The organism is Pseudomonas sp. GW821-FHT07G10 (assembly GCF_059418545.1).
In genome coordinates this window covers 1-98,643 of record NZ_JBWKQB010000024.1, presented here as the reverse complement: position 1 = coordinate 98,643, position 98,643 = coordinate 1, and the positions used below count along the sequence as shown (strand labels likewise).

General features: G+C 57.5%; 93 protein-coding genes, 1 tRNA gene and 7 pseudogenes. 55 read left to right on the top strand and 46 right to left on the bottom strand.

The annotated features are described in order from the left end of the window. Nucleotides 1–94: 94 nt before the first annotated feature. Nucleotides 95–238, top strand: a pseudogene (locus AC07O1_RS23235) (glyoxylate/hydroxypyruvate reductase A); the annotation flags it as partial. A gap of 136 nt (nucleotides 239–374) precedes the next feature. Here the strand turns inward: AC07O1_RS23235 and AC07O1_RS23230 are convergent. From AC07O1_RS23230 to AC07O1_RS23170, 13 genes are all read right to left on the bottom strand, one after another. Then, nucleotides 375–1,454 (bottom strand): tartrate dehydrogenase, encoded by a 1,080-nt coding sequence (locus tag AC07O1_RS23230; protein WP_495090267.1) that lies wholly within the window; start codon nucleotides 1,452–1,454, stop codon nucleotides 375–377. Nucleotides 1,455–1,480: 26 nt separating this feature from the next. Beyond that, the gene (locus tag AC07O1_RS23225; protein ID WP_495090266.1) at nucleotides 1,481–2,938 is read right to left on the bottom strand and encodes an NAD-dependent succinate-semialdehyde dehydrogenase; all 1,458 of its coding nucleotides are present in this window, start codon (nucleotides 2,936–2,938) and stop codon (nucleotides 1,481–1,483) included. Between the two features lie 250 nt (nucleotides 2,939–3,188). After that, on the bottom strand, nucleotides 3,189–4,346 hold the full coding sequence (argE, locus tag AC07O1_RS23220; protein WP_495090265.1) for an acetylornithine deacetylase: 1,158 nt from the start codon (nucleotides 4,344–4,346) through the stop codon (nucleotides 3,189–3,191). Beyond that, nucleotides 4,343–5,497, bottom strand: coding sequence for an NAD(P)/FAD-dependent oxidoreductase (locus tag AC07O1_RS23215; RefSeq protein WP_495090264.1), 1,155 nt, complete (start codon nucleotides 5,495–5,497; stop codon nucleotides 4,343–4,345). Before AC07O1_RS23215 ends, argE begins: the two co-directional genes overlap by 4 nt. Continuing rightward, nucleotides 5,494–6,885 carry an FAD/NAD(P)-dependent oxidoreductase gene (locus tag AC07O1_RS23210; protein ID WP_495090263.1) on the bottom strand — a complete coding sequence of 464 codons (1,392 nt, stop codon included), beginning with the start codon at nucleotides 6,883–6,885 and terminating at the stop codon, nucleotides 5,494–5,496. Before AC07O1_RS23210 ends, AC07O1_RS23215 begins: the two co-directional genes overlap by 4 nt. Next, a complete protein-coding gene (locus tag AC07O1_RS23205) occupies nucleotides 6,867–7,175 on the bottom strand; it encodes a (2Fe-2S)-binding protein (RefSeq protein ID WP_494992996.1) in 309 nt (102 codons plus the stop codon). Before AC07O1_RS23205 ends, AC07O1_RS23210 begins: the two co-directional genes overlap by 19 nt. Further along, a complete protein-coding gene (locus AC07O1_RS23200; protein WP_495090262.1) occupies nucleotides 7,172–9,013 on the bottom strand; it encodes an ABC transporter ATP-binding protein in 1,842 nt (613 codons plus the stop codon). Before AC07O1_RS23200 ends, AC07O1_RS23205 begins: the two co-directional genes overlap by 4 nt. Before the next feature lies 1 nt (nucleotide 9,014). Beyond that, nucleotides 9,015–9,890 carry an ABC transporter permease gene (locus AC07O1_RS23195; protein WP_495012428.1) on the bottom strand — a complete coding sequence of 292 codons (876 nt, stop codon included), beginning with the start codon at nucleotides 9,888–9,890 and terminating at the stop codon, nucleotides 9,015–9,017. After that, nucleotides 9,887–10,843: an ABC transporter permease gene (locus AC07O1_RS23190; RefSeq protein ID WP_494992999.1), complete on the bottom strand. Its 957-nt coding sequence runs from the start codon at nucleotides 10,841–10,843 to the stop codon at nucleotides 9,887–9,889. Before AC07O1_RS23190 ends, AC07O1_RS23195 begins: the two co-directional genes overlap by 4 nt. A 33-nt stretch (nucleotides 10,844–10,876) precedes the next feature. Further along, on the bottom strand, nucleotides 10,877–12,514 hold the full coding sequence (locus tag AC07O1_RS23185) for an ABC transporter substrate-binding protein (RefSeq protein ID WP_495090261.1): 1,638 nt from the start codon (nucleotides 12,512–12,514) through the stop codon (nucleotides 10,877–10,879). A gap of 94 nt (nucleotides 12,515–12,608) precedes the next feature. Further along, nucleotides 12,609–13,883, bottom strand: coding sequence for an NAD(P)/FAD-dependent oxidoreductase (locus AC07O1_RS23180; RefSeq protein WP_495090260.1), 1,275 nt, complete (start codon nucleotides 13,881–13,883; stop codon nucleotides 12,609–12,611). A 56-nt stretch (nucleotides 13,884–13,939) separates the two neighbouring features. Next, a complete protein-coding gene (locus tag AC07O1_RS23175) occupies nucleotides 13,940–14,608 on the bottom strand; it encodes a haloacid dehalogenase type II (RefSeq protein ID WP_494993002.1) in 669 nt (222 codons plus the stop codon). A 536-nt stretch (nucleotides 14,609–15,144) separates the two neighbouring features. Further along, entirely contained in the window at nucleotides 15,145–16,617 is a 1,473-nt protein-coding gene (locus AC07O1_RS23170) for an aldehyde dehydrogenase family protein (RefSeq protein ID WP_495090259.1), read from the bottom strand. Nucleotides 16,618–16,857: 240 nt separating this feature from the next. Between AC07O1_RS23170 and AC07O1_RS23165 the strand changes: the two genes are divergently transcribed. Next, entirely contained in the window at nucleotides 16,858–17,715 is an 858-nt protein-coding gene (locus AC07O1_RS23165; RefSeq protein WP_495090258.1) for a GNAT family N-acetyltransferase, read from the top strand. Between the two features lie 69 nt (nucleotides 17,716–17,784). Next, complete coding sequence (locus tag AC07O1_RS23160) at nucleotides 17,785–18,498, top strand: cupin domain-containing protein (protein WP_495090257.1); 714 nt, start codon at nucleotides 17,785–17,787, stop codon at nucleotides 18,496–18,498. Nucleotides 18,499–18,522: 24 nt separating this feature from the next. Here the strand turns inward: AC07O1_RS23160 and AC07O1_RS23155 are convergent. The 3 genes and pseudogenes from AC07O1_RS23155 to sorA all read right to left on the bottom strand — a co-directional run. After that, nucleotides 18,523–18,654 (bottom strand): annotated as a pseudogene (locus AC07O1_RS23155) (AMP-binding enzyme); the annotation flags it as partial. Between the two features lie 76 nt (nucleotides 18,655–18,730). Next, complete coding sequence (gene sorB / locus AC07O1_RS23150; RefSeq protein WP_495090256.1) at nucleotides 18,731–19,369, bottom strand: SorB family sulfite dehydrogenase c-type cytochrome subunit; 639 nt, start codon at nucleotides 19,367–19,369, stop codon at nucleotides 18,731–18,733. Between the two features lie 11 nt (nucleotides 19,370–19,380). Further along, nucleotides 19,381–20,622, bottom strand: a complete 1,242-nt coding sequence (gene sorA, locus AC07O1_RS23145; protein WP_495090255.1) for a SorA family sulfite dehydrogenase catalytic subunit — start codon at nucleotides 20,620–20,622, stop codon at nucleotides 19,381–19,383. A 386-nt stretch (nucleotides 20,623–21,008) separates the two neighbouring features. Between sorA and AC07O1_RS23140 the strand changes: the two are divergent. From AC07O1_RS23140 to AC07O1_RS23125, 4 genes and pseudogenes are all read left to right on the top strand, one after another. Next, nucleotides 21,009–21,467 (top strand): annotated as a pseudogene (locus AC07O1_RS23140) (MaoC family dehydratase); the annotation flags it as partial. 201 nt (nucleotides 21,468–21,668) lie between these two features. Beyond that, nucleotides 21,669–21,959, top strand: a complete 291-nt coding sequence (locus AC07O1_RS23135) for a hypothetical protein (RefSeq protein ID WP_494993008.1) — start codon at nucleotides 21,669–21,671, stop codon at nucleotides 21,957–21,959. 212 nt (nucleotides 21,960–22,171) lie between these two features. After that, on the top strand, nucleotides 22,172–23,260 hold the full coding sequence (gene amrS / locus AC07O1_RS23130) for an AmmeMemoRadiSam system radical SAM enzyme (RefSeq protein WP_495090254.1): 1,089 nt from the start codon (nucleotides 22,172–22,174) through the stop codon (nucleotides 23,258–23,260). Nucleotides 23,261–23,629: 369 nt separating this feature from the next. Continuing rightward, nucleotides 23,630–23,791, top strand: a complete 162-nt coding sequence (locus AC07O1_RS23125; protein ID WP_081729292.1) for a DUF2986 domain-containing protein — start codon at nucleotides 23,630–23,632, stop codon at nucleotides 23,789–23,791. Between the two features lie 183 nt (nucleotides 23,792–23,974). Here AC07O1_RS23125 and AC07O1_RS23120 read toward each other — a convergent pair whose 3' ends face one another. Next, nucleotides 23,975–24,901, bottom strand: coding sequence for a LysR family transcriptional regulator (locus AC07O1_RS23120; RefSeq protein WP_495090253.1), 927 nt, complete (start codon nucleotides 24,899–24,901; stop codon nucleotides 23,975–23,977). Nucleotides 24,902–25,044: 143 nt separating this feature from the next. Between AC07O1_RS23120 and AC07O1_RS23115 the strand changes: the two genes are divergently transcribed. The 4 genes from AC07O1_RS23115 (at nucleotide 25,045) to AC07O1_RS23100 (ending at nucleotide 28,101) form a co-directional block, all read left to right on the top strand. Beyond that, nucleotides 25,045–25,659 (top strand): NADPH-dependent FMN reductase, encoded by a 615-nt coding sequence (locus AC07O1_RS23115; protein WP_495090252.1) that lies wholly within the window; start codon nucleotides 25,045–25,047, stop codon nucleotides 25,657–25,659. A gap of 121 nt (nucleotides 25,660–25,780) precedes the next feature. After that, nucleotides 25,781–26,635, top strand: coding sequence for an SDR family oxidoreductase (locus tag AC07O1_RS23110; protein ID WP_495090251.1), 855 nt, complete (start codon nucleotides 25,781–25,783; stop codon nucleotides 26,633–26,635). A gap of 41 nt (nucleotides 26,636–26,676) precedes the next feature. Then, nucleotides 26,677–27,582 (top strand): NmrA/HSCARG family protein, encoded by a 906-nt coding sequence (locus AC07O1_RS23105; RefSeq protein ID WP_495090250.1) that lies wholly within the window; start codon nucleotides 26,677–26,679, stop codon nucleotides 27,580–27,582. Nucleotides 27,583–27,717: 135 nt separating this feature from the next. Continuing rightward, on the top strand, nucleotides 27,718–28,101 hold the full coding sequence (locus AC07O1_RS23100) for a VOC family protein (protein ID WP_495024110.1): 384 nt from the start codon (nucleotides 27,718–27,720) through the stop codon (nucleotides 28,099–28,101). Between the two features lie 31 nt (nucleotides 28,102–28,132). Here the strand turns inward: AC07O1_RS23100 and AC07O1_RS23095 are convergent. Continuing rightward, nucleotides 28,133–28,435, bottom strand: a pseudogene (locus AC07O1_RS23095) (PhzF family phenazine biosynthesis protein); the annotation flags it as partial. A 153-nt stretch (nucleotides 28,436–28,588) separates the two neighbouring features. Between AC07O1_RS23095 and AC07O1_RS23090 the strand changes: the two are divergent. Beyond that, nucleotides 28,589–28,870 (top strand): DUF3761 domain-containing protein, encoded by a 282-nt coding sequence (locus AC07O1_RS23090; RefSeq protein WP_495090249.1) that lies wholly within the window; start codon nucleotides 28,589–28,591, stop codon nucleotides 28,868–28,870. Between the two features lie 307 nt (nucleotides 28,871–29,177). Here AC07O1_RS23090 and AC07O1_RS23085 read toward each other — a convergent pair whose 3' ends face one another. The 3 genes from AC07O1_RS23085 to AC07O1_RS23075 form a co-directional block, all read right to left on the bottom strand. Next, nucleotides 29,178–29,963 (bottom strand): sulfite exporter TauE/SafE family protein, encoded by a 786-nt coding sequence (locus tag AC07O1_RS23085; RefSeq protein WP_494993014.1) that lies wholly within the window; start codon nucleotides 29,961–29,963, stop codon nucleotides 29,178–29,180. A gap of 252 nt (nucleotides 29,964–30,215) precedes the next feature. Continuing rightward, nucleotides 30,216–30,749: a DUF3087 domain-containing protein gene (locus tag AC07O1_RS23080; RefSeq protein ID WP_495090248.1), complete on the bottom strand. Its 534-nt coding sequence runs from the start codon at nucleotides 30,747–30,749 to the stop codon at nucleotides 30,216–30,218. Between the two features lie 151 nt (nucleotides 30,750–30,900). After that, nucleotides 30,901–31,695 carry a helix-turn-helix domain-containing protein gene (locus tag AC07O1_RS23075; RefSeq protein ID WP_495090247.1) on the bottom strand — a complete coding sequence of 265 codons (795 nt, stop codon included), beginning with the start codon at nucleotides 31,693–31,695 and terminating at the stop codon, nucleotides 30,901–30,903. Between the two features lie 9 nt (nucleotides 31,696–31,704). Here AC07O1_RS23075 and AC07O1_RS23070 point away from each other — a divergent pair, with 9 nt between their 5' ends. The 5 genes from AC07O1_RS23070 (at nucleotide 31,705) to AC07O1_RS23050 (ending at nucleotide 34,909) form a co-directional block, all read left to right on the top strand. After that, nucleotides 31,705–31,881 carry a hypothetical protein gene (locus AC07O1_RS23070; RefSeq protein ID WP_495090246.1) on the top strand — a complete coding sequence of 59 codons (177 nt, stop codon included), beginning with the start codon at nucleotides 31,705–31,707 and terminating at the stop codon, nucleotides 31,879–31,881. Nucleotides 31,882–31,958: 77 nt separating this feature from the next. Further along, nucleotides 31,959–32,786, top strand: coding sequence for an MBL fold metallo-hydrolase (locus AC07O1_RS23065; RefSeq protein WP_495090245.1), 828 nt, complete (start codon nucleotides 31,959–31,961; stop codon nucleotides 32,784–32,786). A 258-nt stretch (nucleotides 32,787–33,044) separates the two neighbouring features. Continuing rightward, nucleotides 33,045–33,326, top strand: a complete 282-nt coding sequence (locus AC07O1_RS23060; RefSeq protein WP_494993018.1) for a DUF3303 domain-containing protein — start codon at nucleotides 33,045–33,047, stop codon at nucleotides 33,324–33,326. A 451-nt stretch (nucleotides 33,327–33,777) separates the two neighbouring features. After that, entirely contained in the window at nucleotides 33,778–34,497 is a 720-nt protein-coding gene (gene pcsA, locus AC07O1_RS23055) for a phosphatidylcholine synthase (protein WP_495090244.1), read from the top strand. A 10-nt stretch (nucleotides 34,498–34,507) separates the two neighbouring features. Then, the gene (locus tag AC07O1_RS23050; protein WP_495090243.1) at nucleotides 34,508–34,909 is read left to right on the top strand and encodes a DUF488 domain-containing protein; all 402 of its coding nucleotides are present in this window, start codon (nucleotides 34,508–34,510) and stop codon (nucleotides 34,907–34,909) included. Between the two features lie 178 nt (nucleotides 34,910–35,087). Here AC07O1_RS23050 and AC07O1_RS23045 read toward each other — a convergent pair whose 3' ends face one another. Together AC07O1_RS23045 and AC07O1_RS23040 are read right to left on the bottom strand one after the other, a co-directional pair. Beyond that, the gene (locus AC07O1_RS23045; RefSeq protein ID WP_495090242.1) at nucleotides 35,088–36,347 is read right to left on the bottom strand and encodes a cation:dicarboxylate symporter family transporter; all 1,260 of its coding nucleotides are present in this window, start codon (nucleotides 36,345–36,347) and stop codon (nucleotides 35,088–35,090) included. Between the two features lie 112 nt (nucleotides 36,348–36,459). Beyond that, nucleotides 36,460–36,885: a VOC family protein gene (locus AC07O1_RS23040; protein ID WP_495090241.1), complete on the bottom strand. Its 426-nt coding sequence runs from the start codon at nucleotides 36,883–36,885 to the stop codon at nucleotides 36,460–36,462. Nucleotides 36,886–37,072: 187 nt separating this feature from the next. Here AC07O1_RS23040 and AC07O1_RS23035 point away from each other — a divergent pair, with 187 nt between their 5' ends. After that, complete coding sequence (locus AC07O1_RS23035; protein ID WP_495090240.1) at nucleotides 37,073–37,948, top strand: LysR family transcriptional regulator; 876 nt, start codon at nucleotides 37,073–37,075, stop codon at nucleotides 37,946–37,948. 29 nt (nucleotides 37,949–37,977) lie between these two features. Here the strand turns inward: AC07O1_RS23035 and AC07O1_RS23030 are convergent, their stop codons facing one another. Further along, nucleotides 37,978–38,352, bottom strand: a complete 375-nt coding sequence (locus AC07O1_RS23030) for a tautomerase family protein (protein WP_495090239.1) — start codon at nucleotides 38,350–38,352, stop codon at nucleotides 37,978–37,980. Between the two features lie 6 nt (nucleotides 38,353–38,358). Beyond that, entirely contained in the window at nucleotides 38,359–38,712 is a 354-nt protein-coding gene (locus tag AC07O1_RS23025) for a carboxymuconolactone decarboxylase family protein (protein WP_495090238.1), read from the bottom strand. Between the two features lie 104 nt (nucleotides 38,713–38,816). Here AC07O1_RS23025 and AC07O1_RS23020 point away from each other — a divergent pair, with 104 nt between their 5' ends. Next, nucleotides 38,817–39,725, top strand: coding sequence for a LysR substrate-binding domain-containing protein (locus AC07O1_RS23020; protein WP_495090237.1), 909 nt, complete (start codon nucleotides 38,817–38,819; stop codon nucleotides 39,723–39,725). Nucleotides 39,726–39,853: 128 nt separating this feature from the next. Here AC07O1_RS23020 and AC07O1_RS23015 read toward each other — a convergent pair whose 3' ends face one another. The 3 genes from AC07O1_RS23015 to AC07O1_RS23005 form a co-directional block, all read right to left on the bottom strand. Further along, complete coding sequence (locus tag AC07O1_RS23015; RefSeq protein WP_495090236.1) at nucleotides 39,854–40,438, bottom strand: isochorismatase family protein; 585 nt, start codon at nucleotides 40,436–40,438, stop codon at nucleotides 39,854–39,856. Between the two features lie 73 nt (nucleotides 40,439–40,511). Beyond that, nucleotides 40,512–41,348 carry a pirin family protein gene (locus tag AC07O1_RS23010; RefSeq protein ID WP_495090235.1) on the bottom strand — a complete coding sequence of 279 codons (837 nt, stop codon included), beginning with the start codon at nucleotides 41,346–41,348 and terminating at the stop codon, nucleotides 40,512–40,514. 10 nt (nucleotides 41,349–41,358) lie between these two features. Beyond that, nucleotides 41,359–42,429: an alkene reductase gene (locus tag AC07O1_RS23005; protein WP_495090234.1), complete on the bottom strand. Its 1,071-nt coding sequence runs from the start codon at nucleotides 42,427–42,429 to the stop codon at nucleotides 41,359–41,361. 102 nt (nucleotides 42,430–42,531) lie between these two features. On the opposite strand from AC07O1_RS23005, the gene AC07O1_RS23000 reads away from it, so the two are divergent. Beyond that, nucleotides 42,532–43,413 carry a LysR family transcriptional regulator gene (locus tag AC07O1_RS23000; RefSeq protein ID WP_495090233.1) on the top strand — a complete coding sequence of 294 codons (882 nt, stop codon included), beginning with the start codon at nucleotides 42,532–42,534 and terminating at the stop codon, nucleotides 43,411–43,413. Between the two features lie 101 nt (nucleotides 43,414–43,514). Here the strand turns inward: AC07O1_RS23000 and AC07O1_RS22995 are convergent, their stop codons facing one another. Continuing rightward, the gene (locus AC07O1_RS22995) at nucleotides 43,515–44,438 is read right to left on the bottom strand and encodes a LysR family transcriptional regulator (RefSeq protein WP_494993028.1); all 924 of its coding nucleotides are present in this window, start codon (nucleotides 44,436–44,438) and stop codon (nucleotides 43,515–43,517) included. Nucleotides 44,439–44,576: 138 nt separating this feature from the next. Between AC07O1_RS22995 and AC07O1_RS22990 the strand changes: the two genes are divergently transcribed. Beyond that, nucleotides 44,577–45,632 (top strand): tartrate dehydrogenase, encoded by a 1,056-nt coding sequence (locus AC07O1_RS22990; RefSeq protein WP_494993029.1) that lies wholly within the window; start codon nucleotides 44,577–44,579, stop codon nucleotides 45,630–45,632. A 106-nt stretch (nucleotides 45,633–45,738) separates the two neighbouring features. After that, nucleotides 45,739–47,094, top strand: coding sequence for a dicarboxylate/amino acid:cation symporter (locus tag AC07O1_RS22985; RefSeq protein ID WP_495090232.1), 1,356 nt, complete (start codon nucleotides 45,739–45,741; stop codon nucleotides 47,092–47,094). 139 nt (nucleotides 47,095–47,233) lie between these two features. Here the strand turns inward: AC07O1_RS22985 and AC07O1_RS22980 are convergent, their stop codons facing one another. Then, nucleotides 47,234–47,668 carry a DUF1801 domain-containing protein gene (locus tag AC07O1_RS22980; protein ID WP_495090269.1) on the bottom strand — a complete coding sequence of 145 codons (435 nt, stop codon included), beginning with the start codon at nucleotides 47,666–47,668 and terminating at the stop codon, nucleotides 47,234–47,236. Between the two features lie 447 nt (nucleotides 47,669–48,115). Between AC07O1_RS22980 and AC07O1_RS22975 the strand changes: the two are divergent. Next, nucleotides 48,116–48,298, top strand: a pseudogene (locus tag AC07O1_RS22975) (hypothetical protein); the annotation flags it as partial. Continuing rightward, nucleotides 48,278–48,352 (top strand) — tRNA-Gln (locus AC07O1_RS22970). The pseudogene AC07O1_RS22975 and the gene AC07O1_RS22970, both read left to right, overlap by 21 nt. Nucleotides 48,353–48,496: 144 nt before the next feature. Here the strand turns inward: AC07O1_RS22970 and mug are convergent. Next, a complete protein-coding gene (gene mug, locus AC07O1_RS22965) occupies nucleotides 48,497–49,024 on the bottom strand; it encodes a G/U mismatch-specific DNA glycosylase (protein ID WP_494993098.1) in 528 nt (175 codons plus the stop codon). Between the two features lie 12 nt (nucleotides 49,025–49,036). Next, nucleotides 49,037–49,660 carry a TetR/AcrR family transcriptional regulator gene (locus tag AC07O1_RS22960; protein WP_495024123.1) on the bottom strand — a complete coding sequence of 208 codons (624 nt, stop codon included), beginning with the start codon at nucleotides 49,658–49,660 and terminating at the stop codon, nucleotides 49,037–49,039. Nucleotides 49,661–49,913: 253 nt separating this feature from the next. On the opposite strand from AC07O1_RS22960, the gene AC07O1_RS22955 reads away from it, so the two are divergent. From AC07O1_RS22955 to AC07O1_RS22935, 5 genes are all read left to right on the top strand, one after another. Further along, on the top strand, nucleotides 49,914–51,050 hold the full coding sequence (locus AC07O1_RS22955) for an HlyD family secretion protein (RefSeq protein WP_495090268.1): 1,137 nt from the start codon (nucleotides 49,914–49,916) through the stop codon (nucleotides 51,048–51,050). After that, nucleotides 51,050–52,549: a DHA2 family efflux MFS transporter permease subunit gene (locus AC07O1_RS22950; protein ID WP_495090231.1), complete on the top strand. Its 1,500-nt coding sequence runs from the start codon at nucleotides 51,050–51,052 to the stop codon at nucleotides 52,547–52,549. Before AC07O1_RS22955 ends, AC07O1_RS22950 begins: the two co-directional genes overlap by 1 nt. A 19-nt stretch (nucleotides 52,550–52,568) precedes the next feature. Continuing rightward, nucleotides 52,569–54,035 (top strand): efflux transporter outer membrane subunit, encoded by a 1,467-nt coding sequence (locus AC07O1_RS22945; RefSeq protein ID WP_495090230.1) that lies wholly within the window; start codon nucleotides 52,569–52,571, stop codon nucleotides 54,033–54,035. Nucleotides 54,036–54,179: 144 nt separating this feature from the next. Continuing rightward, nucleotides 54,180–55,130, top strand: a complete 951-nt coding sequence (locus AC07O1_RS22940; RefSeq protein ID WP_495090229.1) for an aldo/keto reductase — start codon at nucleotides 54,180–54,182, stop codon at nucleotides 55,128–55,130. A 125-nt stretch (nucleotides 55,131–55,255) separates the two neighbouring features. Further along, nucleotides 55,256–56,194, top strand: a complete 939-nt coding sequence (locus AC07O1_RS22935; protein ID WP_495090228.1) for a LysR family transcriptional regulator — start codon at nucleotides 55,256–55,258, stop codon at nucleotides 56,192–56,194. 63 nt (nucleotides 56,195–56,257) lie between these two features. Here AC07O1_RS22935 and AC07O1_RS22930 read toward each other — a convergent pair whose 3' ends face one another. The 6 genes and pseudogenes from AC07O1_RS22930 to AC07O1_RS22905 all read right to left on the bottom strand — a co-directional run bounded on the left by AC07O1_RS22930 (nucleotide 56,258) and on the right by AC07O1_RS22905 (nucleotide 60,987). Continuing rightward, nucleotides 56,258–56,530, bottom strand: a complete 273-nt coding sequence (locus tag AC07O1_RS22930; RefSeq protein ID WP_495090227.1) for a DUF2790 domain-containing protein — start codon at nucleotides 56,528–56,530, stop codon at nucleotides 56,258–56,260. A 354-nt stretch (nucleotides 56,531–56,884) separates the two neighbouring features. Beyond that, a complete protein-coding gene (locus tag AC07O1_RS22925; RefSeq protein WP_495090226.1) occupies nucleotides 56,885–57,322 on the bottom strand; it encodes a hypothetical protein in 438 nt (145 codons plus the stop codon). Nucleotides 57,323–57,663: 341 nt separating this feature from the next. Further along, nucleotides 57,664–58,431, bottom strand: coding sequence for a sterol desaturase family protein (locus AC07O1_RS22920; protein WP_495090225.1), 768 nt, complete (start codon nucleotides 58,429–58,431; stop codon nucleotides 57,664–57,666). Between the two features lie 305 nt (nucleotides 58,432–58,736). Then, nucleotides 58,737–58,892 (bottom strand): annotated as a pseudogene (locus tag AC07O1_RS22915) (histidine/lysine/arginine/ornithine ABC transporter ATP-binding protein); the annotation flags it as partial. 57 nt (nucleotides 58,893–58,949) lie between these two features. Further along, nucleotides 58,950–59,729, bottom strand: coding sequence for an ABC transporter substrate-binding protein (locus AC07O1_RS22910; RefSeq protein ID WP_494993100.1), 780 nt, complete (start codon nucleotides 59,727–59,729; stop codon nucleotides 58,950–58,952). 88 nt (nucleotides 59,730–59,817) lie between these two features. Beyond that, nucleotides 59,818–60,987: a M20 aminoacylase family protein gene (locus AC07O1_RS22905; protein ID WP_495090224.1), complete on the bottom strand. Its 1,170-nt coding sequence runs from the start codon at nucleotides 60,985–60,987 to the stop codon at nucleotides 59,818–59,820. 117 nt (nucleotides 60,988–61,104) lie between these two features. On the opposite strand from AC07O1_RS22905, the gene AC07O1_RS22900 reads away from it, so the two are divergent. The 3 genes from AC07O1_RS22900 to AC07O1_RS22890 all read left to right on the top strand — a co-directional run bounded on the left by AC07O1_RS22900 (nucleotide 61,105) and on the right by AC07O1_RS22890 (nucleotide 65,058). Further along, nucleotides 61,105–62,094, top strand: a complete 990-nt coding sequence (locus AC07O1_RS22900; RefSeq protein WP_495090223.1) for a LysR family transcriptional regulator — start codon at nucleotides 61,105–61,107, stop codon at nucleotides 62,092–62,094. Between the two features lie 262 nt (nucleotides 62,095–62,356). Further along, nucleotides 62,357–63,880, top strand: a complete 1,524-nt coding sequence (locus AC07O1_RS22895) for a nucleobase:cation symporter-2 family protein (protein ID WP_495090222.1) — start codon at nucleotides 62,357–62,359, stop codon at nucleotides 63,878–63,880. A gap of 446 nt (nucleotides 63,881–64,326) precedes the next feature. Continuing rightward, nucleotides 64,327–65,058 (top strand): CPBP family intramembrane glutamic endopeptidase, encoded by a 732-nt coding sequence (locus AC07O1_RS22890; RefSeq protein WP_495090221.1) that lies wholly within the window; start codon nucleotides 64,327–64,329, stop codon nucleotides 65,056–65,058. A 24-nt stretch (nucleotides 65,059–65,082) separates the two neighbouring features. On the opposite strand, the gene AC07O1_RS22885 is transcribed toward AC07O1_RS22890, so the two are convergent. Then, on the bottom strand, nucleotides 65,083–67,446 hold the full coding sequence (locus AC07O1_RS22885; RefSeq protein ID WP_495090220.1) for a DNA polymerase II: 2,364 nt from the start codon (nucleotides 67,444–67,446) through the stop codon (nucleotides 65,083–65,085). Between the two features lie 274 nt (nucleotides 67,447–67,720). Beyond that, the gene (locus tag AC07O1_RS22880) at nucleotides 67,721–68,281 is read right to left on the bottom strand and encodes a DUF4174 domain-containing protein (protein ID WP_495012389.1); all 561 of its coding nucleotides are present in this window, start codon (nucleotides 68,279–68,281) and stop codon (nucleotides 67,721–67,723) included. A 280-nt stretch (nucleotides 68,282–68,561) separates the two neighbouring features. On the opposite strand from AC07O1_RS22880, the gene AC07O1_RS22875 reads away from it, so the two are divergent. Together AC07O1_RS22875 and AC07O1_RS22870 are read left to right on the top strand one after the other, a co-directional pair. Beyond that, nucleotides 68,562–68,921, top strand: coding sequence for a hypothetical protein (locus AC07O1_RS22875; protein WP_494993053.1), 360 nt, complete (start codon nucleotides 68,562–68,564; stop codon nucleotides 68,919–68,921). A 254-nt stretch (nucleotides 68,922–69,175) separates the two neighbouring features. Beyond that, complete coding sequence (locus AC07O1_RS22870; RefSeq protein WP_495012388.1) at nucleotides 69,176–70,048, top strand: undecaprenyl-diphosphate phosphatase; 873 nt, start codon at nucleotides 69,176–69,178, stop codon at nucleotides 70,046–70,048. A gap of 51 nt (nucleotides 70,049–70,099) precedes the next feature. On the opposite strand, the gene AC07O1_RS22865 is transcribed toward AC07O1_RS22870, so the two are convergent. After that, nucleotides 70,100–70,522, bottom strand: a complete 423-nt coding sequence (locus AC07O1_RS22865; RefSeq protein ID WP_494993055.1) for an HD domain-containing protein — start codon at nucleotides 70,520–70,522, stop codon at nucleotides 70,100–70,102. Between the two features lie 634 nt (nucleotides 70,523–71,156). Between AC07O1_RS22865 and AC07O1_RS22860 the strand changes: the two genes are divergently transcribed. Beyond that, on the top strand, nucleotides 71,157–71,450 hold the full coding sequence (locus tag AC07O1_RS22860; protein WP_495090219.1) for a fructose-bisphosphate aldolase: 294 nt from the start codon (nucleotides 71,157–71,159) through the stop codon (nucleotides 71,448–71,450). 250 nt (nucleotides 71,451–71,700) lie between these two features. Here the strand turns inward: AC07O1_RS22860 and AC07O1_RS22855 are convergent, their stop codons facing one another. Further along, nucleotides 71,701–72,624: a LysR substrate-binding domain-containing protein gene (locus tag AC07O1_RS22855; RefSeq protein ID WP_495090218.1), complete on the bottom strand. Its 924-nt coding sequence runs from the start codon at nucleotides 72,622–72,624 to the stop codon at nucleotides 71,701–71,703. Nucleotides 72,625–72,855: 231 nt separating this feature from the next. Between AC07O1_RS22855 and AC07O1_RS22850 the strand changes: the two genes are divergently transcribed. The 7 genes from AC07O1_RS22850 to AC07O1_RS22820 all read left to right on the top strand — a co-directional run bounded on the left by AC07O1_RS22850 (nucleotide 72,856) and on the right by AC07O1_RS22820 (nucleotide 79,680). Continuing rightward, the gene (locus tag AC07O1_RS22850) at nucleotides 72,856–74,148 is read left to right on the top strand and encodes a dicarboxylate/amino acid:cation symporter (protein ID WP_495090217.1); all 1,293 of its coding nucleotides are present in this window, start codon (nucleotides 72,856–72,858) and stop codon (nucleotides 74,146–74,148) included. Between the two features lie 11 nt (nucleotides 74,149–74,159). Next, nucleotides 74,160–75,632: a cysteate racemase gene (cuyB, locus tag AC07O1_RS22845; protein ID WP_495090216.1), complete on the top strand. Its 1,473-nt coding sequence runs from the start codon at nucleotides 74,160–74,162 to the stop codon at nucleotides 75,630–75,632. A gap of 689 nt (nucleotides 75,633–76,321) precedes the next feature. Then, entirely contained in the window at nucleotides 76,322–76,774 is a 453-nt protein-coding gene (locus AC07O1_RS22840) for a hypothetical protein (RefSeq protein WP_494993060.1), read from the top strand. A 337-nt stretch (nucleotides 76,775–77,111) separates the two neighbouring features. Beyond that, nucleotides 77,112–77,729, top strand: a complete 618-nt coding sequence (locus AC07O1_RS22835) for a hypothetical protein (protein ID WP_495090215.1) — start codon at nucleotides 77,112–77,114, stop codon at nucleotides 77,727–77,729. A 71-nt stretch (nucleotides 77,730–77,800) separates the two neighbouring features. Next, entirely contained in the window at nucleotides 77,801–78,322 is a 522-nt protein-coding gene (locus AC07O1_RS22830; protein WP_495090214.1) for a DUF2846 domain-containing protein, read from the top strand. A 360-nt stretch (nucleotides 78,323–78,682) separates the two neighbouring features. Further along, nucleotides 78,683–79,084: a hypothetical protein gene (locus AC07O1_RS22825; RefSeq protein ID WP_494993076.1), complete on the top strand. Its 402-nt coding sequence runs from the start codon at nucleotides 78,683–78,685 to the stop codon at nucleotides 79,082–79,084. Between the two features lie 467 nt (nucleotides 79,085–79,551). Next, the gene (locus tag AC07O1_RS22820) at nucleotides 79,552–79,680 is read left to right on the top strand and encodes a helix-turn-helix domain-containing protein (protein ID WP_495090213.1); all 129 of its coding nucleotides are present in this window, start codon (nucleotides 79,552–79,554) and stop codon (nucleotides 79,678–79,680) included. On the opposite strand, the gene AC07O1_RS22815 is transcribed toward AC07O1_RS22820, so the two are convergent. Continuing rightward, entirely contained in the window at nucleotides 79,677–80,582 is a 906-nt protein-coding gene (locus AC07O1_RS22815; protein WP_495012382.1) for a hypothetical protein, read from the bottom strand. The two genes, AC07O1_RS22820 and AC07O1_RS22815, sit on opposite strands and share 4 nt — an antisense overlap. A gap of 239 nt (nucleotides 80,583–80,821) precedes the next feature. Between AC07O1_RS22815 and AC07O1_RS22810 the strand changes: the two genes are divergently transcribed. The 6 genes from AC07O1_RS22810 to AC07O1_RS22785 all read left to right on the top strand — a co-directional run bounded on the left by AC07O1_RS22810 (nucleotide 80,822) and on the right by AC07O1_RS22785 (nucleotide 90,840). Then, nucleotides 80,822–82,252, top strand: a complete 1,431-nt coding sequence (locus AC07O1_RS22810) for an IS1182 family transposase (RefSeq protein ID WP_495090212.1) — start codon at nucleotides 80,822–80,824, stop codon at nucleotides 82,250–82,252. Between the two features lie 310 nt (nucleotides 82,253–82,562). Further along, nucleotides 82,563–84,827 carry an AAA family ATPase gene (locus tag AC07O1_RS22805; protein WP_495090211.1) on the top strand — a complete coding sequence of 755 codons (2,265 nt, stop codon included), beginning with the start codon at nucleotides 82,563–82,565 and terminating at the stop codon, nucleotides 84,825–84,827. Between the two features lie 4 nt (nucleotides 84,828–84,831). Next, nucleotides 84,832–87,075 (top strand): nSTAND3 domain-containing NTPase, encoded by a 2,244-nt coding sequence (locus AC07O1_RS22800; protein WP_495090210.1) that lies wholly within the window; start codon nucleotides 84,832–84,834, stop codon nucleotides 87,073–87,075. A 568-nt stretch (nucleotides 87,076–87,643) separates the two neighbouring features. After that, on the top strand, nucleotides 87,644–88,111 hold the full coding sequence (locus tag AC07O1_RS22795) for a MarR family winged helix-turn-helix transcriptional regulator (protein WP_495090209.1): 468 nt from the start codon (nucleotides 87,644–87,646) through the stop codon (nucleotides 88,109–88,111). Continuing rightward, nucleotides 88,104–89,309: an HlyD family secretion protein gene (locus AC07O1_RS22790; protein ID WP_495090208.1), complete on the top strand. Its 1,206-nt coding sequence runs from the start codon at nucleotides 88,104–88,106 to the stop codon at nucleotides 89,307–89,309. Before AC07O1_RS22795 ends, AC07O1_RS22790 begins: the two co-directional genes overlap by 8 nt. After that, nucleotides 89,302–90,840, top strand: a complete 1,539-nt coding sequence (locus AC07O1_RS22785) for an MDR family MFS transporter (protein WP_495090207.1) — start codon at nucleotides 89,302–89,304, stop codon at nucleotides 90,838–90,840. Before AC07O1_RS22790 ends, AC07O1_RS22785 begins: the two co-directional genes overlap by 8 nt. A 38-nt stretch (nucleotides 90,841–90,878) precedes the next feature. On the opposite strand, the gene AC07O1_RS22780 is transcribed toward AC07O1_RS22785, so the two are convergent. Next, nucleotides 90,879–91,337 carry a metallophosphoesterase family protein gene (locus AC07O1_RS22780; protein ID WP_495090206.1) on the bottom strand — a complete coding sequence of 153 codons (459 nt, stop codon included), beginning with the start codon at nucleotides 91,335–91,337 and terminating at the stop codon, nucleotides 90,879–90,881. Between the two features lie 169 nt (nucleotides 91,338–91,506). Here AC07O1_RS22780 and AC07O1_RS22775 point away from each other — a divergent pair, with 169 nt between their 5' ends. Further along, nucleotides 91,507–91,908: a GFA family protein gene (locus AC07O1_RS22775; protein WP_495090205.1), complete on the top strand. Its 402-nt coding sequence runs from the start codon at nucleotides 91,507–91,509 to the stop codon at nucleotides 91,906–91,908. 116 nt (nucleotides 91,909–92,024) lie between these two features. Here the strand turns inward: AC07O1_RS22775 and AC07O1_RS22770 are convergent, their stop codons facing one another. Then, nucleotides 92,025–92,321 carry a tetratricopeptide repeat protein gene (locus tag AC07O1_RS22770; protein ID WP_495090204.1) on the bottom strand — a complete coding sequence of 99 codons (297 nt, stop codon included), beginning with the start codon at nucleotides 92,319–92,321 and terminating at the stop codon, nucleotides 92,025–92,027. A 202-nt stretch (nucleotides 92,322–92,523) separates the two neighbouring features. On the opposite strand from AC07O1_RS22770, the gene AC07O1_RS22765 reads away from it, so the two are divergent. Together AC07O1_RS22765 and AC07O1_RS22760 are read left to right on the top strand one after the other, a co-directional pair. After that, nucleotides 92,524–93,036 (top strand): RDD family protein, encoded by a 513-nt coding sequence (locus AC07O1_RS22765; RefSeq protein WP_495090203.1) that lies wholly within the window; start codon nucleotides 92,524–92,526, stop codon nucleotides 93,034–93,036. Next, nucleotides 93,011–93,445 carry a hypothetical protein gene (locus tag AC07O1_RS22760; protein ID WP_495090202.1) on the top strand — a complete coding sequence of 145 codons (435 nt, stop codon included), beginning with the start codon at nucleotides 93,011–93,013 and terminating at the stop codon, nucleotides 93,443–93,445. Before AC07O1_RS22765 ends, AC07O1_RS22760 begins: the two co-directional genes overlap by 26 nt. A gap of 480 nt (nucleotides 93,446–93,925) precedes the next feature. Here AC07O1_RS22760 and AC07O1_RS22755 read toward each other — a convergent pair whose 3' ends face one another. Continuing rightward, nucleotides 93,926–94,768, bottom strand: a complete 843-nt coding sequence (locus AC07O1_RS22755) for a LysR family transcriptional regulator (RefSeq protein ID WP_495090201.1) — start codon at nucleotides 94,766–94,768, stop codon at nucleotides 93,926–93,928. Nucleotides 94,769–95,173: 405 nt separating this feature from the next. On the opposite strand from AC07O1_RS22755, the gene AC07O1_RS22750 reads away from it, so the two are divergent. The 4 genes and pseudogenes from AC07O1_RS22750 to AC07O1_RS22735 form a co-directional block, all read left to right on the top strand. Further along, on the top strand, nucleotides 95,174–96,862 hold the full coding sequence (locus AC07O1_RS22750; RefSeq protein ID WP_495090200.1) for a choline dehydrogenase: 1,689 nt from the start codon (nucleotides 95,174–95,176) through the stop codon (nucleotides 96,860–96,862). Next, complete coding sequence (locus AC07O1_RS22745) at nucleotides 96,859–97,128, top strand: cupin domain-containing protein (protein WP_495090199.1); 270 nt, start codon at nucleotides 96,859–96,861, stop codon at nucleotides 97,126–97,128. The genes AC07O1_RS22750 and AC07O1_RS22745 overlap by 4 nt, the downstream gene beginning before the upstream one ends. 177 nt (nucleotides 97,129–97,305) lie before the next feature. Next, nucleotides 97,306–98,199 carry a glycine betaine ABC transporter substrate-binding protein gene (locus AC07O1_RS22740; RefSeq protein ID WP_495090198.1) on the top strand — a complete coding sequence of 298 codons (894 nt, stop codon included), beginning with the start codon at nucleotides 97,306–97,308 and terminating at the stop codon, nucleotides 98,197–98,199. A gap of 139 nt (nucleotides 98,200–98,338) precedes the next feature. Further along, nucleotides 98,339–98,524, top strand: a pseudogene (locus tag AC07O1_RS22735) (MFS transporter); the annotation flags it as partial. Nucleotides 98,525–98,643: the final 119 nt, after the last annotated feature.

Here is a 98,643-nt window from a genome sequence, read left to right as displayed (position 1 = left end):
CTGAGCCCTGTTGAATACAGAACTCAGTCCGCTCAGGCATAGACCTACAATCGTCCAACTTTTTGGGGTCAGTCCACAGAGCGTGGGAACGATCAATCATCCGCAGACTCTGCTGACCCCGCATATCGCGGCGATGAGTCAACCGGAAAGTGCGTTTGGGGTGTTGCTGGAGAACATTCGTCGACATCAACGGGGCGAGTCGATGGTGAGCCAGATCGATCGAAAACAAGGTTACTGAATACACCCCAATTGATCGTTGATCGTTCCCACGCTCCCGCGTGGGAATGCAGCCCGGGACGCTCTGCGTCCCAAGAGCCGAACGCGGAGCGTCCGATGAGGCATTCCCACGCAGAGCGTGGGAACGATTAACAAACTCAAAGTCCCTCGGCAATCGCTCTGCCCACCTCCTGAGTCGAGCCCTTCCCGCCCAAATCCGGGGTAATCGGCCCGTCGGCAATCACCCGCTCGATCGCCTGCAGAATCCCGTCATGCGCGGCGCGATAACGCTCGTCACCGTTGCCGAGGAAATCCAGCATCAACGCCCCGGACCAGATCATCGCAATCGGGTTGGCGATGTTCTGCCCGTAGATATCCGGTGCCGAGCCATGCACCGGCTCGAACAGCGATGGAAAACGCCGCTCCGGATCGAGGTTGGCCGAAGGCGCGATGCCGATGGTTCCGGCGCAGGCCGGCCCGAGGTCGGAGAGGATGTCGCCGAACAGGTTCGACGCCACCACCACATCAAAGCGGTCCGGTTGCAGCACGAAACGCGCGCACAGAATGTCGATGTGCTGCTTGTCCCAGGTGATGTCCGGGTACTGCCCGGCCATCAACGCCGTGCGCTCGTCCCAGTACGGCATGCTGATGGAAATGCCGTTGGACTTGGTCGCCGCCGTCAGGCGTTTGCGTGGTCGGGTGCGGGCCAGCTCGAAGGCGAACTTGAGAATCCGGTCCACGCCGCGCCGGGTAAACACCGACTCTTGCAAGACGAACTCATGTTCGGTGCCTTCGAACATCTTGCCGCCGACCGAGGAATACTCGCCCTCGGTGTTCTCGCGAATCACCACGAAATCGATGTCCCCCGGCTTGCGCCCGGCCAATGGGCACGGCACGCCGGGAAACAGCCGCACGGGGCGGATGTTCACGTACTGGTCGAAGTCCCGACGGAACTTGAGCAGCGAACCCCACAGGGAAATGTGGTCCGGCACCTTGTCCGGCCAGCCCACGGCGCCGAAGTAGATCGCGTCAAAGCCCTTGAGCTGTTCGAACCAGTCGTCGGGCATCATCTGCCCGTGCTCCAGGTAGTAATCGCAATGGGCCCAATCGAGCACCTCGATGCTCAAATCCAGCTGCCATTTCTTCGCGGCCTGCTCCAGGACTCGCAGCCCTTCGGGCAGGACTTCCTTGCCGATGCCATCGCCGGCAATCGCAGCGATTCTGAATGTCTTGCTCATCAATCATGCCTCCCCGTGTCTGTGAATTACAGCCCACCGATGTGGAAGGCTTTGACTTCAAGGTATTCATCCAGACCGTACTTGCTGCCTTCGCGGCCCAGCCCCGACTGTTTGATTCCGCCGAACGGCGCGACTTCCATGGAAATGATTCCGGTGTTGAGGCCGACCATGCCGAACTCCAGCGCTTCGCCGAAACGCCAGGAGCGGCGCAAGTCCTGGGTGAAATAGTAGGCGCCCAGACCATAGGGCGTGGCATTGGCCAATGCGAGTGCTTCGGCCTCATGGGTAAAGCGCATCAGCGGCGCCACCGGGCCAAAGGTTTCTTCATTGGCCAGCAGCATGCCGGCGTGGGTATCGCCGAGTACCGTTGGCTGGACAAACTGGCTGTCGCCCTCGGGAACACCGCCGCAGAGCAAACGCGCGCCTTGGCTCAGGGCATCGTCGATATGCCGGGCGACTTTGCTCACCGCCGCCGGATTGATCAGCGGGCCAATAGTGACGTCGGCGTCGAGGCCGTTGCCAACCTTGAGCTTGCCCACCTCCTCCACCAGCCGCTGGGCGAAGCGTTCGTAGATGCCGTCCTGCACCAAAATGCGGTTGGCGCAGACGCAGGTCTGGCCGGCGTTGCGAAACTTGCTGAGCATGATGCCGGCCACCGCCTGTTCCAGGTCGGCGTCGTCGAACACAATGAACGGCGCATTGCCGCCCAGTTCCAGGCTCAAGCGCTTGATGTGTTCGGCACTCTGGCGCATCAGCAAGCGGCCCACGGCGGTGGAGCCGGTGAAGGAAATCTTGCGCACCGTCGGGTTGCCGGTCAGCTCTTCGCCGATGCCGGTGGGCATCCCGGTCAGCACGTTGAACACCCCGGCCGGGATGCCGACACGCTCGGCCAGTACCGCCAGGGCCAGCGCCGACAGCGGTGTCAGGTCCGAGGGTTTGACGATGATCGGACAGCCGGCCGCCAAGGCTGGCGCGCACTTGCGAGTGATCATCGCGTTGGGGAAGTTCCACGGGGTGATGGCGGCGCAGACCCCGACCGGTTGCTTGAGGGTCAGCAGTCGGCGGTCGCCGCTGGGGGCCGGCATGGTTTCGCCGTAAACCCGACGAGCCTCCTCGGCGAACCATTTGACGAAACCGGCGCCGTAGCGAATTTCGCCTTTGGCTTCATTCAACGGTTTGCCCTGCTCGCAGGTCATGATCAGCGCCAGATCGTCGAGGTTGTCGATCATTGCCTGATACCAGCGCTCCAGCAGCGCCGCACGTTCCGCCGCCGGACGTGCACGCCACGCCGGCCACGCCCGCTCTGCCGCTTCGATGGCGCGGCGGGTTTCCGCGCCTTGCATGGCCGGCACCCGGGCCAGGCATTGGCCGTTGGCCGGGTCGATGACGTCCAGGGTCGCGGCGTTGTCGGCGCCGATCCACTGACCGTCGATGTAGGCACGTTCTACCAGCAGGCTTGGGTCTTTCAAACGATTCTTGAGCATGGTCGAGTCCTGATCCGAGACACTTGCCAGTCTAGGGAGGTGCCACGAACGAGGATGCTGAAAGCGTCGCAACGGCAGCGTCGGATGCTGAAAATCGCGGTGGGACGGCAGGCTCTACCGAGGTGTTTTATGGTCCGTTACTGATCGTTCCCACGCTCTGCGTGGGAATGCAGCCCGGGACGCTCCGCGTCCCAAGAGCGGACGCAGAGCGTCCATTGAGGCATTCCCACGCAGAGCGTGGGAACGATCATCACTGCTTCAGGGAACCGAGCAACCCTTCAAGAAAGCGCTCCCCGGCCTCCATCTGGCTGATCTCGATGAACTCGTCCGGCTTGTGCGCCTGTTCGATGGAGCCTGGCCCGCAGACCACCACCGGCACATCCAGACGCTGTTTGAACAACCCGCCCTCGGTGCCAAAAGACACTTTGGCGATGCTGGTATCCGGCGCGGCAAAGTGCTTCAGAAAACGCACCGCTTCAACGCTCGGGTGTGTCTCCAGGCCGGGATAGACATTCAGGGTTTCGATCTCGATGGCCGCGACGCTGGACAGCCGTTGAGCCTCGCGCACGATCACTTCGGCACGCTCTTGCATCTGCTCCAGGAACTGATCCAGATCGTCCGCCGGCAAGTTGCGCACTTCGAAATCCAGGGTGCACAGGTTCGGCACGATGTTCAGGGCCTTGCCACCGACGATCTGCCCGACATGCACGGTACTGTAAGGCACGTCGTAGTCCGTATCCTGGGCGCCCTGCTCTTGCAACTGCTGCTGGCTTTGACGCAGTGCCGCGATGAAATCGCAAGCCACGTGAATCGCATTGACTGATCGCGGTGCCAGCGAGGAATGGGCTTCCTGGCCCCGGCAGTACGTGCGGTAGGAGCCCTTGCCCTTGTGTCCCAGCACAAATTGCATATTGGTCGGTTCACCGATCAGGCACAAAAACGGTCGCACCGGTGCCAGGTGCAACACGTCCAGCAAACGCCGCACGCCAACGCAACCGGTCTCCTCGTCATGGGACAGCGCCAGCTGCAGCGGTCGGCTCAACGGGCTGTCCGCCGCATCGAGCATGGCGTCGATGGCCAGGGCAATGAAGCCCTTCATATCGCAGCTGCCGCGGCCGTAAATCCTCCCGTCCTGCACCGTCGCCTGAAACGCCGGGAAGGTCCAGGCCTGGCCCGCCGCCGGGACCACATCGGTGTGCCCGGACAGCAAGATGCCAGGCAACTCGCCAGGCCCGGTACTGGCGAACAGGTTGGCCTTGCGGCCGCTTTCGTCCTTGACGATCAGCGACTCGATGCCCTTGCTCAGCAGCAGTTCGCGCACGTACTCGATCAAGGCCAGGTTTGACTCCGAGGAGACGGTATCGAAGGCCATCAAGCGTTTGAGAATATCCAGTACACGGGGTTTCATGAGGCCTTGCTCCGTTGCTCGGCTGAAGGGGCGAACCGGCGGATAGAGAACGGCTCAATCGAAGTGCTGGTGCTGCCGGTGCTGATCAGTTCGGCCATCACATCGCCGACGCCCGGGCCGAGCTGAAACCCGTGACCGCAGAAACCGAACGCGTAGAACAACCCGTCGACGGTGCCGCTGGGGCCCATCACCGGCAGGGAATCGGGCAGGTAACCTTCGATGCCGCTCCAGACCCGGATGATGTTCAGGTTGCCGACACCCGGCAGCAGGCGGCGCATCTGCTGGATCTGGTTGAGAATGCTGCGCGGCTCGACCTGAGCCCTGCGGGTGAGCATGTCCGGTTTGCTGCGGTAGCCACCGCCGATGACGATGTTGCCGCGAGGAATCTGGCGGAAATAAATCACTTCTTCGGGGATCCTGGTGTACACGCCGATCACCGTCGGCAAGGCATACGGCACCGGCTCGGTGACGGCCATTTGCGGGCCATGGGTATCCAGTGGCACCGGCTCGCCGAACTGTGCCGAAAGCTTCTGCCCCCAGGCACCGGCGGTAATCAGCAAGCGTTCGGCGTTGAACTGGCGACCATCGGTGGTGGTGATGTTGAACTCACCGCCCACCTTCTGCACCTCGGCAACTTCCGTCTGTTCTTCGATCCGCGCGCCGAGGCGTCGTGCCGCCCGGGCAAACGCCGGTGCCGCCAGACGCGGATTGGCGTGCCCGTCGTGGGGTGCGTAGGAGCCGCCCTTCACATCCGGTCCGAGGAACGGGAAACGCTGGTGCAGCTCTGCACCTCGATAGATTTTCAGGTCCAGCTGCGCCGCCTCGGGAGCTGCGGCATAGGCTTCAAGCTCGGCGATTTCGTCTTCGCGGTAACACACCCGCATGTGCCCGCTGGCGATGAACTCGAGGTCGTCGTCGATCAGCTCCGGCAAGCGCTTCCACAGCGCCCAGGAACGGTTGGCCAATTCCAGCTGCCCAAGGAAACGCCCCTGGCGCCGGACGTTGCCGAAGTTCACGCCGCTGGCGTACTGACCGATCTGGTCGCGCTCCAGCAGGATCACCGACTGCCCGCGTCGGCGCAGGAAAAACGCCGCCGCCGAGCCCATCAGGCCGCCGCCGACAATCACCACATCGGCTTTCTGTACCGTCATGGCGACACCTCCTCGGTGAGCATCGAAAGCGGTTTGACCGGCGCCTGACCACGCTGGCGGCCGACCTGTTGCACATTGACGCCGGCCGCGGCGGCAATCACCTCGGCTCCGGCCTGGGAGCAATAACGGCCCTGGCACCGGCCCATGCCGACCCGGCTGAACGCCTTGGCCCGATTGACTTCGCAGGCGCCCTTTTCGCTGACCGTGCGACGCAGTTCACCGGCGCTGATCATTTCACAGCGACAGACGATGGCTTCGTCCGGCAGTGCCTTGGCCTGGGCCGCCGGCCAGGGAAATGCCTGGGCCAGACCGAGACGAAATTCGTCCATCACCGCCAGGGCACGCCGCTGTTCGGCCCGCAGCCCGGCGTCCACCGGTTGCTGCAGATCTTCCAGCAGCGCCATCGCCACCAGGCGCCCGGCGTGTTCGGCCGCATCGGCTCCGCGAATCTTCGAGCCGTCACCAGCGGCATACACACCACTGACCGTGGTCCGGCCTTCTTCATCGGTGGCCAGCAACCATTGGCTGGACGCCTCATCGAAACGCAGACGGCAACCGGCCAGATCTGCCAGTTGAGTTTCCGGGCGCAGGTGATAACCCAGGGCCACGGCATCGCAATCCACCGCCAATGTCTCGCCTGCGGCGGTCAGCACCCGCACACCACTGACGCCGCTCGCAGCGTCACCCATCACTTGCAGCGGTTTGATCCCCAAGTGCACAGCAATCCTGGCCCGATACAGTTGCGCCAACAGTTTCATGCCGGTGAACAGTAAACCGGGGCGCGCCAGCAATTTCGGTAACGCGCCGATGCGCTTGCTCAGCGGCGAAGTGTCGAGCACCGCCGCCACGTTGGCACCGGCCTTGAGGTATTGACTGGCGACCAGATACAGCAACGGCCCGCTGCCCATGAACACCACGCTATGACCAATGGACACCGCCTGGGACTTGAGCGCGATCTGCGCCCCGCCGAGGCTGTAGGTGCCCGCCAACTGCCAGCCTTCAATCGGCATCAAGCGGTCGGTGGCGCCGGTGCAGAGGATCAGCGCGTCGTAGTCGACGGTCGAGTGCTTGCCCTGGGTGACACAGCACAGTTGCCCCGGCGTGAGGTTCCACACCAGGGTGTCCGGGCGATAGTCGATCAACCCGCGCAGGCGGTCGAAGCTCAGGTGCAGGTCCCGGGCCTTGGCGGCCTCGGTGCCGTAAAGCGTGACGTAATCGCGGGTAAAACCTTCCGGTTGGCGACGGTAGATCTGCCCGCCATCCCGGCGATTTTCATCGATCAGAATCGGCTTGCAGCCCGCCGCCAGCAAGGTTTCGGCGCAGCGAATGCCGGCCGGCCCGGCGCCAACGATAACGACTCGATGGGTGCTCAGCCGTGCAGTGGCCATATCGCCTCCGGTTGTGTAGTGACGATATCCAGCCCTTCACGGACTTCGTTGGAACAGGCGCGCAGACGTTCACCGTTGCGGGTCCAGACCCAGCAATCCTGACAGGCGCCCATCAGACAAAAACCGGCGCGTCGGCCCGAATCGAACTCCGATTGGCGCAAGGCCGAGCCCTGGGTCAGCAACGCGACCATCAGGGTATCGCCCTGCAACGCCTCGATGGGTACGCCGTCCACCTTCAAATTGACGGTCAGTCGGCCCTGCTCGGCCAGCCTCACAAAACGCCCCTTCATGCATAGGCTCCCAGGGTCATGGTGTTTAAATCCTGCTGAGTCTTCAGCAACTCGGCACTGTCGTGATGGCAAAGGATTTCACTGCCGCCAACAATCGTCCGACGGTTCGGCGCGGTGCGATTGCACACGCCATCGACGCGCACCGGGCAGCGATTGAGAAAGGTGCACAGCTGCGGCACGTTGGCCTTCGCACCGATCGGCGGCAGCGTGCCGCAGGTGGTGCCACAATTCTCCAGCCAACCCTGGCGCAGCTCCGGCACCGAGTGGATCAACAGGTCGGTGTAGGGATGGAACGGTGCCTGGGCGAACGACTGCCGACTGCCGGCCTGGACCTTGTGGCCGCTGTACATCACCACGATGTCATCGCACAGCGCCCGCACGGTTGAGATGTCATGGCTGATGAACAGATAGGACACCCCCAGTTCCTGGCGCAAGTCGCGCAACAGTTCGAGAATCGCCGCGCCGACCACGGTATCCAGCGCCGAGGTCACTTCGTCGCACAGAATCAGGTCCGGTTTGGCGGCCAGGGCCCGGGCCAGGTTGACCCGTTGCTTTTGCCCGCCGGAGAGTTCATTCGGGCGACGCTCGGCCAGGCTGCGTGGCAAGCGCACCAGGTCCAGCAGCTCATCGATACGCTGGCGCAACGCGGCGCCCTTGAGGCGGAAATACATCTTCAACGGCCGGCTCAGAATGGTGCTGACGCTGTGCATGGGGTTGAGCGCGGTGTCGGCATTCTGGAAGACCATTTGAATGCGTCGGAACTGCTCGTCGGTGCGCGACGACAGGCTGCCACCCAACGGCTGACCATCGAAGGTCAGGCCACCCAAGGCCGGTGTCAGCAACCCGGCCACCACCCGCGCCAGGGTCGACTTGCCAGAGCCCGACTCACCAATCACGCCGATGGCCTGGCCCCTGCGCACCGTCAGGTCGATGTCTTCCAGGACGCGGATCGACGGCATGCCTTGCAGGTTCTTGTTGCCATAGCCGGCGGTCAGTCCTTTGATGGTCAGCAGCGGTTCGTCTTCGGCGACACCGCAGGGCGGGCGAATCGTTGTATCCGGCCGTGCCGCCGCCAACAGGCTGCGGGTGTATTCATGGGTGGGGCCTTTGAGCAAAGGCGCGGTGGCGCTCTGTTCGAAGATCTGGCCACCATTGAGTACCACAATCTGATCGGCCATCTGCGCCACCACGGCCAGGTCGTGGGATACGTAGACCGCCGTCGCGCCACGCTCGCGCACTACCCGCTTGAACGCGCGCAGCACGTCGATTTGAGTGGTCACGTCGAGGGCGGTGGTCGGTTCGTCGAGCACCACCAACAACGGATCGCTGATCAGCGCCATGGCCGCCATCACCCGCTGCAGTTGCCCGCCGGAGACCTGATGGGGATAGCGCTGGCCAATGTGATCGGGGTCCGGCAGGGCCAGGTCGCGGAACAGCTCGATGGCCTTGGCTTCGAGCACGGCCCGGCTGCCCAGGCCATGAATCAATGCGCCCTCCACCACCTGGTCGATCAGCTTTTTCGCCGGATTGAATGCCGCAGCGGCGCTTTGGGCGATATAAGACACACGGTTGCCGCGCAGGCCTTGCAACTGGTTTTCGCTCAACGCCAGCATGTCGTGCTCGCCGACTTGCACCACGCCGCCAGCCAACCGACAACCGCGCCGGGCGTAACCGAGCAGCGCCAGGGCGATGGTGGTCTTGCCGGAACCGGACTCACCGATCAGCGCCAGTACTTCACCTTTTTCCAGGGAGAAGCTCACGCCCTTGACGATTTCCACCTCGCCGCGTAAACCACAGGCGACCACGCGCAGGTCCTGGACTCGAATCAATTCACTCATCTCAATGACCTCCCGCACGTCGACTACGTCGGGACGACAGTCTGTCGATGAACAAATTCACACCGATGGTCAGGGTGCCAATGGCCAGGGCCGGAATCACGATGGCTGGCGCGCCCTGATTGAGGCCGCCGATGTTCTCGCGCACCAGTGAACCGAGGTCGGCATCCGGCGGCTGCACACCCAGACCGAGGAAACTCATGCCGCTGAGCAACAACACGATGAAACCGAAGCGCAGCCCCAGGTCGGTCAGCACCGGGTTGAGCATGTTTGGCAGGATTTCCACACACGCGATATACAGCCGGCGTTCGCCACGGGTTCGGGCCACTTGTACGTACTCCAGCGCTTCGATGTTCACCGCCATGCTGCGGGCGATGCGGAACGCACCGGGGGTGAAACTCAGCACCGCCGTGCAGATCAGCAACGTCACCGAGGAGCCGAAGGCCGAGACCATGATCAGCGCCAGCATCTTGCTCGGGATTGAAATGAAGGCGTCCATCAAGCGACTGATCACCTCATCCAGCCACTTGGGCGAGACTACCGACAGCAGTGCGCAACTGGTGCCCAGACCACTGGCGAGCACCGCGGCAACCAACGCCAGGCCGACAGTGAAACGTGCACCAACGAGGATCCGGCTGAGCATGTCGCGGCCCAGGTAATCGGTGCCGAACGGGTACGCAGCACTCAGGCTGTCGAAGACATTGTCAGAGACCACTTCGCCTACCGGATGCGGCGCCAGCCACGGGCCGAAGACCGCCACCAGCAACCAGATAAAACACATCGCAGCCCCGACCAGACCCAGCCAGGACGGTCCATGAGGCACCTTGCCAACCGACAGGTCGGGAGTCGCAGGCATCGATTTCACAATGAGCTTGTTCATTGGTTTCTCAGCCTTGGATTGGAAAGAATCGCGCACAGGTCGGCAATCAGCACCAATCCCAGGTACGCCGTACAAAACAGCATGGTGCAGGCCTGGACCAGCGCCATGTCACGGTTGGTCACCGCATCGACCATCAGGCTGGCGATGCCGGGATAGTTGAAGATCGTCTCGACGATCACCACCCCGCCCAGCAGATAGGACAGACTCAAGGCGATGGCATTGGCAATCGGTCCGATGGCATTGGGTAAGGCATGACGCAAGACGATCCGCACCGGGCTCACGCCTTTGAGCCGGGCCATTTCCACATAAGGGCTATCGAGTTGATCGATCACCGCCGCCCGGGTCATGCGCGCCATTTGCGCGACGATCACGCAGCACAGCGTCATCACCGGCAAGGCGTAAGTGCGCAGGAATTGCAGCGGTGAGGTGATGTCGCTGGCATAGGACAACGCCGACAGCCAGCCCAGGTTCACCGCAAAAATCAGCACCGCCAGGGTCGCTACCAGAAACTCCGGTACTGCAACCATTGCCAGGGTGACAAGACTGAGGAAGCTGTCGATGCGCCCGCCCCGGCCCATGGCCGAACCAATACCCAGAATCAAGGCCACCGGCACTGACACCAGCGCCGTGGCGGCCGCCAGCATCAAGGTGTTGGGAACCCGCCCGGCCATCAATTCGCCGACCGGCATGGCATTGGAGACGGACAGGCCCATGTCGCCGCTGAGCAGGTTCATCAGCCAATGCAGGTAACGCACCACACCGGACTGATCCAGCCCCAGTTTCAGGCGTAGCGCCGCCACTTGTTCCGGCGTCGCAAACTGCCCAAGGGCCTGTTGCGCCGCGTCTCCCGGCAGCACCGCCGTGATGGCGAACACCACCATCGACACGATCAACAAGGTCACGATCGCAGCGCCCAGGCGCCGACCGATCAGCCACAGTGTGTTGCAATTCATAGCACTACTCCCGCAAGAACCTGCACCAGCCCATCAAGCGTCCAGCCAGACCTGCTCGGCGAACATGTAACCCATGAAACCGCCCAGCGGGTTGCTGCCATAGCCTTTGATGCGCTGGTCGACGCCATCGATGTTGCTGATGAACACCGGAATGCCAATGCCGCAGTGTTCATGCGCCAGGGTCTGCATGTCCGCGTACATCTTGCTGCGCTTGGCGTCGTCGGTTTCGCCCCGGGCGAGCATCAGCAACTGGTCGAACTGCTCGTTCTTCCAGCCCGATTCGTTCCACGGCGCGCTCGACTGGAAGAACTGCGAGAACATCACGTCGGCGTTAGGTCGCGGGTTGATGTTGCCGAAGCTCAACGGATGCTTCATCCAGTGGTTGGACCAGTAACCATCGCTGGGCAGGCGGTTGACATCGAGCTTGAGCCCGGCCTGTTTCGCCGACTGCTGCAACAGCACCGCGATGTCCACCGAGCCGGTGGCGGCTGGCGAAGCGGCCAGCGCCATGCTGACATTGTCCATCCCGGCTTTTTTCAGCAGGAAACGCGCCTTCTCGGGGTCATAGACCGTCTGCGGCAGGTCGGCGTTGTAGTAGCGCGAACCGGGAGCGATCGGATGGTCATTGCCGACCACCGCAAACCCACGGAATACCGCGGACTTGATCTGCTCACGGTCCATCAGATGCTTGAGGGCCTGGGTGAATTCCGGGCTTTTGCCGGGCATCTGATCCTGACGGATGATCAAGTCGGTGTAGTTGCCCGACGGCGCATCGACGACCCGGTGACCGGCGCTGGCCTTGATTCGCGTGGTCGAACGCGGGTTGACCTCGTTGATCATGTGCACGTCGCCCGACAGCAGCGCGTTGACCCGCGATGGCTCGTCGGCAATGGCAATGAACTCGATCTCGTCCAGATAAGGCAGGCCCGGTTTCCAGTAGCCGGTATTGCGCGCAGCAATCGAGCGCACGCCCGGTTTGAACTCCTTGACCTTGAACGGCCCGGTGCCGATGCCCTGGTTGAAGTCGGTGGTGCCTTCGGGAACGATCAGCAGGTGCGACACCGCCAGGATCGACGGCAGTTCGGCGTTCGGTGCGCTCAGGCGGATCTGTACCTCGTTGGCGCCAGTGGCCTTGATCTCGACGAACTGCTCCATCAGCGGCATGACCTTGGAACCGGTCAGCGGATCCTTGTGTCGCGACAATGAGAACACCACGTCGGCGGCGCTCAGGGTTTTGCCGTTGTGGAACGTTACGTCCTTGCGCAGGGTGATGGTCCACAGCGTGGCATCGGTGTTATCGATGCGCTCGGCCAGTTCCAGCTGCGGCACCAGATGGCTGTCGAAACGGGTCAGGCCGTTGTAGAACATGAAGTGGCGCACGTAGTCGGTGGACAGCGCCCCTTTGGCCGGATCCAGCGTATCGGCGGTGGAGCTGGACATGCCGGCGACGCGAATCCGCCCGCCCGGCTTGCCTTTGCCAGGGCTTGCGGCTTCGTCGGCAAACAGCTTGCCGGCGGCACCGAACAGGCTACCGGCGCCCGCTGCGGCAACCCCGGCCACCCCCAGCATTTGCAAGGCACTGCGGCGCGACATGCCGCGATTGAGCCCTTCGAATACCCGCAGACTCTCTTGGCCCGAGATCAGTTTTGGGTCGGTCTTGTTGTCAGTCATATCAGTTGTACCTGTCGATAAAGAGAAGGCTCGAGTGTTCCGGTTGACCGGAACGTCCTGGAAACGCAAACGACGGTGACACCACAACATCAACTCAGTGCAAATAGTCCTGGAACCGGTAATAAGCGCCCACCAGCGGCAGGAACCAGGGCTTGCCGAAATGCCCGGGAATCGCCGGCCAGTCCAGTTCGCGCCAGGGGTTGGCCTCGACCTTGCCGTCCATGACCTCGGCCATGACCTGGCCCATGTGCACCGACATCTGTACCCCATGGCCGCTGTAGCCCATGGAGTGATAAACCCCGCCATGCTGGCCGGCACGCGGCAGCCGGTCGGAGGTCATGTCCACCAGACCGCCCCAGCAATAGTCGATCTTCACGTCGGCCAACTGCGGGAACATCTGCACCATCGCGGCGTGCAGTACCTTGCCGCTCTTGGCGTCGGAAACGCTGTTGGACATGGCGAAACGTGCCCGGCCGCCGAACAGCAGACGGTTGTCGGGCGTCAGGCGAAAGTAATTCCCGATCATGCGGCTGGTGACGTAGGCGCGCCGGGTCGGCAGCAGTTGGTCGATCAAGGCCTTGGGCAAAACCTCGGTGGCAATGACAAAGCTGCCGACCGGAACGATCCGCCGCCGATACCAGCTCAATCCACCGTGCTGACAGGCGCCGGTGGCCAGCAGAACCTGCCCGGCTTGCAGCGAACCCTTGGTGGTGTTGACCTGATAGCCGTTGGCATTGGCTTTCCAGTCCGTCACCGGCGTGCCTTGATAGATCAGTGCGCCGTGGCGTGCGGCGGCTTGCGCCAAACCGACACCGAAGCGCCCGACATGCATCTGCACGCCATTGCGCTGCAACAGGCCGCCGTGGAACTGGGCCGAGTTGACCTCGGCTCGGGTTTGTTCGGCAGACAGCAACTCGACATCGGCATCGACCTCCCGGCGAATCAGTTCGCAGGTTCGCGCCAGCCCTTCGTAATGCAGCGGCTTGGCTGCCAGCTTGAGCTTGCCGTTGCGCTTGAGGTCGCAGGCGATCTGCTCCTGCTCCACCAGCGAAACGACGCTCAGCACAGCGCTTTCATAAGCCTGGTAATAGGCCCGCGCCTTGTCGGCGCCAAGGCTGGCGCTCAAGCCGGCATAGTCCTGAGCAACGCCGGTATTGCACTGGCCGCCGTTGCGCCCTGACGCCTCGCCAATCACCCGGCCGGCTTCCAGCACCACCACACTGGCGCCCTTCAAGGCCAGCGCCCGAGCCGCCGCCAGACCGGTGAAACCGCCACCGACAATGGCCACGTCGACCTGCCCGGGAAGTGCACCGAGCTGGGCACCGGTGAATGCCGGAGCGGTGTCGAGCCAGTAGGATTCGCTGCGCATGTCTAAACCGCCTATGCCAAAAAGAGTGCCTTGAACAGTGCCGTTACCCTTACGACTCAGAGACCGACCAGCGCGGCCAGCCCGCCGATGTCGGTGATCTGCTGATAGCCATAGAACGCATTGGCCGGGACTTCGTGGCCACGGGCGACGAAGGCCTTGTTCTTGATCTTCATGTCGTGGGCCGGCATCAGGTCGTAACGGAAGCTGGAAGACACATGCAAGATGTCTTCCGGACCGCAGTTGAGGTTATCGAGCATGTACTCGAATGCCGCCAGACGCGGCTTGTAGGCCTGAGCCTGTTCGGCGGTGAAGACCTTGTGGAACGGCGCGCCGAGCTTGTCGACGTTGGACATGATCTGGCTGTTGCTGGCGTTGGAGAAAATCACCAGAGGGATCTTGTCGGCGATTTTCGACAGGCCGGCCGGTACGTCAGGGTGCGGGCCCCAGGTTGGCACGGCGTCGTAATACAGCTGACCTTCGTCACGGTATTCGATCCCCCAACGCTTGCAGGTCCGCGCCAGGGCGGTCTTGAGAATCTCGTCATACGGCATCCAGTCACCCATGACCTGGTCCAGGCGATAGGCGGAGAAGTCCTTGACGAACTGATCCATCTGCTCGGGCACGACTCGATCGGCGAACAGTTCGCGAGTCATCGTTCCCATGTGGAAATTGGTCAGCGTACCGTAGCAGTCGAACGTAATGAATTTGGGGCGAAGAAAGCTCATTGAGTGCGGTCCTGAAAGTTCGTTGAGGTCATGGCGTGACAAGCATTCGCTCCGTTCCGGGAGCCGTGATGCAACGTTGCAGCACACCGTCATTACAACACCGTGAAATCAGCAGATGGCGTTAAAAGCGACCTCTGCTTGATACAAACCACCGTTTTACCGCCCCCCCTCAGCAGACTTTGCGGCTCGCTCCAGCCTTGGGCAAACCCCGTATTTGTGCGCTCTTATGGACCTTTATAGCGCCGCAAGGCTCAAGCACGCACGGATTCACCGCAGAACCTGCGCCGGGCCGAACGAAAACGGGCGCTTCCCTGAGGAAGCGCCCGTTTGGGTGCGGTTTGAAACCTGCCTACGATCCCTGTAGCAGCTGCCGAGCCTGCGAGGCTGCGTTCGGCTGCACAGCAGTCGTAAACCCGGTGTGCGGGATCTGTCTGATGTACCGCGAGTTCTGATTTTGCGACTGCTTCGCAGCCGAACGCAGCCTCGCAGGCTCGGCAGCTGCTACGGATTACGTCGTTTGTTAATTGATCGGCGGGTTAGCCAGCGATATCGATCAGCACACTCTTGAATCGCAAATTGGCTTCGAACGCTTCTCGCCCCAGGTCCTTGCCGATGCCGGAGCGTTTGTAGCCGCCGGTCGGCAGGATGTAGTCATTGCTGCGCCCGTAACGATTGACCCACACCGTCCCCGCCTCCAGGCGCCGAACCAGGCGCAGGGCGCGGTTGATGTCGGCGGTGTGCACGCCCGCCGCCAGGCCGTAGGTGGCATGCGCGGCCAGGCTCAGTGCCTGCTCTTCATCATCGAACGCCTGGATCGTCAGTACCGGGCCGAAGATTTCTTCGCACACCGCCGGGTTCTCATTATCCAGACCGGCCAGCAAGGTTGGCTGGTAATAAGCACCGCCCAGGCCCTCGAACAATCCGCCGCCGGTCAGTACCTCGGCCCCGGCCTGACGCGAGCGCTGGACGATACCGTCGATGCGGCTGGCCTGTAAACGGGAAATGATCGGTGACAGCGTGCTCTCGCTCGACCAGGTCGGACCTGGACGCAGCTCCTCGATATACGCCTGCAAGTGCGCGATAAACGGTTCCATGATCGAACGCTGGATCAACAGCCGCGAACCGGACACGCAGACCTGCCCGGCATTACCGGTAATGGCCAGCGCCACGGTGCGAGCGGTTTTCGCGATATCCGGCACATCGGCGAAGACCAGTTGCGGGCTCTTGCCGCCGAGTTCCAGTGTCACCGGTTTCGGCCCTGTCAGTGCACAGGTGGACATGATGCTCGACCCGGTCGCCGTGGACCCGGTAAAGGTCACCTTGGCCACACGCGGGTGGCGACATAAGGCATCGCCGGTGACGCGACCATCGCCCTGGACCACGTTGAAGATCCCGGCCGGAATACCCGCCTGCAACGCCAGCTCGGCAAAGCGCAGACTGGAGAACGGCGTCAACTCCGACGGTTTGAGCACCACGGCATTACCTGCCGCCAATGCCGGGGCAACTTTCCAGGAGGCCATGCTCAGGGGGAAATTCCACGGCGCGATGGCGGCGATGACGCCGTAAGGTTCGGCGATCTGCATGCCCAGCCGATCCGTCTGGGTGGCTGCAACATGGCCGCCGTGTTTGTCCGCCAGTTCGGCAAAGAAGCGAATGCCTTCCGCCACATAGGGAATATCCCAGGCGATCACGTCTTTATGGGGACGGGTCGAGCCCACCGCTTCGAGCGGTGCCAGGACGGCTGCATCGGCTTCGATCAGGTCGGCCCAGCGGCGCATGACCCGCGCCCGCTCCCGGGGTGGGCGGCTTGCCCAATCGCTGCGGTTGAAAGCCTGCCAGGCATTGTTGACGGCTTCATCCACCAGGTCGGCATCGGCGATCGGCAGTTGGGCATAGACCTGGCCGTCCGACGGTCGCACGACCTCCAGGCCCGGTTGAGCATCGCGGTATTTTCCGGCGATGAAATGAGCGCTGCGCACAGCGATGAGACGAGGATCGAAGCTATCCATGGAGCACTCCAAAAAGGGACGGCGAGTCGTGAACTCAGGCCTCCATCGTAGAAAAAAAGCCCAAGCATTTGCTGCCGACCTTAGTGTGCAATTAAGTAGTAAGTGTGGTCTGTGGGCCTTGGGCGTGCGGAATCTGCCGAATGTTCCAGCCCCCCTTGTCAGGCCTTCACACAGATGGGATACAGGCTCCATCGCGCCGCAAAGCGGTTGATCGCGCACACTGTCCAACGGAGACTTGCCATGTCCGCCTCGCAACAATCTGCTTATGTCTATCGCCCGATGACGGCCGCCGACCTGCCCTCGGCCCATGCCTTGTCCGTGCAGTTGAAGTGGCCCCATCGCCTGGAAGACTGGACCATGTTGCAGCGGGTCAGCGAAGGCTTTGTGGTCCTGGACGGCGAGCGTCTGATCGGCACGGCTTTCGCCTGCCCTCAGGGTGAGTTCGCCACAATCGGCCTGGTGATTGTCAGCAACGACTATCAAGGCCAGGGTATCGGTCGCCAGCTGATGGAGCAGGCACTTGACGCCTGCACATCACGTACCCCGATGCTGAATGCCACCCTTGCCGGTGCGCCGCTTTACGCCAGCCAGGGCTTTATCGAGTTCGGCCGGGTTCAGCAGCATCAAGGCCAGGCGCAAGCACCCGCACCCGAACCGCTGGCAGACGGTGAGCAATGCCGCCCACTACGTGAGTCTGATCGGGCTCAGCAAATTTTCCTGGCCAACGCCGGCAGCGGGCTGGAGCGGAAAACCGTGCTCACGGAGCTGTTCGATATCGTCGAGCACTCGGTAGGTATCGAGCGCGACGGCCAATTGCGCGCCTTCGCCCTGCTGCGTCCGTTCGGCCGCGGTCGCTGCATCGGCCCGGTCGTCGCAGAAAACCTCGAACAGGCCAAACACCTGATCGCGGAGTTGCTGGCCCAAGTGCCGGATGCCTTCGTGCGCATCGACATTCCGGCCGACTGTGGCTTGAACGAGTGGCTAGGGCTGGCTGGCCTCAAGCAGGTCGACACCGTGGCGCAAATGGCACGGGGCACACCGCCGCAAGCGCTCAACGGCGTCCGGCAGTTCGCACTCGTGACCCAAGCCATTGGCTGACAACGGTGCGCGATACAGCCACTTGCGCCCAACACCCTCTACACCCTGTTTCCATGGAGCGTCACCCGTATGTCCCAACCTACCCTTATGCTGCTGGCCCGCGCCGACGGCAGCAGTGTTTCTACCTCCTTCAATGCAGCGCCTTTGAGCTCCATCGATCCGTTTATGGACAGTCGTCAGGTCGCCTACACCGGACCCGATGGGGTATCTGCGGGGACCGTGCATGCGTCCGGCGCGCTCAGTATTGATGATTTTCCACATACCGAAGTGATCGTGGTCCACGCCGGCCACGTCGTACTGCAATCTCCGGGGCAGACGCTGGAACTGGGGATCGGAGCCAGCGCAGTGATCGGTCGCGGGACCGCGTTGCGGATCGAGGCGCAAACCAATACTCGGTGGGCATTCTGCGCGGTAACCCGCCCCACCGCTGCCCCGACACCAGGACTGACAGCGCTCGACCCGCAGGCGATGCTGTCTCCCTCGGCGGCACCGGAACCACACATACTGATCGGGCCCGCTCCGCAGTGCCGGTCACGCAATGCCTTCGAAGACGACACAACAGACCTGCGAGTGGGTGTCTGGGACTCGACACCTTACGAACGCCATACTCGAGCGCACAAACTCAATGAGCTGATGCACCTGATCGAAGGCAGCGTCACCCTGCTGGCTCCCGACGGAACGAGCCTGACGGTCAACACCGGTGACACCGTGTTCGTAGCGCAAGGTACGCCGTGCGCGTGGAAAAGCACTCGGTATGTACGAAAGGTTTATGCCGTTAAATAAACCCGGTGTGGGAAGCCAATGTGCTCGGTCAAGGTATGCCCCCGACTCGCACACCACCAGGGCCATGGGGCGTTCACCCCATTGCTTATCGGCAATGCCCACGACCGCGACCCACATCACCGCGGAGTGTTTGCTGATCAGGCTCTCCAGTTCCAGACAGTACTCGGCGTCCACAGCGTTTTGAGTTCGGCTGCATTACACCATCAAGTATCTGGCCGAGCCGGGGCCGGGCTTACTGGTGCAGTACGAAAGTCGCCAGGGTTTGCAGGTCGTCCGGGCTTAACTGCGCGAAAGGCGGCATCGCGATATCCCCCCATTTGCCGGCACTGCCGTGCTGAATGCTGGACGTTACCTTGGCCAGTGCCTGCGGGTCATTGGCATACCTGGCAGCCACATCGTGATAGGCCGGGCCTACGACCTTATGATCGATCGCGTGGCAGGACAGACAGGAGTTGCTCTGCAGCAAGGCCATGGCGTCGACTTTGGCTACCGGCGCCGCCGGGGTCTGGCCTGGCGATGGGTTCGAGGCAGCCTGCACATCGGCATCGCTGGCATGGGCACTGCCGTAGGTCACCGCAAGGTAGGCGCCGATGATGTTCACATCCTGATCGCTGATCGGAGCACCATACACGTGCTGCATCTTGCTCGCTTCTCCAGTCCACTGCGCCAGGGTCATGCCAGGAGGCTGGAAGTTGATGTAATCGGCAGAATGGCAGGTGGAGCATTTCTGCTGGGCCAACTGGTAGCCAGGCAGCGCATTGGGCTTGAGCACAGCCGTTTCGGGCGGCAACGTGATCGATAGTGGCGCTGCGCTAGCCATGGCAGCCAAACAAACCTGAGCCGCGCACAGCAAGGTGGTCATGCGTTTCATGCGGGGCCCCCTCAGGCGACGGTCACGTGGCTGGTTTCTACGACGTGGCGGCGGTAGCCACCGGGGTTCCAGTCGGCTCGCAACGGCTGCGTCTCGCCCGCACTGTTACTGGCTCGTACCATTAACTGTGTGGCGCCCTTGCTGGTAAAGGTGATCGGCAACGTCCACTCACGGAAGGAGAAACGCCCAAGATCCGCACCAAGCTTGGCTTCTCGCCAACTTTTTCCGCCGTCGATCGACACTTCCACCTTGTTCACTCCAACGCCGCCGTCGAACGCAATGCCCTTGAGCACCACGCTTTTTTTCAGCGGCAACACATCGCCGTGTTTGACGCTGGTGATGAAACTGCGTACCGGCATCTTGGATATCGGCCGCGTTTGCGCCGCAGTGGTGCCGGGGGCGACGCAGAAACAATCGTTGTCCGGAACGCGGTAGCCTTTAGCCATAAAGAAACCGTCGTAGGTGTGGTCGACGACTTCGATTTCACTCAGGTGCTTGACCCAGTACGTACCGAAATAGCCTGGCACCACCAGACGTATCGGGTAACCGTTGAGAAATGGCAGGTCGGTACCATTCATAGACCAGGCGATCATGGGCTCGCCGTCCATGGCATGGCTGATGTCCAGGGCCTTGATGTACTCCGGCGTGCTTGGCAGCACTGGCTTATCGAGCCCACGGAATGTCACTTGCCTGGCGTCGGCTTTCACCCCTGCCTTTTCCAATACCGCCTTGAGCGGTACCCCCACCCAGCGGGCATTACCCATTGAACCATTGCCCAGCTGAGCGCCGAACACGCGCGGCATCGAGAAGCCACGGCTGTTACCCGAACACTGATTGACGGCCACCACTTCTACCGGTTCGGCGAGGGCCTTGAGTTCTGTAAGGGAAAGTGACAGCGGCGTGTTGACCGAGCCCTTGATCGTCAGACGATAGCTGTCCGGATCAATGCTGGTAGGGATATTGGCCAGATGGTAACGCACGAAGAAGGCGTCATTCGGCGTGATGGGCCCTTCGTTGAAGACGGGGAATGGCGTCTCAAGGTGCGGTGGGCGGCTGGTCACCAGGGTCAACGGTCGTTTTTGCGGGTATTGCACCAGCGGTCGTGGGCCGGCAGCAAAGGTCACTTCTTCCGGTGTTTCGTCGGCTGCCCTGGCGAGGTTTGCCAATGGAGAAGCTGCCAGAGCCAGGGCGAAGGCATCGCGTAGAACGCGCCGGCGGCTGGGGTTGCCGTTATCAACAAGACTGAACTTCATGCTGCTCTCTCCAGGATTGTTTTACTGAGATGCAACTGACAGCCCCCCGTCAAGGCGGAGAGGCATCCGACGTAATGTATAAGCGGGTTTTCGATTAACTGACCGACTTCGGTGACCAAGCCAGTATCGTCACGCACAAAGCGCCTGCTTTTCATTGAGCGTCAGTGACTTAACATTTGATGACAGATGATGCCGACACGTGAAGTATAGCGAGCCCGTCATCAAAACAATGACTTCAAAGCGTCGATGCAGAAAGCTCAACGGAGTACTGACCGGATAGCTAGTGGCTTGGGCGGTTAATTCATTTCTTATTTATTGAACACTCCCTTGCCGCTACCCGTGCGATGAGTGACCAATCCATAAAAACCACGACGAAGGATTATTCAGTGATCAGCTTCAGACAGCGCGCCGCAAAAGGGCTGCACGTGGGTGATAGCTTCACGGTTTCCCGACTCTTTTCCGAGGAAGAGATTTAGCTCTTCGCGAGGATTTCCCGGGACTACAACCCGGTGCATTTCGATGCGAGCTACGCCGAGGCCCGCCGCTTCAGGGCGCCGATTTCCCATCGCCTGCTGACGGCAAGTCTGGTCACCGAGATCGGCTGGCTGGCGTCCGGCATGACTTTCCACTTCAAGAAGCCGGTCTATGCCGGCGACACCATCCGCTGCCACTGGCTCATCAAGGAAATGGATGAACAGGGCCGAGCCTCAGCGACTATCACGATGACCAACGAAGAAGGCTTCACCGTACGGGAAGCAGAAACCAGCGGCGTCGTGCCTGGCATGAAGGAGCGAGAAATCCTGACGCGGATGCTTGCTGAAGGTGATCCCACAAATGCTGTGGCGCCCCCCTGGCGAATGACCGGGTTGACTCCGGTCAGTCGTGAAAGGCGGGAATCGGCCAGGAGCAGCCGATGGTCGTTGCATTTCGCTTGTCGCCGGCGTTTGGCTAAGCTGAATAAATAGGGACGAACTGAAACCCAAGTGATTGCGGCCATCAGCGAAACTGGATTGGCATTCAGACGGTAACTCACAAAGGAGATTCATATGTATACGGTTGTAAGAACCTACTTGGGTGCTGGAGCAAAGCAGCTTTTCGATTTTCTGGAAGAGCGCAAGGCCGACGTCGAATCTACCCTGCGCAAAGTGCCTGGTCTGGTTAGCTACACACTGCTCAATACGGGTGATGGCGGTATATCGGTGACTGTTTGCACGGACAAGGCCGGCACCGATGAGAGCTTGAAAGTCGCGCGCGACTGGATACAGAAAAATGCCTCGCATATTCACGCGAACCCGCCGGTCGTAACGGAAGGTCCGGTCATTGTGCAGATCAATTAGCGCGCCCTTGCGATCCCTCACGACGATATCGCTGTCGCAGTCATTGCTTTTGCCGATCCTGGGCGCTCTGCAGCGAGGCTGCCACCGATCTGAAGTTTTGTACGTTTGCCCACAAGTGAGGAGTGCACACGGCTGAAACGCGCCCGCCGATTTCTGGCATGCGGACATCCGGCTGGCCTGCGACACAGTCAGCAAACGGCAGGAACCTGGCTATGAATGACCTGTCTGGACATTACTCGGGACGCTGGTGGCACAACCTGCCCGATGGCCGAATTCAGTGCGACCTGTGTCCTCGTGACTGCAAGCTGCGGGACGGACAGCGCGGCGCCTGCTTCGTGCGCATGCGCGAAGGCGGGCAGATGGTGCTGACCACCTACGGCCGCTCATCCGGCTTTTGTATCGACCCCATCGAGAAGAAACCGCTCAACCACTTCCTCCCCGGCTCGGCGGTGTTCTCCTTCGGCACGGCGGGCTGCAATCTCGCCTGCAAGTTTTGCCAGAACTGGGATATCAGCAAATCGCGGGACATGGACCGTCTGATGGATCAGGCCAGCCCGCAGCAGATAGCCCTGGCTGCGCAAAGGTCGGGCTGTAGCAGCGTGGCCTTCACCTACAACGATCCGGTGATCTTTGCCGAATACGCCATCGATACAGCAAACGCTTGCCATACGCTCGGCATCAAGACAGTGGCTGTGACCTCAGGCTATGTGCACGACGAGCCCCGGCGCGAATTCTTCGCGGTGATGGACGCGGCGAATGTCGACCTGAAGGCTTTTACCGACGACTTCTATTTCAAGCTCACCGGCGCGCATCTGCAGCCAGTGCTGGATACCCTGGTCTATCTGCAGCATGAAACCGACGTCTGGACGGAAATTACCACCCTGCTGATTCCGGGCTACAACGATTCGAATGGTGAAATCGAGGCACTGTGCGCCTGGGTGTTCACGGAGCTGGGCCCGGATGTGCCCATCCACTTCACCGCCTTCCACCCCGATTTCAAGATGCTCGACACGCCGCCGACTCCGGCGGCGACGCTCACCCGCGCCCGACAGATAGCCTGTGCACAAGGGCTACGCTTTGCCTACACGGGCAATGTACATGATGCTGAGGGCGGCACGACTGCTTGTCCGGGCTGCGGCGAGCCATTGATCGTGCGTGACTGGCACCGCATCCTGCACTACCAGGTGACGGCAAGCGGTCGCTGTCCGCAGTGCAACTCCCCCATCGCCGGGCGCTTCGAGCAATATGCCGGCGCGTTCGGCCAGCGCAGAATTCCGTTGCGGCTGAACGCTGACCTCTGAGCAGGGGCAGCGTTCCATCAATAGCAAGCAACGAGCGCGCCGGGTAGCTCTTTATCCAAGGCGCAAGCGCACGCAGGCGGTGATTCCCACACGCACTTTCTGTGGGGTGTCGCATCTGGGGCTGGACGACTGCTTCACGCCCTGAGGAAGTCAGTCAACCTTGATTATCGCGACATCGAGCAGCCTGATCGTTTACAGACGTAGCACGACACCAAACGCAACTCCCTAAGCTCAATGTGCGCTATCGGCCAACGGTCATTCGGAGGCGTCCAGGAAACCAGGGGCTATTCACTAAGAGCGTGCTACAGGGATCTGTTTCAATATTTTAAGCTGATATCATTCAAGAATTTACAAGCCGAGTAGAAACATATGAATCGTCGTAAAAAAATAAAGCAGTTATTAAAGGCTCACGCCAAAAAGGCTAGTGCCAAATTGGCACCGCCAAGCAAGTCTAAATACATTAGTAAAGCTGACCGATTGAAGCTGGCGGCTGAATCCAGTCACGACTCAATCATTTCCTCTGAAAGCTGATCTATGCATCCTGAGAACCACCGGAATTTACAAATCTGGTTGGGCCAGGCATTCCGATGGCACGTACCGCGAGGACGGTCCAGGAGCGACGTTCTTCGTTCGCCCTTACTTGTGTGGGCACGAAGGCGGGCAGGTCGTCCGCGAGTAGTGGTGATGCAGGCGTAGAGGCCCAGCCGCCACTCGCTATCGACGCCGCACAGGTCGATGCACCTGCGGTGCGTCTGCCACATTCATCTTTTGGATCACCAACTCGATGAACGCCGATACCGCGAGCGGCAGGTGCCGGCGGCTCGGATACAGCACGCTCAAGCTGTAGCCGGCGCGCTGGTATTGAGGCAGCACCGGGACGAGCACGCCGGCCTGAACGTCGAGCTTGGCCATTGCGGGCGGCAACAGAGCGATGCCGAGTCCGGCCACGGTGGCCTTGCGTAGTGCCTGCGCGGTATTGCCGCTGAAGCGACCGGCGACTTGCACTTCTTCCTCGCCATTCGGGCCTACCAAACGCCATGTGGCGTGGCCGCTGGGATGCGCGGGGATCACACAGTCGTGGCTCACCAGATCCTGCAGTGTGTGGGGTGAGCCGCGCGCAGCAATGTAAGCGGGGCTTGCCACCATTCCGTCGCTGCGGGGGTCGAAGATTTGACGGCCGACATAGCCTGAATCGCGCAAGGGCCCGCCGCGAAAGGCGATGTCGATCTGCTCTGCGATCAAGTCGGCTTTCGCATCGCTGAGCACGAAGTCGAGTCGCACGCGCGGATGCGCGGCCAGAAACTCGGCCACCCACTCCATCGGGAAGAAGTCGAAGAAGTCAGCCGGCGCCGCCACCCGCACCAGGCCACTGGGTGCGCTGCTGCCCGTCATCAACTCCTGCCCCGCTTCGAGCAGGCCGTCGACCGCTCCCGCGCAACGCTCATGAAAGCCTTGGCCAGCACTTGTGAGTGTGAGCTTGCGGGTGGAGCGTTGCAGCAGCCGCGTGCCGAGTTGCGCTTCGAGCTGCTGGACGCGGCGACTCACGGTATTGGGCGGCAAGCCCAGCCGCCGCGCCGCCTCTGCAAAGCTGCCGCTGCGCACCACCTGCACAAACATGGCGATGTCATTGAGGTCGAACATGGCCGGGCATTCCTCGCGTGGGTGGACGAGTGCAATCCAATTGTATCGGCTAGTCGATCAATCGGCCCAGCCCTATTGTTCAGCTATCGAGCCGCGAGGCTCCCAACGCCCCACAGCGGGCTTTGCAAGGAGATCGATTTGCCATGACCAACTCTTCTTCCGTAATCACCATGACCCCACAGCAACAACCTCGGATCGGCATCGTCATCGGCTCGACACGCGAAGGCCGCTTCGGCAAAAAACCTGCGCTCTGGATCCACGAGATCGCCAAGCAACGCGACGACCTCGCCTTCGAACTGATCGACTTGCGCGATCACCCATTGCCCTTCTTCAACGAGCCGATGTCGCCGGCCTGGGGGGCGCTGAAGAACGAGGCCGCGCAACGTTGGGCCGACAAGCTCGCGACCCTGGATGGCCTGATCGTGGTCACGCCCGAGTACAACCATGGACCGAGCGCGGTGCTGAAGAACGCGTTCGACTATGCGTACAAGGAATTCATCCGCAAGCCGATCGGCTTCGTCGGCTACGGCGGGGTCGGCGCGGCACGCGCGGTCGAGCAGCTTCGGCTGACCACCATCGAATTGCAGATGGCGCCAGTGCGCCATGCCGTTCACATCGGCATGGTGGAGTTCCTGGGCATTTGGCAACAGGGCAAGAGCTTCGATGACTTTCCGCACCTGGCGCGGGCCGCCAACGAGTTGCTCGACGACATCGCCTGGTGGACCAAGGCGCTCAAGAGCGCGAGGGAAACCGCATGAGTATCACCCTCGCCACCGAAGCGCGCGCCATGCCCACAGCGTTGGTCACGGGCGGCAACAAGGGGATCGGACGCGCAACTGCGCATGCACTTGCGAAAAAATGACCAAGACGGAGGTTGACATGAAAATCGGTGTGAGTGGCGCCAGCGGCCATTTGGGCAGTGCCGTCGTTTCGGAACTGCTGCAGCGTCCCGACGGGCACGAGGTAGTGGCTATTACGCGCACGCCCGAAACCGTCTCTGGACCGACTCAGGGACGATTCGGGGACTACAACCGACCCGAAAGCCTTGCGCAGGCCTATGCGGGTCTCGACCGTCTGCTCATCATCCCGACCCTGGAGCCCGGAAAGCGCGCGGCGCAGAACGTCGCAGCCATCGATGCGGCCGTGAGGGCGGGCGTCGAGCATATCGTCTTCATGTCGACCGCGGGCGCGCGGCAGGAGGAGGAGCCGGCGCTCAGCGCCTCCTATTGGCGGGGCGAGCAGCATCTTATCGCCACGGCGCCGGCCTGGACCATCCTGCGTATGAACTACTATGCCGAAGGTCTCGTGCAGCAGGCGCAGGCGTCGCTGAACCAGGGCGTGCTGACCGGGCTGGCCGAGAACCGGGTTGCTTTCGTTGCACGCGGTGACGTGGCAGCCGCCGCAGCCGGAATCCTGATCGGCGACGGCCATGCAGGAGCGATCTACAACGCTACCGGCCCCGAGCGCCTGTCGGGTGCGGAACGCGCGGCCCTCATCGCCGAAATCACTGGCCGGCCGCTGGCGTTCCGTGTCGTCACGCCAGAGCAACTGCGCGCCGGACTGACACAGGCGGGTCTGCCGGTGGAGGTCGTCAACATCGCCATCAGCATCCAGGCGAGCTTCGCGGCGGGTGCGTTCGACATTGTGACCGGCGACGTCGAGCGCCTTGGCGGCCGGCCACCCAAACCTCTGCGCGACGTACTTGCCGGGGCGCTGAAATCTCCTTCGGCCTGAAGACTTGCACCCGAACCGAAACTACTCATTGGAGAACTGCCATGTCAAACACCAAAAAGCTCATCGCAGTCGTCGGCGCAACCGGTCATCAGGGCGGCGCCGTTGTGCGCGCGCTGCAGGCGAGCGGTCAATTCAAGGTACGCGCGTTGACGCGCAATCCGGACAAGCATCCGCAGTTGGCCGACGAAGTCGTGCTGGCGGATCTGGATCGTCCGCAAACACTGAAAGCCGCGTTTGCTGGAGCACACGGGGCTTTTCTGGTAACCAATTCCCGGGAACCGGGCACGGACGAGCGCAAACAGGCACTCGCAGCCATTCACGCGGCGAAAGATGCCGGCGTTCAGCACTTCATCTGGTCGACGCTTCCGAACGTGGAGACGATCAGCCGCGGCAAGCTCGATGTCCCGCATTTCACGGACAAAGCAAAAATCGACCGCATCGTGAGGGAGGCTGGATTCGCGCACCACACCTTCGTGATCGCGCCGTTCTTCTACCAAAATCTGCTCGGCGTAATGGCTGCGCAGAAGCAAGCGGATGGAGCCATGGGTTGGGCGATACCGCTCGACCCGCAGAAGCGCGTCATTCATATGGGCGACATCACCGAACTCGGCTATATCGTGGTTGGCGCATTCGCGCAGCCGGAACTCGCGGGGCACGGCGAATATTTGCCGCTGGTCGGCGACTTCCTGAGCTTCAATGAGGTCATCGCCACGCTGAATCGACAGGGACACAAGTTCTCGTTCAAGCAAGTCCCACAAGAACTCTTTGCCGGCTGGTTCCCAGGCGCCAAGGAAGTCGCACAGATGCTCGCCTACTTCGAGGCCCACACCTACCTCGGTGCGGATTCGCGCGACGCGATTGCGCTGGCCAACAGAGTCGCCGGCCGACAGCCGACGACGTTTGCCACGTGGGCTCGGGCGAACTTCGCGATCCCGGCACCCGCCTGAAAACACGACTCTGCGAAGGAGATTCCGAAGCGGTTGCAGAGGCAATGGTGGCCTTTCAAGAGACAACCGGGCGTCAGGGAATATTAGGCTCGCAGCCTATTTCGAAAACCTGGTCGAGGAAAAAGGAGGCGCAACGTGAGCGTGCAGCTAAACCATACTATCGTCTGGTGCCGCGACAAGCAGAAATCAGCAACATTCTTCACGGAAGTTCTGGGCCTGCAATCCGCCACCCGATTCGGACCCATGCTGGTCGTTCAACTCAACAACAACGTTTCACTCGACTTCTACGAGAATGAACGCAAGATTTCCTCTCAGCATTATGCCTTCTTGATAGGCGAAGACGACTTCGATCAAACCTTCGCCCGCATCCATGATCGAGGGCTGCAGTATTGGGCAGACCCTGGCAAGCACCGGACAGGAGAAATCAACCGGAACGACGGTGGCCGTGGGGTGTATTTTGAGGACCCCGACGGTCATCTCCTTGAGGTCATTACTCGACCGTATGGGAGCGGCGGGTAGATGGGGCGCAGGGTAAGGTGGACGTGATATTGAATGTCGGCTTCTTGGTGATGCGGCCGGCAGTGATGATGGCTTCATCCTCGACCACCACCAGGTAGTCGTCGATGCGATACAGCGCCTCGGCGTGTTGTAAGCCGAGGGCTTGCAGCACACCCGGTGGAATCGCTACAGCTTCGGGCTGCTTGGCCGGGAAGTCCATGGCCAGGCGCCCGCCTTCGCGGCGCACCCGCAATTCACCTCTGCGGGTGGAGAAGCACAGCAGGTCACGGCTTTCACCGAGCTGTTCAAAGAGTACCCAGGCCGCCGCGAGGGTGGCGTGGCCACACAGGTCAACTCCTTTGAGGGAAAAAAAGGTAGTCTAGCCCCAAATTGCCATCATCCAGCGGGAAGGAATGAACGGTAATCGCGCCCGTACGAATCCCCAAAATGACAAAGCCCAGCACAAGGCCGGACTCCACCACCCTACACACCAAGGATCGGTCACCAAATGAAACTAGCCTTCCTGGCTCTTACTGCCTGCTTGATCTTCCAGCCTGCCTTCGCAAGGTCTGATATCGATCGTCGCGCAGTAAACCCTGACGAATCGCAGCTGATCGAGCATGGCTCGTACATAAATAGCGACGGAAGAGCCGTACACAGCCCTGCCCACACGAAGTCAGATCGTGCACCAGGGGGCGCAACCGCCAAGTGCCGCGACAACTCCTACAGTTTTAGCCAGCACCGACGCGGCACATGCTCACGGCATGGCGGCGTGATGGCTTGGCTGTAGATACAAAAAGCCCAGCACTAAAACCGGGCTTTTTCGTTTCAGGTGACATCAGGAATCTCTGACCACCACAGCCCTCAGCCAACTCTGCTGACTGAGCCGCCCTACCTTTGATCAATTTCGATCTTTTGAGTTGGCTCTGAGCTGAAACTTGGGCGCTTGAGTTGCATACGCACTTGATGTGTATCGATTGACCCTTCGTTGGCAGGATATCGATCCCGAGTGTCAGCAATTGGTCGATGAAAATCAGCGCGATGTGTTTCAGGTCAGTCCGATGCGGACGATGTTCGGGGTGAGTATGGCAGCGGGATCAAAACACCAGCTTGGAACCAATAAAAATCAGCATGACGGCCAGGCAAGGCCGCAATACTTCGTCAGAAATGCGGCCGGATAAATGACTGCCAATGTAAATCCCCGGCAGTGACCCCATCAGTAGATAGCCTAATAGATGCCAATCCATATTACCCATGCTCGCATGGCCCAGACCGGCGACCAGCGTCAGGGGCACCGCGTGTGCGATTTCTGTTCCGACCAAACGCTTGGTGGCCAGAAAAGGGTACAGGATAAAGAGCGCCACAGTGCCCAAGGCGCCGGCACCGATGGAGGTCAGTGCCACCATTGTGCCGAGTATCATGCCAGTGACCACGGTCAGCACGTTCAAGCTCGAGCCGCTGAGGTGATAGCGATCGCCGGCATGCTTATGGGCCAATGCCAGTAACTGCTTCTTGAAGAAAATGGCCAGCGCGGTCAGCAACAAGACAAAGCCCAATGCCTGCTTGATGATTGCATTCATCGCTTGGGGGTCAGTATGTAAATTCTTCAAAAACCACAGGGTAAGCATTACCGCCGGCACACTGCCAAGCGTCAGCCAGCCGGTAATTGTCCAGTCAATATTTTTGTTCTTTTTATGAACCAGTACGCCACCGGATTTAGTGATTGCAGCGTAAAGCAAATCCGTCCCGACTGCGGTTGCCGGGTTAATGCCAAACCATAAAAGAATGGGCGTCATTAAAGAGCCGCCACCCACACCGGTCATGCCGACAACAAACCCGACAACCAAGCCTGCAACCACAAAACCAATATTACTGAATTCCATTATCACGACCTACAAATCAAGCGCGACTACAAAAAATCTAGCCAGCAGCATAGCGATTTTTCTTATAATCATTTATACCGATACGATCTTACTTTATAACCTTTTCTCTATCGCACCCGATACTCCGCCAAGCTCTGCGCCAGACCTCGATACGCTCAAGACAATTGCATCGCCATAGCTGCAGCCCACATATCCACGCGCCCGCTTCGGGTCGCATCGGCCTTGCAGGCGTGCAGGCGCTGATCGCGGCGTTTACTTCACCGCACCGGCCTTCTTCACCGCCGCGAGCCAGGCGGGGTTCAATTGGTACTGCTCGGTATCGATTGCCAGAGCCTCCATGCACACCTTGTGTTGGTCGATCTCTCGCACCATCTGGCTGAGGGCGCTGGAGTTGCCATCCAGCTGGTGCATCTGCGTTACCCCCAGATGATAAAAGCGCAGCAGTTTCATCGCCGCCGGATCACCGGCCAGCACGCCGGCGGTGACCTGATGCATGGCGTTGGTAATGCTCATCAGACTACGCTTGAGCTGCCAGCCGTAAACCGCCGGTGCCATCCACGGCTGCGACCAGAATTTGATCCGAATCAGCGCCACGCTCAGCACCAGTGCGGCAACAACCCCGCCCAGATTCAAACGGAAATTATCGCCACCGGGTTCGCCTGCCAACATCACGGCAACGCTGGACAGCACCATCGCCAGCAGCACGAAAATCAGGGCAATGATCAGTGTGCTGCGGCGCGTTTGCCGTCGATAGGTCTCAGGACTCATCTGCTTGATCTCGAACATCACTGCTGCAGGACTCCGTTGAGTTGAATTTAAAATTGCGCGGCATTATTGCCTGTAGCGATGGGCACTGACACGTTTAATGAATCGGCCCACCTTTCCTGGACGTTGCCTTGGGGTGAACGTGGTCAAAACCCAGTTGCCACAACCCGGGTCATAAGCGCCCGAACCGCTGCCTGTACTCCAGGGGCGTCAGCTTCGTAAGCTCCTTGAACATGCGCCGCAGGTTCGAATCGCTGCTGAATCCCAGCTCGGCGCAGATAGCGCTGACCGACGATGAGGTGAGAATGAGACGTTCGCTGGCTTGATTCAATTTGATACGGCGCGCATAGGTTGCAATCGGAACCCCGGTTTTGCCCATCACCTTGCGCGCGAGGGTGCGTTGAGCCATGCCGAGTCGTTCAGCCAGCCGCTGCACCGTAATCTCTTGCGCGGGCAACTGCTCGACCAGACCATGCAACTTGCGCAACAACACCGAGGACTGCTCGATCATGCTCATGGCTTGAAAGATGCCATGGGTCTGCACGGGGCGTGGGAGCACCATTAACTTGATCAGATGATGCAACGCGTCCGGACTGACATAGCGCTCTACCAATGCCTGTGCGATTGGCTGGTAGCCATTCACGCCGGATGCCGTGGCGGTACGGTCGTTCACAATGCAGTTCTGCTCAGTCTGCCACTTCACCTTTTTATAACGCTGGGCCATCGACTCTGCCAGCCACCACGTCACGGTTGCGGACTGTCCGTTGAGCCCACCGCTCGCCGCCAAGAGGCTTACGCCACTGCAATAACTCCAGAGCATCAAGGTGTTCGCGCGTGTCACCAACGCCGATATCAGGGCCCCGCTTTCGCCGATCATCGCGTCTACCTGCGATGCCGATTCAGCCCAGAAACCGGGCACCAGAATCGCGTCCAGATCAGCCTGCCCAAGCGTTTCGTTCACCTGCAACGAGACGCCTTGAGCGCACTCGACCAACCCTGTCTGCAACGCGACAAAGCGAGTTTCAAAAAGCGTGTGACCTACCAGGCGATTGGCGGCGTTAAGCAAGTCGGAAAATGCAAACAACCCTGCTGGCATGCAGCGCGGGAAAAGCAGCAAGCCGATTCGATGTATTTTGGTCATGGCATAAAATGAACTGATTATGTCTTGGCATGCCATTCTCCGCCGTTAAACGTATAGACACAATCAAGCCTCTTCCAAGAGGCCACGCCATGCATATCCATCAACTTCGCAACGCGACAATCATTGTGGAATTGGGCCCCCATCGAATTCTGATCGATCCGATGCTCGCCCCCAAAAATGGACTGCCACCCCTGCGTCTATTCGGCGCGAGGCAACGCAACCCCATGGTCGAGTTGCCGGAATCGGCAGCGCAAGCGCTCGAATCGGTGACCCATTGCTTGATTACCCACTGCCAGAAAGGCCACTTCGACCATCTCGATCGAGCAGCGGAAAAGTGGTTACGAGAGAAACGAATCCCGGTGATCTGTACGCCGCACGATGCCGGTTATCTGAGCGATCGCGGATTGAACGTCCAATCCTTGCCGAAAGATCATGAGCAACCGAATCCATTTCTCGGCGGCCAGATCCGAACCGTCCGTTGCACCCATGGTCTTGGGCTGGTCGGCAAACTGATGGAGCATGGTGTCGGGTATTTGATCGAAGTACCGGACGAACCCAGTCTCTACCTCAGTGGAGATACATTACTGACCGCTACTGTCAGGGAGTTCGTGGCGCAGCATCGGCCGCACATTAGCGTCATTCCCGCCGGCGGTGCCCGATTCGATCTGGGAGGCGACATCATCATGGGCCTCGATGAAGCTCTTGAATTCACCAGACTGGTGCCGGGCCTCGTCATCGCCAACCATCTGGAAGCACTCAGCCATTGCCCCGTGACCCGCAAGACGTTGGCCGATGCGGCACGACACGCGGGGGTTGAATCACGCTTACGCATTCCGGCAGATGGCGAGAGATTGAACGTCCCCCTTCCCGACCGTGAGACGCAGCGGCCTCATCCTGAATCGCTGCGGGTTTCGTAGCCCCTACCGATGGCACAGTACAGCGAACGGCTATGGAGCACTGAAGCGTGATGGGTGCGCTCGGGATTTGTTTCAGATGAAAGGAAAGAGGATCAGCGGTCATACGCGGGGTTGCAGCGGCTGCTATTCCTTCCCATGGGAGAAGTCGTTTCAGGCTGGCCAGGATGCGGGTCGGGAACAGACGCGTGGCCGTGGTCGCGGCGCCCGCCAGGTACGCGAAAAGAAGAACAGGTGCCAATCCCTATCCGGAGGTGGCAGATGCTATACATCGTCAGCTGGTCGATCAGCCCCGAACGTCGCAATAGCGCGATCGAGCGTTTTCTCAAAACAGGTGGAGCTCCACCCGCAGGCGTAACCATGCTGGGACGCTGGCATGCCGTAGGACGCATGACTGGTTTTGGCGTCGCAGAGGCCAGTGATGTTGCGCTGATACAGAAATGGGTACTGGAGTGGAGTGACCTCATCAGTATGGAGATTCTCCCAGCCCTGACCGATGAGCAGGCAGCTCCGCTACTGGCAGCAGCAATCGGCAAGCAATAATCTGCGGCTGAAAAGGCGCTGACCAAAAAGGGGCACCCATTAGCACTTGAGACCGGCTAATGGGCGCACCCGTTTCCCATTGAGGGTAGCTTCAAACGACGCGTATCCCGACTACAACGCAGGACGTTGCAGTTTGACCCACTCCTGCACCGTAGGTCGCTGCCATTGGCGCATTGGTGCTGCGCCTATTCCAGCGCAGGATTTGATGCAGGCGAGAAGGACCCGCCATGCCGAATCCCAGGCGTGCAGTGGGCGAGCGATTAATGTGATGCCCGATGGATCAGAGGGTGGCAAAAGGTAGGCTATGTTTACTGAGTGTCGACTTCGGGTCGTTTGAGCGCAGGTAAACCTTGTCGCCGGATACCCGGTCGATAGCCGCACCCCATCCAGATTTGCCGGTGACCCCGTCGGTGGTGGTAACCGGCCTGTTTCATTCGCTGGAGAACGCCCCTTGATATCGACGCGACGCATGGCCAGGCTCAAAGCCTGGGGCGCCCACGGCTTTACCGCCACCGGAGTGGTGATCGCATTCCTGGCGACTCTCGCCTTGTTCGATAATCAGCCCACAGCCTGCCTGCTGTGGCTGGGCGTAGCCCTGATCGTCGATGGTGTGGACGGCTGGCTGGCGCGCAAGGTCAATGTCCAGACGGTACTGCCGCATTTCGACGGATCCGTGCTGGATCTGGTCATCGACTACCTGACCTACGTGTTCATCCCGGCCCTGTTCATCTACCGTTACATCGACTTGCCCGCCTACACCCCGTTGCCGAGTACTTCAGTGATCCTGGTCTCGTCGCTCTTTTGCTTCTGCAACGTCAACATGAAGAGCAACGACAATTACTTCCAGGGGTTTCCCGCCACATGGAACGTCGTTGCCCTGTGCCTCTACATCGTTGCCCCACCCCCCTGGCTGACGCTGCTCACCATCATCGGCCTGGCGCTGTTGACGGTGACCCGAATGAAGTTCCTTCACCCGTTCCGCGTGCGCCGGTTCATGCCGATCAACATTGCCGTGACGTCCATCTGGATGCTGTGCAGCCTGTCACTGGTGCTCAACCATCCCGCCATCAACCCGTTGGTGATGGGGCTGTGGCTCGCAATGTCGGCTTACTTTCTGGGGGTCTGCATCTGGCGCACGGCCCTGGACGGGTTCGACGGATCCCGTGAGTAAAGGAGCATTCATGCCTATCCATATCGTGCGACTCGGTTCACCCAGAACACCTCATGAAGGTCTGCGCCTGGGTACAGTACGCCGGCCACCGCGTGGCGTACCGAAGGGCGAATTCGCCAGCCGCGACTTTTACGACACCTGGCTCCCCCTCCTGTCCCCCAGCGCAGAACTGATAGCGCAAGCTAAAGCCGCAGCAGACGAAAAAGACTGGGAAGCCTTTCGGCGCAGGTTCAAGGCCGAGATGAACCACTCGGCCCCCAGCCAACTGCTTGATTTGTTGAGCGCCTTGTCCCATCAGACATCGCTGGCCATCGGCTGCTACTGCGAGGATGAGCGCCACTGCCATCGCTCGGTGCTACGCGAACTGCTGAGCGCTCGTGGCGCACAGGTTGTGCCGCCTGAAGCCTCGTAGTCGCAGCGGCAGTCGCCGGGTCAAGTCCTTCGGGTATTTGAAGCACGAAATCAGCTACTGAAAATCCGACTGCATAGCTCAGAGCCCGGCAAAGAGAAAAGGCATAAAGATTTATTGTTGGCCTACGAAAACAAGAAGAGCCATGGGCGTTTGATGGCCGATGGCTCTTCACGGGTAGCTATGCTTTCTGCGCTACTCGCTCGACTCTTGAAGGCTCAAGCGTTGCACTTTCCCATTTGGCAATGACCAACGGTGCAATCGCATTGCCCAGCACGTTCAGCGTGGTGGTGCCGCTATCGATAATCCTGAAGATACCCGCGATAAGCGCTACCCCTTCCAATGGAAGACCGGCAGATGCCAACGTGGCGGACAGGATAATGATGGCAAACCCCGGCACCCCGGCAGCACCTTTGGACGTCAGCACCATCGTGACCACCAGCAGAATCTGCTGAGACAGCGACAGGTCGATACCATAGAGTTGTGCGACAAAAATGGTCGCCACGCCGAGAAAGATAGACGCGCCATCCAGGTTGAATGCATACCCTACAGGCACCACAAAACTGACGATGCGACGTGGAACGCCATAGTTCTCCAGCTTGCTCATTAACTGCGGCATTACGGCCGCCGATGCTGCACTCGAAAAAGCCAGAATCAGCTCATTCCTGAAGTACTTGATCAGCTTGAAAATATTCTCGCCAATCAGGTAGCAGACACCGCCGAGCACCACCAGAGCAAAGAGAATCAGTGCCAGGTAAACCACACCGATCAACTTGAGCAAAGGCAACAGCGAGGCAAAGCCAAAGGTCGCAACGGTGGCACCGATCATGCCAAATACACCGATCGGCGCATAAGCCATGACGATTGAGACGACCTTGAACATTGCATCAGAGATACCTTGAATCACCGCAACCACCGGCGCACTTTTCTCTCTGGGGAGCGAGTTCAATGCCAGGCCAAACAGCACCGCGAAGAACAGCACCGATAACAGCTTCGCTTCCGACATCGCTACAAAAACGTTATCGGGGACGATGTTCTGCAGGATGACCAGGGCGCCCTTGGAAGGCTCCAGGTTCATCGAGGCGCTGCTGTGCGAGATTCCCGAAATGTCAGTGCCTGTTCCAGGCTCGAAAATATTCGCGAAGCACAAGCCCATTACAATGGCCAGACCGGTAACCGCAAAGAAGTAACCCAGCGACTTCAGGCCCATACGACCAAAGGACTTGTTATCACCGCCTCCTGCGATGCCCAGAATCATGCAACAGAACACGATTGGAACAACGACCATCTTCATCATTTTGATGAAGATATCGCCAAGCGGTTTGAGGATTTCAGTACTGACCCACAATTGATACTGCGGATGTGTATTGAAGTACCAACCGACGAGCACGCCAAGCAAAAGCCCGGCAATTATTTGCCAAACCAAAGGGATACGTTTCATGTCTAGCCTTCTTGTTGGAATGAACGTTCTTCGTTACGAGGCAGTAGCTAGATTCATGAGCTTCCAGCTCACTTGAGATCAAATGGCACAACAACGTTGTGCCATTATTTTTTTATTTTGCGAAAAGCTGACTCATATCCTTGAAGGCCTTGAATTCAAGCGCATTGCCGCAAGGATCGAACAGGAACATGGTGGCCTGTTCGCCGACCTGCCCCTTGAATCGAATGTAGGGTTCAATCACAAACCGGGTGCCAAATGACTTCAGACGCTCGGCCAGTGCTTCCCACTGTTCCCAGCCCAGAATAATGCCGAAGTGAGGAACAGGAACGTCATGCCCGTCTACCGGATTGCTATGGACGCTCTCTTGGGAAGCCGTCTTGGGGTGTTCGTGAATGACCAGTTGGTGGCCATAGAAGTTGAAGTCGACCCATTGCGTGCTGGAACGACCCTCCTCCAGTCCGAACACCTCACCGTAAAAGGTGCGGGTTGCCGCGAGGTCATAAACAGGAATTGCCAAGTGAAAGGGAGAGAGGCTCATCAGAACTCCAATTGCGGTGTTTTTATAGGTTTATAAAATCGGAACAGCGAATTAAGGCCGTCCGACGGTTTTGAGCACCGTCCAAAAACTTCGGGGTTTTGAACGGAGTAGATGGGGTCATCCTAGAGGTACAGACCAAGCAAAAAAATCAATATATTTTTCTTAGAAACACAATTAATATTTGTGAATGATCAAAGAACTGAAAACACTCATAGCCGTCGCGCGGGAAGGCACCTTTGCCGCTGCCGGGAACAAGATTGGTCTTACCCAGGCCGCAGTGAGCGCCCAGATGCAACGCCTGGAAGCCGAGCTCGGCTTCGAGATTTTCGACCGCAAGGGACGCTCGGCCCACCTGAACAGGATGGGCCATCAAATACTCCTGCAGGCGCAGGAGTTGCTTCGACTTTATGACAGCCTGGGCTCCACAACGGTCGGGCTCCCCGCCAGTGTCCTGGTGAACATCGGCGCAATCGCTTCCGTGCAGCGCTCTTTTTTACCGGACGCGCTGGCCAAATTTCACCAACAATGCCCCCAATGCCGAACCCGTGTGATCCCGGGTCTATCAATGGAATTGGTCAACCTGGTGGATGCGGGCGAAATCGACATGGCGGCGATCATTCGCCCCCCTTTCTCGCTTCAAAGCGATCTGCGCTGGACGACGTTGGCACTCGAACCCTATCGGCTGATCGTTCCGTGCGATGTTCCTGGAGAGGATTGGTCGGAACTGCTTTTCAGCCAGCCGTTCATTCGCTATGACCGATCATCATTCGGCGGCCGGCAAGTCGACCGCTTCCTGCGACAAACGCATTTCACCTTGCGTGAGGTATGCGAGCTGGATGAACTGGAGGCCATCGTCAAACTGGTCGCCAATGGTGTCGGCGTAGCGCTGGTGCCTCAGACCGCGACTCATCAAGACTGGCCCACCGGGGTGCGCGCCCTTGATCTGGGGCAGCACACCTTCCATCGTGATATCGGTCTCGTGCATCGGTCTCGGAAAAGCTTCACCGAGCCAGTCAGGATACTGGCCCAGATTATTGGTGAGCAGGTTCAGAACAGGCCCTGAGCCAAACCTGCCCGATATCCGTCCCAGGACTAATTACCCCGCCCACCGGCGAAGGACCATTCATCCGCCGCGGTCGTGGTAATAACCACCATAACGTCCTCTGGATCAAGGCCCGGTGACTGGTTCAACTTCTCGACCAGATGATGAAAGAAGCGCTGTTTCGTCGCGTTATCGCGGGGGCGGCCGGCGGTAATCGCGACGAGCACATAGTCATGGCTACGAGGTCCGCCTAAATAGTCTGGATCAAATATCAACTCCCCGACATCGTGTTGGTGGATGACCTGGAATCGATCGGCAACAGGCACCTCGAAGGTTTCCACCAAAGCGTCATGCACGCCCTGTGAAAGTGCCTTCAAATATTCAGGAGATTTTCCCCGATGCAGTGAAATACGTGCGAACGGCATAGGGCGCTACTCCTGGGTTGTGACGCTGGAAGACCGTGCGTCTTGGCAGGCACGCAAGTCGCTCAACAGATTAAGTGCCGAAGCCGCCGTCGGCCAACCCGAATAGAACGCCAGATGAGTTATCACCTCAGCCAACTCGTCAATGCTCAGGCCGTTATCCAGTGCCCGCTTCAAGTGCAAGGGCAGTTGCTCCAAACGATACAACGCAACCAGCGCTGCCACGGTGACGAGACTTCGTTCACGAGCCGAAAGCTGCGCCCGTTCCCAGATATCACCGAATAGAACGTCCCGGGTAAGTTCGCCAAACTTTTGCGCAAATTCACCCTGTTGTTCTCGACCCGTACTAACAGAAGCATTCATGACTTTTCCCCCAAAACCATTTGACGGGTAAAAACTAGCAAGTCACGATCATTCCGAATATCAGATTTAACAGCGACCATAGTCCTGAATTAGTGGATGATCCAATGCGCCGTCCTACCTTCGATCTTGATGTACTGCGTACTTTCGTGACGGGTGTGGAGTTCAATAGCTTTGCCAAGGCCGCCGACCGGCTCGGCCGCTCTACGTCAGCAGTCAGCGCGCAACTCAAGAAGCTCGAGGAGCAGGTAGGCACCCCGGTACTTGCCAAATCCGGTCGAGGGCTGGTGTTAACGCCGGTAGGCGAATCCCTGCTCAGCCATGCTCGCCGGCTGCTTGAGCTGAACGACAGCATCTTCAGCACCCTGCATGAAACCCAAATGGCCGGGAACATACGTCTCGGGCTTCAGGAAGACTTTGGAGAACACTTTCTCAGCAAAATTCTTCGACGCTTCGCAAAGATTTACCCGATGGTAAGTCTTGAGGTAAGGATCGCGCGCAATACCGAATTGCTTGCAATGATTGATGGTGGCGGCCTGGACCTGGCCCTGGCCTGGGAAACCGGACACCGGTCCCCTTATTCCACGCGTCTGGGTGAAACACAGATGTACTGGATCGGGCCACGCGACATGCCGGCGCTTGATAGGCCCGAAGACTCACCATTGCCATTGATCATGTTCGACGCCCCTTGCATATTACGCAGCGCAGCAACCCATGCGCTGGATCAGGCGCGGATTCCCTGGCGGATCGCGTTGACCAGCCCAAGCGTTGGTGGAATCTGGGCCGCCGTTGCTGCCGGATTAGGCCTCACCCTGCGAACCCGCATTGGACTGCCGAGTTATCTCGCCGTCATTGCTGGTCTACCCAAAGTGCCGGCCCTCGGCTATGTGCTTCATCACGGGGCCGAAGAGCTGACGCCTGCAACCAGACAATTGGCTGCGTTGATACAAACGAGTCTGGAAGAACAGGCGTTCAGTATCACCGACGCCAATCCTTCGAGGTCTCGGGCTCCGTAGAAGGGCCGCAACCGACCCAAACGACAATGGGTGGCTGGCAGGGGATGAATTCCGGCATTCAAACGTCACTGGACCTCAAGATTGGCAGAACCTCACGTCAAGGTTCTGCCAGTCATCCAGGCACGCTTTTAGCCTTGAAGCGCCTCCATCAGTACCTGCACCAATTGTCCGCCTTCTGGCGTCGCCCAGCTTCCGGCGAGTTCCGCAATCAGCTGGTTGGTCGTGGTCAGCGTCACGCCGCCTTTATCCATCCGACGCAGGGCGATGTCATCGGCCATTACGGTCGGTGAGCCACCCCCATCGGCCACCACCTGAACGTCATACCCATCGCGTACCAGGCTCAGGGCCGGATAGACCGTGCACACGTCGTTGGTGACACCGGCAATGATGAGCTTTTTACGACCCGTAGCCTTGACGGCGGCGGCGAAGTTTTCATCGTCCATGGCGTTGACGATACCCAGGCGTTTGACGCGGGAAGCGAACTCGGCGGGCAGGATCTGCTCCAGTTCACTGAGCAGCGGTCCCTGAGCGTACTCCTCCATGCTGGAGGTCAGGACCACCGGGAGTTTCAGAATGCTGGCCGCCTTGGCGAGCATCAGCGCGTTGCGTTTGAGCTCTTCGAAGGGAATGGATTTCACCCAGCCCATGGTCCCCACCTGGTGGTCGATCAACAGCAGGGCGGCATTGTCGGCACTGAATTTTTCGTACGGCATGATGATTCTCCTGGCAGTAAGGTTGGGGGCACTAGCGCCCCGGGTTTGGGACTGTTTCGATCATTCAATGCATTCAACGAGGTTGCAGCCTTCCGAACGCGCCACGCTGGTAGCCGTCAATGGCTTCGGCCAGCGCGTGTTGAGAGGCAAGCGCCAACGGCCCTTGCCAATACACCGGTTGATTCAGCGGGACGCCGGAAAACAGCACGGCCTTGGCGTTGCCCTTGGGTGCTCTCAACCTGACCACGCGATCGTCACGCTGCGGGAGATTCACCGGCAGCGCGGGTTCGATGAGGTTGAAGGGGTCGCCATCGACCAAGACTTCGCCGTCAATCGGCATCACGAACGCCACATGGCCTTCGGGGATCGGGACGCTGACTTCAGCGCCGTTCTCGAGAGAGATGTCCAGCACGCTCACTTCGGTGGGCACCGACAAGGGCGATGACACTTGGGCGAAGCTGCCCAGTGGCACGCGCACCTTGCCCCCAGGCAAGCGCACCACGGGCACATCCTGGGCTTCGAGACTGAGCGCAAACGGTGCGTCCGCTTGGCGATCCTTCGGCAAGTTGATGAAGATTTGCAGCATGTGCACCGTCTTGCCCGGCTCGGCGGGCACTTCCTCATGCACCACACCTTTACCCGCCGCCGTCCAATGCAGCCCTCCAGGCTGAATCAGGTTGCGATTACCCAGAGAGTCCCGGTTATCAATCCCGGTCTCGGAATCGAGAAACAGATACGACACTGCTGAAAACCCCGCATGAGGGTGTGGTGGAAACGTCGGCCCGCTGATCCAGCCATGGTCGACCGCGAGGAAGGGGTCGATGGGCTCGGCGGACTGACCTCCCCGCAGCGTGAAAGCACGGAAGTGGTTGCCGTGATTCATACGCTGTAGTCGTGCGACGGTCGTCATGGCTGTTTCCTCAGGCGCTTTGTGCCGGGCTCATGGCCGGGTAATCGATATACCCCTGCGCGCCCGGTGCGTAGAACGTGTCTTTGTCCGGAACATTAAGCTCGGCGCCTGCACGAAAGCGCTCGGGCAGATCGGGATTGGCGAGGAACGCGCTGCCAAAAACTGTCGCATCGGCCCGTCCCTCAGCGATCAGGGATTCGGCGGAGCGTTGGTCAAGTCCGCCACCGATCAGGTAGCTGCCGTCGAACAGTGGGCGCAACAACGCGTGGTAGTCGACGCTGGCCCCGAACAATGCGACGTGCAAATAGGCGAGATTGAGCTCACGAAGTTGCTCGACCAGATGGGTGTAGGTTTCTTGCGGCTTGGCATCGAGGATGTCGTTGAAGTTCATTTCAGGCGAGATCTTGAGGCCCACCCGATCACTACCAATCTCCATCGATACCGCGGCCAGTACTTCCAGTACAAAGCGAACACGGTTTTCAACCGATCCGCCGTACTCATCCGTGCGCTGATTGCTGCCAGTCGAGAGAAACTGTTCAGGCAGATACCCGGAAGCGGCATGCAACTCGACACCGTCGAAACCGGCCTCGATGGCCAGGCGCGCCGCCTGCCGGTAGCCCTCGATGACCGCGGCAATCTCAACCACGCTCAGCGCATGGGGGATGACGAAGTCCTGAAGGCCGGTCGCGGTCCAGGTCTGGCCGGCGGGCTTGATCGCGGAGGGTGCCTGTGGCTGGGCGCCATCAGGTAACAGCGAAGGGTGCGAAATGCGTCCGCAGTGCATCAGCTGCATGAAGATCCGGCCATCGCGAGCATGCACGGCCTCGGTGACCTGCTTCCACGCGGCGACCTGCTCGGCGGTTTCGATGCCTGGGGTACGGACATAGCCCTGGCCAAGCGCAACCGGGAACACGCCTTCACTGATGATCAGGCCGGCGCTGGCGCGTTGTGCGTAATAAGTCGCAACCAGTTCGCCTGGTACGCCGGCATCGTCGGCACGCGAGCGCGTCATCGGTGCCATGACCATACGATTGGACAAGCTATAGCGACCCACACGGACTTGAGAAAAAAGCGAATTCATTGCGGTGCTCCTCTGTAAACGATGTGGCTATCATTGATCAATCTGAATACGGGATAAACCGGGTAAAATTGAAATGACTGATCCACTGATGGAGCAATAGCATTGGAATTTCTGAACGATATGGCTCTGTTCGTCGAGGTCGTGAAAGCTCGCAGCTTCCGCCGAGCCGCGGAGGCGATGGGGATGCCGAACTCGACGCTGTCTCGTCGAATAAGTGGCCTGGAAAAGGCCATTGGATTACGGCTTCTGCACCGCACAACGCGCAAGATCGAACTGACCGAGGCGGGCCAGCTGTACTTTGATCGATGCAAACGCATCGTCGACGAAGCCAGGCTGGCCCATGAACAGCTGGGGGAAATGCTTGCCCGACCCAGTGGCGTACTGCGTGCCTCGCTCCCGGTGGATTTCGCCAATATCTACCTGGCGCCGCTGATTGCCGAGTTTGCCCGGCTTTATCCCGGTATCAGCTTCGAGTTCGATCTGACCCCGCGCCAGGTCGATCTGGTGAGTGAGCCGGTCGATGTGGTCATTCGCATGGGAGAGCCTGCGAGTTCGAACCTGATCGCCCGTAAGCTCGCCAGTTTTCGGCGCTGTCTTTACGCCTCGCCCCACTATCTGGAACTGTCCGGTGAGCCTGCTCATCCCTCGGATCTGACCAACCACGAATGCCTGCGGTTGCGCGGAACGCGTGCTGACCGCTGGACGCTGTCAAACAATGAAGGGGTTGTGGAAGTTGAGATTGGTGGGCGATTCGAACTCAACAGTGTGGGAATGATTCGACGTTTGGCGACGCTTGATCTGGGTATCGCGTTACTAGCGGAAGGTATCGCTGCGCAAGACCTTGCCAATGGAACACTGCGCAAAGTCTTGCCCCAGTGGCAAGCCACACCTATCTCGGTTTATGCCCTCACCGAGACGCGGCTGTTGCCGGCGAAAACCCAGCGATTTATCGAGTTTCTGCGCGAACGACTCGAAAATGCATAGCGCTAACCTTTTGCAAAGAACGAGGCCGCTATGTCTAGTCCTGAAACAGGTTTGCCTGTTTCACTCAAACGCCCGATGCACTGCATCGGGCGTTTTGTATTTCAGTCGAGTGTCGATTCCGACTCATCCAGGTGGTCGATGTGCTTGAAGCGTTCGACCAGGAAATCAATCAGGCAGCGCACCCGCGCGGACAGGTGCAACTGTTGCGGGTAAACCGCATAGACATCCGCGCGGGTCGGTGTCTGATCCTCCAGCACCAGACGCAGGCGACCACTACGCACATAACGAGCGATGTCCCATTCGGCCCGAAGCAGAATGCCGTAGCCTTCCAGCGCCCAATTCAATGCCACTTCACCGTCGTTGCAGCCTAAGGCGCCACGCACCTTGATGTTTTGCGTGCGCCCACCGTTGGTAAAACTCCACACACCGTACGGTGTTTCGTTTTGCCGCAGGAAGATGCAGTTGTGTTGCGGCAAATCCGCCAGGCGTTGAGGTACGCCGTGCTTTTCCAGATACAGCGGCGAGGCGCATAACAAACGGCGATTGGACGCGATCTTTCGTGCGTGGAAGGCGGCATCCGGCAGCGTGCCGAAACGAATGCCCAGATCAAACCCGTGAGTCGCCAGGTCCAGCGGGTGATCGCTGATTTCCAGCTGTATTTCCACCTCGGGGTAGAGCGCGAAGAACGCGGCCAATGCCGGGCCGATGTAGCGACGACCAAACCCTAGCGATGCGTTGACGCGAATCAGGCCCTTGGGGGTCGCCCGACTGCTGCTGATCAGCTGCTCGACCTCATCGATCTGCGTCAGGATGCGAGCGGCATGTGAGAAATACAGCTCACCTTCCGAGGTCAGGCTCATCGAACGCGTGGTGCGGTTGACCAAGCGTATCCCCAGCCGGGCTTCCAGTGCCGTCAGGCGTTTGCTCACTGCCGGAGGCGTAACACCCAGCTCTCGAGCGGTCGCAGCCAGGCTGCCCTGGTTGGCCAGCAGGTAGAAAAAAGACAAATCCAATGACTGATTCATTCGTAACTCAAAGTTATGTATGTAGTGATTTTGAGTAACTCACACCTCTTTGCTCACTACATATACTCCCTTCACACCCTGCTTGGACAGTCCGGTTCGACAGGCACAACAAGAACGTAACGAGAGTGGAGTTGATTGATGAGCGTATACAAAATTGCTGCGGTTCCCGGTGATGGCATTGGTGTGGAAGTGATCGCTGCAGGCGTCGAGGTGCTGCAAGCCCTGTCGAAAAAATCCGGCTTCGAACTGGACTTCAAACACTTCGACTGGAACTCCGATAACTACCTGAAAAACGGTTACTACATCCCTGAAGGTGGCCTGGAAGAACTGAAAACCTTCGACGCCATCTTCTTCGGCGCGGTCGGCGCCCTCAACGTACCGGATCACATTTCGCTCTGGGGCCTGCGCCTGCCAATCTGCCAGGGCTTCGACCAGTACGCCAACGTGCGTCCGGCTCGGGTGCTGCCTGGGGTAAAAAGCCCGCTGCACAACGGTGACCAGATCGACTGGGTGGTGGTGCGTGAAAACTCCGAGGGCGAATACTCCGGCAACGGCGGTCGCGTCCACAGAGGCCTGCCCGAAGAAGTCGCCACCGAAGTGTCCGTGTTCACCCGTGCCGGGGTTGAGCGCATTCACCGTTTTGCCTTCGAACTGGCGCAAAGCCGTCCACGCAAGCACCTGACCATGGTCACCAAGTCCAACGCCCAACGTCACGGCATGGTGTTGTGGGACGAGATCTTCTACGAAGTCGCCAAGGATTTTCCGGACGTGAAGATCGATAAGGAGCTGGTCGACGCCGTTACCACGCGCATGGTGCTCAAACCGTCGACGCTGGACGTCATCGTCGCCACCAACCTGCACGCCGACATCCTGTCCGATCTGGCCGCAGCCCTGTCCGGCAGCCTGGGCATCGCGCCGACCGCCAACCTGAACCCATCGCGCAAATTCCCCTCGATGTTCGAACCGATCCATGGCTCGGCCTTCGACATCACCGGCAAAGGCGTCGCCAACCCGATCGCAACGTTCTGGACGGCGGCAATGATGCTCGAACACCTCGGCGAAGCGGCAGCGGCGAAACAATTGATGTCTGCCATCGAGGCCGTGACTGAAAGCGGTCTGCATACCCCTGATCTGGGTGGCAAAGCCACTACCCGGCAGATCACCGATGCGGTGATCGAGTTGATCGACCGCTGATGTTGTTCGCGGATTCAAAGTAGTACTGCGGCACAACGCCAGGGGGCCGATCACCGATCCGACCCCTTGGCATTTCCTGACAACAATAAAAAATCAGGGCCCTGTCATGAAAAGAATTTTTGGCAAACTGTACGTACAAGTCCTCATCGCCGTCATCCTCGGCGCAATCGTCGGGGTGCTCGTTCCCGATACCGGGACAGCGCTCAAACCCCTCGGCGACGCGTTCATCAAATTGATCAAGATGCTCCTCGCTCCGGTGATTTTCCTGACCGTGGTCACGGGCATTGCACGCATGGAAAGCATGAAGGAGCTGGGCCGTGTCGGTATTCGCGCGCTGCTCTACTTCGAGGTGGTATCCACACTGGCACTGGTCGTCGGTCTTGTCGTCGTCGATGTGTTCAAGCCCGGCGCAGGCATGAACATCGATGCCGCCACGCTGGACACCTCAAGTCTGGCGACCTACACCACGGCAGCGAAACACGCCTCGTTCATGGACTTTGTGATGAACATCGTCCCCGACACCATCGTGGACGCGTTCGCCAAAGGCAATGTGCTGCAAATTTTGCTGTTTTCCATCCTGCTCGGCATTGCCCTTGCACAGGTGGGGCCACGCGGAAAGGTTTTCGTTGATGCGCTGGATAGCCTGATGCAGGGCATGTTCCGCATCGTCAACATGGTCATGCGCCTGGCACCTATCGGCGCATTCGGAGCGATTGCCTTCACCATTGGCAAATACGGCTTCGGCTCGCTGTTCTCCCTCGGCAAGCTGATGGCCTGCGTGTACCTGACCTGCGCGGTGTTCGTGATCTTTGTGCTGGGCCCGATCTGCCGCTACAGCGGTTTCAGCCTGTGGAAGTTTCTGCGATTCATCAAGGAAGAGCTGCTCACCGTACTGGGCACCAGCTCCTCGGAGTCGGTGCTGCAGCAGATGATTTCCAAGATGGAAAAGGCCGGTGTTTCCAAGCCCGTGGCCGGGATGATCATTCCCTCCGGCTTGACCTTCAACCCGGACGGTCAGGCGATCTACTACACCATCGCAGCAATCTTCATTGCCCAGGCGACGAATACACCGCTCACCCTCACTGATCAATTGATCGTACTGGCGGTGCTGATGTTCACCTCCAAAGGCTCTGCGGGTGTAACCGGTTCGGGGTTCATCATTCTTGCTGCCACGTTAGCGTCGCTCGGTACCATTCCGGTGGCGGGTATGGTGCTACTGTTGGGCGTCGACCGGTTCATGTCGGAAGCGCGAGCAATCACCAACACCATCGGCAATGGCGTCGGCACCATGGCCATCGCCAAATGGGTCGGAGCGCTGGACACGGTGAAGATGAACAAGGCGCTGAATGGGGAGGTAGAAGAGGAGAAGCCCGAGACGGTACAGGCAGACATCATCGCCGCTCCTTCATCGACGGCAGCCAGCGCCTTGTTGCCCGGCCTTAAAAGCGCCTCTCAGGCATAAGACGTCGGGTGGTGTGTAGTTGTAGCGATCACCACCCGGGATATTCGATTTTTGTTGATACTCAAGAGGACCAGTCCCTGAGCTCACTTCTAAAGGAATAGTATGTCGGCAAGACCGAATCAGGGTTTCGCAGGGCAGCTCATTCAACCGGTCTGGTGCGAGTGGCCGCTCGCACCGACGTGTTGAGCGCCACGGCGGCGCGAATGAGCGCCTTCAACGCGTCTTCATCAATCCTGTCGCCCTCATGGACATCAATGGCACGTCGGGTGTTGCCTTCGAGGCTGGAGTTGAAGAGACCTGAAGGGTCCTCCAGCGAGGCGCCCTTGGCGAAGGTCATCTTCACGACATTCTTGTAGGTCTCGCCGGTGCAGATGATTCCGCCGTGCGACCACACCGGAACCCCCCTCCACTTCCATTCCTCGACCACGTCGGGGTCGGCCTGCCGGATGAGCGTTCGGACCCGAGCAAGCGTCTCGCCCCGCCAATCACGCAGCTCCTCGATTCTCGCATCTATCAGCTGAGAGGCAGAGCCTTCCCCCTCTCCTTCCGTTGGGCTGATCTTCTGCGTCTTCATGGTGGTTGCCGCCTTCTTCATGATGGTTGTCGTCCTCGACCCTTTGTGGACAGTCCGAAGTGCCTATGAAACCAGGAGCGATTCAGTCCAGGAGCCAGACACATTTCTATCTAGACGTTAAATATCTGCAAGAACATCCGTGTGAAACCGAACACGTGAAACTGCTCGCAGACTGCCCCGACGCATAGCGCCATGGCTGGCAGCGCAGGGGATTACTTCTGACTATCCATAGCAGCAACTGTCTTGATCGGCTCACGGTGTTTTCCATTCTGTACCATCGCACAGCATAGCGATAAGCCTGATCAGCAGGACTCTCATGCAGGCAAGAGCGCCTTGAAACCTTCGTGATACCTGATGACGTTCCAGCCCCCACTGGAAAGCTCAAAAGTCCCCGAGAGGATCGCGCCTGACCTCGATCAACAATAAGTGGCTGTTTTCAAACCAATTTGTGTGTTTTGGGTCTTCCCAGGCGAAGCGAAAGTTGATAAATTTCCGCGCACTCCTGCAGAGGCCCTTACAGGGCTTGTCGCGAAAGGAAGCAACATCTCGATGTTGCTCGCGAGCTGCAAAGTCAGGAAGAGAGTGTTGGCCACTCGTAGCAACAGATACAGGGGCGTCGCCAAGCGGTAAGGCAGCAGGTTTTGATCCTGCCATGCGTTGGTTCGAATCCAGCCGCCCCTGCCATTTTCCTTATAGTCATCCAGGTGTAACTCAGCCGGCAGGTATTGCGCGAGCCCAGGATGATCGTCTTTACAGGGAACGCCAATGCCGATCCGGCCCGGCGTTCTTATGTCATCTTAGAATCATCTAGCCGCCCCCCTCCCCCTCTCAGAGCCGGGGAAAGCGACTCTCGCCTGCTGCTAAACAGAGTTGGCGGTACGCGCCAACCAGTTGATCAAGCGTGAACGCACGATTTCGCCCACTAGGATTGGGCAGGACCCATACCGAGGCATTACCAAAGGTCTTTGACTGCAGCCCCCAGGTAATTTCTCGTTGGCCGGATAACGCGCAATACGCAGCTTTACCGAGAAAAGCCACAAAGCGTGGCGCATAGCGCGCGATCTTTTGTTCAAAATCGGCAGCGGCAGCGATAAATTCATGTAAAGACAGCTGATCCGCTCGCGCCGTAGGCCGTTCAACCACTGCCGTTAATCCACACTGATACTGCAAGATCGTCCGATCGTTTTCCGGGCGTATTTCCTGCGGCGTAAAGCCGGCGAGATGGAGTGTGCGCCAGAAGCGATTGCCTCTGCCCGCAAAATGATGCCCAAGGGCTGCGGCAGTCACTCCGGGATTAATGCCACAAAAAATCACGGCAAGATGCTCGTCAAGAATATCTTCGAGTCTTTCACCCACCATAAAAGCCTCTCATCCGCAGATCACGCCGACCGCATTGCGTGCAAGCTCCGTCAGTTCTGCGCGGGATTTGCCCGCCCGCGCACGTATCGAAATGCTGTGCAGCAGGGATGACGCGAGTACGGCAAGGGCCGCAGGGTCGACATCGCCTTTCAACTCGCCGGCATCGATTGCTGCTCGTAGACGCGTTTCGAGATCGGCATCGAGCCTGCTGAGCCGATCCGAAAGAACCTCTCGTATTTCAGAATCCTCGACAGCCTCGGTCGTCGCCGTGCCGATCGCAAAGCAGCCACGCGCTTGGCCGTCACCTGAAAAGTAGATCGACAACTGCCCCTCATAGAAACGCATCAACGCCTGGCGCAATGTCAGATCGCTGTCCGTCAGCGCCTCATGCATGGCAGCAGCGGCAAATTCCCAATACTGCTCCAGCGCCTTGATATAGAGCGCGTGCTTGTCACCGAATGCCGCATAGAGGCTTGGGCGATTCATTCCGGCCGCAGTGGCGATGCTATCCAGAGAAGCGCCGGAATATCCGGTGCTCCAGAACACGCCAAGCGCCTGCTGCAGCGCTGTCTGCGGGTCATACGCGCGGGGGCGGCCTCGGCCTTTCCCCTCTGCAATCTTTTTTTGTGCCATGTTGTACAAAATCCTTGAATGAAGGTTAGCCAGTCGATATTCTTACACCATCGCACAAAATTAAGGAACCAGAAGTTCCTAAATTTCAGGTTTGTTGTAGCGGAGCTCGAACCGGGTGTTGCGGCGACGAAACAGGTGCGGCGGGGCGATCCTCCTGACCGCGCACGGGTTTGCTTTCTCACAGCAATTATTGACATCAGGGCCGCAGGCGACTTCTGCAGGCACGACTTCCCGGTTATAGGTGTACTCGATCATGACTAAACAGTTCGACATCCCAGCTTCGCAGACCTTCGAGCACCCAGGGCCGAACCCGACTGACACGCTCATCAAGAAACCGCTCAAGGAGAAATTACGACCACTGCTTATGGTGGGTTTCCCTGTCCTCTTCGCTGCGGTTGGGTACGCACACTATGTGGCGGGCGAGCCCTTTGTATCGACCGATAACGCTTACGCCCGGGTGGCGAAGGCATCGATCAACGCTCGCATTTCCGGACAAGTCGTCGAAATCGCCGTCGAGGACAACCAGCCTGTTCGCAAGGGCCAGGTTCTGTTTCGGATCAACCAGGAGCCGTTCCAGATCGCGGTTAACCGTGCACAAGCACAGCTGAGCGTCGCGCGGCTTCGCATCGATGGGCTCAAGGCCAGCTACCGGCAGCAGCAGGCCGAACTGCAATCGGCCAAAGAGTCGGCCGATTTCGACCAAAGGGAGTTTGTCCGCAAGAAGGCACTGGTCGCTACCGAGTTCGTTTCGCGCGCCATTTACGAGCGCGCAGACACAGACCTTAAAGTTGCACGGCAACGAATAGCGTCTATCGAACAGCAGATCGCAAGTACCGTCGTTGCACTGAACGGCAATCCAGACATCGAAGCCGATAGCCACCCGACGGTTCGTGAGGCCAAGGCTCAGCTCGACGAGGCCCAGCTTTACCTCTCGTACGCGACGGTGTATGCGCCGGATGATGGCATCGTCGCCAAGGTCGACGATTTACAGGTTGGCAACTATGTAAACAGCGGTGCGCCAGCCTTTGCTCTGCTCTCTGATCGCCAGATTTGGGTTGAGGCCAACTTCCGCGAAACGGAGGTGACCCATATGCGTCCAGGCCAGGAAGCAACTATCAGTATCGATACTTATCCTGATCACGTATTCAAAGCCCACGTTACCAGCATGAGCCCGGGTGCCGGATCGGACTTCGCACTGCTGCCGGCCGAAAATGCGACCGGAAACTGGGTCAAAGTTGTCCAGCGGGTACCGGTTCGACTGGAACTGGATGAGGTGGATCCTGCCCTGCCCCTTTTCTCTGGCATCAGCGCCACGGTCAAGGTCGATACCGGGTATCGCACGCCCTGGTGGCACCCGCTCAAAGCGCTGTTAACCGCAGGTAACTTCTGATGAACGCCAACGCTATCGGGACCCCGGGGGGAGATGGTGCGCGCACGCTGCGGTTCGCCGTTCTGCTCGCGACCTATATGCAGTCTGCGAACCTGCCTGTGCCGAATGCGGCACTCAGGTTTATTCAGGGCACCTTGTCAATGACCGACGACGAGGCTGGCTGGGTATTCACGTCATACCTCGCTGCGAGCGCCATCACCATGCCGATTGCGCAATGGCTCACCGCACGCTTTGGCTTGAAGGTTGTGTATCAAGCCGCGATAGCCATCTACGTCCTTGGCTTGCTGCTCGCTACGGTTGCAACGACCCCACTGGAATTTGTCGGCGCGCGTATTATTCAAGGCGCCGCGAGTGGCGTGCTGGCACCGCTCTCGATGGCGATCGCAATGGAGACATTGCCACCTGCGCGGCGTGCGAAATTTGGCGCGGTGTTCACGGCCATCGTGCTCTTGGGCATCGCCAGCGCCCCGAGTATCGGTGGTTGGGTCAGCGAGTATTACGGATGGCGCTCGATCTTCTACATCAGCCTTCCGCTGTCGGCGTTTATCTTCCTCGTGGTGGCGTTTTTGCTTGCCGAGAAAAAGGCCGAGAAAAGTCCGCCTTTTGACTTCTTCGGCGTCGGCACCTTCACGCTGGGCATGATCGGCCTGCAAATGCTGCTCGACCGCGGTGAACGCCTGGACTGGTTCGCCTCGCCCGAGATCTGGATCGAAGCGCTGGCATGTGCGCTGGGGCTCTACCTGTTCCTTGTACATGTGCTGACCGCGAAGGTGCATTTCCTCAACAAGCGTTTGTTCAAAGACCGTAACTTCGTACTGTCGACGGTCATCTTTTTCGCACTCGGTTTCGTGCTGTTGCCGACTATGGCACTGACTTCCCCGATGCTGGATGAACTGCTCGGGTACCCGCCTGTCACCACAGGCTGCATGACGATACCGCGAGGTGTGGGGCTCGTAGGTGCATTCATGCTGATGAGCCGTGTTCCCGCGCATATCGACCACCGAGCCTTCGTTGCGCTGGCCGTAGCAGTAGTGATTTTCGCCAACTGGCTGATGCTTGGCTATTCGCCTTTGATGGACTGGTGGCCCGTGGCGGTTGCCGGTGCAATCCAGGGTATCGGCCTCGGTGTCTTGATGCCGTCGATCACCAAGGTGGCGTTCAGCACGCTCGACCCCAAGTTCCGCCCGGAAGGTACCGGCTTGTTCAATCTGTCACGTGTTTACGGAAGCACGATCGGCGTTGCGGTCGTGCAAACGCTTTTCTTCAACAATACGCAAGCGATGCACATGGCGCTTGCAAGCAATCTGACGCCCTATCGCGCCGCTGCACACTCCGTGACAGCGTCAACGCACTTGCCAGCGCTGGCGGGGCTCAACGAAATGATCACCGGCCAGGCGGCTTTTATCGCCATTAACGACCAGTTCAAGATTTTGATGCTGGCGATGCTGGTGGTGAGCCCGCTGGTTATCTTTCTTCGCAAACCCGTTCCGACCAACTAGTTTTCGTGGAGTCGACCAAATGAAATCTAATGCGCTGGTAATCAACAGACATCTGTTCCAAACGAAGGTCGGTGCGGTGTTAGCTCTTATGTTGCTGTCCGCCTGTACCGTCGGCCCTGACTATAAAACGCCTGCGCAGAGCCTGTCGCAGCACTATGATCAACAGGCCGAGCAGCGTCTTGGCCAGAGCGGCAACAAGCCCGGTGAACAGCACATTGAGCTTGGCAAGAAGGTCAGCGGTGAATGGTGGTCTGCCTTTCATTCGCCGAAGCTCGACCAGGTTGTACGTCGGGCAATTGACGGCAATCTTGAGCTCGTAGCTGCAGACGCGACGATCCGGCAAGCGGCCTCCTCCGTCGCCGCGGCGGAAGGTGCACTTTATCCGCAGGTCGATTTTGGCGCTCAGGCTGGCCGCCAACGGGTACACAACGCGCCCGAGCCATCGGTCTCCAATTTCTATTCGATTGGGCCGCGGGTCGGCTTCGACCTTGACGCATTCGGCGGTAACAAGCGGCGGGTCGAGCAGCAGGAAGCGTTTACCGATCTGCAGAAGCACCGATACGAAGCGGCGTACCTGACCCTGACTGGCGATGTCGCGAGCCAGGCGTTGTTGGTTGCCTCTGCAAACGCGCAGATGGAAGCCGTCGAGAAGCTGCTCGCCAATGACGCAAAGAACCTCGAACTCGTGCGTATGGCGCACATCAATGGCACCACCACGCAGATCGACGTTTCGCTGGCCGAGACACGGCTCGCTCAGGACCGCACGCTGTTGCCGCCCCTCGCCCAGCAACGTGATTCGGCCCGACACGCTCTGTCGATTCTGACGGGAAAAGGCCCTGGGGACTGGATCGCGCCTGACTTCAATCTTGCCGAGTTTGCCTTGCCGTCAAACGTGCCAGTCAGCTTGCCCTCGGAAATGGCCCACGATCGGCCCGATGTACTGCAAGCAGAGGCTGAACTGCACATGGCCAATGCCGCAGTTGGCGTCGCGACAGCGAACCTGTATCCCCATGTAACGCTGTCCGCGTCGCTGGCACAGGCCGCTTCAGGCAATGGCGGCGCCGCACTCTGGGGCCTGGCTGCGGGGCTGGCGGGTCCGATCTTAGATGGTGGAACGCTCAAAGCTGAACGTCAGGCTGCAGTCGACGGCTACAAGGCGACTCTCGCCGGCTACCAGCAGACCGTCATTACTTCGTTCGGTCAGGTCGCAGACACACTGCAGGCAATAAACCATGACGCCGAGGAAAACCAGGCGCAGGCGGACGCGTTACGAGCGGCCGAAACGAGTTTTCGGTTGAATCAACAAGCCTACGCGCAAGGCGAGAACAGCATTCTCCAGGTGCTGGAGGCCGAACGTGCCTATGAGCAGGCGTTACTGGGTCAAATCAAAGTGAAGACCGCGCAGTATCTCGACACGGTGCGGCTGTTTGTGGCGCTCGGCGGTAATAGCGTCGGTGTTTTTGAGCAACGAGTTGCCAGTCGCTGAGAGCGCAAAACTTCCTATCAATAGCGGCGGCGTTTTTTCAAAACTTGTCTAGCGCCGTTCACTGGTTTTTTATCTGTCCACCTGCGTTTTACGAGAGGCCACTACCGCCATTGCGGCTGTGGCCCCAGACATCGGAGTAAAGACATGTCGTACGAAGCGTTTCACGATGCACTTCGCGATACAAGATTTCCTCTTAGACACGGATCGGGTGAGATGCCGGCCGTTGGATTTGGCACGCTATTCCGGGATCTGACCGTAACAACACAAGCAGTCAAGCACGCGCTGGAAACAGGATTTCGTCATTTCGATTGTGCAGAACGCTATCGAAACGAGGAGATGGTCGGCGTTGCTATACAGGAAGTTCTGGGGGCGGGTAAGGTCCGCCGAGAGGACGTGTTTATTACCACGAAACTGTGGAACACCAACCATCGCCCCGAGCGGGTTTTACCTGCTTTTGAAGCAAGCTGCCGACGACTTCAAGTTGATTATATCGATTGCTATCTCATCCATACGCCCTTTGCCTTTCAACCCGGTGAGAACCAGGACCCAAGAGACGAACAGGGTCAAGTCATCTACGACTCAGGCGTGACGTTGATAGAGACCTGGAGAGCACTTGAGCGCCTCATGGATGAAGGCCGGTGCAAGTCCATCGGCTTGTCTGATATCACGTTGGAGGCTTTACAAGAGATTGTCGCAGTGGCCCGGATAAAACCCGCCGTCGTGCAGGTCGAATCCCACCCTTATCTGCCTGAGTGGGAGCTCCTTGAATTTTGTCAGCAGCATGGAATTATCGTCCTTGCCTTTGCGCCACTCGGACATGGAATGGAACCGAACGTACTGGAAGACTCCGTGATTACAGGGATCGCTCGGCGTTTGCAGAAGACCCCGGCTCAAGTTGCATTGGCCTGGTCTGTACAGCGCGGAGTCGCTTTCCTGACCACTTCGGCAAACCCGAGCCATATCAAGGAAAACTTTGATATTTCTACCCTGCCTCATAGAGCCATGCGTGAAATTCAGGAAGATATTACGACCAGGGTACGGTTTAACTCGGTAGTGGAAACCGGTGTGCCTGGATTTATTCCACGGAAAAAGTAACGCTCGACAAGGGGGGCGGTCTGCTGCAGGGCCGCCCCTTTTTATCCATGCGAACAAGTCTTCATGCGAGACATGCTCAGAGAGCATGCTGATATTTTTTTACTGACCCACCTGAGGTGGAAACGATGGACATTTTCCAAACCATGCGTTGTTTCGTTGCTGTCGCTCAGAGCGGCAGCTTTACGGCGGCGGCTGAGGTATTGGACACCACCACAACCAACGTTTCCAAAGCTGTCTCCAGTCTGGAGGCCAGGCTTCAAACACGCCTGATCAACCGCACGACCCGACGCCTGGCGTTGACCGAAGCAGGTGCGCGCTATTTGCAACGATGCGAGAAAATTCTTGACGAGGTACGTGAAGCCGATGAGGAAGCGGGTACCGCTCACGTCATGCCGGTTGGCAGGCTCAAGATTCACGCTATGGGAGCCATTGGTAATCATTATGTAATCGACGCCATTGCCAAGTATAGAGAGACTCATCCCTCGGTAATGTTTGATTTGACACTGACTAATCGGCTACCTGACTTGCTGGAGGAAGGATATGACATATCGATTGTTTTGGCGCGGGATCTACCCGATTCAGGGTTTGTAGCTCAGCGGCTCGGCATCACTTACAGTATTCTCTGCGCCTCGCCAGCATACCTGAAGAAACGCGGGATCCCCGATTCTCCGGGCTCCCTTTGCTCACATGATTGTTTGAGAATTGTTAATACGATAATGCCGGTTGAACACTGGGCATTTGAGGGGCCCGAAGGCGTAAAGACAGTCAACATCCCATTGTCTCCCTTGCACATCAACACCGCCAATGGCATGACCGTCGCTATAACAAATGGGATGGGTATCGGTGTTCAGCCTATTGCTTCTGCAGTCGCCGGCCTCAGGGCGGGCACGTTAGTGCGCGTACTGCCAGACTATCATTTTGAAGAGTTTAATTTATTTGCAATATACCCATCACGAAAGTTCGTGGATGCAAAAATAAGGACATGGGTAGAGTTTCTTAAGGATTACATTCCGGGCTTGTTGGCAGCCGATGAAAAAATCGTAGGCTCATCAAAAAAACGATGACAGCTTTTGAATTCGCTAGTGCTGCAGGCATGGAGTGTCGACCCTCCATCGTCCGCACAGTATTCAACCGTTTGAACAGCCAGTTCCCATTACTAGATACTGAAGGACATGTTGTTGACCGTGAGAGTCTTCATACGTCATTTGCGCCGGGACCGCCCCGCACTGGTCCGGAATATCTGTAAGTGTAATGACTTTTTTTATGTCAAGTTTTGTTGCGTAAGTATAAATTTCAACAGGTGCCTCGCTGGCCGCGGTAGTTGAATGGCTCTCGTCTGCAAGTGCGTGTGCCCCTACAAAGCCAAGAGCAAGAAAAATCGCAACTTTTGAAAATTTCATTATATTCACCGTATCGTCTCAGGGTTTCTTTGCGACCGAGATGATCGTAAAGCTCACATTGAACTTCCTGGTTTTCACCTCGCGAGCGGGTTAATACTTACTCCATTTGCTCACTGGGTAGAGACGATGCTAAGTGTTTATCCCTTCCCCACATAGCGGCCCACTGGACAAACACTGTTGACAGATTCCGCATGAATGGAGGGCCTGGAAAGGCTGACGAGTCAGCCAAGGGGACACCCGCCAGGCCGGAGCAAAGGGCAGCACGCGTTACAAAGCGTTGAAATGGATGTTTTGGGCAGCCCAATACTGGCGCGTGCTCGGCCTGCCTGTTCAACGAGCGCATCGGCAAGCGCTTCACACAGCAGACATGAAAAATAGTCGGTAAAGAATGTTTTCGTTGAACGCGCGCAGCATGAAGTAAATCATGCGCTCGGATAGGGAATGCTCGGAAAAATAAGCAACGTAGCGCAGCGGTAGCAGGTGCCTGAATACTACGACGTCCATGGTTGCGATATATATTGCGACGAGCAGCCCGATACCAAAAGCGACAGCAATAGGATGATCAAGATCATGGGAAGCCAGTCGAAGGCCGGTGCGCTGCGCAAAAAAAATCCCCAGGGTTGTGAGCGCAAGAAACAGCGCGACGCGAATCCACGGCATGTCGCCGGTGATGGCGTTGAAGACAATATCGAAACCCGCTATTGACGCAATCACCGCACCGACAAGCAGAAGCGTGCCGGCCGGTAGCCAGCTCGAACGAGGTGAGCTTTTTGAGAGCGCTTGGATACGCATGAGATTTTACAAATCCATAAATTAATGAACCCGCTTCGGCTACTGCCAGTCAGTTAAGACATTACGCGAACCGTAGCAGCTGGCGAAGCCTGCGTCCGGCTGCGTAGCAGTCGTAAAACAGTTACTGCGGTACTCCAGACAAATCGTGGAAGCAGGATTTGCGACGGCTTCGCCGCCGGACGCAGCCTTCGGCAGCTGCTACAGGGGACAGTGCTGAACCTGAAATTCCTTAACTGACTGGCATTACCCGCTTCGGCGGATTTTTCTTTGCGAGGTCAACATGCATCAGCTGGATCGCGAACCGTCCACGCGCCTTCGTGTTCGCCCGCACCTGATCCGTGCTACTTCGACCGGGCGGGCCAGATGATCGCATCGATCAGGCCGGACGGTTGTTTCCTGTCGTCGAGGCCGGTGGGTGGGAACTCCCCCGCGCGCGGCTGGCGGTAGGTGCCGAACAGCACGTCGAAGATCGGAAACAGCCCTGCGAAATTGCAGTCGTGGTGCTCAGGCAGCGCCGAGTGGTGAATGCGATGATATTGCGGCGAGTTCAGAACGAACGACATGCGGCCGAAGCCAATTCGGATATTCATGTGGGAGAACACGTTGTAGAAACTGATGGCCGCGTATAGGCCGACGATGGCGGAATTTGCTTTGAAGATCACCCCGGCCAGCATGTAGATCGTCAGCAACTTGATTCCGTGTTCAGCCCAATGATGCCGGTTGGTTGTCGTTGCGTTTAGCGCCGTATCGCTGTGGTGGAACGAATGCATGGCCCACATCACCGCAAAGCGATGCTGCGCACGATGGAACAGGTACTCCATGAAATCGAGCGTGAAAGCATAAAGCAGAAAACCGAACAGTAGCCCCCATCCAGTGTTCGGCAGATCGATCCAGCCACCGCCTGCAGCATTGACGGCGACAACGGTGGCAACGGAGACGAGCGGAATAATTGCGGCCTGCACCAAGGTGTTCAACAGCGTGTAGACCAGATTAAAGCCAGCCGACTTTAATGGTTGCACCTGGGCTGGATTGACGCGCTCGATGAGAAGGGCGATCACGACGATGGTCAACAGCGAGATGGTACCGAGCAAGGCGGCTTTAATGTCCATTGCGACCCGATCTTCCCAAAGTAGTGTCTTACGAACATTGCGGCGTATGGTGCTTTTTTGCACTATCGACCAGACCGCGTCTTGTTCTTGGTCAACACATCAACCATCCGCTTCGGCGACTTTTTTATGATAGCAGACCACAAACATGGCGCAGGTACAGCAATCGATCGTCAAGTTTTGTACCGCCTCAGATAGTCTGGACACGGTTTTGCGACTCAGGCGGCCTTTTTGAGGGTGGCTGGCTGACGGGCTTCTTTGAAGTCTGCGTTGCTAGCTGAAATCTGCCCACGCCTTCGTGTTTATTGTTACTTGAGGCTGCCAGCCAAAAACTGCTTCAGGCGCTCACTTTTGGGATGGTCGAGCACGCTGCCGGGCGGCCCTTGCTCAGCAAACAGCATCACTTGCGGCTCCATGGCCAACGCTCGAGCAATGGCGACGCGCTGTTGCTGACCACCGCAAAGGTGATGCTGAAGCAGTGCTGTCCAAGCCACTGCTTTGCTTAAAAGACAAGGTGCGTTTTATTGAGCGCCGTAGATGTCAAAGTCGAAGTACTTCTTGTTGATGCGGGCGTAAGTGCCGTTGGCGAGAATGGTCGCGAGGGCTTTGTTCAAGTCTTCGCGCAGCGCCACATCACTCTTGCGCACGCCGATGCCGTCACCGACGCCAAAGAATTTCGGGTCACTGAGCGTGGCGCCCGCAAATTCGTAGTCCTTACCCACCGGTTTATTCAGAAACCCGTAGCTGGCTTGAATAGAGCCTTGCAAAGAGGCGTCGAGCCGCCCCACCACCAGGTCGGCGTACACCTGATCCTGATTCTGATAAGAGAGAATATCGACCCCTGTGGAGCCCCAGACGGCTTTCGCATACGCTTCCTGGGTAGAGCCCTGCTCCACACCGATACGTTTTCCTTTCAGCGATTCGACCGTTGGCAACAGATCCGATCCCCGTTTGACGACCAATCGTGCCGGCGCGTTGGAAACCTTGTCGGTAAACGCAATCTGCTCCATGCGTTTTGGGGTGATGGTCATCGACGATGCAACGGCGTCGAACTTGCGGGCCAGCAGCGCTGGAATCATCCCGTCCCAGCTGCTTTCCACCCAGACGCAGTGGGCGTGCAGCTCTTCGCAGAGCGCTTCGGCGATATCGATACCGAAGCCGGTCAACTTGCCATCCGGTGTTTTGTACTCCAGCGGTGGATACGTCGGATCGACGCCCAGCCTCAATTCCTTACCAGTCCAATCGGCCGCCCCGGCCATGCTGGAGACCGTCAAGAACACCAGTGAAACAGCCGCAATCATTTTATTCATTATTGTTTTCCTCTATAGGCCCGCAGAGCCCGGTTGCTGACGACTTTTGTACAGACGCTGACGCTCGAAAGGTGTTGCTTCAACTCAGAAAACGTTCAGCCAATTTGACCCAATAACTCGCACCAATCGGCAGGCAGGCATCATTGAAGTCGTAACCGGGGTTGTGCAGCAGACAACCGCCCTCCCCTTGGCCATTGCCGATCACCAGGTAGCTCCCGGGGCACTTTTCCAGGATAAAGGCAAAGTCCTCACTTGCAGTGAACGGCCGCAGGTCGTTGATCAGTTGCTCTTCTCCCAACCACTCGCGGGCGACCTCACGGGCTAACGCGGTTTCCTCGGGATGATTGATCAACACCGGATGGCAGTGCTGATAGTCGATATGGGCATGGGCACCGAAACTCGCCGCCTGCCCCTTTACCAGCTCGGTAATTCTGAGTTCGAGCAGTTGGCGAATTTCGGGGGTCAACGCGCGCACGCTCAAGATCATTTCGGCAGAAGCGGGAATGACATTCGAGACGGTCCCGGCGTGTATGGAACCCACCGTGATGATTGCCGTTTCTTGAGGGTTGACGTTGCGCGACACAATACTTTGCAGCGCAATCACGATCGACGAGCAGACGACGACTGGATCGATCGCTTTATGTGGCACCGCACCATGGCCACCGGTGCCGATGATCTTGATCGTCACGGTGTCGGCCGAGGCCATGAACGGTCCGCTGTAGAATCCAAAATGCCCTGCCGGATAACCCGGGATATTGTGCATCGCGAAAATGGCGTCGCAGGGGAATCGTTCGAGCAGGCCATCCTCAAGCATTTTCCTGGCGCCGCCCAGGCCTTCTTCAGCGGGTTGAAAAACAAGATGAAGAGTGCCTTTGAACGCGCGCGATTGAGCAAGGTATTTGCCCGCCGCAAGCAAGGTTGCCGTATGGCCATCGTGGCCGCAGGCATGCATGACGCCGTCAATATGACTGGCATAGGGCAAGCCGGTGGCTTCCTGTATCGGCAGCGCATCCATATCTGCGCGCAATCCAAGCGAGCGCCCCTCGCCATTTTTCAGGGTAGCGACCACGCCGGTCTTGCCCACCCCTTTACTGACCTCAAACCCCCACTCGGTCAGCCGCTGCGCAACGAGTTCACTGGTGATGAATTCCTCAAACCCAAGCTCGGGGTGAGCATGGATACTGTGACGCAGCGCGATCATCTCATCCTGCATCTCGGCAATGGCTGGTAGTACGTGGCCGACATTCATGGCGCTACTCCTCAATAAGATCCATCAGGCACCCGGATCCATGAGGCGAATCTTCGAGGCGCTGCTTGGGGCTGATCTTAGGGACCCGACGCGGTGCCGGGGAGGCTCAATTTGGTTATGATGACAACCAATTGTTGTCATCAAGGTAAGCTGATGAAACTGCATCAATTAAAAGCGCTGATTGCCTGCGCCGAGACGGGCAGCATCCGGGCCGCCGCCCGTTCGCTCGACATTTCTCAGGCTGCCGTGACCAAAGCGCTGCGCGAACTGGAGACGTCTCAACAGCTGCCGCTGTTCGTGAGAACCCCCAGCGGCCTGAACTTCACTGAATATGGCAAGGTGTTGCTGACTCACGCCAGACTGGTGCTCAAGCAACTGGAACATGCCCAAACAGAACTCGATCACTTGCGTGGAAAAGCCAAGGGGCGACTCTGCGTCGGGATAACGCCATGGATCGCGTTGACCTTCCTGCCCGAAGTGGTCCTGGCATTTCGAGAGCGAATGCCGGAAGTCAAACTGGAACTGTTCGAGAGCCTGATGGCGGTCGCCCAGCCTCTTCTGCGCGATGGCAGCATGGATTTTGCGATTGGCCAGCTTCATCCTTCGCAAGCGACCCAAGAGTTTGCCTGCGAAACATTGCTCGACTACCAGACCTCGGTTCTGGTCCGCCAGGGCCATGCACGACAGGGGGCTCGAACCATTCTTGATCTGCTCGACCAGAACTGGACACTGAACTACGCGCCGGATGGACACGATGCGCTCATGCGCGAGCTGTTCTGGAAGCATGGCGCGCAGATCAGCGAGGAACGAATCGTTCAAGCCCATTCACTGGCGATATTGCAGATGATGGTCGAGCGCGCCGACATGTGCACCTGGGGGCCATCCATTTTGAGTATCGCCCCGCCTTTTCTGGGTCGAGTGGTTCCCTTGTCCCTGATCGAGCAGTTCGAACCCAGGCAACTGAGCATCGTCACACGCCGCAATGGCGCGCTCAGCAATGCGGCGAACTGTTTTACCGATTGCCTGCTGGAGGTCATTCGGCGTCACGCCCGCTCAGCCAAAAAAGAAGATCGACAACTCTTTGAAACATTGCGTCTGCTGGTTTGAGACGACTCTGGGTTCACACATTTGCGCCGCGCTGCACAAACGCCGTTCAACCTGATCCTCGAGGCGCGCAAGTAACGGGAAGATCCACACCTTGGGCATGGCGCTGACGACGCCTGGCGTCATGTCGGGGTGCAGACCGTCGGCTCATGGCCGAAGCAACCTTTGACGAGTTTCAAGTAAAAACTTGTATACAATTTCATGGACAACTCTTTGTTTTATTGAATACAGTGTCGCCAACAATAAAAACAGAGAACCCTTCACCATGAAAACGCCTCTTGTTTCACAACAACGGCCTGAGGATGAAAATCTCGGGATCGGCGCGAATATGGCTTATGGCCTTCAGCATGTGCTGACCATGTATGGTGGCATCGTCGCGGTACCGCTGATCGTCGGGCAAGCGGCCGGGCTGTCTCCTGCCGACATTGGTCTGTTGATCGCCGCGTCACTGTTCGCGGGTGGTCTGGCGACATTGCTGCAAACCCTCGGCTTGCCATTTTTCGGTTGTCAGTTGCCGTTGGTGCAGGGGGTGTCCTTCTCCGGTGTCGCCACCATGGTGGCGATTGTCAGCAGCGACGGCAGCGGGGGTTTTCAGTCGATATTGGGGGCGGTCATCGCAGCGTCGTTGATCGGGTTGTTGATCACGCCGGTTTTCTCCAGGATCACCCGGTTCTTTCCGCCCCTGGTGACGGGGATTGTGATTACCACGATCGGCCTGACACTGATGCCCGTTGCGGCACGCTGGGCGATGGGTGGCAACAGCCATGCAGAGAACTTCGGCAGCATGTCGAACATCGGTCTGGCCGCGATAACCCTGGTGCTGGTGCTACTGTTGAGCAAGATTGGCAGTGCGACGATTTCGCGATTGTCGATTCTGCTGGCAATGGTCATCGGCACTGTCATCGCCGTTTTCCTGGGCATGGCTGACTTCTCGATGGTCAGCGAAGGGCCGATGCTGGGCTTCCCTACTCCCCTGCATTTCGGTGTACCGACCTTTCACGTGGCCGCAATCATTTCGATGTGCATCGTGATTATGGTAACGCTGGTCGAAACTTCCGCAGACATCCTTGCGGTCGGTGAAATCATCAATACCAAGGTCGACTCCAGGCGTCTGGGCAACGGCCTGCGCGCCGACATGCTGTCGAGCATGATCGCGCCGATCTTCGGCTCCTTCACCCAGAGTGCTTTCGCGCAGAACGTTGGCCTGGTCGCCGTCACGGGGGTCAAGAGCCGCTATGTGGTGGCCACCGGCGGGCTGTTTCTGGTGATTCTCGGGCTGCTGCCGGTGATGGGTCGGGTGATTGCCGCCGTACCGACGTCCGTGCTGGGTGGCGCCGGTATCGTGCTGTTTGGCACCGTCGCTGCCAGCGGCATCCGCACGCTGTCGAAGGTCGATTACCGCAACAACATGAACCTGATCATTGTCGCTACCTCGATTGGTTTTGGCATGATTCCCATCGCGGCACCGAACTTCTACGACCACTTCCCAGGCTGGTTCGCCACGATCTTCCACTCCGGCATCAGTTCTTCGGCAATCATGGCGATTGTCCTGAACCTGACATTCAATCACTTCACCACAGGCAACTCGGATCAACAGTCGGTGTTCGTCGCCGGCACCGAGCGTAGCCTGCACTTTCAGGATATCGCGGCGCTGCGTGAAGGTGATTATTTCAGCGGCGGCAAACTCTTCGACGCCGAAGGCAAGGAGATTGCGCTGGTGAGCGACGCGATAGAGGCACACCCCTCTCATCACTCGAGCGATGCGAAAGCGACGAGTCCGACCGCATAACACTCGTGTCAGTAGCGTCCACGCCAGACTGAGCGTCAGGCGCAGGACCTGTGGCGAGTAACGGGGGCAAGCCCAACGCTGCCCTCTGTAGGAGCGCAGCTTGCTCGCGATGGACTCAAGGGCGACGCGTTTATTCAGAAAGCACGCGTTATCGTTAACGTCCATCGCGAGCAAGCTGCGCTCCTACAGAGGGCGGCGTTCGCTTGACTAACCGGGATTACTCCTCGGTCGAGACGGCGCAATCGGTTCTTGCCGTCGTTTCAAAGGCCGGGTTCTTCCCGCCGATATTCTGAGTCATTACACACTCAACCAGAATCCGCTTATTATCGCCGCGGCCGTCGACGAGCGTTCGAATCGGCACGCGCAGGATATGGGAATGACACAAAGGCAGTGTGCTGACGCCTCCCGGATCTTTTTATGAAAACCAGAACACCGGCAGGTAGCCAATGCTCACAGAAGGACTTTCCCATCTCATCGACTACGGTGTTTATCTGCTGCCTGGCCTGAGCCTCTGTTCCCTTTGGTTCTGGCTGACGCCCAAAACGCAGCCTGGCTTGCGCATCATGATCCTGCTGCTCACGTTTGTGCTGATGCGCGATGTGATGACCCCGCTGGGTTTATGGTCCCTGAGCGACGACGTGCAGATCGGCTTTACTTCGAATCCGTTTGTCGTGGCCTCGTTAGGCATCCTGTCAGTGGCGATCATCGCCGCGCTGGCATGGATCGCCCCGCAGCTGTGGAAACTCGTCGTCTGGACAAAGGGCAATCCGGCCGTCGGGCTAGCGCTAGGTGTCGCTGCCGGATGTGCAATCGGCATTCCTCTGCGGCTCTATCAGGGTATCAATGTTGGTGAAACGGTCAGCTACTGGTCCTGGCTGGCAGCAATGGTGGTACTTGCCTATGGAGGAAATGCGCTGGAAGAGTTGCTGTTTCGCGGGTTCCTGCAAGGTCATCTTGAACACCACACAACCGCGCTTCGCGCCGCCCTGATCAGTGCTGTCGCCTTTGCCGCCTGCCATTCGTTCCTGGCGTTGACCGTCACCCGGATCGGATGGCCAATCCTGGCGTTCACACTGATCGAAGGACTGGCTTGCGCCTTGGTCCGCATGCGCTACGGCGTGATCGCTGCCACGGCCGCACACGGGACCGCGATAGTGCTCATCGCCGTGCCCATGTAAACGTACACACAACATGTGCCCGGCTCAGAACAAGCCGAGCTGGCCGCCGATCAATGTGCTGAAGTCGTCGTGCACGAACGGCAGGATGGCGTCCGCAACCGGTTGTAGCTGGCGCGTGACGTAGTGGTCGTAGTCGATTGGCGCATGCCGGGTTTCCAGAGGCTCGGGACCTGCGGTGGTGATGACATAGCTGATCCAGCCACCGTTCTGGTACTGACGCGGCCGGCCCTGGCTATCGTTGTATTCATCGGCGATACGCGCCGCGCGCACATGCGGCGGCACGTTGCGTTGGTAGTCATCCAGTGTCCGGCGCAGGCGTTTGCGGTAGATCAGTAGATTGTCGAGCTCACCGGCCAATGTGCGGCGCACATAGTCGCGCACGTAATCCTGATGCGGTTGCCGATTGAAGATGCGCAGGTAGAGTTCCTGCTGGAACTGTTGGGCCAGTGGCGACCAGTCGCTGCGTACCGTTTCCAGCCCCTTGTAGACCATCTCGCGACTACCGTCGGCGCGCGTGACCAGCCCGGCGTAGCGCTTCTTGCTGCCCTCCTCGGCACCGCGAATAGTCGGCATCAAAAAACGGCTGAAATGCGTCTCGAACTGCAACTCAAGCGCGCTTTCCAGGCCGAACGCTTTGAGCAGATAGTCGCGCCACCACTGGTTGACGTGCTGCACCAGCGCCCGCCCGATACGCGTCGCATCGTCCTCTGAATGCGTGCGCCCGAGCCAGACGAAAGTGGAGTCGGTGTCACCGTAAATCACCGCATAACCTTCTGCTTCGATCAGCTCGCGGGTCTTGCGCATGATCTCGTGGCCGCGCAGGGTGATCGAGGACGCCAGGCGTGGATCGAAGAAGCGGCAGCCGCTGGAACCCAGCACGCCATAGAACGCGTTCATGATGATCTTCAGCGCCTGCGAGAGCGGCCCGTTGTGCTCACGCTTGGCCACTTCGCGACCTTGCGAGACACGTTCGACGATGGCGGGCAGACAATGCCGGGTCCGCGAGAAGCGCGCACCGCGAAAACCCGGTACCGATTCACTGTCCTCGGGATGTCGCATGCCCTCCACCAAACCCACCGGATCGATCAGGAACGTGCGGATGATCGAGGGGTACAGGCTCTTGTAGTCGAGCACCAGCACGGACTCGTAAAGCCCGGGCCGCGAGTCCATCACGAAGCCCCCCGGGCTTGCCTCTGGCGGCCGTTCCCCAAGGTTCGGCGCGACAAAACCCTGGCGATGCATCTGCGGTATGTAGAGGTGCGAAAAGGCCGCGACCGAGCCACCGCTGCGGTCGGCGGGCTGACCTGTCACCGTGGCGCGTTCGAGCAGGAACGTCAGCAGCTCGGTCTTCGCGAAGATCCGCGTCACCAGCTCGCAGTCCTTGAGGTTGTAACGCGCCAGCGCGGGCTTGTCCTCGGCGAACATGCGGTCGATTTCGTCCATGCGCTGGTACGGGTTATCGATGGACTTGCCTTCGCCGAGCAATGTCTGCGCGACGTTTTCGAGACTGAATGAGGGGAAACTCCAGGTTGCCGAGCGCAGCGCCTCGATGCCGTCGATGATCAGACGTCCGGCAGCGGCCGCGAAAAAGTGATTCTTGCTCGTGCCGTGCTCGCGCCACTGCATCTCCTCGCCACCGCGCCCGAGGCGCAACGGTACGGCCAGGCGTCGAGCATGCTCGTGCAACACCCGCAGGTCGAACTGCACGAGATTCCAGCCAATGATGGCGTCGGGGTCATGGAGGGCGAACCACTCGTTAAGCTTTTTGAGCAGCAGCGTCCGGGAATCACAATACTCGAGCTGAAAATCGAGCGTGCTGCCATCACCGTTTGCGGGCCCAAGCATGTACACCTGGCGCTCGCCACAGCCTTCAAGCGCAATGGAGTACAACTCGCCCTGGGCGGTGGTTTCGATATCCAGAGAGACCAGCTTGAGTGGCGGGCGATAGTCCGGCGCGGGCTTCATCTGCGCCTCGAGCAGCATACCGCTGCCATCCGGCCTGCCGTCGAACCATACCGGCGCGGTAATGAAGCGTTCCATCAGGTAGCGTTCCGGCGGGCGAATATCGGCTTCGAAGACGTCGACACCGGCGGTGCGCAGCAGCTTGTCGAGGTGCATCAACTGACGGTGCTGCTGGCAATACAGACCGAGCACGGGACGACTCTGGAAGTCGCACAAACCCAACGGACGAAGTTCGACATCGCGTTCGCCGCGCAGCAGCAACTCGGCCTGCTCGCGTTGCTGCGCAGGAATGAAGGCCACCGAGGGCTGGTAAGGCAGACGGATATACCGGGGACCGTCGTCGGTCGCCAGCCAAAACTCGACTTGCGTACCCGCGGGCGTATCGCGCCAATGCCGGGTCAGGACAAAACCCTGCTGTAAATCCACCACTGCAACCTCAAGAACCTGCCTTTCACTGCGCGATTCTACGCGCCATCGCCTTGAATGGCGCGCACCCAAAACGTGCTCGGCATCGTCCGAAAACCCTGATACGGCAATGCACTGACTGTTTGCCGAAGGATTGGGCGATGACAGTCGCCAAAAAAATGAGTGCGGTGCAGTGCCCGGGTCTATGCCAAAGGTGTCGTCGGTGTGGATTTGAAAACGAGTCGTGCCCATTGCTTGCAATACCGGCACGACTCCAACGGCCCAATATCCCCGGTCAGTCTTCCAGCGGTTTGGGTGGCATCTCCGGCCTGGTTTCGCCTCCTTTGCCTTTTTTGCCTTTTTTGCCTGCTTTGCCCGCAGGGCCCGGCGTGGCCTCGGGCTCTGGTGGAGGTGGCGCTACAGTCTCTTTTTCCTGTTGGGGGAGCTGGTCGATGGTACTGAAGATTTCCTTGGCTTCGATGGGGCCGGAGTGTTCAAGTTTCTTCTCGCCGTCCTTGCCCACCAGGATGACTTTGGCCTGGCCGCCGGCACCCAGTTTGAGTTCGCGAATCAGCGCCATGGTGGTCTGCGCGTCCAGGTCTTTGCCGTTGCGCTGGCCAATGGTATTGACCACGGTGTAGAGCACCATGTTGCGTTCGGCGAACGCTGCATGGTTGGCCGGCTCCTCCAGGGCCTTCTTCAGATTGACCAGCGTCGGATCCATGGCGCTGGGAGCGATGATGATCAGCGGGCGTAGTTTTCCCTGATCCTGAGCCAGAGGGGCATCGCTGTCGGCGGCCAACAAGGGGTTGATCACAGCAAGCAAGGTGACGAGGGTCAGTGACCGAATGAGCATGTGTACCACCTTTTCATGTCCATGCATCGTTCATTGAAAGTTTCATCCGTGAGAGTTCAAGCTCAGGGCCGCATCCGTTGTGTTGCTCTGAAGCTTAGGTCAGCGTGCTCATCGCGCAACCATTCGTCATCACTGAAGTTCTTTTACCTGGAGGCGCTGTGAAATGCCCTTCGAGGCGAAGGATGCCGGGTACCGGGTAGCCTTCACCGAGCCGAAGTTCGGTAGTGCTATAATTAAAAGTCTTGGGGGCACACGGGGGATTCGATTCGCAGGTGCTGCCATGCGAAACCTCAACAAGATGCTGCTGATCCTCGTCTGCTGCACGATAGTCCCCGCTAGCGTCCAATCCCGTGCCGGCAACCTGATGCTGGGTGGCGATTTCGCTGTCGACTATGGGCAAGGCCAGCGTTACGCCAATCCCGAGCCGGAGGAGTTTCACTCGACACCCCCCCAGCCTTATCTATCGACTTCACCCCAGAGTTTTGTGTTGATCACCGATCGGCATGACTTCCACAACTCCAGGTGGCCCACGGTCGTTGACGCCAAACCCCGCGTATTCATCCGCTCCTACAATCCGGTCGTGGGGGTGTACGTTGATACCGAGGTTATCGATCCGACGTGCATCCTGAACCCGCCGTAGTCGCGAGGCGCAGCCTGACCACCAGGTGATCGGCGCCGTATACAGATGGGTTTCGCCGGTGCTCCAGGCGAACAATAATGATCTCGACAGCAGGTAGAAAATCATTGGAAATAGGGCCATCATTCAGCCCGCAGTCACCCTACACGACCGCCTCATAGAGCGGTTCAGTCCAGGATCATTTATCCACTGCCGAGACTTTCCGAGCTTCGCCTCGTGTTTTCTGGGTAGTGGAAAGTCTTTTTAAGGAAAGAATTTTGACAAACGTCTGTTCCAGCGGCCTTGATATTGGCTTTGCTTCTCTGGATTACATGCAAATTGGCATCCTGGGCATCATTCAAGGCATCACCGAGTTACTACCCATTTCATCCACTGCGCACATGCGAATCGTACCGGCCCTTCTCGGCTGGCGCGATCCCGGTTCGGCGTTTTCCGCCGCCATGCAGTTGGCCGCATTGGCCGCGGTAGTCAGCTATTTCTGGCGTGACGTACGGGAAGTCGTCACTGGAAGCATCGGCGCCGTGCGACAACGTGACTTCAACAACCAGTCGTTCAAGCTGGCCGTTGCCATTGTGCTTGCGACCATCCCGATCGGCATCGCAGGCCTGGCCTTGTCCTCGATACTCAATGCGTGCGACTCACCATTAAGAGGCCTGATGGTGATTGGTATCTCATGCGTGGTGATGGCCGTTCTGCTGGCTGCGGCCGAACTCAGTTGCCGCCATCGCCGCACAGTGGGCGAGATGCGCCTGCGCGATGCGTTGATCGTCGGCATTGCCCAGGTTGGCGCGCTGATACCCGGTGTTTCCCGCTCCGGTTCAACCCTCACCGCAGCACTCTTTCTTAACTTCAAACGCGAAGAAGCCGCGCGCTTCTCGTTCCTGCTTGGGCTGCCCGCTATCGCGTTGGCCGGCCTGAAAGAGCTGTGGGTGCTGTTTCATGCACACATCCCGGCCGAAGCATGGTCGCACCTGATTTTCGGGCTGGTGATCGCCAGCGTGTCGGCATTTTGCGCCATCTGGGGCCTGATGAAGTTCCTGGAAAGGTTTTCCACCTGGCCCTTCGTTATCTACCGGGCGGCACTGGGTATTTTCCTGATTGTCGCGGTCAGTACCGGGCTTTTGAGCTAAACAACGTTCAAACGCTAATAGAGCCCGGCCCAGTGCCGGGCTTTTGGCTTATCAGGAGCGCAGCAGGCCAATCGCCCGCCGATACTTTTCAATTCGCTCCAGGTCTTCCCAGGACGGCTGGGCAATTCGGGACAAGTCGCTGTTCTCTTCAAGGTCAGCCAGTTTGACCACCCGGCCTATCGGGTTCTGCGCCGCTCGTTCGACGAACAGCTCGTAGGACTCTCCCGGCACCCTGGTGACAGACTCAATGGCCGCCAGTACCGTTTCGCTGAAACCTTCTTTACGCAGATCATCGAGGCTGATGCCGGAGTCCTCGACCACGTCATGCAGAACCGCCACGATCCGTTCTTCCAGGGTGCTGACCTTCAGCATCACTTTCAGCGGGTGCAGTATGTACGGCGAACCGCCCTTGTCGACCTGCCCTTCGTGAGCGGCGGCAGCGATGGCGATGGCACGTTCCAGTGTTTGAGTCATCTCGGTTGTCCTTGGCTTGCAGGCCGTAGCGGTTGCTCACGTTGATGTCGAGCTTGAGCCAACCCGCGACGGACTTCCACTGAACGATAGAAGGTTGACGTCCGCAAAACCCGTAGGAATCCCCCCATTATGGCGAGGGAGCAAGCCCTCATGCCGGTCAGTTAAGGAAATGAGGTCTCTGTAGGAGCGAGCTTGCTCGCGATGGACTCAAGGGCAACGCGTTTATTCAGAAAACACGCGTTATCGTTAACGTCCATCGCGAGCAAGCTCGCTCCTACAAAGGCTGCATTCACTTAACTGACCGGCATGAGGGCTTGCCCCCTCGCCACAATGACCACGCAACCGTCCTACACCCCGGTTGCAGTCGCCAAATTCGCCGCTTATAGTTCGCCCCGTCGCTGACATTGGTCGGCGACAGGGTTTCGCAGCCCTACAGAATAGAATCATCCTGCACCGTCATAAGACACCCAGGCGAACTACGCCTGCGTTTCACTTTATGGCGGCTGTGCGTGGGAGACCTTCGGGTCTGCCGGGTTTGATTCTTCCTGGTCTGCGAACCCGCGCACAGTTGCCACCCATTTTGTTTCGCAGCAAAAAGGTGGCAGTTCTTTCCCATAAAAAAGAATCTATCCTTATGACAATGAATCACCCGCCCCGCCGCTTCACCCCCTGCTCCCATTTCGCCACCGACCACCCCATCCTGCACATCGACAGCGACGCCCCGCTACGCGATCTCCACGCCTGCGTCAGCGAACGCCTCAACGCCGTCCTCAAATACCTGAACCTGATGGCCTGCACCAACCTGCCCGACTACGCCGAGACCGACATCAACACTGTCACCAACATCGCGCGGGTCATGGTTCAGGATGTGGCTGATGTGTTTGGGGTGATTGAACAGCGTGGTTTCGATACGCCCAAGGGTCAGTGACCGCATTTCAGTCGAAAAAACCCGCATTGTCGCGGGTTTTTTATTGCCTGTTCCTCCTCCGTTTTTTCGACACCCAAAAGATCTCCGTTTAAAAAAATCCGTGGCGGGCTCAACCGGTCAGCGCAACGTACACGTTTTTCTATCACGCTAAAAAAATGGCTGATGCGAATTTGGCATGGGCCCATGCGTGACTCTCATCAGATGATTGGGCGGCTCAATTTTAAAGACGAAGCAACGTCGTACGTCACTCTTATTGAAGCGTTGTGAGGCCTCGCGATGCGGCTTCAAGCGTCTTCCAAAGGTCTCGCATCGTGGGGTTTTGATTGGTGATAGAACAATACGAGCGTATCTCCAGTCGAGTCCTCCACTCATCAGCGCCTGCCATCACCAATTGCCCTCGCGCCAGCTCATCAGTCACGGCGCTCAGAGGCAACCAGGCAACGCCATATCCCTCTATAGCCATCCTCATCAGCAGCATCGCCATATCCGCCTCATAGCAACGATCAAGAACGCAAGTGGTAGACGCATTCTTGATGACGATATCGGCCACGCGCCCCAGGAAGGTCGTCGCCGTATAAGCGAGGTGCGGTACCGGCTTACCTGCCGCCCCCGGTAACCGATGCATCGGTTTGCCGTTTTTGTCAGGTGCGCAAAGTGGAACAAACGAATCATGCCCCAGGGTCAAACTGCCGAACTTCTCGGGGTCGAGCTGGATCGGAGCGAGGGGATGATGGTAAACGATCATCAAGTCGCAGCTGCCTTCCTCCAGCGCTATGACCGCATCGTGGATATTCGCGGCCACAACGCGAGCATTGAAGTGCTCATTCTGCTTTTGAAATTGGGTAAGCCATTTAGGCAGAAATGTCATGGAAAGACTGTGCCCGGCGGTAACCTGAATGGAGCGGCCAGGCATTCTTTCTCCCTCACGAAGGGCCAATCGCAATTGAAGCAACGCAGCCAGCGCCTCGCGACCCTCTTCGCAAAAACTACGACCCGCTTGAGTCAGCTGAACAGGATAAGTGCCGCGATCGACCAGTTCGGCCCCCACCCATTCCTCAAGTGAGCGAATGCGGCGAGACAGCGCGGACTGAGTGACGCAGCGTACTTCTGCGGCTCGAGAAAAGTTCTTCCATTCGGCAATCGCCAGAAGATCGTCCAACCATTTGGTTTGCATGCTGGCTCCTCATTCAGCCTCTGACGAAGAGTTTACTGCGGTGCATTGGCGCCATTGAGGGTATTTCAAGAACTATTCCAAAAACGCATCACCCTATGGTGATTACTCATCATCCTGCGCAAACAGCTCCTTAGAATCGGTGCCGTAGCCCCGCTGCCGTAGAGCATTGGGTCATTCCTGTCTTGTCTCCTGCCAAGTAGAAAAGCAACAACACCACTTGAGGAAAGCACCGTGAAAAAAAATAACTTACCCCGCCAGATCGCTCTCGGCATCGCCATGGGCATCGTTGCAGGTTGGGCTTGCCATCATTTTTCAGCTGATGAAAAAGCTGCAAAAGAGATCGCATCCTACTTCTCAATGGTGACAGACATTTTCCTGCGTCTGATCAAGATGATCATCGCTCCCTTGGTTTTCGCCACCCTCGTCGCAGGCATTGCCAGCCTGGGAAATTCCAGGTCGGTAGGACGGATCGGCACAAGAGCCATGGCCTGGTTCGTCTGCGCTTCACTGATTTCGTTGTTTATTGGCATGATGCTAGTGAATCTTTTCCAGCCAGGCGCAGGTCTGGATCTGCAAGTGACTCAGGCCTCCGCGGCGCCTATAGCCGTAAACACGGGTGACTTCAGCCTCAAGGTGTTTATCAGCCATGTGTTCCCTCGCAGCATTGCTGAAGCCATGGCAAACAACGAGATCCTGCAAATTGTAGTGTTCTCGCTGTTCTTCGGATTCGCGTTGGCAGGCGTCAAGCGCGCCGGCTACACCAGGATCACGGACAGTATTGAAGAGTTGGCGAAGGTGATGTTCAAGATCACCGACTATGTCATGGCGCTTGCACCTATCGGCGTCTTCGCTGCAATCGCTGCCGCTATCACCACCCAGGGTCTGGGCCTGTTAGTCGACTTCGGCAAACTGATTGCCCAGTTCTACCTGGGTATTCTGATCCTGTGGGCGGTCTTGTTTGCTGCCGGGTACCTGTTCCTGGGTCGTTCAGTCTTCACCCTTGGCAAGCTCATTCGTGAGCCTGTTCTGTTGGCGTTCTCGACTGCCAGCAGTGAGGCCGCGTATCCAAAAACCATGGAGGCCCTGGAGAAATTTGGCGCACCGAAGCGCATATCCAGCTTCGTACTTCCATTGGGGTACTCATTCAACCTCGACGGTTCGATGATGTATCAAGCGTTCGCGATCATGTTCATTGCTCAGGCTTACAATGTTGACTTGAGCTTCACACAGCAGCTTCTGATCTTGCTGACGCTGATGATCACCAGCAAGGGAATGGCAGGCGTAGCCCGAGCTTCGGTGGTTGTCGTAGCAGCGACGCTACCCATGTTCAATCTGCCAGAAGCGGGGATTTTGCTGATCCTTGGCATTGATCAGTTCCTCGATATGGCCAGGACCGCCACCAACGTCGTTGGCAATAGCATCGCAACGGCTGTAGTCGCCAAATCAGAGCCTCATGAGGAGCCGGACGACGCATCTGAAACCGAGGCCTCCACACTTGCGAATCGAACTGTAGCCAACGCCTGAGAGCTATTACGATGAAAGTTAAATCGAAGCCGTCTCGTGGGTCATCGTTTGTACGCAAGCTAGGCATTGTGGGTGGGCTTGGCTCGCTGGCCGGCGGCGATCTTTTCTACAAGTTGGTGAAGTCCAGGACTGTACTGGAGGATCAAGGCCGCTATCACTTTCTGTTTGAACAGCCCCCCTTCAAAGATGTCTTGATGCCCTTGGACCAGGGCGCAAGCATGACCTCCAGAAAGTTCTATGTTTTTCAGGTTTGTCAGTCATTCGAGGAAAGCGCAGTCACTGCGGTCGTACTGCCTTGTTTTGCCAGCCATACCTTCCGGGAGGAGATCCAGGAGGAGATTGGCATACCTGTTCTGGACATGATGGCAGCGTTACGCAAGCACATTGACCATATCTGCGAACCAGGCGCTACATTGGGCATTATCGCTTCAGACTATGTTTGCCACTCCGGTTTGTTCGAGCGTTATTTCGGCGCTGACTTCAAGCTGGTTTATCCAGGTAATGACGAGCAGTCAGGGTTGATGGAGGCGATGTATGGGGTCAACGGTATCAAAGATGGATACCTTGACGGAGTACCGCTGGAGTGTGTGTATCAGGCTTGCCTTTCGCTTCAGGAGCAAGGCGCCACGATCGTCTTGCCTGGCATGACCGAGCTCTCGCTGGTCTGTGGCGACCTGCAGCGTCGGGGTGTCACTGTCCTGGATATCAACGAGATTTATGCTGGCTTCGCCACCCTGGAAAAAGGTCAATCGAATCGACCTCCATTCAAACTCGGGATTGTCGGTGGGGTGGGGCCTGCCGCAACGGTCGACTTCATGGGTAAGGTCGTTGCGCATACCCCGGCCGGCCGCGATCAGGAACACATCAAAATGGTGGTCGAACAAAACCCCCAGATTCCCGATCGCACAGCCAACCTGCTGTATGACGAGACGGATCCGACGATGGCGATGTATGCAACCTGCAAACGGCTTGAAAGCGCTGGAGCCAATGCTATTGCGATTCCATGCAATACCGCTCACGCGTTCGTTGAGCGTATCCAGGCACACCTGCGTGTACCCATTGTGAACATGCTTACCGAGACGGTGGAGACTATCGTTCAACAGTACGGTGCGGGCAAAACAGTTGGGCTGCTGGCGACGTCGGGCACCATAAAAAGTCTGGTCTACCACGAGGCAGCCCGGCGAGCCGGGCTGCAAATAATCGCACCGGGTGTGGATTACCAAGCGTTGGTCATGGATGCCATTTATGGGGAGCGTGGTATCAAGGCCGGATTCACCGAGGGCATTTGTAAGGACCAGCTCCTCACCGCCGCAGAGCACCTGTGTGAACTGGGCGCCGATGTGCTGATCTTGGGATGTACAGAGTTGCCTCTGGTTCTGGAGCACAGCGACGCCTTCATGATCAAAGGCCATACAGTGGCGTTGATCGACCCGACAACCATTCTGGCAATGAAGTGCATTCAGCTTGCCCGTGAAACTCGGTAAATTCTCACCGACTCCAGGCAGATAACAGCAAGCTCAGGGGGCCACTTGTCTACCCCCTGCCGGCACAGCGAGCATTTTTCCAGGCGATGTCGGTACCCCACTCGAACGGCACCAGAAATGTCCGGCTGGCGATAGCATTTTTCCATCCTGCCGCTCTTCCCCTTGAATAAAATCGGTCTAAAAAGCCCGGCCAGCGCTTCGGACTTTTTGCTATTCTGAAGATGTAGGTGAAGACGCAGACTGATGCGCAACAAGAGGATAGCAAGGAAACGTGGGGCGCGTTCCCAAGGGTACACGGTTAGAAAGATCTCCGTGATGAGATCCAGCCCTTATGCCGTGTGAAGCAGAAGAGCACAAAACTGTTCTGTGAGACGCCTGATAAACCTTGTAAGCCGGAGACCAGCACCGGCCACCTACTTGATTTTCAAAGCCCGCCCTGTGCGGGCTTTTTCGTATCCGCAGGCACAAGACTAATCCCCTCCTGTTTCACTGGCTCGCTGCGGATAGTTTGGGGTATCGCCGGGTCTTGACTCCTCGGTCTGCGAACCCGCGCACAGCTGCCACCCAAAACGGTGCATGCGTTTTCACACAGCTTGGGTCGTTAGCAGCCTTTCGAGACCGGTAGCTGTCGGCTGGAAGGCGATTTATGAGCTATACCCGCTACCGTTCTTCAACGCAGGAGGTTGGTAATGAAGCTCAGAAACTCACTTGCAGCGCTAATGGTCACCGCAAGCCTCTTCGGCTGCACCACTTCATCAGACCATGGAGTGAGCGTTCCTTTGGTAGCCACCCACCGCAACCTCGGTCAGATCGGCAATGCAACTTTGACAAGCTGGGACAAACAAACCGGATTCAGTTTCTTCATCAGTGGTGTTCCAAGCGGAGCCTCGCTGCCCTTGCGCCTCTACACCTTCATCAATAAAGGCAGCTGCCAGCAACCCGGGCCAGTCGCCTACGCAATGAATGATCAGGTCAACACCAAACGCCAAGCTATACGCGGCTGGAGTTTTTCAAGAGGCGCACCTGTCGCAATGCCAGTCCTGCTTTCCGGTGAGTACTCCATTGTTGTGCGAACTGCACCAACAGATGGCAACGTAGATATTTTTTGCGGGGATATCAGGCAAGGAGGCTCGGTGAAATAGCCACGGCCATTTTGACCCGCCCGCGCAGGTTGCGGTGGCCAACTACTCAATGCAGATCAAACAGGACGCCGCGCAGGGCATCCGAACCGGCAGGTATCGGCCAGGAGCGGGCAGTCACCTCTCACGGATACGGAATAGCCGCGCATTGGCCCGCCGCCACAATCGTTAGCGCAAACATATCAATTTGCCACCATCTCACGGCATGGGTAATCTCTGCTGAGTCCACAACCCCCTTAAGGGGGCACACTTCATGTTGCGATGTCGAAGGCGTCATGGCTTTGCCGGGTGCCTTTACGCATCACTCATTAGAATGCATCTCCTGAATCAACAGGCAATCATGGAACTTACAAGTCCTATGCTACGGAAAGTCAGCAACAAACTTTTCATTTGGGCAGCTATCGCACTCTCGACCACCCTCTTGGTCGGATGCGCTACCTCACGATATGACGGCAAACGCGAACCTGATCCTAGTAAAGCCATCATTCTTGGCTCGATTACGGAAGGCTTCCTGACACAGCCGCATGGGCTGGTGGTCGAGATCAGGAAGCATGGAGAGCCGAACTCAATCCTCCAGCTATCTACCCTGCACAATGAGGACGATCAGCCATCACCGAATTTGCTGGGCAATCTCTTCATGTATGAAGTGTCAGCTGGGGAATATGAAGTCACGAGTTGGAGCTACCAGTATTACGCGGGCCGGGCAATGGCACGCACAGCGCCTGTGGTTTTCACAGTGAAAGCCGGGGAAATGGCCTACATCGGTGACCTCTACGCCAATGCCATTAGCTTCTGCCTGTCCAACGTGAACAACGACGACAAGACACTGGGTAATCTGAAGCGGAAGTACCCGATACTCAATGACCGGAAGATTTTGAATCTGACCGCCAAGAGTGGTTTCGAACCCTGGCCCAGCTCCGATGCAACTGACAACGGTAAAGGGCTATGCAGGTACTGAGTCGACTCGGCCGGCCTTCCCATGCGGGCTGGCGCAAAGTGATCCTCCCCCCGTTCAAGGAATGTCCTTCTATGAAACGCTGCACGCTACTTTGGGCTTGCCTGCTCGCAAGCATGACCTTACTTACCGGCTGCATAAGCGGTCCCGACCTGAAGGGCCAACCCTTCTTCACGCCCCCCGCAGAGGCCAGCCCAGACCAGGCCACGGTGTACTTTTATCGCACCGCCGCGAGTATCGGCTATGGTGTGGCGCCGACCATCCAGGTGGATGGCAAAGCCATCGCTAGCCTGCCATCCGGTGGTTATTTCAAGGCCAGCATTCCTGCTGGTAAGTACAGGGTTGAATCAACCTCGCCACCCATCATCAGCGGTAAGGTCAACAAGCGTTTCGATATCAGTGTCGAGAATGGCAAGGTCTATTTCATTGCAGATCAGATCAGCACCTCTGCCTACGAGGATGGACAGACCCTGGGCGAAGTGGATGACGGCCGCTACGGTGGAACACGCTTCTACTCCCGTTATGCGCTAGTACCTACCGAGCAGGCTTTGCGTTCTATCAAATGGTGTCAGAAGGTGCCTGCAACCGCACTGTGAACGAACAGGGCTAAGCATTGCTGCCGGCCTGGTCCGAGAAACAGAGAAGAGCGAAGTGTGTTTTTAAGGTGTCTGCTTTGGGTCGATTTCAACCCTTATCGACAGGCAGAAATCGGCCAGGAGCGGACAGTCGCAGTAGACTCGCGCAAAGCGAATCGAGTAGTGTTTAAGCTGAATTTGCTCGTGCATCTGCGAGAGTAACCGTGGCTTTCCAGCCATGGTGTATAACTCCCTTATGTGGTCATCGGACCGCTGCAAAACCCAGCCTAGGCAGGAAACAAGGAATGTTATCCACCAAGTCCACGAAAGCGTTTTTTGCCCCATTTAGGGCCTATTTGTAGTTATACCGGATCCAAAGACATGAAACGCAAGCATCTGAAGATAATTTTAATTTCACTTTCAGCAATTACTCACAACGTGTCAGCGGATCAAAAAGGCTTGAGTCTTGAACCTCTTGCAATGGCTAACACAAGCTGCGCTGCGTTTTATGCGGCCGCACAAGTATTGATCAAGCCAGAAGCCAAGAAAGAGTATGAATCTAAATTCAGCACACATTACGCCCTATCACACCAGCTCAGCTCTTCATATGAAACGCTAACAGAGAACCTGAACAAAGAAATTCAACGCCAAGCCACCGATGCTTTATCTTTAAAAGAGAAAGTGCAGGTTGTAGACTTCCTAGCCAAAAACCTAATTAAGTGCAGTGCAATCGAAACCCAATCCACTGCAATAATTAAAAATAACACCACTTACCAAGAATAATTCACTGATTAAATACTCAACCACGACAACTCTATGAATCGTCCCCATTTTCGTAGACGGATCGAATGGCCTTTTCTGGCCAATATCGGCAGGTGACCACCGTCTGCTTCGGGTCGACTGCGGCCATTGGTGACAGGCAGAAATCGGCCAGAAGCTGTCGTTGGAATAGCACCGCAGTTCTGTGGGAGCGGACTCTCGCTTTTCCTCACCGCCGCCAGTGCGCCCTATGACTTTCGCTGGAGACGGTTAAGCCCCGAACCTTTCGAAGTGGTCATGGTGCTGCTGGGCCTGTCACTATTCGACGAGGCACTGCAGGACGTCTTCGGGGGCAAACGCCGCACACGCCACGCTTCGGGATGTGTCCGGCTTCGAGGATCCGCAGCTGGTCGAATTGCTGCAATGCCTGCGCGAAGAAGCCGAACGGGCCGTGGCCAGCCGCCTGTTCGTTCAAGGCGTTGGGGCGCTTATTGCGCGAAACACAACTGAGCGTGGTCACTGTCGCCAATGAAGTCGACTACTCCACCCCCAGTCACTTCGCCCATGTATTTCGCAAGCACACCGGTCTTTCCCCAAGCGACTACCGGCGCCAGCGTTAGGGCTCTGCTGGCCGCAGATAGGGCTCGATAAAGCCGCAGCCAAGGATCTCGTTCAGGCGTTGCGCATCGTTCATTCGGCGAAACAGTCCAATAGTCTTCCACGGCGCGTGACCATCGACATTGGGCGCTCCCAATCCGGCCAACAGGTCGGCGATCAGTATTGATCGGGTCTCGAAGGAGATGCGTGTCAGCCCGGTGCTATTGCCGACGCCGGCATGGGCATGAGCCCCGGAAAAGGCGATCAGGCTCCCCGGAGCGATATCGACGGCAATCCCCTCCTGCGGGTCGATCGCTTCCAGCAGATGCGGAATGGCTTCGTCGGCATCCACGGCATTGCGGCCGTCTCGATGGGATCGCTGCAAAATGGCGCGCATATCGAAATCTGCGCTCGAATTACCCAGCGGTCGTTGCCAGAGGCCTGGATACAAGGCGACGGTACGCCCTGCCGCGATGGGATAGATGGGCGCCCACCAGTTGGTTTGTGCATAGATATTCGACCCCCAGGTATCGCGGTGAAACGCGATGGTGGCCGTCGTGCGGGCACGCGGCGTCGACTGCCCTGGCTCGCAATGCGGCTGAAAACGCAAATGCAGGCGATCGCACGCCAGGGTATCGGGGGCGATGCCAAGGCTTTGCACGACGTCCTGCCAGCGCTGCTGGACCTCAGCCGAGCCTGCGAAGTCGTTCTGAATTTTCGCAAAGCGCTCAGTCTGCTCAGGGTGGCTCAAATGGCGATGGATCTGTTGCGGCGACCAGGGATGCAGCGCGTCTTCGAGGAGCGCACGCGTATATTCCACCAGCGCCGTCATGGGCTGCAGGTCAGTGAAGCGAATGATCTCGCCAGCATAGATCCGGTCATGCAATTGGCGAGCGGTGCTCGGTATGGCAAGCGAGCTGTACATGACTGGAAGTCCCCTGAAGGTGCGCCCCTGACTTTAGATCCACGCCGATTGTGGCGAAAGTGGCAGGTGAGGCGAAAAAGTGCGGATCAGGCCCTGGGGACGTGAGCAACAGGCGACCTTCAAGCCATGAATGGGCGCTTATGGCAGTTCTTAGCAGGCAGTTAACGGCCCAGAGTGTGTAAAAACACCTCCGCGAACCCTTGCTATGATTTCTGAGGATTTCATCGTAGGGATCGCCCATGAAGCGCTTCATCCAAGGTGAACATCGAGGCCAAGGCACCTTACTTCCCGAAAGCCTCGACGATTACGTCAGCGATACCAATCCGGTGCGCGTCGTCGACGTCTTTGTCGATGAACTCGACCTGGTCAATCTGGGTTTTGAAGGTGCCATTCCCGCTGATACTGGCCGGCCTGCTTACCATCCCTCGGTCTTGTTGAAGATCTACATTTACGGTTATCTCAACCGCATCCAGTCGAGCCGACGTTTGGAGCGAGAAGCTCAACGCAACGTCGAACTGATGTGGCTGACCGGGCGTTTGATGCCGGATTTCAAGACCATTGCCAACTTTCGAAAAGACAACAGCAAGGCCATTCGAGGTGTCTGCCGCCAGTTCGTTGTGCTGTGTCAGCAGTTGGGACTGTTCGGAGAACATCTGGTTGCCATCGACGGCGGTAAATTCAAAGCCGTCAACAACCGCGACCGCAATTTCACCAGCGCCAAACTGAAGCGGCGAATGGAAGAAATTGAATCGAGTATCAGCCGTTACCTGGCTTCGCTCGATGCAGCCGATCGGCAAGAACCAACAGCTACCGAGCCCAACACCGTGCGGCTGGAAGAGAAAATCGCCATGCTAAAAACGCAAATGAAGGAGCTTCAGGCGATCGAAATCCAGCTCAATGAATCGCCGGATAAACAGGTCTCACTGACCGATCCAGACGCCCGCTCCATGATGACGCGTGGCACTGGAATCGTCGGCTACAACGTGCAAACAGCGGTCGATACTCAGCACCATTTGATCGTTGCGCATGAGGTGACCAACGTCGGTTCCGACCGAGATCAACTCAGCTCGATGGCCAAGCAGGCCCGCGAGGCGATGGCGTCAGATACGTTGTCGGTGGTGGCTGACCGAGGTTACTTCAAAAGCGAACAAATCCTCGCTTGTCACGATGCAGGCATCACCGCCTACGTGCCCAAGCCGATGACCTCTGGAGCCAAGGCTGACGGGCGTTTCAATAACGATGCCTTCATCTATGACGCGGCAAAAAACGAATACATTTGCCCGGCTGGAGAGGCGCTGATCTGGCACTATTCCTACGTTGAAAAAGGCCTGAAGTTGCATCGTTACTGGAGTTCGAAATGCCAGGGCTGCACGTTGAAGTCGCAATGCACACCGAGCACGGAACGACGAGTTCGACGCTGGGAGCATAAAGCCGTATTGGAGGAAATGCAGCTTCGGCTGAGCAAAGCACCGGAGATGATGCGAGTCCGAAAACGGACGGTTGAGCATCTCTTCGGGACGCTCAAACAATGGATGGGTGCGACGCACTTCCTGACGCGAAAGCTGGCCGGGGTGGGTGCGGAGATGAGTTTGAATGTGCTCGCCTACAACTTGAAACGGGTTATGAAAATCATCGGTGCTCACGGCTTAATGAAGGCGCTGTCGGCATAAAAAAAAAAAGCCAATTTTGGCCCATCCCAGAGGCTGTAAAAACAGCGTTGACGTGTTCCAGGTCGCGAATGATGCAACACGCAGCATTTGCCATGCGATCGTTCAGCAACGAACGTCAATGACCCAAGACGATGAGGCCTTGAGCGTTTTTACACACTCTGGGCCAGTAGCTGCCGTTGGCGACCGGCTCCTTTTGGGAACCGAAGACTGACCAAGATCAAAGGAGCCCAACATTCGGCGACTCTTCTGACCGCGCTATGGTTTGCTGACCCGATTGCAGGTAACTTTACGTCTAGATCAGGGAGAAAACATGCTTAAGAGCATCGAGAAAATAAAAGGGCTTGGGGTCTATCAAAACTACAACAAGCCTGCGGACACCCAAGAGTTCGGAATCAAGAACCTCTTTTACGGCTGGAACTATTCTGGGAAGACAACCCTCTCCCGGCTGTTCGCTCAGCTTGAGGCAAAGACAGCCAACCCAGACTTATCCGGATGCGAATTCTCCTTTGGTACTGGTAATGATGCGATCACCGAAAAGAACTTCACTCGGAACAACATCTCAGTTCGCGTTTTCAATTCCGATTTTGTAGCGGCCAATCTGCACTTCGATGGCGGAAGCTTCAACCCCATCCTTCTACTCGGCAAAGAATCCGAGGCAGCACAGCGGAAGATCGACAAGCTGGGGGAGCGGATCAAACATTCTGATTCGGTTCAGCGCAAGCTGAATGGTGAGGTCGAAGCTCTGAAGTCACACATCGCCCAGGCTAAGACAGAAGCTGCCAAGTTCATCCGCCAACGCTTAAAGGTTGACCCCTATACGGCCGCGCATCTGGGGCAGGATGTGCAGACCGTGAGCATTCTCGACTCCCAGCTTTTGATGGAGAAAGAACTCTCCGATGCCATTGAATTGGCATTGACGCCTGATTCCAAGAGACCAAGCACTGTTGATGAGCTATACGCATCTCCAGCGATTGAGGAGCTGCACAAAGAGGCCGTGACAGTGCTTGCCGCAACGCCAAGCTTTTCCAGCACCCTGAAGCATCTTGAAGAGAACCCAGCTATCGAGCGCTGGGTGCAAAGTGGCTTGCACCTACACCCTAGCACCGGGGCGTGTGAGTTTTGCGGCAATGAGCTATCACCGGCTCGTCTTGAGGCATTACGCACTCACTTCTCGAAAGATCTGGCAGACCACCAAGAGAAAGTTGACGAATTGCTTGAACGAGTGAAAGCGGCAGAGTTCAGATTGGAATGGCCCAAAGCTGCCGAACTCAACCCGCAATTTCGAGACAGCTACAACCTCGCAATCGATGTGTTGCCGGCTGCCATCAATGCACTCAACCAGGCGGTCACGAAACTTGCCAGCGAGGTTCAACGCAAGGCCGATGACTCACGCAAAGCTATGAATCCCAGCCCACTGGCCCAAGGCCTGGAGGTAGAAATCAAGGACGCAGTAGCAGCGGTCAATTTAATCATCAAACAAAACAATGAACTGGCCTCGAACTTCACGAAGGCCAGAGCTGACTCCCTACGTAAGGCAAAATATCACTACGTGCAGCAGTTCATTGATGAACAGGATGCCGCCGGCCTGGAGGTGAAGAAGGATCGGCAGGCCAAGCGGTACGACCGGCTGAAGGCCTACGTCGCCAAACTCCAGCCAGAGATCGACAGGCTCCAAGCCGAGATCAGTCAAGCTCAACAAGGCAGGGAGAAGATCAATGAACGTTTGGCTTCGATGCTGGGTAGCGAGACTGTTCAGATAAAGGTCGTCAAAGACCCAGCAGGCCAAGATCGATTTCAAATGATTCGAAAGGACGGGGCCGCTGCAAAGAATCTGAGCGACGGGGAACGAACGGCCATTGCCTTCTCATACTTCCTTACAAAACTGCAGGAGATCAAGCCCGCAGAGTTCAAGGAAACCATCGTCTACATCGACGACCCGATCTCAAGTTTGGACGCCAATCACATTTTTCAGGTGACTGCTGCTATACGGGCGCTTTTCTTCACGCAGCAGGACAAAAACGCGCCGTGGCAAACGACTTGCATGCAGCTTTTCGTCTCCACGCACAATTTTGAGTTCTTCAGTCTGCTCAGGGAAATCAAGCCTGTAGCAAGCAAACAGGGAGCACGGCTCTTTCTGATCAAGCGAATTGCCGAGAAGTCGTCAACGCTGGAAAACATGCCGGCGTCACTGGCACGCTATCAATCCGAATACCACTTCCTATTCGAAGTCATTCATCGGTTCAACCAGGCACCAGACAAGACCTCTCACGACGTTCTGATGTTGCTCCCGAATGCGATGAGACGCTTCGTCGAGCTCTACACCTACTCCAGGCTTCCTGGCCCGAAGGACACAGAGCAGGTTGACGAACGCGCAGAAATTCTATTTGGCGTCGAACGGGCGAAGCGAATCCTCAAAATCTTCCACTACTTCAGCCACGGCAACACGCTTGATCGGCTTGCAGGCAACAACGAACTTATCTTTGATCTGGAGCATGCCGTCAAAGACCTGATCGATGCCATCACGGAAAAAGACAAGCCGCACATGGACGCCTTGATTGCAGCGACACAGGCCTGACCGCATGTACGACTTCCGAACGCTTTCGCCGATCGACTTCGAACTACTTGTGCGCGACCTGCTGCAGGCGGAGTTCAAAATCACGATGGAGAGTTTTGGCCCAGGCAAAGACGGCGGAATCGACTTCCGATTTGCCTTGGCGGATCAGGGAGTGGTGATTCAGGTCAAGCACCATGTTGAGGGCGGGAGCAGGAGTCTAGTTCGGGCAGCAGCTAAGGAAGATCAGAAGGTCCTGAGATTGGCTCCAAGCCGCTACATCCTTGCCACATCAATATCACTTACACCGGCTCTGAAAGGCAAAGTCGTACAAGCAATGCCATCCGCGCCTCTATGCGTTGGCGACGTGATAGGTCGCGAAGACTTGAACAACCTCTTGGGCAAGCATCCCCATGTATTGCGCCAGCATTTCAAGCTTTGGTTGACCAGCACAGTTGTTCTCGAGCGAATATTGCACAGCGCGGTCTACAACAGGACGGATGCTGAGCTCGCACGCATCAAGCAATTAGTTCCAAAATTCGTCCACAACGCGAGCTTGGGTGAAGCCGAAAAGATCCTGCAAGACCGCGGAGCGCTGATCATTGCGGGCGAGCCAGGTGTCGGAAAGACAACGCTTGGACGCATGTTGCTTTGGTTGCATATGGAGCAAAGCTGGAAAGTTTTCGTCGTTGACGACCTTCAAGAAGCTATGGCGGTTAGCACTGCCGGTGAAAAGCGGCTCATCTTCTTCGACGATTTCCTGGGTCAGATCAGCTTGACCAACGAGTTGCTTGGCAGGGTCGACCAGCGACTACCGGTTTTCCTGGACCGACTTCGAAACAACAAAGATCTGCGTTTCATTCTGACAACCAGGTCGTATCTTCTCAACCAAGCGCAGATTCAATCGGACAAGCTTTCGTCACCTCTCGTGACTGCGAGCGAAATGGTCTTGAACGTCGGGGTCTATACCCGCAGCATCAAGGCAAAGATTGTATTCAACCACCTCTACTTCTCTGATTTGGTCGACGAGGAAAAGGCCAAGCTCCTGGACAGTGACTTTTTTCTCAAAATGATTGATCACCGAAACTTCAGCCCTCGTTTGATTGAGCTGCTGACCTCGGCAGACTATTACTCGGTGCGGGAGGAACCCATTCAGACAGCAGTGCTGCGTGTTTTGGATAACCCGGCGGAGCTCTGGGAGAGACCGTATCGAGCTCACTTGAGCGCTGATGCGAGGTACTTGATGTGGGCGATCTTTTTCTCTGGCCCGTATGTAGGGACCGACTCTTGCTTTCAGATGTTCAAGCGTGTCGTTGCAAGTGCGGGTTATCAGATCGCTCCATCAGAAGCAGTCCCACGCTTCCGCAATGGGCTGAAGGAATTGAGCGGTTCGTTCGTGTCAGTCGAAGAGCAGGAAATTTCGTTTGCCAACCCAGGCATCCGCGACTTCCTAAGCAAGGTCGTCATCGACGATCAGCTTCTCCCAGTTGTCGTACGAGCCGTAGGAACGATCTACGAGTTTCGCAGCGCATGGAGTTTCTTCAAACTTCATATCACGACCTGTCAGAGCCAGTTCAGCAATGAAGGCCTATGGGGAGAGGCTATGGATCGCATTCAGAACCATGGAAGCACTACAGCAATTGCATCTCTCCGGCACATCCTCGAGATGTGCGGACATTTGCCGGGGCTCCAGATCCAGTCGATTCTTGACAGAGTAACGAACAACTTAAAGGCACAAGGAATTGAGCGTAGAGATTATTACGAGTGCCTGTTTTCGCTGCGACAGTTGAAGCAGCTGCAGTTTCAGACGGGCGACCTTCTTGATCGAACTCATGACGTGTTGACGGAAGCCTCTGCAAACATGCTCGCCAACATTGGCGAAGACTTGGCGATTGACGACATCACGAGCATTGCCGACGCATTGGATCAACTAGCTGAAGCGAGCGTGGTACATAACGCAGCGGCCGATGCGTTACGAGGATTCATTTTCGGCATCGACGACAAACTTGCCGATGTTTCTTCCAGCCAAGAGCTCAGTACCTTTCACGAAAAACTTATCATCGCCGCAAGGACATACGGCGTTGGCGTCGACGAGGCACTCACCCGAGACATTGAGAGCCGACGCGAAGCACTTGAAGAACGCGAGAAAGAAGCTGACGAAACCCCCTATCAGCACACTGGTACGCAAGCTGGGTCAGGTGATATCTCAGATTCGGAAATCAAGTCTATGTTTTCGATGATGACGGTTATGCCGGGGCTCAATGATGAGTAGCTTGGTTGGCCATTGGCGCCTGAGTCTTTGCCCTTGCTTAAAACCATTTCGACCGCACCCGTCAAATCAGCGCGGCATCGCAGAGGTCAACGGTTCCACATCCGCGCCCCGAATCGTACCCTCCAATGACGACTTCAAGGCATGAACTCGAGTAGGTCGACTGACTTCAATGGGTTAATCCACCGAGCCTGAGTGCCTTTAGTAACGTCCGTTTCTGTCCGGCTTCTGCCTTGTCCCACCGGCAGCAATGGGTCGATAGCAGCCCTTCGCGAAAGGCAACTATCGACCAAAAGCAGGCACCAAACGAACATCTGCGCCGACACTTGCTCATCCATTGCGCAACCCAATTCCCGGTTTCAGCCTTCAGCCAAGTATTTGCCGCCGATCATTCCCGGGGGGTTGTTTTGCCATCGGCGAAAGGCACGGGCCAGGCAGCTGGCACTGCTGAGGCTCAACCTGCGGGAATGACTGATTTCGACCGATCTTGTCGAACAATCCGCACATTTAGATAGCACGCTAATCACAAGCTAAACTATGATGAGGTAACTTCTTAGCCGCAGACCTCGACATGACTGACACATTGACACTTGGTTTTGCCCTGCATGACAGCGCCCGGTTGATGCGCAAGCGATTTGAGCAGCGGGCGCGGCATGTCGGCCTCACCCGCTCGCAGTGGCAAGTACTGGCCATGTTGTCGAAGAACGAGGGGATCCATCAAAAAGGCCTCGCGGATTTACTGGAGCTGGAGTCGATCACCCTTGTGCGTCTGCTGGACAAAATGGAGGAACGCGGGCTGCTTGAACGGCGCCGGCATCCTACGGACCGACGCCTGTCCCTGCTTTTTTTGACGGAGCAGGCTCATCCGCTTCTGGAACTCATGCGTGACATGGGCCGATCGACACGCCTGGAGGCCACGAACGGATTCTCTGAAGAGGAAGAACAACTGCTGCTGCAAATGATGAAGCGGATGAGGTCCAACCTGATCGAAGCCTGCAGTCTTCCCATCGACGACGAGGAGACGCGCCGCCATGGCTGATCAACGCCTGAAGTCACCTGCACAGACTCCTGTGCTGCCCGTGACCTCACGACTGGACGGCCCCGCTTCAACCGAGGCGCGCAAACCAGACCTTGGGCAAACCGACGGCAGCCAGAGCAGTGCTTCCCCTGCCCGTCCAAAACGGCAGCTTGTACGCAAAGCTCTCTTTACATTGTTGCCCGTGGCGCTTCTGGTCGCCGGTTACCTGTATGTGACAGGCGGGCAGATCATTTCCACCGACAATGCCTACATACAGGCTGATCATGTCGGCGTTTCCACGGATGTCTCGGGCCTGGTCGCCTCGGTGGATGTCAAAGACAATCAGCGGGTCGTCAAAGGTCAAATACTGTTCACCCTGAAACCGGAGCCGTTTCAGATAGCGTTGGCGAGTGCCAAGGCGCAACGGGACAACGTGCGCAATCAGATCCTCAACCTCAAGGCCAACTACAACCAGGCGCTGGCCGAAATCGATCAGGCACAAATCGACCTCGCGTACTACCAGGCCAGCTTCCAGCGTCAGCAAACCCTGGTCAGCGTTTCTGCGGTGTCCAAAACCAACTACGACGATGCCAAGCACGCACTGGACAGCACCCGGCAAAAAATCGCCGTTGCCAAGGCCACCGCACAAATGGTGCTGGCCCAATTGGGTGGGCATATCGAGACGCAGGTCGAACAACAATCCACGTTTCTACAGGCCCAGGCGGCCGTCGACGAAGCGCAGCGCAACCTGAACAACTCAGTCGTCAGGGCGTCGTTCGACGGTGTCGTGACCAACGTTGATTCGCTGCAAGTCGGTTCCTATCTACAACCACCACAATCAGGCATCAGCCTGGTGTCGGATGATCACCTGTGGGTCGCCGCGTCACCCAAGGAAACGGAACTGACCCACATGAAGCCCGGTCAACCCGTGGATATCAGTGTCGACAGTTACCCCGGCGTCCGGTGGCACGGCACCGTCGAAAGCATCAGCCCGGCGTCGGGTTCAAGCTTCTCGTTGCTGCCTGCGCAAAACACCACGGGCAACTGGGTCAAGGTCGTGCAACGGATCCCCGTGCGCATCAGCATCGATGATGCCGGACAAAAACCGCCGCTACGCACCGGCATGAGTGTGGAAGCGCAGATTGATACAGGTTCGGCGCGCGGCCTTCCGTCCATGTTCTCGGGGCTGTTTGCGAGCAAGGCCCCCGCCAATGAGTAATCCGGCAACGACGCAACCGGTGGCCCATCGCGGGATGATCACCGCTTGCGTCGTGCTGGCGGTGATCATGCAAGCGCTCGACACCACCATTGCGAACGTCGCCCTGCCCTACATGCAAGGCAGCATCTCGGCCAGTTCGGACCAGATCAACTGGGTGCTGACCTCCTATATCGTCGCCGCTGCCGTCATGACGCCGCCCTCTGCCTTCCTGGCCAGACGCTTCGGGCGCAAACGCGTGCTGCTGTGGGCGATTGTCGGCTTCGTCGTCTCGTCGATCCTTTGCGGCCTGGCGCAGTCGCTGGAGGAAATCATCCTGGCCCGTCTGCTGCAGGGGCTTGCGGGTGCGGCGCTAGTGCCGTTGTCCCAAGGCATTCTGCTGGATATCTACAGCCTCAAAGAGCGCGGTTCAGCCATGGCCCTGTTTGGTGTGTCGGTCATGGTCGGCCCAGTGCTGGGCCCGATGCTCGGCGGCTGGCTGACGGAGAACTTCAGCTGGCGGTGGGTGTTTTTCATCAATTTGCCCATTGGTCTGCTGGCGCTGGCCGGGATCATCTATTACGTCAGCGAAACGTCGACCGACACCTCGTCACGGCTGGACTGGCTCGGTTTTGGTTCGTTGAGCGTAGCGATCATGGCCCTGCAACTGTTTCTGGACCGAGGTGAACAACTGGGCTGGTTCTCTTGCGGTGAAATCCTGATCGAAGCGGTGGTGGCCGCTGTCGCCGCGTACGTGTTTCTGGTCCATACCTTCACCACTGATTCGCCCTTCATCAGCCCGAAGCTGTTCAAGGACCGTAATTTTTCGATCAGCGTCATTTTCATTTTTATCGTCGGCATTACCTACCTGGCCTCGCTGGCGCTGATGACCCCTTACCTGCAAACCCTGATGGGCTATCCGGTGCTGACCGCCGGCATGGTGATGGGCCCACGCGGGTTGGGCACGATGCTGACCATGTTCCTCGCCGGCCAACTGCTGGGCAAAGTCGATACCCGCCTGTTACTGCTGACGGGGTTGGGTTTGTCAGCGCTGTCGATGTGGCTGATGACGGGCTGGACGCCCAATGTCTCGATACAAACCATCATCGTTGTCGGCTTCATTCAAGGCACCAGCCTGGGCATGCTGTTTGTGCCCTTGACCACGGTTGCCTTCGCGACCTTACCAACGTCCTTGCGGGCAGAAGGCACGGGGCTTTACAGCCTGTCGCGAAATGTCGGCTCCAGCGTCGGGATCTCCATCGTGACGGTGCTGCTCACGCAGAACATCCAGGCCAACCACGCGGAAATAGGGGCCTACGTCACGCCCTTCAACCGGGCCTTCGACGCCTGGCCGGTCAAGCACTTTCTGGACCCGATGGTCGCGTCCGGGCGCGCAACACTGGACGCAATGGTCACGGTGCAGGCCAGTTGGATTGCGTACGTGGATGACTTCAAGCTGCTGATGGTGCTGTCACTGGCGGTCATGCCGCTGCTGCTGATTATCAAAGCCCCAAAAATTCAGGCGAATGAAGAACCCGCACCGGTCATGGAATAGATCAAGTGCGCGTGGGTTCGATAGCAACCCCTCGCTCTTCACTCCAATAAGTGGATCAGTAGAGGCTCAACTGAGGTTGGAGTTATCTCAAGCAGAGCCAGGGTCACCGGCAACTTGAAGCGTCGCCGTCCCGCGCTACCAGGATTGAGAAATAGCTGTTCCCCACGCCATTCTATCCGTGGCTTGTGGGAGTGGCCGGTGATCACCAGCTTGATGCCTGTATCCAGTTCGACCGGGACATCGGCAATGTCATGTACCAACAGCGCTGGCCATCCGTTGACGTCGAAACGCAGAAGATCAGGGAGATTGGCTGCCCACGGAGCCTCTTGATCATTGTTCCCACGCACGACGTGTAATGACGCTATAGACGCCAGTTGACCAAGAATCTCGGGGCTACCGATGTCCCCGGCATGAATGATCTGCTCACATCCCGCCAGGGCAGCAAGGGCTTCGGGGCGAAGCAATCCATGAGTATCGGAAATAACGCCAACTTTCATGCCATTCACCAGAGCAAGCTCAGTAAGTTGACCACAGTGTAATGTGACAAATTTCTGTGATGTGCGAGATCTTCTCTACGGGCTGCGTTCGGCCCAGAAGCAGCCGGTCGACTTCGTCTACGCTGGCTGTTTAAATTGGCGGCCTCCTTGTCTGAAGGTGCTCCCCTATATGAATGCCCCCTTCCTGGGTAGCTGCCTTTGCGGCGCCATCAAATACCAAATCAATTCACGACCTAAAGCACTTTCTCACTGCCATTGCAGCCAATGCCGCAAAAGCCATGGGGCCGCATTTGCCAGCTATGGCAGTGTGTTGCGTGGCGATCTGCAGCTTATTCACGGTGCCGATTGCATTAAGTCGTTCCAGTCTTCTGAGTCAGTCCTGCGTCAGTTTTGCGGCCAGTGTGGTTCGTCGCTGTTCTGGTCAACAAGCCAAGGTGAATACTCTGCCTGGATCTCGATCGCCTTGGGCACCGTGGATACAACATTCACCTCCGATAAACAAAAGCACGTTCAGGTCCCATCCAAGGCCTCATGGTATGAAATCACGGATCATTGGCCGCAACACCAGTGACAGCGGTGGGTCGGTTGCAGCCCTTCGAGACGGGCAGAAGTCGGCCAAAAGCGGTCAATAGCGACGCTGAACAACCAGCAGCACACCCCACATATAAAAAATACGCACACCAGAAATCAGCGATGCGATTGGTATCTCTCAGAATATTGCCCTGCTATTTTTTGCGCTGCTTCCAGTTGGGGTCTGGATAGTTTTTCAGCTACATAATTTCGATCAGCTTCGACTTCTGTCTGCCCATTGGCAGCAGCAACAGAAAGCCAAACATACGCTTGGCTATTATCTTGCATCACACCCCTGCCCTCGGAGTAGCGAACACCAAGGTTGCGCTGGGCAGCTGAACTACCTTGCTCGGCGGCCTTGCGGAACCAAGAAACCGCCTGCTGGTAATCCTTCTCAACTCCCTGAACACGCATGCCGCATATGAAGAGGCTCCAGGGATGACTGGGTCCCGTCGCTGCACTCACTAAGTTCCCAAAGAACCGAGCTAAATGAATAGAGACTGGGGTACGCCTAAATGATATCGTTTTGATATCATTCGCATCTAATACCTGTAGCCAGAACGAATAACAGCCTTTTGGCGGCAGAAGCTTTGCATGCCGGACAGCCGTCTAGCTGATGAATCCCGAAAACCCAACTGATCTCGGAAATACCATGGACGCAAAAAGCAACAGCAAAAAACCTAAAATTCTGGCGAGCATCAGCCGTCGGTTTATCGCGAAAGTAATTGATTGCGTAATTGCGGTGTTGATCTTCTTTATCGTCAAGGTCATCGCTGACACCTTGTCTGCTTACATCACCGGTATAACGCCCAGTGCCCTGATTGTTTCAGCGGGCTTGATCGCCTTCGCTTACGTGCTTTTTGCGGATGCCCTACCTAATGGCCAAAGCCTCGGCAAGCGCTTGTTGAGTATTGCGGTTGTCGATAGAAAAACGTTCCTCGGCTGCACGGTGTCTCAGTCGTTTACCCGTAATGCCGGAGCGCTGATCATCATTGATTGGGTATGGATTTTTCTGGAGTCCAGAACACGACTGGGTGACATGCATGCCAAAACCATCGTGATTCAGACGGGGATGCTCAGCCATAAGGTTAGGAGTCTTTCCGATGTTTATGATGGTGGTCAATCCTAAGTCGGACCGCAGGGCTATGGCAGGAGGGAACATCATTTGCGGTACGTTCCAAAGTGCCGACAAGTCAGGGTCAGCCTTGGAGTCAGTGTTAGATGCACTCCCATTGCAGGCTCGCGAACTGGTCGAAAATGTTAAACAGCAACTCGATACAGCAGACTTGGTCCTCATAGACGTCGATCAAGCGAAAAGATTACTTCCATTTTTTCAGGTCTACCAAGCGCAACTGATCGCTGAGATCGGGCACGATGATTGGGCTCGGGCAACGCAGGAAAAGGAATCCTCACTTGAACCGATTGCTGCCAAGTGGGGATTGGGCAAGGGATGGAGGCTTTACTGCGTGCGAGATCTCATAGGCGCTTGTGGAAATGCGTTGGTAGAGATGGAGCTTGTTTGTATAACGTTTAGTTAACTACTTCCAGCCGGTCGCATGTCCGACCTTGGGTACAGGCTGTTTGAAGATACAGCCACTACTTTGAGACCCACGCTGCTAGGTAAAACCTGTCCGGTTTTTCGCGGTTAACGGACGCAAAAATTGGATAGAAGCGGAAATTTCGTTCTCTTTTCGAGCCGTCGTAGCGCTCAAAAAGGTTTTCACACAGCCTGGACCCATTGCTGCCGGTGGCGATAGTCAAAAAACGGCCAGAAGCAGACAGTCAACTGATAGATATTTCCATCCCATGCCAGTTGCCCCTGCGACGGTGCCCTTACCTGAATTGAAGTCTTTGCAGACGATCTTTCCACAGATCGCAGGAACATCACAGTAAAGGGTATAAGCCTATGCTTTAAATAAGATAATAGGATAACGAACGGTGAGTTCAGCCGCAGCTCAGGTCTAGGTTTGGATGCCTTCATGGCGTTCTTGCTGATTGGTCTGATACTCGGACCCGATTTAACCAACATGCGGAACTACATGCTTGCGCAGCTCCTGTGCGAAGTACTGAACAGCCGGATTACTCTGGTTTTTCCCCATTCTGAGTTCAATGGTGACGTTCCCGAGAGGGGGTAATCCAGCTACAACAGCATCCAGTATCTGCCAACTCGGCTGAATCAATGGTAACGAGGTCGCCGCAACCGCCAGCCCACTCTCAATAGCGAGCTGAACACCGGTTACGCCAGTACATTCGAATGCTATCTCGTATTCTCTCTGGCTACTGCTCAGCGCCGTCAGGATCTGGCGGCGATACCCACAACCGTGCGGGTACAGCGCTAGAGGTACCGTTTCGTCTGGTGACAGATGGTAGGACTCTCCAGCCACCCATTGAAGCTTATCGCTTCGAAGTATCTCGCCATTTCCGTCGCCATTTCTTTGCGTGACCAGGGCCAAATCCAAATCACCACCTTCGAGGCCAGTGAATAGATTTTGGCTGATGTCGTTGCGTATTTTGAGCCGTACGTTCGGGTAGCGCCTGGTGAAATGTTGGAGAACTGGTGGAAGGAATGCGCTCGCATAGTCGTCGGGGATACCAAACCGTACGGTGCCCGACACTTCCTCTTCGATGAACAGCGCCATCGCTTCATCACTTAAGGCCAGCATCTTATTAGCGTATTGCAGGAGAAGCTCGCCATCCCGTGTCAGCTCAGCGGTCTGGTGCCCACGATCAATCAGCCTTTTGCCAACCAGTTCCTCCAGCTTTTTCAGCTGGATGCTAATCGCTGCCTGTGTCTTGTGCAGTCGCAAGGCAGCGACCGAAAGGCTTTTGCACTCAACGATTACCTTGAAAGCATGAAGCAATGTCAGATCCAGGTGTCTCACCCTGCCTCCCACAAACAGTTGTACTGCCGTCGATAGAATGCCCCGGATGCTACGCGCACAGGGCGGCTAGCTCAATCAGGAACGGCCAACGGATAAGCCTCACTCATATAAAGCAGACTATTCAATGCATTACGAGCGAATGTATTTCCGTGGAAATAACCTCTGCCTTAATAATTTCGAGTTCCGTATAACGTTTTTTTAAGCCGCACTTAACTTTTATTAAATATCCACACAATTTGTAGTTGGGTAATCTGCTCCCAAACCCCAATCAACTCTTTTAATAAAAAAACCATTCAGCGCCGGGGTTGCTCGACTGACATGCTGCGTGGCCCGCAACCTGCCCCTGATGAAGCACGCCTGCTCGATTGTGCTGGAGAACCCCGAATGAATGCCGAATTTGACTATGTAATAGCAGGTGCTGGATCTGCGGGATGTGTGCAAGCGCGCCGACTTTCTGATGCGGGGTTTAAAGTACTGCTATTAGAGGTCGGCCCGTCCGACAAATCGTGGATCATTCGCATGCCAGCTGGGCTGCGCTCGGCGTTCAAACCTACCTCGCAATACAACTGGTGGTACTACACCGAAGAACAGCGCCACCTGAATAACCGCCGCATTCAGCAACCGCGGGGGCGCCTTCTGGGCGGTTCGTCCTCGATCAACGGCATGACCTGGCTACGCGGGCACCCCTTGGATTACGACCGTTGGGAAGCTGAGGGCGCCACGGGGTGGAGTTGGGCCGACTGCGCACCGTATTTCAAGAAAATTGAGTCCAGCGTTATCGACAGTCGATACCGTGGCCATGACGGACCGATTCGCGCCCAGCGTCAGGAAAAGCTCAGCCCACTCAATGCAGCATTCCTCGAAGCAGGCCAGCAGGCGGGCTTCGCACTGACAGACGATGTCAATGGCTATCGGCAGGAAGGCGTCTCACGCTTCGAAATGAGCGTGCGAGACGGTGTTCGCAACAGCTCAGCCTACGGCTACTTGCACACTATGGGTGAACACCCTGATCTGACGATCTGGCTGGGTTGTGAAGTCCAGAAAATTATTCTGGAAGGCAAGCGAGCCGTCGGTTTTCGAGTTCTCCGTAAAGGCAAGATGATCGACGTTCGTGCGCGAAAAGAATCCATTGTTAGCTGTGGGGTTTTCGGCTCCCCACAACTGTTGATGTTGTCGGGAATCGGTCCAGCTGCGCATCTGAGAGAGCACGGCATAGCCTGTCAGGTTGATCTACCCGGGGTGGGTGAGAATTTGCAGGATCATCTTGAATGCCACATCCAGATCGAGACCAAGGAACCGATATCACTTAACCGAGAGTTGCAACCCCATCGTATGCTGTGGGCAGGCATGCAGTGGTTCGGATTCAAAAAGGGTGTCGCTTCGGTTAACCAGTGCCATGTCGGGGCGTTCCTGAACAGTTCACCGACTACCCCGCACGCAGATATCCAGTTTCACTTCTTCCCAGTGTTCTTCGACAAAAACTGGATTCCTGTCTCCACAACCTACGGCTATCGGATCGGCGTCGGCCCAATGCGTCCAACCAGTCGCGGCAACATTCGTCTGCGTAGCGCAAAGGTATCTGATCCGCTGCGCATCAATCCGAATTACATGGCAACCGAGGAAGACTGGCGAGTCATGCGCGAGTCCATGCGCCTTGGTCTTGAATTCGCTGCTCAGCCAGCATTCAAGCGTTACAACTACCGCGAAGATACCCCCGGTACTCACATCCGTGGCGGCAAAGCCATGGACGAGTTTATTCGCGAAGACGCTGCTAGTGCGTATCACCCCTGCGGTACTTGCAAGATGGGCAGCTCCGACGACTCGACAGCGGTAGTGGACAGCCAGTTGCGAGTACTTGGCGTGGAAAACCTGCGGGTCATCGACGCCTCAGTATTCCCGTCCGTGCCCAGCGCGAACATCAACGCGGCGACGATCATGCTTTCAGAGAAGGCCAGCGACATTTTGTTGGGCAAACAGCCGCTGACGCCTGACTCACTGCCTTTTCATAGCCAGCTATCTGTTCCCAAGGCCAGCAAAGATGTCGGCCTGATGTCCTCAGGAAAAACAACATGACAAAGATCATCCAGCGCCAGGCTACAGCAGAAGAAAAGCAGCAATCCCAGCAATGGGAGCTATGGGAGAGCGGCGACACTGATCGCTTCGAATACGGCTACGACCGGGACGTTCAATTTGTGGTGCAAAGTGGTGAGGCCGTAATTCATAGCCCAACCAATCCACCAGTCTCGGTTGGTCCCGGTAATCACGTAACCATTCGAAAAGGTGTTGAGGGCCGTTGGGCTATCAGCTCTCCGATCACCAACCGTTACCAGTACATCTGAACGTCAAAAAGGACCAGAAAGAAGCACATAAACGAATGCAACTACTTGGTTGCGACCACAACGCTCGCCTCGAAGAACCCACTTCAGAAGTGATTCACAACAATTCGAGGCAGCACCCAATCATCTATCTGCCAAACCAATAACTCATAACATTGGAGATGCCCGATGATCACCCGAATGTCCTTCGCACAAAAAGCTGGCTGCTGGATGGCCAGCATCACACTGCTCACCCTTGCGAGCATTGCTCATGCAGACGAAGCCAAGCCTATCACCATCGGTTGGGTGAATTGGGCCGATGCGGAAATTACCACCAAGCTGGCCACTACGATCCTGCAAGATCAGCTCAAGCAACCCGTCAAACTGGTGATGGCCGATATCGGTATTCAGTTCCAGGCAATGTCTGTTGGAAAAGTCGACATGATTCCGATGGCTTGGCTCACCTACAGCCATAAGCCTTTCTGGGACAAGTACGGAGACAAGCTGGAAGACCTGGGCGTGCTTTATGAAGGGCGCCTCGGCCTAGCTGTTCCTACGAGCATTCCGGAGAGTGAGCTGTCCAGCATTGAGGATTTGAACAAGCCGGAAGTGAGAGAAAAACTGGGCGGCAAGATTCTGACTTCCGAAGTGGGTAACGGACAGTACAAAACGGCTACCCGCGCTATCGCTGACTACAAACTTGACGGCTATAAACTGGTGGCCTCTTCCGAAACTGGCATGCTCAACGAATTTGACCGTGTCACCAAGCGAGGCCAATGGGCGTTGCTCAATGCCTGGAGCCCGCACTGGATGTTCTCGACCTGGTCTCTGCGCTACCTGGACGACCCTAAAGAGGTCTACGGAAAAGCCGAGCAGATCCACGCCGTGGCCCGCAAAGGATTCACTCAGGACTTTCCTCAGGTGGCCTACTTCTTCGCACATTTCAGTATTCCGATGAAGGACCTGGAAAACATGATGAAACAGGCACGCGAGTCGTCGGCTGACAAAGTGGTCGCTCAGTACTACGCCGACCACAAAGATACCTATCAGGCCATCCTCAAATCAGCGCCTGCTGTAGCGTCATCCCAGCAGTAAGCCAGGCTAATCTCACGGGCCGTCCACAGGACGAGGTGCGGCCCGCATCCAACAGAATCACTGCCGTAGCTTGGCAACCTCTGCACAGGACACAGATGCACGCGCCCGTGTGCTCGTGGCGCCGCGTTAGGAAACAGCAATGAATAACTCATGTGTATCAATTGAAGATGTCCCACTTAATGAATTTCACCGCAAGCCAACTATTCGATCTGCGGGAGGTTCATTCGTAGACGGATACCTGCTGAGCATCATCGGCGTGGTCATGCTGCAAATATCATCAGCGTTGGAGCTGAACAGCTTCTGGGAAGGAATGGTCGCCGCTACCGGTGGCTGCTGTTGACCGGATTGGACTGTTAGCCGCTTCGGGTGTCCGTATATGGACTCCTCCTCATTGCAAGCCCCTTTTGCTTTGGCGCCCGTGCCGACTGCACACGTATATTCGGC

Coding starts and splice junctions, on each gene's coding strand:
- AC07O1_RS23035 (WP_495090240.1), top strand. CDS start 37,073: ATGATCAAAGAACTGAAAACACTCATAGCCGTCGCGCGGGAAGGCACC.
- AC07O1_RS23160 (WP_495090257.1), top strand. CDS start 17,785: ATGTCCCAACCTACCCTTATGCTGCTGGCCCGCGCCGACGGCAGCAGT.
- AC07O1_RS22950 (WP_495090231.1), top strand. CDS start 51,050: ATGAACGCCAACGCTATCGGGACCCCGGGGGGAGATGGTGCGCGCACG.
- AC07O1_RS23050 (WP_495090243.1), top strand. CDS start 34,508: ATGCCTATCCATATCGTGCGACTCGGTTCACCCAGAACACCTCATGAA.
- AC07O1_RS23170 (WP_495090259.1), bottom strand. CDS start 16,617: ATGGATAGCTTCGATCCTCGTCTCATCGCTGTGCGCAGCGCTCATTTC.
- AC07O1_RS22935 (WP_495090228.1), top strand. CDS start 55,256: ATGGACATTTTCCAAACCATGCGTTGTTTCGTTGCTGTCGCTCAGAGC.
- AC07O1_RS23120 (WP_495090253.1), bottom strand. CDS start 24,901: ATGTTCGACCTCAATGACATCGCCATGTTTGTGCAGGTGGTGCGCAGC.
- AC07O1_RS23060 (WP_494993018.1), top strand. CDS start 33,045: ATGCTATACATCGTCAGCTGGTCGATCAGCCCCGAACGTCGCAATAGC.
- AC07O1_RS22765 (WP_495090203.1), top strand. CDS start 92,524: ATGAATCCCGAAAACCCAACTGATCTCGGAAATACCATGGACGCAAAA.
- AC07O1_RS23205 (WP_494992996.1), bottom strand. CDS start 7,175: ATGAAGGGGCGTTTTGTGAGGCTGGCCGAGCAGGGCCGACTGACCGTC.
- AC07O1_RS22790 (WP_495090208.1), top strand. CDS start 88,104: ATGGCTGATCAACGCCTGAAGTCACCTGCACAGACTCCTGTGCTGCCC.
- AC07O1_RS22985 (WP_495090232.1), top strand. CDS start 45,739: ATGAAAAGAATTTTTGGCAAACTGTACGTACAAGTCCTCATCGCCGTC.
- AC07O1_RS22990 (WP_494993029.1), top strand. CDS start 44,577: ATGAGCGTATACAAAATTGCTGCGGTTCCCGGTGATGGCATTGGTGTG.
- AC07O1_RS23135 (WP_494993008.1), top strand. CDS start 21,669: ATGTATACGGTTGTAAGAACCTACTTGGGTGCTGGAGCAAAGCAGCTT.
- AC07O1_RS22880 (WP_495012389.1), bottom strand. CDS start 68,281: ATGCTCATTCGGTCACTGACCCTCGTCACCTTGCTTGCTGTGATCAAC.
- AC07O1_RS22940 (WP_495090229.1), top strand. CDS start 54,180: ATGTCGTACGAAGCGTTTCACGATGCACTTCGCGATACAAGATTTCCT.
- AC07O1_RS22775 (WP_495090205.1), top strand. CDS start 91,507: ATGAATGCCCCCTTCCTGGGTAGCTGCCTTTGCGGCGCCATCAAATAC.
- AC07O1_RS23195 (WP_495012428.1), bottom strand. CDS start 9,890: ATGAACAAGCTCATTGTGAAATCGATGCCTGCGACTCCCGACCTGTCG.
- AC07O1_RS23230 (WP_495090267.1), bottom strand. CDS start 1,454: ATGAGCAAGACATTCAGAATCGCTGCGATTGCCGGCGATGGCATCGGC.
- AC07O1_RS22920 (WP_495090225.1), bottom strand. CDS start 58,431: ATGGACATTAAAGCCGCCTTGCTCGGTACCATCTCGCTGTTGACCATC.
- AC07O1_RS22750 (WP_495090200.1), top strand. CDS start 95,174: ATGAATGCCGAATTTGACTATGTAATAGCAGGTGCTGGATCTGCGGGA.
- AC07O1_RS22840 (WP_494993060.1), top strand. CDS start 76,322: ATGAAGCTCAGAAACTCACTTGCAGCGCTAATGGTCACCGCAAGCCTC.
- AC07O1_RS23090 (WP_495090249.1), top strand. CDS start 28,589: ATGAAACTAGCCTTCCTGGCTCTTACTGCCTGCTTGATCTTCCAGCCT.
- AC07O1_RS22865 (WP_494993055.1), bottom strand. CDS start 70,522: ATGACTCAAACACTGGAACGTGCCATCGCCATCGCTGCCGCCGCTCAC.
- AC07O1_RS23175 (WP_494993002.1), bottom strand. CDS start 14,608: ATGAGCTTTCTTCGCCCCAAATTCATTACGTTCGACTGCTACGGTACG.
- AC07O1_RS23020 (WP_495090237.1), top strand. CDS start 38,817: ATGCGCCGTCCTACCTTCGATCTTGATGTACTGCGTACTTTCGTGACG.
- sorA (WP_495090255.1), bottom strand. CDS start 20,622: ATGAAGTTCAGTCTTGTTGATAACGGCAACCCCAGCCGCCGGCGCGTT.
- AC07O1_RS22890 (WP_495090221.1), top strand. CDS start 64,327: ATGCTCACAGAAGGACTTTCCCATCTCATCGACTACGGTGTTTATCTG.
- AC07O1_RS22785 (WP_495090207.1), top strand. CDS start 89,302: ATGAGTAATCCGGCAACGACGCAACCGGTGGCCCATCGCGGGATGATC.
- AC07O1_RS23185 (WP_495090261.1), bottom strand. CDS start 12,514: ATGACTGACAACAAGACCGACCCAAAACTGATCTCGGGCCAAGAGAGT.
- AC07O1_RS22945 (WP_495090230.1), top strand. CDS start 52,569: ATGAAATCTAATGCGCTGGTAATCAACAGACATCTGTTCCAAACGAAG.
- AC07O1_RS22815 (WP_495012382.1), bottom strand. CDS start 80,582: ATGTACAGCTCGCTTGCCATACCGAGCACCGCTCGCCAATTGCATGAC.
- AC07O1_RS23010 (WP_495090235.1), bottom strand. CDS start 41,348: ATGACGACCGTCGCACGACTACAGCGTATGAATCACGGCAACCACTTC.
- AC07O1_RS23065 (WP_495090245.1), top strand. CDS start 31,959: ATGCATATCCATCAACTTCGCAACGCGACAATCATTGTGGAATTGGGC.
- AC07O1_RS23210 (WP_495090263.1), bottom strand. CDS start 6,885: ATGGCCACTGCACGGCTGAGCACCCATCGAGTCGTTATCGTTGGCGCC.
- AC07O1_RS23115 (WP_495090252.1), top strand. CDS start 25,045: ATGACCAACTCTTCTTCCGTAATCACCATGACCCCACAGCAACAACCT.
- AC07O1_RS22855 (WP_495090218.1), bottom strand. CDS start 72,624: ATGCAAACCAAATGGTTGGACGATCTTCTGGCGATTGCCGAATGGAAG.
- AC07O1_RS22925 (WP_495090226.1), bottom strand. CDS start 57,322: ATGCGTATCCAAGCGCTCTCAAAAAGCTCACCTCGTTCGAGCTGGCTA.
- AC07O1_RS22745 (WP_495090199.1), top strand. CDS start 96,859: ATGACAAAGATCATCCAGCGCCAGGCTACAGCAGAAGAAAAGCAGCAA.
- argE (WP_495090265.1), bottom strand. CDS start 4,346: ATGAAACCCCGTGTACTGGATATTCTCAAACGCTTGATGGCCTTCGAT.
- cuyB (WP_495090216.1), top strand. CDS start 74,160: ATGAAAGTTAAATCGAAGCCGTCTCGTGGGTCATCGTTTGTACGCAAG.
- AC07O1_RS23045 (WP_495090242.1), bottom strand. CDS start 36,347: ATGAAACGTATCCCTTTGGTTTGGCAAATAATTGCCGGGCTTTTGCTT.
- AC07O1_RS22800 (WP_495090210.1), top strand. CDS start 84,832: ATGTACGACTTCCGAACGCTTTCGCCGATCGACTTCGAACTACTTGTG.
- sorB (WP_495090256.1), bottom strand. CDS start 19,369: ATGAAACGCATGACCACCTTGCTGTGCGCGGCTCAGGTTTGTTTGGCT.
- AC07O1_RS22770 (WP_495090204.1), bottom strand. CDS start 92,321: ATGCGTGTTCAGGGAGTTGAGAAGGATTACCAGCAGGCGGTTTCTTGG.
- AC07O1_RS22955 (WP_495090268.1), top strand. CDS start 49,914: ATGACTAAACAGTTCGACATCCCAGCTTCGCAGACCTTCGAGCACCCA.
- AC07O1_RS23190 (WP_494992999.1), bottom strand. CDS start 10,843: ATGAATTGCAACACACTGTGGCTGATCGGTCGGCGCCTGGGCGCTGCG.
- AC07O1_RS22740 (WP_495090198.1), top strand. CDS start 97,306: ATGTCCTTCGCACAAAAAGCTGGCTGCTGGATGGCCAGCATCACACTG.
- AC07O1_RS22960 (WP_495024123.1), bottom strand. CDS start 49,660: ATGGCACAAAAAAAGATTGCAGAGGGGAAAGGCCGAGGCCGCCCCCGC.
- AC07O1_RS22895 (WP_495090222.1), top strand. CDS start 62,357: ATGAAAACGCCTCTTGTTTCACAACAACGGCCTGAGGATGAAAATCTC.
- AC07O1_RS23180 (WP_495090260.1), bottom strand. CDS start 13,883: ATGCGCAGCGAATCCTACTGGCTCGACACCGCTCCGGCATTCACCGGT.
- AC07O1_RS23125 (WP_081729292.1), top strand. CDS start 23,630: ATGAATCGTCGTAAAAAAATAAAGCAGTTATTAAAGGCTCACGCCAAA.
- AC07O1_RS22810 (WP_495090212.1), top strand. CDS start 80,822: ATGAAGCGCTTCATCCAAGGTGAACATCGAGGCCAAGGCACCTTACTT.
- AC07O1_RS22805 (WP_495090211.1), top strand. CDS start 82,563: ATGCTTAAGAGCATCGAGAAAATAAAAGGGCTTGGGGTCTATCAAAAC.
- AC07O1_RS22930 (WP_495090227.1), bottom strand. CDS start 56,530: ATGAAATTTTCAAAAGTTGCGATTTTTCTTGCTCTTGGCTTTGTAGGG.
- AC07O1_RS22980 (WP_495090269.1), bottom strand. CDS start 47,668: ATGAAGACGCAGAAGATCAGCCCAACGGAAGGAGAGGGGGAAGGCTCT.
- AC07O1_RS23005 (WP_495090234.1), bottom strand. CDS start 42,429: ATGAATTCGCTTTTTTCTCAAGTCCGTGTGGGTCGCTATAGCTTGTCC.
- AC07O1_RS23025 (WP_495090238.1), bottom strand. CDS start 38,712: ATGAATGCTTCTGTTAGTACGGGTCGAGAACAACAGGGTGAATTTGCG.
- AC07O1_RS22905 (WP_495090224.1), bottom strand. CDS start 60,987: ATGAATGTCGGCCACGTACTACCAGCCATTGCCGAGATGCAGGATGAG.
- AC07O1_RS23225 (WP_495090266.1), bottom strand. CDS start 2,938: ATGCTCAAGAATCGTTTGAAAGACCCAAGCCTGCTGGTAGAACGTGCC.
- AC07O1_RS22780 (WP_495090206.1), bottom strand. CDS start 91,337: ATGAAAGTTGGCGTTATTTCCGATACTCATGGATTGCTTCGCCCCGAA.
- AC07O1_RS23200 (WP_495090262.1), bottom strand. CDS start 9,013: ATGAGTGAATTGATTCGAGTCCAGGACCTGCGCGTGGTCGCCTGTGGT.
- AC07O1_RS22875 (WP_494993053.1), top strand. CDS start 68,562: ATGCGAAACCTCAACAAGATGCTGCTGATCCTCGTCTGCTGCACGATA.
- AC07O1_RS23015 (WP_495090236.1), bottom strand. CDS start 40,438: ATGCCGTACGAAAAATTCAGTGCCGACAATGCCGCCCTGCTGTTGATC.
- AC07O1_RS22900 (WP_495090223.1), top strand. CDS start 61,105: ATGATGACAACCAATTGTTGTCATCAAGGTAAGCTGATGAAACTGCAT.
- AC07O1_RS23040 (WP_495090241.1), bottom strand. CDS start 36,885: ATGAGCCTCTCTCCCTTTCACTTGGCAATTCCTGTTTATGACCTCGCG.
- AC07O1_RS23030 (WP_495090239.1), bottom strand. CDS start 38,352: ATGCCGTTCGCACGTATTTCACTGCATCGGGGAAAATCTCCTGAATAT.
- AC07O1_RS22825 (WP_494993076.1), top strand. CDS start 78,683: ATGAAACGCAAGCATCTGAAGATAATTTTAATTTCACTTTCAGCAATT.
- AC07O1_RS22995 (WP_494993028.1), bottom strand. CDS start 44,438: ATGAATCAGTCATTGGATTTGTCTTTTTTCTACCTGCTGGCCAACCAG.
- AC07O1_RS23110 (WP_495090251.1), top strand. CDS start 25,781: ATGAAAATCGGTGTGAGTGGCGCCAGCGGCCATTTGGGCAGTGCCGTC.
- AC07O1_RS22910 (WP_494993100.1), bottom strand. CDS start 59,729: ATGATTGCGGCTGTTTCACTGGTGTTCTTGACGGTCTCCAGCATGGCC.
- AC07O1_RS23085 (WP_494993014.1), bottom strand. CDS start 29,963: ATGGAATTCAGTAATATTGGTTTTGTGGTTGCAGGCTTGGTTGTCGGG.
- AC07O1_RS23215 (WP_495090264.1), bottom strand. CDS start 5,497: ATGACGGTACAGAAAGCCGATGTGGTGATTGTCGGCGGCGGCCTGATG.
- amrS (WP_495090254.1), top strand. CDS start 22,172: ATGAATGACCTGTCTGGACATTACTCGGGACGCTGGTGGCACAACCTG.
- AC07O1_RS22860 (WP_495090219.1), top strand. CDS start 71,157: ATGACAATGAATCACCCGCCCCGCCGCTTCACCCCCTGCTCCCATTTC.
- AC07O1_RS23080 (WP_495090248.1), bottom strand. CDS start 30,749: ATGTTCGAGATCAAGCAGATGAGTCCTGAGACCTATCGACGGCAAACG.
- AC07O1_RS23105 (WP_495090250.1), top strand. CDS start 26,677: ATGTCAAACACCAAAAAGCTCATCGCAGTCGTCGGCGCAACCGGTCAT.
- AC07O1_RS22835 (WP_495090215.1), top strand. CDS start 77,112: ATGGAACTTACAAGTCCTATGCTACGGAAAGTCAGCAACAAACTTTTC.
- AC07O1_RS22830 (WP_495090214.1), top strand. CDS start 77,801: ATGAAACGCTGCACGCTACTTTGGGCTTGCCTGCTCGCAAGCATGACC.
- AC07O1_RS23165 (WP_495090258.1), top strand. CDS start 16,858: ATGTCCGCCTCGCAACAATCTGCTTATGTCTATCGCCCGATGACGGCC.
- AC07O1_RS22760 (WP_495090202.1), top strand. CDS start 93,011: ATGTTTATGATGGTGGTCAATCCTAAGTCGGACCGCAGGGCTATGGCA.
- AC07O1_RS22795 (WP_495090209.1), top strand. CDS start 87,644: ATGACTGACACATTGACACTTGGTTTTGCCCTGCATGACAGCGCCCGG.